At 67.5% G+C, this 84,221-nt stretch carries 71 protein-coding genes and 2 tRNA genes (1 of these 73 only partly in view); 23 read left to right on the forward strand and 50 right to left on the reverse strand.

The features are described from left to right. From U4Z31_RS01600 to U4Z31_RS01625, 6 genes are all read right to left on the reverse strand, one after another. Positions 1-169, reverse strand: the 5' portion of a protein-coding gene (locus U4Z31_RS01600; protein ID WP_044847993.1) for a tryptophan--tRNA ligase. The gene continues 1,034 nt to the left of window position 1, outside the view; only the first 169 of its 1,203 coding nucleotides appear in the window; it begins with the start codon at positions 167-169; the stop codon falls past the left edge of the window. Positions 170-177: 8 nt separating this feature from the next. Continuing rightward, positions 178-840 (reverse strand): site-2 protease family protein, encoded by a 663-nt coding sequence (locus U4Z31_RS01605; RefSeq protein ID WP_044847994.1) that lies wholly within the window; start codon positions 838-840, stop codon positions 178-180. A gap of 45 nt (positions 841-885) precedes the next feature. Continuing rightward, positions 886-1,518 (reverse strand): L-threonylcarbamoyladenylate synthase, encoded by a 633-nt coding sequence (locus U4Z31_RS01610; protein ID WP_124522131.1) that lies wholly within the window; start codon positions 1,516-1,518, stop codon positions 886-888. A gap of 79 nt (positions 1,519-1,597) precedes the next feature. After that, positions 1,598-2,428: a 3',5'-nucleoside bisphosphate phosphatase gene (locus tag U4Z31_RS01615; protein WP_321809261.1), complete on the reverse strand. Its 831-nt coding sequence runs from the start codon at positions 2,426-2,428 to the stop codon at positions 1,598-1,600. 82 nt (positions 2,429-2,510) lie between these two features. Further along, on the reverse strand, positions 2,511-3,401 hold the full coding sequence (locus U4Z31_RS01620) for an alpha/beta hydrolase (RefSeq protein ID WP_321809262.1): 891 nt from the start codon (positions 3,399-3,401) through the stop codon (positions 2,511-2,513). A 208-nt stretch (positions 3,402-3,609) separates the two neighbouring features. Continuing rightward, the gene (locus U4Z31_RS01625; RefSeq protein WP_321809263.1) at positions 3,610-4,467 is read right to left on the reverse strand and encodes a ferritin-like domain-containing protein; all 858 of its coding nucleotides are present in this window, start codon (positions 4,465-4,467) and stop codon (positions 3,610-3,612) included. A gap of 144 nt (positions 4,468-4,611) precedes the next feature. Here U4Z31_RS01625 and U4Z31_RS01630 point away from each other — a divergent pair, with 144 nt between their 5' ends. From U4Z31_RS01630 to U4Z31_RS01640, 3 genes are all read left to right on the forward strand, one after another. After that, a complete protein-coding gene (locus U4Z31_RS01630; RefSeq protein ID WP_321809264.1) occupies positions 4,612-5,136 on the forward strand; it encodes a gamma carbonic anhydrase family protein in 525 nt (174 codons plus the stop codon). A 25-nt stretch (positions 5,137-5,161) separates the two neighbouring features. After that, entirely contained in the window at positions 5,162-6,112 is a 951-nt protein-coding gene (hslO, locus tag U4Z31_RS01635) for an Hsp33 family molecular chaperone HslO (protein ID WP_321809265.1), read from the forward strand. 137 nt (positions 6,113-6,249) lie between these two features. Next, entirely contained in the window at positions 6,250-6,609 is a 360-nt protein-coding gene (locus U4Z31_RS01640; RefSeq protein ID WP_321809266.1) for a hypothetical protein, read from the forward strand. A 94-nt stretch (positions 6,610-6,703) separates the two neighbouring features. Here U4Z31_RS01640 and ftsB read toward each other — a convergent pair whose 3' ends face one another. The 9 genes from ftsB to U4Z31_RS01685 form a co-directional block, all read right to left on the reverse strand. After that, positions 6,704-7,129 (reverse strand): cell division protein FtsB, encoded by a 426-nt coding sequence (ftsB, locus tag U4Z31_RS01645; RefSeq protein WP_044848176.1) that lies wholly within the window; start codon positions 7,127-7,129, stop codon positions 6,704-6,706. An 82-nt stretch (positions 7,130-7,211) separates the two neighbouring features. Then, on the reverse strand, positions 7,212-8,495 hold the full coding sequence (gene eno / locus U4Z31_RS01650) for a phosphopyruvate hydratase (RefSeq protein WP_011885396.1): 1,284 nt from the start codon (positions 8,493-8,495) through the stop codon (positions 7,212-7,214). A gap of 106 nt (positions 8,496-8,601) precedes the next feature. Next, complete coding sequence (gene kdsA / locus U4Z31_RS01655) at positions 8,602-9,456, reverse strand: 3-deoxy-8-phosphooctulonate synthase (RefSeq protein WP_044848177.1); 855 nt, start codon at positions 9,454-9,456, stop codon at positions 8,602-8,604. Between the two features lie 3 nt (positions 9,457-9,459). Further along, on the reverse strand, positions 9,460-11,112 hold the full coding sequence (locus U4Z31_RS01660) for a CTP synthase (protein ID WP_124488302.1): 1,653 nt from the start codon (positions 11,110-11,112) through the stop codon (positions 9,460-9,462). A gap of 171 nt (positions 11,113-11,283) precedes the next feature. Then, positions 11,284-12,129, reverse strand: coding sequence for an alpha/beta fold hydrolase (locus U4Z31_RS01665; RefSeq protein WP_044848179.1), 846 nt, complete (start codon positions 12,127-12,129; stop codon positions 11,284-11,286). A gap of 232 nt (positions 12,130-12,361) precedes the next feature. Further along, on the reverse strand, positions 12,362-14,869 hold the full coding sequence (locus tag U4Z31_RS01670) for a DNA internalization-related competence protein ComEC/Rec2 (RefSeq protein WP_321809267.1): 2,508 nt from the start codon (positions 14,867-14,869) through the stop codon (positions 12,362-12,364). Positions 14,870-14,926: 57 nt separating this feature from the next. After that, positions 14,927-15,715, reverse strand: coding sequence for a TatD family hydrolase (locus U4Z31_RS01675; RefSeq protein ID WP_321809268.1), 789 nt, complete (start codon positions 15,713-15,715; stop codon positions 14,927-14,929). A 64-nt stretch (positions 15,716-15,779) separates the two neighbouring features. Then, positions 15,780-16,538, reverse strand: coding sequence for a lipoprotein-releasing ABC transporter ATP-binding protein LolD (gene lolD, locus U4Z31_RS01680; RefSeq protein WP_081051465.1), 759 nt, complete (start codon positions 16,536-16,538; stop codon positions 15,780-15,782). Further along, positions 16,531-17,784, reverse strand: a complete 1,254-nt coding sequence (locus tag U4Z31_RS01685; protein ID WP_044848183.1) for a lipoprotein-releasing ABC transporter permease subunit — start codon at positions 17,782-17,784, stop codon at positions 16,531-16,533. Before U4Z31_RS01685 ends, lolD begins: the two co-directional genes overlap by 8 nt. Before the next feature lie 146 nt (positions 17,785-17,930). Between U4Z31_RS01685 and U4Z31_RS01690 the strand changes: the two genes are divergently transcribed. From U4Z31_RS01690 to U4Z31_RS01710, 5 genes are all read left to right on the forward strand, one after another. After that, positions 17,931-19,007, forward strand: a complete 1,077-nt coding sequence (locus U4Z31_RS01690) for a regulator (protein WP_185735489.1) — start codon at positions 17,931-17,933, stop codon at positions 19,005-19,007. Positions 19,008-19,017: 10 nt separating this feature from the next. Beyond that, positions 19,018-20,715: a single-stranded-DNA-specific exonuclease RecJ gene (recJ, locus tag U4Z31_RS01695; protein WP_321809269.1), complete on the forward strand. Its 1,698-nt coding sequence runs from the start codon at positions 19,018-19,020 to the stop codon at positions 20,713-20,715. A gap of 183 nt (positions 20,716-20,898) precedes the next feature. Continuing rightward, positions 20,899-22,003, forward strand: a protein-coding gene (gene prfB, locus U4Z31_RS01700) for a peptide chain release factor 2 (protein WP_124488306.1) whose coding sequence is annotated in 2 segments (ribosomal slippage) — positions 20,899-20,979 and positions 20,981-22,003 — 1,104 coding nt in all. Because the reading frame shifts where the segments join, the coding sequence is not laid out codon by codon here. Between the two features lie 75 nt (positions 22,004-22,078). Continuing rightward, on the forward strand, positions 22,079-23,605 hold the full coding sequence (gene lysS / locus U4Z31_RS01705) for a lysine--tRNA ligase (protein ID WP_044848186.1): 1,527 nt from the start codon (positions 22,079-22,081) through the stop codon (positions 23,603-23,605). Positions 23,606-23,951: 346 nt separating this feature from the next. Then, positions 23,952-24,707: a glycine zipper 2TM domain-containing protein gene (locus U4Z31_RS01710; RefSeq protein ID WP_124522148.1), complete on the forward strand. Its 756-nt coding sequence runs from the start codon at positions 23,952-23,954 to the stop codon at positions 24,705-24,707. 126 nt (positions 24,708-24,833) lie between these two features. On the opposite strand, the gene iscX is transcribed toward U4Z31_RS01710, so the two are convergent. The 12 genes from iscX to U4Z31_RS01770 form a co-directional block, all read right to left on the reverse strand. After that, on the reverse strand, positions 24,834-25,043 hold the full coding sequence (gene iscX / locus U4Z31_RS01715; RefSeq protein WP_044848188.1) for a Fe-S cluster assembly protein IscX: 210 nt from the start codon (positions 25,041-25,043) through the stop codon (positions 24,834-24,836). A gap of 44 nt (positions 25,044-25,087) precedes the next feature. Next, positions 25,088-25,429, reverse strand: a complete 342-nt coding sequence (gene fdx, locus U4Z31_RS01720) for an ISC system 2Fe-2S type ferredoxin (RefSeq protein WP_044848189.1) — start codon at positions 25,427-25,429, stop codon at positions 25,088-25,090. 88 nt (positions 25,430-25,517) lie between these two features. Beyond that, positions 25,518-27,386 carry a Fe-S protein assembly chaperone HscA gene (hscA, locus tag U4Z31_RS01725; protein ID WP_044848190.1) on the reverse strand — a complete coding sequence of 623 codons (1,869 nt, stop codon included), beginning with the start codon at positions 27,384-27,386 and terminating at the stop codon, positions 25,518-25,520. A 54-nt stretch (positions 27,387-27,440) separates the two neighbouring features. Beyond that, positions 27,441-27,968: a Fe-S protein assembly co-chaperone HscB gene (gene hscB, locus U4Z31_RS01730; protein WP_044848201.1), complete on the reverse strand. Its 528-nt coding sequence runs from the start codon at positions 27,966-27,968 to the stop codon at positions 27,441-27,443. Between the two features lie 94 nt (positions 27,969-28,062). Next, positions 28,063-28,386 carry an iron-sulfur cluster assembly protein IscA gene (gene iscA / locus U4Z31_RS01735; RefSeq protein ID WP_011885413.1) on the reverse strand — a complete coding sequence of 108 codons (324 nt, stop codon included), beginning with the start codon at positions 28,384-28,386 and terminating at the stop codon, positions 28,063-28,065. A gap of 64 nt (positions 28,387-28,450) precedes the next feature. After that, complete coding sequence (gene iscU / locus U4Z31_RS01740) at positions 28,451-28,858, reverse strand: Fe-S cluster assembly scaffold IscU (protein ID WP_009691729.1); 408 nt, start codon at positions 28,856-28,858, stop codon at positions 28,451-28,453. Positions 28,859-28,926: 68 nt separating this feature from the next. Then, entirely contained in the window at positions 28,927-30,150 is a 1,224-nt protein-coding gene (locus tag U4Z31_RS01745) for an IscS subfamily cysteine desulfurase (RefSeq protein WP_044848191.1), read from the reverse strand. 63 nt (positions 30,151-30,213) lie between these two features. Further along, positions 30,214-30,753, reverse strand: a complete 540-nt coding sequence (gene iscR, locus U4Z31_RS01750) for a Fe-S cluster assembly transcriptional regulator IscR (RefSeq protein ID WP_321809270.1) — start codon at positions 30,751-30,753, stop codon at positions 30,214-30,216. Positions 30,754-30,870: 117 nt separating this feature from the next. Continuing rightward, positions 30,871-31,353, reverse strand: coding sequence for a low molecular weight protein-tyrosine-phosphatase (locus U4Z31_RS01755; RefSeq protein ID WP_321809271.1), 483 nt, complete (start codon positions 31,351-31,353; stop codon positions 30,871-30,873). A 101-nt stretch (positions 31,354-31,454) separates the two neighbouring features. Further along, positions 31,455-31,682: a hypothetical protein gene (locus tag U4Z31_RS01760; RefSeq protein ID WP_257771786.1), complete on the reverse strand. Its 228-nt coding sequence runs from the start codon at positions 31,680-31,682 to the stop codon at positions 31,455-31,457. 127 nt (positions 31,683-31,809) lie between these two features. Continuing rightward, a complete protein-coding gene (locus U4Z31_RS01765) occupies positions 31,810-33,222 on the reverse strand; it encodes a lactate utilization protein B (RefSeq protein ID WP_321801100.1) in 1,413 nt (470 codons plus the stop codon). Between the two features lie 35 nt (positions 33,223-33,257). Then, positions 33,258-33,980: a (Fe-S)-binding protein gene (locus tag U4Z31_RS01770; RefSeq protein ID WP_044848195.1), complete on the reverse strand. Its 723-nt coding sequence runs from the start codon at positions 33,978-33,980 to the stop codon at positions 33,258-33,260. 182 nt (positions 33,981-34,162) lie between these two features. Here U4Z31_RS01770 and U4Z31_RS01775 point away from each other — a divergent pair, with 182 nt between their 5' ends. After that, positions 34,163-34,972, forward strand: a complete 810-nt coding sequence (locus U4Z31_RS01775; RefSeq protein WP_124488314.1) for an IclR family transcriptional regulator — start codon at positions 34,163-34,165, stop codon at positions 34,970-34,972. Between the two features lie 100 nt (positions 34,973-35,072). On the opposite strand, the gene pbpG is transcribed toward U4Z31_RS01775, so the two are convergent. Next, positions 35,073-36,221, reverse strand: a complete 1,149-nt coding sequence (gene pbpG, locus U4Z31_RS01780) for a D-alanyl-D-alanine endopeptidase (protein WP_321809272.1) — start codon at positions 36,219-36,221, stop codon at positions 35,073-35,075. A 655-nt stretch (positions 36,222-36,876) separates the two neighbouring features. On the opposite strand from pbpG, the gene U4Z31_RS01785 reads away from it, so the two are divergent. After that, complete coding sequence (locus U4Z31_RS01785; protein WP_044848197.1) at positions 36,877-37,443, forward strand: phasin family protein; 567 nt, start codon at positions 36,877-36,879, stop codon at positions 37,441-37,443. Between the two features lie 216 nt (positions 37,444-37,659). Here U4Z31_RS01785 and lpdA read toward each other — a convergent pair whose 3' ends face one another. The 3 genes from lpdA to aceE all read right to left on the reverse strand — a co-directional run bounded on the left by lpdA (position 37,660) and on the right by aceE (position 44,129). After that, the gene (gene lpdA / locus U4Z31_RS01790; protein WP_321809273.1) at positions 37,660-39,429 is read right to left on the reverse strand and encodes a dihydrolipoyl dehydrogenase; all 1,770 of its coding nucleotides are present in this window, start codon (positions 39,427-39,429) and stop codon (positions 37,660-37,662) included. Positions 39,430-39,706: 277 nt separating this feature from the next. Further along, entirely contained in the window at positions 39,707-41,362 is a 1,656-nt protein-coding gene (gene aceF, locus U4Z31_RS01795) for a dihydrolipoyllysine-residue acetyltransferase (RefSeq protein WP_321809274.1), read from the reverse strand. 70 nt (positions 41,363-41,432) lie between these two features. Next, positions 41,433-44,129, reverse strand: coding sequence for a pyruvate dehydrogenase (acetyl-transferring), homodimeric type (gene aceE / locus U4Z31_RS01800; RefSeq protein WP_321809275.1), 2,697 nt, complete (start codon positions 44,127-44,129; stop codon positions 41,433-41,435). A gap of 270 nt (positions 44,130-44,399) precedes the next feature. Between aceE and fixL the strand changes: the two genes are divergently transcribed. The 4 genes from fixL (at position 44,400) to U4Z31_RS01820 (ending at position 51,017) form a co-directional block, all read left to right on the forward strand. Continuing rightward, entirely contained in the window at positions 44,400-46,916 is a 2,517-nt protein-coding gene (gene fixL, locus U4Z31_RS01805) for an oxygen sensor histidine kinase FixL (protein WP_044849250.1), read from the forward strand. Beyond that, entirely contained in the window at positions 46,913-47,551 is a 639-nt protein-coding gene (gene fixJ, locus U4Z31_RS01810; RefSeq protein ID WP_006493245.1) for an oxygen response regulator transcription factor FixJ, read from the forward strand. Before fixL ends, fixJ begins: the two co-directional genes overlap by 4 nt. 236 nt (positions 47,552-47,787) lie before the next feature. Then, positions 47,788-48,645, forward strand: coding sequence for a bifunctional methylenetetrahydrofolate dehydrogenase/methenyltetrahydrofolate cyclohydrolase FolD (gene folD / locus U4Z31_RS01815; protein ID WP_124522157.1), 858 nt, complete (start codon positions 47,788-47,790; stop codon positions 48,643-48,645). A 284-nt stretch (positions 48,646-48,929) separates the two neighbouring features. Beyond that, entirely contained in the window at positions 48,930-51,017 is a 2,088-nt protein-coding gene (locus tag U4Z31_RS01820; RefSeq protein WP_321809276.1) for a M3 family metallopeptidase, read from the forward strand. Between the two features lie 60 nt (positions 51,018-51,077). Here U4Z31_RS01820 and dinB read toward each other — a convergent pair whose 3' ends face one another. After that, positions 51,078-52,403, reverse strand: coding sequence for a DNA polymerase IV (gene dinB, locus U4Z31_RS01825; protein WP_321809277.1), 1,326 nt, complete (start codon positions 52,401-52,403; stop codon positions 51,078-51,080). A gap of 209 nt (positions 52,404-52,612) precedes the next feature. Between dinB and U4Z31_RS01830 the strand changes: the two genes are divergently transcribed. Further along, the gene (locus U4Z31_RS01830; protein WP_321809278.1) at positions 52,613-53,305 is read left to right on the forward strand and encodes an aspartate/glutamate racemase family protein; all 693 of its coding nucleotides are present in this window, start codon (positions 52,613-52,615) and stop codon (positions 53,303-53,305) included. Positions 53,306-53,387: 82 nt separating this feature from the next. Here U4Z31_RS01830 and U4Z31_RS01835 read toward each other — a convergent pair. After that, a tRNA-Met gene (locus U4Z31_RS01835) sits at positions 53,388-53,464 on the reverse strand. Positions 53,465-53,645: 181 nt separating this feature from the next. On the opposite strand from U4Z31_RS01835, the gene xth reads away from it, so the two are divergent. Continuing rightward, the gene (gene xth / locus U4Z31_RS01840; protein ID WP_221622524.1) at positions 53,646-54,422 is read left to right on the forward strand and encodes an exodeoxyribonuclease III; all 777 of its coding nucleotides are present in this window, start codon (positions 53,646-53,648) and stop codon (positions 54,420-54,422) included. A 25-nt stretch (positions 54,423-54,447) separates the two neighbouring features. On the opposite strand, the gene U4Z31_RS01845 is transcribed toward xth, so the two are convergent. The 4 genes from U4Z31_RS01845 to glnA form a co-directional block, all read right to left on the reverse strand. Then, positions 54,448-56,565, reverse strand: a complete 2,118-nt coding sequence (locus U4Z31_RS01845) for a prolyl oligopeptidase family serine peptidase (RefSeq protein ID WP_321809279.1) — start codon at positions 56,563-56,565, stop codon at positions 54,448-54,450. 81 nt (positions 56,566-56,646) lie between these two features. Beyond that, on the reverse strand, positions 56,647-58,170 hold the full coding sequence (ntrC, locus tag U4Z31_RS01850) for a nitrogen regulation protein NR(I) (RefSeq protein ID WP_321809280.1): 1,524 nt from the start codon (positions 58,168-58,170) through the stop codon (positions 56,647-56,649). A gap of 46 nt (positions 58,171-58,216) precedes the next feature. Continuing rightward, positions 58,217-59,359 (reverse strand): nitrogen regulation protein NR(II), encoded by a 1,143-nt coding sequence (glnL, locus tag U4Z31_RS01855; RefSeq protein WP_044849106.1) that lies wholly within the window; start codon positions 59,357-59,359, stop codon positions 58,217-58,219. A 161-nt stretch (positions 59,360-59,520) separates the two neighbouring features. Next, the gene (gene glnA, locus U4Z31_RS01860; RefSeq protein WP_044849105.1) at positions 59,521-60,936 is read right to left on the reverse strand and encodes a type I glutamate--ammonia ligase; all 1,416 of its coding nucleotides are present in this window, start codon (positions 60,934-60,936) and stop codon (positions 59,521-59,523) included. Between the two features lie 405 nt (positions 60,937-61,341). Here glnA and U4Z31_RS01865 point away from each other — a divergent pair, with 405 nt between their 5' ends. Continuing rightward, positions 61,342-61,806 carry a rhodanese-like domain-containing protein gene (locus tag U4Z31_RS01865; protein ID WP_044849104.1) on the forward strand — a complete coding sequence of 155 codons (465 nt, stop codon included), beginning with the start codon at positions 61,342-61,344 and terminating at the stop codon, positions 61,804-61,806. Between the two features lie 139 nt (positions 61,807-61,945). On the opposite strand, the gene U4Z31_RS01870 is transcribed toward U4Z31_RS01865, so the two are convergent. The 5 genes from U4Z31_RS01870 to hrpA all read right to left on the reverse strand — a co-directional run bounded on the left by U4Z31_RS01870 (position 61,946) and on the right by hrpA (position 70,062). Next, on the reverse strand, positions 61,946-62,761 hold the full coding sequence (locus U4Z31_RS01870; RefSeq protein ID WP_044849103.1) for a competence/damage-inducible protein A: 816 nt from the start codon (positions 62,759-62,761) through the stop codon (positions 61,946-61,948). After that, entirely contained in the window at positions 62,758-63,585 is an 828-nt protein-coding gene (locus tag U4Z31_RS01875; RefSeq protein ID WP_044849102.1) for an EI24 domain-containing protein, read from the reverse strand. The genes U4Z31_RS01870 and U4Z31_RS01875 overlap by 4 nt, the downstream gene beginning before the upstream one ends. Before the next feature lie 111 nt (positions 63,586-63,696). Then, positions 63,697-64,671 (reverse strand): sterol desaturase family protein, encoded by a 975-nt coding sequence (locus tag U4Z31_RS01880; RefSeq protein ID WP_044847671.1) that lies wholly within the window; start codon positions 64,669-64,671, stop codon positions 63,697-63,699. A gap of 16 nt (positions 64,672-64,687) precedes the next feature. Further along, positions 64,688-65,677 carry a beta-propeller fold lactonase family protein gene (locus U4Z31_RS01885; RefSeq protein ID WP_044847670.1) on the reverse strand — a complete coding sequence of 330 codons (990 nt, stop codon included), beginning with the start codon at positions 65,675-65,677 and terminating at the stop codon, positions 64,688-64,690. Between the two features lie 179 nt (positions 65,678-65,856). Further along, positions 65,857-70,062: an ATP-dependent RNA helicase HrpA gene (gene hrpA, locus U4Z31_RS01890; protein ID WP_321809281.1), complete on the reverse strand. Its 4,206-nt coding sequence runs from the start codon at positions 70,060-70,062 to the stop codon at positions 65,857-65,859. 23 nt (positions 70,063-70,085) lie between these two features. Between hrpA and argA the strand changes: the two genes are divergently transcribed. After that, positions 70,086-71,465: an amino-acid N-acetyltransferase gene (argA, locus tag U4Z31_RS01895; RefSeq protein ID WP_044847668.1), complete on the forward strand. Its 1,380-nt coding sequence runs from the start codon at positions 70,086-70,088 to the stop codon at positions 71,463-71,465. 49 nt (positions 71,466-71,514) lie between these two features. Continuing rightward, entirely contained in the window at positions 71,515-71,790 is a 276-nt protein-coding gene (locus tag U4Z31_RS01900; protein ID WP_006478357.1) for an oxidative damage protection protein, read from the forward strand. Positions 71,791-72,051: 261 nt separating this feature from the next. Here the strand turns inward: U4Z31_RS01900 and U4Z31_RS01905 are convergent, their stop codons facing one another. The 3 genes from U4Z31_RS01905 to U4Z31_RS01915 all read right to left on the reverse strand — a co-directional run bounded on the left by U4Z31_RS01905 (position 72,052) and on the right by U4Z31_RS01915 (position 76,626). Then, complete coding sequence (locus tag U4Z31_RS01905) at positions 72,052-73,464, reverse strand: MFS transporter (RefSeq protein ID WP_321809282.1); 1,413 nt, start codon at positions 73,462-73,464, stop codon at positions 72,052-72,054. 190 nt (positions 73,465-73,654) lie between these two features. Continuing rightward, positions 73,655-74,875 (reverse strand): CoA transferase, encoded by a 1,221-nt coding sequence (locus tag U4Z31_RS01910; RefSeq protein WP_321809283.1) that lies wholly within the window; start codon positions 74,873-74,875, stop codon positions 73,655-73,657. Further along, positions 74,872-76,626 carry an acyl-CoA dehydrogenase family protein gene (locus tag U4Z31_RS01915; protein ID WP_321809284.1) on the reverse strand — a complete coding sequence of 585 codons (1,755 nt, stop codon included), beginning with the start codon at positions 76,624-76,626 and terminating at the stop codon, positions 74,872-74,874. The genes U4Z31_RS01910 and U4Z31_RS01915 overlap by 4 nt, the downstream gene beginning before the upstream one ends. 172 nt (positions 76,627-76,798) lie before the next feature. On the opposite strand from U4Z31_RS01915, the gene U4Z31_RS01920 reads away from it, so the two are divergent. After that, the gene (locus tag U4Z31_RS01920) at positions 76,799-77,701 is read left to right on the forward strand and encodes a LysR family transcriptional regulator (RefSeq protein WP_124522172.1); all 903 of its coding nucleotides are present in this window, start codon (positions 76,799-76,801) and stop codon (positions 77,699-77,701) included. Positions 77,702-77,737: 36 nt separating this feature from the next. Here the strand turns inward: U4Z31_RS01920 and U4Z31_RS01925 are convergent, their stop codons facing one another. The 4 genes from U4Z31_RS01925 to U4Z31_RS01940 form a co-directional block, all read right to left on the reverse strand. Then, the gene (locus tag U4Z31_RS01925) at positions 77,738-79,156 is read right to left on the reverse strand and encodes an amino acid permease (RefSeq protein WP_321809285.1); all 1,419 of its coding nucleotides are present in this window, start codon (positions 79,154-79,156) and stop codon (positions 77,738-77,740) included. Positions 79,157-79,248: 92 nt separating this feature from the next. After that, positions 79,249-80,319, reverse strand: a complete 1,071-nt coding sequence (locus U4Z31_RS01930; protein ID WP_415750257.1) for a porin — start codon at positions 80,317-80,319, stop codon at positions 79,249-79,251. Between the two features lie 100 nt (positions 80,320-80,419). Beyond that, positions 80,420-80,806, reverse strand: a complete 387-nt coding sequence (locus U4Z31_RS01935; protein WP_124488333.1) for a RidA family protein — start codon at positions 80,804-80,806, stop codon at positions 80,420-80,422. A gap of 30 nt (positions 80,807-80,836) precedes the next feature. Then, on the reverse strand, positions 80,837-82,051 hold the full coding sequence (locus tag U4Z31_RS01940; protein WP_321809287.1) for an amino acid aminotransferase: 1,215 nt from the start codon (positions 82,049-82,051) through the stop codon (positions 80,837-80,839). Between the two features lie 191 nt (positions 82,052-82,242). Here U4Z31_RS01940 and U4Z31_RS01945 point away from each other — a divergent pair, with 191 nt between their 5' ends. The 3 genes from U4Z31_RS01945 (at position 82,243) to cysC (ending at position 83,698) form a co-directional block, all read left to right on the forward strand. Next, entirely contained in the window at positions 82,243-82,725 is a 483-nt protein-coding gene (locus tag U4Z31_RS01945; protein WP_321801054.1) for an Lrp/AsnC family transcriptional regulator, read from the forward strand. 83 nt (positions 82,726-82,808) lie between these two features. Continuing rightward, positions 82,809-82,883: transfer RNA gene (locus tag U4Z31_RS01950), tRNA-Val, on the forward strand. Positions 82,884-83,158: 275 nt separating this feature from the next. After that, positions 83,159-83,698, forward strand: coding sequence for an adenylyl-sulfate kinase (gene cysC / locus U4Z31_RS01955; protein WP_321809288.1), 540 nt, complete (start codon positions 83,159-83,161; stop codon positions 83,696-83,698). 18 nt (positions 83,699-83,716) lie between these two features. On the opposite strand, the gene U4Z31_RS01960 is transcribed toward cysC, so the two are convergent. Further along, positions 83,717-84,221 (reverse strand): aminotransferase class III-fold pyridoxal phosphate-dependent enzyme (locus U4Z31_RS01960; RefSeq protein ID WP_321809289.1); only part of this gene is annotated, 505 nt, incomplete at its 5' end.

Below are 84,221 nucleotides of genomic sequence, written 5' to 3' on the forward strand. Positions count from 1 at the left end.
TGACCTCGGGCGTTTCGTAGTGCGTCGTCAGCGCATGCCAGTCGACCACGCAGAAGAAGCACGGGTACTCGGACTGCAGCTTCACCCAGTTTTTCAGCACGCCGTGGTAGTGGCCGAGGTGCAGCGACCCGGTGGGTCGCATGCCGGAGAAAATACGATCTGGGAACATGATTGTCGTTAGAAAAGCGAGGCGAAGGGAGACAGGATGGCGCTCAGCACGCCGGCCGCGGCGTTCACGAGCGGGCGCAGCCAGAAATTCGTCAGCACGCCCGTCGTGACCAGCACGAGGACGATGATGAAACCGTACGGCTCGATGCGCGACAGCGCGATCGATTGCTTCGGCGGCAGCAGTGCCGCGAGGATGCGGCCGCCGTCGAGCGGCGGCAGCGGAAACAGGTTCAGCACGCCGAGCACCAGGTTCGCGCTGACGCCCGCATAGGCCATCCGCGTGAAGAACGGCTCGTCGATGCCGGCCGCGGGCAGCACGATGGTCAGCACGCCCCAGACCAGCGCCTGCACGAAGTTGCAGGCCGGACCCGCGAGCGCCACCCACAGGCTGCCCCAGCGCGGATCGCGCAGGTTGCCGAACGATACCGGCACCGGCTTCGCATAGCCGAACAGGAAAGCGCCGCCGGTCAGGAAATACATCACGAGCGGAATCGCGATCGTGCCGAGCGGATCGATGTGGCGCATCGGGTTGAACGACACGCGCCCCATCATGTAGGCGGTGTTGTCGCCGAGCAGGCGCGCGGCATAGCCGTGCGCAGCCTCGTGCAGCGTGATCGCGAAGATCACGGGCAGCGCGTAGACGGCGATGGTCTGAATCAGGGAAGCGTCCATATCGCGTTATTGTAACAAGCGCACTCGCGCAAAAATGAATGGCGCTTACGCGGCCGACAGCCCGAACGGTTCGAGCGCGCCGCGCCCCGCGCGCACGAGCTGCGGCGCGTCGCCCGTCAGGTCGATCACCGTCGACGGCTCGCGCGGACACGCGCCGCCGTCGATCACGAGATCGACCTGCTTCTCGAGCCGCGCGCGGATGTCGTCGGGATCGTTCAGCGGCTCGTCGTCCGGCGGCAGGATCAGCGTCGTGCCGAGCAGCGGCTGGCCGAGCGACTCGAGCAGCGCGAGCGTGATCGCGTGATCGGGAACGCGCAGCCCGATCGTCTTGCGCGACGGATGCGACAGCCGGCGCGGCACTTCCTTGGTTGCCTGCAGGATGAACACGTACGGGCCCGGCGTCACCGACTTGATCTGCCGGTACTGACGGTTGTCCACCATCGCGAAGTTGGCCAGTTCCGACAGGTCGCGCACGAGCAGCGACAGGTGCTGCTTCTCGTCGAGGCCGCGGATGCGGCGCACGCGCTCGACCGCGTCCTTGTCGTCGAGGTGGCACGCGAGCGCGTAGCTCGAATCGGTCGGCATTGCGATCACGCCGCCCTTGCTGACGATGTCCGCGGCCTGCTTGATCAGGCGCGGCTGCGGATTATCCGGATGAATCCTGAAGAACTGGGACATGGGGACACGTAAAGAGGGAGAAGTCGGATGCGCGCCTCGCCGGCAGCGCGAACGGCGAACGGCAAGCGGCCGCGACGCGTCAGAGCCAGCGCTCCCAGACCGGTTTCAGATCGGGCGGCAACGGCGGGAGGCTGCCGAGTTCGACGCGGCCCTCGCCCGGCGCATGGAAATCCGAACCGCGCGACACCTCGAAGCCGAAGCGGCGCGCGACGTCCGCGTATTCGCGGTACTGGTCGGGCGTGTGGCTGCCCGTGATGACCTCGATCGCCCGGCCGCCGAGATCGATGAATTCGCCGAAGAATGCGTCGAATTCGACCGGCGTATAGCGGTAGCGGCCCGGGTGTGCGACCACGGCCTCCCCGCCCGCCGCGCGAATCCATGCGACGGCGTCGGACAGCGTCGCCCAGCGGTGCGGAACGAACCCCGGCTTGCCGTCGCCGAGCAGGCGGTCGAACACGTCGGACGTCGATGCGGCATGGCCGTTCTCGACCAGGAAACGCGCGAAGTGGGTGCGCGAGATCAGGTCGGGATTCGACACGTACTTCAGCGCGCCTTCGTACGCGCCGGGGATGCCGAGCGTCTCGAGCTGCGCGGCGATCGCCCGCGCACGGGCCGCACGGCCGTGGCGCGTACGGTACAGGCCGTCGACGAGCGTCGGGTTCGACGGATCGATGTGCAGCCCGACGATGTGCACGGTGCGCGACGCCCACGTGACCGAAATCTCGACGCCGCTCAGATAGCGCATGCCGAGCGCTTCCGCCTCGCTGCGCGCCGCCGCCTGGCCGCCGATCTCGTCGTGGTCGGTCAGTGCCCACAGGGTCACGCCGCCGGCATGGGCGCGGCGCGCGACGTCGGCAGGCGACAGCAACCCGTCGGAAACATTCGAATGGCAGTGGAGATCAGCGTTCATTGTCGGTATGGCAGGTGAAGCTTCATTCTACTGCAATGCGGCAAATGCGCCGCCCGCCTGCCCCGCCGCTGCCGCCGCCGGCCTATGCGCAGAACGCCTCGATCAGCGCCGCGACCTGCTCCGGCTGGTCGTGATGGACCATGTGGCCGGCATCCTCGACGAGCTTTTCGCGCCAGTCGGGGAACGCGCCGAAGCGCGCCTTGAACTCGGCCAGCGGGATGTCGCCCGCGATGTAGGCGAGCGTCGGCGAATTGACGGCCTCGACGTGCAGCACCTTCGCGCGCACCTGCTTCCAGACGGCCATCACCTCGTCGAGCCGGTACAGCTGCGGGCCCGCCATCTTGTGCGCGGGGTCCGCCAGCAGGTGATATAGGCCGTCTTCGCCGCGCTTCGACCAGTGCGCGGCGAGGAACGCCGCGCGGCGCGGATCGAGCCGCGGATTGGTCTTGGTCAGCCGGGCCGCGACGTCGTCGAGCGACGCGTACGGGCGCAGCACCGGCGGCTCGCGCAGCTCGTCGAGCCAGCCGCGCAGCCGGCGCGGCGCCTGCTCGGCCCGCGCGGGGGCGAGCCCGAACCCTTCGAGGTCGACCACGCGCCGCACGCGCTCCGGCCGCGCGCCCGCGTACAGGCACACGACGTTCGCCCCCATGCTGTGCCCGACCAGGTTGACTTCGCCGGTCGGCGCATAGTGATCGACCAGCGCGTCGAGATCGCCCAGGTACTCGTGGAACCAGTAATGACCGCCGCCCTGCCGCGCGACCGGCCAGTCGGACAGGCCGAAGCCGCGCGCATCCGGCGCGATCACCTGCCAGTCGCCCGCGAGCGCGTCGACGACGAACTGGAACGATGCCGCGACGTCCATCCAGCCGTGCAGCATGAACAGCGTCGGCGCATCGGGCCGGCCCCAGCGCCGCACATGCAGCTTGACACCGCGGACGGTGACGAAATCCGAAACAGAACTCGAGGCATTCATTGCAGCCGCCAAAAAAAGAATGGTCGTTCGATTATAGCGATGGCACTTCCGTTCCGGCGCCCGGCAGTCGAGGCTGCGCTCTAGCGACGGTGAGCCGACGGTACGTGTCCGGCGCATCGACTGCCATGGAAATGCCGCCGAGCGGCCCGTGTGGCCAGCCGGCGGCAGCGTTCGCCCGCCCGTCCGGAGCCGGCGGCGCCCGCTCGCCCTAACCCGCCGCCGGGCCGTCCGGCATGTCCTGCGCGGCGAGTTCGTCCAGCTCCGCCTGCTCGAATCCCGCGGTGCGGCGCGCGTCGAAATTGAACGGGCCGCGCAGCCGCGGCGCATGGTACTGCTCGGCAAGCTCGCGGTAGGTGGGAACCGGATCGCGGCCGGCGGCGTCGCACAAGTGCCGGAACCAGCGGTTCCCGATCGCGACATGGCCGATCTCGTCGCGCAGGATCACGTCGAGGATCGCCGCGGACGCGTCGTCGCCCGCCTGCAAGAGCCGCGCACGGATCGGCGGCGACGCGTCGAGCCCGCGCGCCTCGAGGGTGCGCGGCACGAGCGCCATCCGCGCGAGCACATCGGCCTTGGTCCGCTCGCACATCTCCCATAGCCCGTTGTGCGCGGGGAAATCGCCGTACGCATGCCCGAACCCGGCCAGCCGGTCGGACAGCAGCGTGAAGTGATAGGCCTCCTCGGCCGCGACCTTCAGCCAGTCCGCGTAGAACGCGTCGGGCATGCCGGCGAAGCGCCACACGGCGTCGAGCGCGAGGTTGATCGCGTTGAATTCGATATGCGCGAGCGCGTGCAGCAACACCGCGCGCCCCGCGGGCGAGCGCATGCTGCGGCGCTCGAGCTGGCGCGGCTCGACGAGCGGCGGGCGCGCCGGACGGCCGGGCAGGTCGGCCGGCTCGTCCAGGCCGAGCGCCGGCGCGATCGCGGCCTGTCCGGCGAGCAGCGCGTCATACAGCGCACGGACCTGCGCGGCCTTCGCGGCCGGCTCGGCGATCCGCAGCGCGTCGAGTGCGGCGCGGCGCACGCAACGCGGCGCCGCGGTAAGGGAAGAAGGCTGCATGCTCATCAAACGGGGGCACCATCCGCACGCATCGCGGGAACGCACGCACGCGACGGTTTACAATAAGCGTTTGTGCCGTCACGCAACGCGCCCGGCACGCCAGACGCGCCATTCTACCGGCGCCCATCATCGAAGAGACCAGGAGACTCCGTGACGATCTACAAACTGGGCGAGACGGCCCCGACGATCCACGAAAGCGTATTCGTCGCCGATACGGCGGCCATCATCGGCAAGGTCGTGCTCGAGGAAAACGCGAGCGTCTGGTTCGGCGCGACGATTCGCGGCGACAACGAGCCGATCACGGTCGGCACCGGCAGCAATGTCCAGGAAGGCGCGGTCCTGCATACGGACCCGGGCTTTCCGCTGACGATTGCCGAAAACGTGACGATCGGGCACCAGGCGATGCTGCACGGGTGCACGATCGGCGAGGGTTCGCTGATCGGGATTCAGGCGGTGGTCTTGAATGGAGCGGTGATCGGCCGCAACTGTCTGGTCGGTGCCGGCGCGGTCGTGACGGAAGGCAAGACGTTCGCGGACAATTCGCTGATTCTCGGCGCCCCGGCGAAAGTCGTGCGCGAGCTGTCGGCAGACGACATCGCGCGGCTGCGCGCCAATGCGAAGACGTACGTCGAGCGGCGTGCGCATTTCAAGGAGCAACTCGTGCGGATCGGCTGATTCGCGCGGATTTCAAGGAAGAAGAGTGAGCGACCAGTTACAGAAATTCATGTTCAATTCGGCACCCGTGCGCGGCGAGATCGTGTCGCTGCGCAACACGTGGCAAGAGGTGCTTTCCCGCCGTGACTACCCTGCCCCGGTGCGCACGGTGCTCGGCGAGATGATGGCCGCGTGTGCGCTGCTGTCGGCGAACCTGAAATTTCACGGCACCCTGATCATGCAGATCTTCGGCGACGGGCCGGTCCAGATGCTGGTCGTCCAGTGCGGTTCGGACCTGACGATGCGCGCCACGGCCAAGTTCGCCGGCGACGCGGCGCAGACGATCGGCGACGACATGCAGTTCGCGTCGCTCGTCAACGCGAGCGGTCACGGCCGCTGCGTGATCACGCTCGACCCGGCCGAGAAGCTGCCGGGCCAGCAGCCGTACCAGGGCATCGTGCCGCTGAACGGCGTCGACGGCCCGCTCGAATCGGTGTCGCAGGTCCTCGAGCACTACATGCACCACTCGGAGCAGCTCGACACGCGGCTGTGGCTGGCGGCCGATCGCGACCGCGCGGTCGGCATGCTGCTGCAGAAGCTGCCGGGCGACGGCGGTATCGTGCCGCGCAACGCCGAGACCGACGCCGACACCTGGGAGCGCGTCTGCACGCTCGGCGGCACGCTGTCCGCCAAGGAGTTGCTCGAGGTCGAACCGGAAGTCGTGTTCCGCCGGCTGTTCTGGCAGGAAAACGTGCAGCACTTCGACCCGGCCGGGACGCGTTTCCAGTGCTCGTGCTCCCGCGAGAAGGTCGGCGCGATGCTGCGCATGCTCGGCCGCGACGAAGTCGACAGCGTGATCGTCGAGCGCGGTCACGTCGAAATCCACTGCGAGTTCTGCAACCAGCGCTACGAATTCGATCCCGTCGACGTCGCGCAGTTGTTCGCCGCGCCGGAACTCGCGACCGGCATCACGCCCGCGACCGAGCAGCGTCACTGAGCGCGCCGCGCGTCTGTGCCCGCGATGCGGGCGCGGGCGCATAATGACGCACGAGCGTCGCCCGCACGGCTCACGCGCCGCAGGTCCCGCCTTCGGCGCAAACCGCTTTGCACTGCGGCGCGCTGCTGGAGAAACACATGAATCGCCCGTTCCGCACTCTCGTCCTGGCCAGTGTCGCAGCTGGCACGCTGGCCCTCGCCGGCTGCGCGGTGCAGCCGCCTTCGTCGACGATCCTGAGCCGCCTGCCCGGGCCGGGCGCGTCGGGCGGCAGGCCGCCCGCCCTGTCGAGCGCGGAGCGCAAACGCTACGACGAGATCGACCGGCAGGTACTGCGCGAGCAGAACGACGCGATGGCGGCCGAGGCCGCCGCGCGCGCCTGGTCGTATTACTCTCCGCCGCCCGTGACGGTCTACGGCGGCTATTACGGCGGCGGCTGGGGCAGCCGATGGGGCACCGGCATCGGCTATGGCTACGGTTACCCGGGCTGGTGGTGGTGACGCGACATCGCGTCGACCGACCCGATTGACGACTGGCAGGAAATAAAAAAGCGCGGCATTTCCCGCGCTTTTTCAATGGTTCGGACTCCCGCGCTCAGTGATGCGCGGCCTTGCCCTTCTCGCCGCCGTGATGCCGCGACGGTTTCGCGATCGACTGCGGGTTCGGCACGACACGCACGGGTGCCGCGGACACGGTACCGCGCGTCGACGTGCTCGACGGCGTGTTGTTCAGCGGGCTGGCCGGCGCGTTCGGCGATACGAACTGCACGAACACTTCGCCATCCTTCACCATGCCCATCTCGTAGCGCGCGCGCTCCTCGATGGCCGCGGTACCGCCCTGCAGATCCTGCACTTCGCCCGCGATCCGTTCATTGCGCAGCTTCTCGTCCGCATTCTTCTGCAGCTGATCGCCGAGCTGCTGGCGCAATTCGTGCACCCGCAACCAGCCGCCGTGTCCCCACCATAGGGGGTACTGAATGAGCGCCAGCAAGGCAATCAGGACGACAGTGACAAGCCGCATGTAAGAGACGCAGATATAAGAAGCGCCGCTCCGCGCGACATGCACAGAGCGGCGTCGAGATGACGAACCCGATAGTAGCGCGTTAGCGCAGGTTATAGAAAGCCGATTTGCCCGGGTAGCTCGCGATGTCGCCGAGATCTTCCTCGATGCGCAGCAGCTGGTTGTACTTCGAGATGCGGTCGCTGCGCGACAGCGAACCCGTCTTGATCTGACCGGCGTTCAGGCCGACCGCGATGTCCGCGATCGTCGAATCTTCCGTTTCGCCCGAGCGGTGCGAGATCACGGCCGTGTAGCCCGCGCGCTTCGCCATTTCGATTGCCGCGAACGTTTCGGTCAGCGTACCGATCTGGTTGATCTTGATGAGGATCGAGTTCGCGATGCCCTTCTCGATGCCTTCCTTCAGGATGCGCGTGTTCGTGACGAACAGGTCGTCGCCGACGAGCTGCACCTTCTTGCCGAGGCGCTCGGTCAGCAGCTTCCAGCCGTCCCAGTCGCCTTCGTGCATGCCGTCCTCGATCGACACGATCGGGAACTTGTCGGCGAGCGTCGCGAGGTAGTCGGTGAATTCGGCCGACGACAGTTGCAGGCCTTCGCCCGCGAGCTGGTACTTGCCGTCGTGGTAGAACTCGGAGGCCGCGCAGTCGAGCGCGAGCAGCACGTCTTCGCCCGCACGGTAGCCGGCCTTCTCGATCGCCTGCAGGATCGTCGACAGGCACTCGTCGTTGCTGCCGAAGTTCGGCGCGAAGCCGCCTTCGTCGCCGACTGCCGTGCTCATGCCGCGGTCGCTCAGGATCTTCTTCAGTGCGTGGAACACTTCCGCGCCGCAACGCAGGGCTTCACGGAACGTCGGCTGACTCACCGGGACGATCATGAATTCCTGGATGTCGAGGCTGTTGTTCGCGTGCGCGCCGCCGTTGACGATGTTCATCATCGGGACCGGCAGCTGCATCGCGCCCGAGCCGCCGAAGTAGCGGTACAGCGGCAGGCCGGCTTCTTCAGCCGCTGCCTTCGCGACGGCCATCGACACGGCCAGCATCGCGTTCGCGCCGAGGCGCGACTTGTTGTCGGTGCCGTCCAGCTCGAGCAGCGTCTTGTCGAGGAACGCCTGTTCCGACGCGTCGAGGCCCATGATGGCTTCGGAGATTTCGGTGTTGATGTGCTCGACTGCCTTCAGCACGCCCTTGCCGTTGTAGCGGCCGGCTTCGCCGTCGCGCAGTTCGATCGCTTCACGCGAGCCGGTGGACGCGCCCGACGGCACCGCCGCGCGGCCCATCGTGCCCGATTCGAGCAGCACGTCGCATTCGACGGTGGGGTTGCCGCGCGAATCCAGAATCTCGCGGCCGATGATATCTACGATTGCACTCATGGGTTTCCTCTGAGAATGACGATGGATTCTTCAAACTGCGACGGCACGCGCGCCGACATTGCTTACGCTACTGACGCGCGAGGCCGTCGCATGGTTCATTCGATCTTTAGTTGAAATCGTTTTCCAGGAACGGATTGCGCTTCACCGCCTGGTCGAGCGTGACGAGGGTCTCCAGCAGCGCGCCCATCCGGTTCAGCGGCACCGCGTTCGGGCCGTCCGACTTCGCTTCGGCCGGATTCGGGTGCGTTTCCATGAACAGGCCCGCAACACCCGTCGCGACGGCAGCACGCGCGAGCACCGGCACGAATTCGCGCTGGCCGCCCGAGCTCGTGCCCTGCCCGCCCGGCAGCTGCACCGAGTGGGTCGCATCGAACACGACCGGCGCGTTCGTCTCGCGCATGATCGCGAGCGAGCGCATGTCCGACACAAGGTTGTTGTAGCCGAACGAGACGCCGCGCTCGCACGCCATGAAGCGGTCTTCCGACAGCCCGGCTTCACGCGCCGCGTCGCGCGCCTTGTCGATCACGTTCTTCATGTCGTGCGGCGCGAGGAACTGGCCCTTCTTGATATTGACGGGCTTGCCCGAGCGTGCGCACGCGTGGATGAAGTCGGTCTGACGGCACAGGAACGCGGGCGTCTGCAGCACGTCGACGACCGACGCGACCTGCTCGATCTCCTCGATCGAATGCACGTCGGTCAGCACCGGCAGGCCGAGCTGGCGCTTCACCTCGCCGAGGATCCGCAGGCCCTCGTCCATTCCGAGGCCGCGAAACGACTTGCCCGAGCTGCGATTCGCCTTGTCGTAGGACGACTTGTAGATGAACGGGACGTTCAGCTTCTCGCAGATCTCCTTCAGGCGGCCCGCCGTGTCGATCGTCATCTGCTCCGATTCGACGACGCAGGTACCCGCGATCAGGAAGAAAGGCTGGTCGAGACCGACCTCGAAATCGCACAGCTTCATGCTTTACACTCCGCGCGCTTGCTTGTTGGCGAGCGCGGCTTCGACGAACGACTTGAAGAGGGGATGACCGTCACGCGGCGTGGACGTGAATTCCGGGTGGAACTGGACGCCGACGAACCACGGGTGCATCGAGCGCGGCAGCTCCATCATTTCCGGCAGATCCTCGCTCGGGGTACGGGCGCTGATGATAAGGCCGCCGGCTTCGAGCTGGGGCACGAAGCGGTTATTGACTTCATAACGGTGGCGATGGCGCTCGTTCACGTCCTTGCCATAGATCTCTTCGGCCATCGTGCCGGGCTTGATCGGGCAGCGTTGCGAGCCGAGGCGCATCGTGCCGCCGAGATCGGATTCCTCGGTGCGCGTCTCGACCTTGCCTTCGCGGTCGTGCCACTCGGTGATCAGCGCGACCACGCGTTCCGGCGTTTCCGGATCGAATTCCGTGCTGTTCGCCTGCTTCAGGCCGACGACGTCGCGCGCGAATTCGATCACCGCGAGCTGCATGCCGAGACAGATGCCGAGGTACGGCACCTTCGCCTCGCGCGCATAGCGGATCGCCGCGATCTTGCCTTCCGTGCCGCGACGGCCGAAACCGCCCGGCACCAGCACGGCGTCGAGATGCTTCAGGCTGTCGACACCGTTCGTCTCGATCTCTTCCGAGTCGATGTACTCGATGTTGACCTTGGTCGACGTGTGCAGCGATGCGTGGCGCAGCGCCTCGATCAGCGACTTGTACGACTCGGTCAGGTCGACGTACTTGCCGACCATGCCGATCGTCACTTCGTGCTTCGGGTTTTCCAGCTTCTCGACGAGCTCCGACCACATGCTCAGGTCGGCGTCCTTCGGCGACAGCTTCAGCTCTTCGCAGATGATCCGGTCGAGGCCCTGGTCGTGCAGCATCTGCGGAATCTTGTAGATGCTGTCGGCGTCCCACACCGAGATCACGGCGTCTTCCGGCACGTTCGAGAACATCGAGATCTTCTTCGATTCGTCGTCCGGGATGCGGCGGTCCGCACGGCACAGCAGCACGTGCGGCAGGATGCCGATCTCGCGCAGCTTCTGCACGCTGTGCTGGGTCGGCTTCGTCTTCAGCTCGCCGGCCGTCGCGACGTACGGCACGAGCGTCAGGTGCACGAAGCACGCGCTGTTGCGGCCGAGGCGCAGGCTCATCTGGCGCGCGGCCTCGAGGAACGGCAGCGACTCGATGTCGCCGACCGTGCCGCCGATCTCGACGATCGCGACGTCCGGTTCGCCGCAGGTGGCCGATGCCGCCCCGCGCTCGATGAACGCCTGGATTTCGTTCGTGATGTGCGGAATCACCTGCACGGTCTTGCCGAGATAGTCGCCGCGGCGTTCCTTGCGGATCACCGATTCGTAGATCTGGCCGGTCGTGAAGTTGTTGGCCTTGCGCATCTTCGTGCTGATGAAGCGCTCATAGTGGCCGAGGTCGAGGTCGGTCTCCGCTCCGTCTTCCGTCACGAACACTTCGCCGTGCTGGAACGGGCTCATCGTGCCGGGGTCGACGTTGATGTAGGGATCGAGTTTGAGGAGGGTGACTTTCAGACCGCGCGATTCGAGGATCGCGGCGAGAGAGGCGGCGGCAATACCCTTGCCGAGGGAAGAAACTACGCCGCCGGTGACGAAAACATATTTGGTCATCGCTGGATGCTCGCGGGAAAAACGGATTATACCGTAAAGCCCGCCCTTCTCTCAGCAATTGACGCGATGATCCCGCCCTTTCGCGCTGTGCCGCGCCAGCCGTGCGCGCCGGGGCGAACCGGCCGGACGGTGCAACCGCGCACGCCGGACGCGGAGCACCGGACCAAGGCGTCAGGCGCTGTTCGCGAGCGCCGCGCTGTCTCGCGGCACGCCGCCCTCCGCCGTTTTCAGCGAATTCAGCATCCGCTGCAATGCGCGGGCCGTCTCGATCGGCCGCTCCATCGGGAACAGGTGGCTGCCCTCGATCCATTCGATGCGCCCGCGCGCGGCGCGTCGCGTCGCCTCGAGCCCGACCTGCCGCACCTCGCGCGAGCGCGTGCCGGCGAGAAAGCCGAGCGGCACCGGCGCGCCGTGCGCGAGCCGCGGGCCGAGCGTGTGCGGCAGCGTCCGGTAGATCAGGTATTCGACCTGCCGGTCGAATGCGAGCGCGCGTTCGCCGTCGGCGCCCGCCTGCGGGATGCCGTGGTCGATGTAGTCCGACAGCATCCGCTCGTCCCAGCGCGCGAACGCGGGTTTCTCGTGAAAGTGCCGCCAGGCTTCGTCGCGGCTCGCCCAGCGCGTGCGCCGGTTGCGCGTCGCGGCCGCCGGCGACAGCCGCTCGTCGAGCCCGGCCCACTGGCTCGCGCGCAGCGCGCCGGCGCGCCATCCCGCGATGATCGGTGAATCGATCATCACCACGCCGCGCACCCAGTGCGGTTTTTTCAGCGCGGCCATCAGCGACAGGTAGCCGCCGAGCGAATGGCCGACGAGCCAGACCGGGCGCTCGTAGCGGCTGCCGATGTCGTCGAGCAGCTGCTCGACGAGATGCGGCCAGTCGCGTGTCACCGGGTAGCGGCGGTCGTGACCGATGCGCTCGATGTAACGCAGGTCGTAGTCGTCTGCCAGCTCGGCGAAGATCGTCCGGTACGTCGAGGCCGGAAAACCGTTCGCATGCGAGAAGTGGAGGATGTCCTTCAAACGCCGATGTCTCCTTTGTCGACGGGAGTTGGCGCTTTAGCGCTTACTCCGATCCCATGCTTCGCGGTCGACGGGAGTTGGCGCTTCAGCGCTTACTCCCGTCCCATACTTCGCGGTCGACCGGAGTTGGTGCTTTGGCACTTACTCCCGCCCCATGCTTCGCGATCGGCGGGCTCCGCTGCTCCAGCACCTGTCCGGTCTCTTCGTTCCTGCTGCGCGCCACCACACCAACTCACCGGTCCATCCAGTACCGTCGCTGCGCATCGCGATAACGCTCGAACGCAAAACCGCCGTCCGCCGGCGCGACGTCGAACCGCACGGCCCCGTCGCGATCGGTGCGTGGCAGCGGAATCCCGCGCGCCTCGTAGCGCGCGAGGACCGTCCGGTGCGGATGCCCGAAGCGATTGCGATAGCCTACAGGAAATACCGCGACGCGCGGCCCGACCGAATCGAGGAAAGGCTCGACCGACGACGTGCGGCTGCCATGGTGCGGCACGACGAGGATCTGCGCGGCCAGCGCGTCGCGCGCATCGGCCACCAGGCGGCGCTCGGCGCGTGCCTCGATGTCGCCCGTCAGCAGGGCCGACGTGCCCACCGCGTCGATGCGCAGCACGCACGATTGTTCGTTCGACGGACCGGCCCCCGCCACGCGCGGCGGCCACAGCATCGTGAACACGACACCGTCCCAGCTCCACCGCTGCCCGGCCGCGCAAGGCAGTCGATCGGTCACGCCGGCCGCCTGCGCGTCGCGCCACAGCCGGTGCCGCGGCGCGATGCCGGCGACCAGCTGGCGAACCTCGGCGGCCGCATAGACGGCCGCCGCGCCGCCCGCATGATCGGCGTCCGCATGACTGAGCACGAGCGTATCGACGGTCCGGATTCCGCGCGAGCGCAACGACGGCGCAACGATCCGCTGGCCGGCATGGGTCGACTCCGGCCCGGGCCCCGCATCGAACAGCAAGGTCCGGCGTGCGGTCTCGACCAGCACCGACGCGCCCTGCCCGACGTCGAGCACGGTCAGCCGGAAGCCGCCCGGCGGCGGTTTATCCGGCGCCGGCGCAAGCAGCGGCAGCCATGTGATCGGCGCGGCCCAGCGCAGCGGCCAGCCGCGCGGCATCAACACCCATGCGACGCCGATGCACGCCAGCATCAACACCGGCCAGTCGGGCATGCGCAGCCAGAATACGCCGGCCGGCCAGTCGGCGAGATGCCCCAGCAGCGCCATCATCGGTTCGAGCGCCGCATGCGCGAGCCGGAACGCATAGCCGTCCAACGGCGCGGGCAACCCGATACCGGCGAGCACGACCGGCGTCACGACGGCGCTGACCCACGGAATCGCGAACGCATTGCCGAACGGGCCGGATACCGAGATCTGCGCGAACCACGCGGCCGTCAGCGGCGCGAGGCCGATCGTCACCGCGTACTGCACGCGCGTGGCCTCCGCGATTCGGCGCCCGGCACGCGCGCACCCTGCTCGCAGCCACCGCCAGCGGTCGACCGCGGCGGTGCCATCCCCCGCACCGTCGCCGCTGTCGCGCCTGTCGCCCCCGTCGAATTCGCACACCGCGCGCCAGCCCGCGACCGCCATCAGGATTACCGCGACCGCGCCGAACGACAGCCAGAAACCGGCGGACAACACGGCCCACGGATCGGCGAGCAGCACGCCGCCGAGCGCCGCGCACAGCACCGCGGAGGTCGGCACGCTGCGTCCGGCCAGATAGGCGGCCGCACCGGCCGCGATCATCCACCATGCGCGCTGCGCCGGCACGTTGAAGCCGGCGAGCGCCGCGTAGCCGGCGGCGGCCGCCAGCGCGGCAACCGAAGCCACGTAAGGCGCGGGAATCATCAGCGCCGCCGCACGTCCTCGCCAGCGCAGACGCCGCCAGACGATCGATGCGATCCCGCCGGCGAGCGCGCCGACGAGCCCGACATGCAGCCCCGAGATCGCGACCAGATGACTCGTGCCCGTATTGCGCAGCACGCGCCACGCGTCGTCGCCGATGCCGGATTGATCGCCGACCGCGAGCGCGGTCACGATGCCGCGATGGCGCGCGCCGCTGCCGAGCGCATCGCCGATACCGGCACGCAGCGCGTCGCGCAGCCGATCGATCGACGCGCGCCATCCCGATGCACGCGCGTCGAGCAGTTCCGCCCGTTCGGGCGCGACCACATAGCCGATCGCGCGAATGCCCGCGGCGAGCCATGCCGCCTCGCTGTCGCGCACGCCGGGATTCGCCTCGGCATGCGGACGCTTCAGGCGCACGACGAGGCGCCAGCGCTGCGCGGCGCGCAAATCGGGCATCGCGTCGCGTGCCGCGGGCGCGCCGTACGTGCGCCACGACAACCGGATCACGGGAGGAAACCGGGCCAGCGCCGCATCGTTCGATTCGACGGCAAACAGCAGTCGCGCGCCGGTGTCGTCGATCACCGGCAACCCGCGGATCACGCCCGTGACGACGATGTTGCGCCCTTCCCGCTCGACGGGCAGGCTGTCACGCAGCCGCCATTCGGCGCGCGCGGCCGCATAGCCGAATCCGATCGCACCGGCGGCGCACGCGCACAGCACCCACCGGAGCGCGACAATCGCGCGGGTTCGACGGCGCCGCGCACACCATGCAAGCAGCGCGCCGCAACCGGCCAGCACGGCCGCCCCGCCTGCCCAGACGCCCGCGCCCGGCAACGCCGCCTGCCGCTGCAGCACGACCACGCCGAGCGCGAACGCGATCCACCACACGCGCATCGCGCCTCCTCGTCGACCTGGCGCCGCCGCTGTCGAGACGGCGCCTTCCGGCAACGATTATGCGGACGAAAGGGCGAGTCGCGGCAGCGCGGCGAGCGCGTTAGCCGTTGTGGATAGGGACAGCGCGTGCGCGTCGATCCCGCGCAGCTCGGCGAGCACGGCACCGATGCGCGGCACCTGGTCGGGCGCATTGCGGGACTTGTACGCCCATTCGGGCGCGATGTCGGGCGCGTCGGTCTCGACGACGATCGCGTCGAGCGGCAACTGCGCGGCGAGCCGGCGGATCTGCAACGCGCGTCCGAACGTCACGTTGCCGCCGAAACCGAGATGCAGCCCCTGTGCGAGATACGCGTCGGCCTGCTGGAAACTGCCGTTGAACGCATGCGCGATGCCGCGCCGCACGCCGAAGCGGCGCAGCCCGGCGAGCACGCGGTCCTGCGACTTGCGCACGTGGCACAGCACCGGCAGGTCGAATTCCCGCGCGAGCTTGAGCTGCCCTTGATAGAAGAATTGCTGCCGCGCTTCGTCGAGCCCCGGCACGAAGTAGTCGAGCCCGATCTCGCCGATCGCGACGAAGCGCGGATCGTCGAGGCTCGCCTCGATCTCTATGCGCAGCCGGTCGAGATCCTCGTCGCGTGCGTGCGGCGTATACATCGGGTGGATGCCGAGCGCATAGACCGCGCCCGGTGTGCGCTGCGCCAGTTCGCGCACGGTCGTGAAGTTGTCGCGCCCGATGCTCGGAATCACGATGCGCGACACGCCGGCCGCACGCGCCGCCTGCGTGACCGCGTCGCGGTCGGCGTCGAATTCGGCGGCATCGAGATGGCAATGCGTATCGATCCACATGGCGGCTTTCCTGCGCCCCGCCGCAACGCCGGGACTCGTCCGGCGGCACGGCGGAGGCGTTCGTTCACACCGGCAGCGCCGGCTCCTCGTGCAGCACGCCGTCGCGCAGGCGCATGATGCGGTCGCAGCGCGCGGCGAGCTCGGGATCGTGCGTGACGATCACGAAGCTCGTTTCGAGCGTCTCGGACAACTCGAGCATCAGGTTGAACACGGTATCGGCCGTCGTGCCATCGAGGTTGCCGGTCGGCTCGTCGGCGAGCACGCAGGCCGGCTTCGTCACCAGCGCGCGCGCGATCGCGACGCGCTGCCGCTCGCCGCCCGACAGCTCGCCCGGCCGGTGCTTCGCACGCGGGCCGAGACCGACACGTTCGAGCATCGCCTGTGCCTGCGCGCGCGCGTCCTCGGTCGTCATCCGGCGGATGCGCAGCGGCATCGCGACGTTGTCGAGCGCGGTGAATTCCGGCAGCAGGTGATGGAACTGGTAGACGAAGCCGAGCGCGCGGTTGCGCAGCTCGTTGCGCTCGCGCTCGGCGAGCTGCGTAAACGGCTTGCCGAGCAGCGACACTTCGCCCGCGCTCGGTTCGTCGAGGCCGCCCAGCACGTGCAGCAGCGTGCTCTTGCCGGAGCCCGACGCGCCGACGACCGCCAGCTTCTCGCCGCGCCGCACCGTCAGCTCGGTGTTGTTGAGCACCTGCACGTTGAAGCCGCCCTGCACGAACGCCTTCGTGATCCCGCGCGCCTGAAGCACGTATTCCTGCATACCTGCCGAATCCTGTCTGATGGGTTGTCGTGAATCCGCGAATGCGGTCGCGCGATCATTCATAGCGCAGCGCCTCCGCCGGCTTCACCTTCGCGCCGCGCCAGCTCGGATAGAGCGTCGCGACGGCCGACAGCACGAACGCGATCAGGCCGATCTTGATGACGTCGCCCGCGACGAGCTCGGACGGCAGCTCGCTGATGAAGTACACCGACGGCGGCAGGAACTGAACGCCGAACAGGTGCTCGATCATCGGGATCAGCCACGGAATGCTCCACGCGATCAGGCAGCCGAGCGCGACGCCCGATGCGGTGCCGACGAAGCCGATCGTCACGCCCTGCACGACGAAGATCTTCATGATCGAGCCCGGCTGCGCGCCAAGCGTGCGCAGGATCGCGATGTCGGCCTGCTTGTTGGTCACCGTCATCACGAGCGACGACACGAGGTTGAACGCGGCCACCGCGATGATCAGCGTGAGGATGATGAACATCATCCGCTTCTCGATCTGCACGGCCGAGAACCAGGTCTTGTTCTGCTGGGTCCAGTCGCGGATGTACAGGCTGCCCGACAGCGTATGCGACAGCTCGACCGCGACCTGCGGCGCCTTCTGCATGTCGGTGAGCCGCAGCCGCACGCCGGTCGGCGCGGCCATCCGGAACAGCGCCTCCGCGTCGCGGATGTTGATCATCGCGAGCGTGCTGTCGTATTCGTAGTGGCCCGACTCGAACACGCCGACGACCGTGAACTGCTTGAGCCGCGGCATCATCCCGGCCGGCGTGATCGTGCCTTCGGGGGCGACGAGCGTGACCTTGTCGCCGACCGTCACGCCGAGGTTGCCGGCGAGCGCGTCGCCGAGCACGATGCCGAACTGGCCCGGCACGAGCGCGGCGAGCTGGCCTGCCTTCATGTCCTTGCCGATGTCCGACACCTGCGGTTCGAGCGACGGCTCGACGCCGCGCAGCATCACGCCGCTCACCGCGTCCTGGCGCGTGAGCAGCGCCTGCGCGTCGACGTACGGCGCCGCGCCCGTCACCGACGGATTGCGGCGCGCTTCCTGCGCGGTCAGTTGCCAGTCGGGCATCGAGCCGGTCGGCGAAAACACCTCGACGTGCGCGAGCACCGACAGCATGCGGTCGCGCACTTCCTTCTGGAAGCCGTTCATCACGGACAGCACGACGATCAGCGCCGCGACGCCGAGCGCGATCCCGAGCATCGACACGAGCGCGATGAAGGAAATGAAGCCGTTGCCGGTCGTGCGTTTGCCGGCGCGCGTGTAGCGCCAGCCGATCTGCCATTCGTACGGAAGTTTCAAGCGAATCCTTTCTGCTGGTTACGGCGGGGATGGCGGCCCGAGGCCGGAGCGCCGCCCGGGGCGCGGTCGAAAAAAGCGGTCGCCGGACGCAATCGGGCCCAATCGGACCGTCAGCCGGCCCGATCACGCGCGCAGTTTGCCATACAATGCGCACCATCATGCACGACCGACGCCTCCATTTTCTCGTTCCGTTCGCGCTGCCGTCGGCGGCCGATGCGGCCTCGTCCCTGCACACGCTGGACAGCCCCGCGCTCGAAAAGTTGCTCGCCCGCGCGAGCCTCGTCGAGCGCGTGGCCGGCGAGGACTTCCAGCGCACGCTGCCGCACGAGCGCTGGCTGGCCCGCCGGTTCGGCGCGACCCAGGGCAACGCCGCCGACGAGGCGCCGCTCGCGCCCTACATGCTGCTGGCGGACGGCGGCGACCCGGGCACCCAGGCCTGGGCGTGCGTCGAGCCCGTCCATGTCGAAATCGCGCACGATCACCTCGTGCTCGTCGACCCGGCGAGCCTCGCGCTCGACGACGGCGACGCCGCCGCGTTGCTGGCGGTCGCGCGCCCGCTGATCGAGGAGCTCGGCGTGCGACTGGAAGCGCCGCATCCGGCGCGCTGGTATCTGTCCAGCGAGCAGCTCGCCCGCCTCGCCGGCGCCGCGCCGCTGCGCGCCAGCGGCCGCAACATCGAGATCTGGTTGCCGCACGAGGCGCACACCGGCGAACGCTCGCGGATGTGGATGAAGCTGCAGAACGAAGTGCAGATGGCGTGGTTCCAGCATCCGGTCAACGAAGCGCGCGAAGCGCGCGGGTTGCCCGCCGTCAATTCGATCTGGTTCCACGCGCAGGGCACGCTGAAGCCGGTCGGCAAGCCGTTCGCGCGCGTGCTGTCCGTGTCGCCCGCCGCGCTCGGCCTCGCGCGCGCGGCGCAGGCCGAGGCCGGCGCCGTGCCGGCCGCATTCGGCACATTGCCCGCCGCCGCCGGCGCGACGCTCGTCGAGCTGCCCACGCTGTCCGCCCCGTTCATCGAACAGGACTGGGCACGCTGGCACGACGCGCTCGCCGCGCTCGAGCGCGACTGGTTCGCGCCCGCCCTCGCCGCGCTGCAGAACGGCGAGCTGGCCGGCGTCGACTTCACGCTGTGCGGCGACACCAGCTCCGTGACGCTGCACGCGACGCGCGGCGACCTGCGCAAGTTCTGGCGCCGCCGCGCGCTGGCATCCCTGTTCGAATAACCCGACCTGTATGACCCGGATCGTTACCCGCCCCGTCGCGCCCGCCGACGCCGAAGCGCTCGCGCGCCACGGCCTGCATCCCGTCCTCGCGCGCCTGTATGCGTCACGCGGCGTGCAGTCCCCGACCGACATCGAAACCGCGCTCGCGCGGCTCGTGCCGCCCACCGAACTGAAAGGCTGCGCGGACGCCGCGGCGCTGCTCGCCGACGCGATCGCCGACCGACGGCGCCTGCTGGTCGTCGCCGACTACGACTGCGACGGCGCGACCGCCTGCGCAGTCGCGGTGCGCGGCCTGCGGATGTTCGGCGCGCAAATCGACTACCTGGTGCCGAACCGCTTCGAATACGGCTACGGGCTCACGCCCGAGATCGTCGAACTCGCGGCCGCGCGCAAGCCCGACCTGCTGATCACCGTCGACAACGGGATCGCGAGCGTCGCGGGCGTCGAGGCCGCGAACGCACGCGGCATCGACGTGCTCGTGACCGACCACCACCTGCCCGGCGACGCGCTGCCCGCCGCGCGCGCGATCGTCAACCCGAACCAGCCCGGCTGCGCGTTCCCGAGCAAGCACATCGCCGGCGTCGGCGTGATGTTCTACGTGCTGCTCGCGCTGCGCGCCGAGCTGCGCCGCCGCGGCGCGTTCGCGAGCAAGGAAGCCGAACCGCGCCTCGACGGGCTGCTCGACCTCGTCGCGCTCGGCACCGTCGCCGACGTCGTGCGGCTCGACGGCAACAATCGCGTGCTCGTCGCACAGGGGCTGCAGCGCATCCGCAACGGCCGCATGCAGCCGGGCATCGCCGCGCTGTTCCGCGCCGCCGGCCGCGAGGCGCGCACCGCATCGGGCTTCGACCTCGGCTTCGGCCTCGGCCCGCGCCTGAACGCCGCCGGGCGGCTCTCGGACATGTCGCTCGGCATCGAGTGCCTGATCACCGACGACATCGGCCGCGCGTGGGACCTCGCGCAGCAGCTCGACGTGATGAACCGCGAGCGCCGCGAGATCGAGGCCGGCATGCAGCAGCAGGCGCTCGCCGATCTCGCCGACGTCGATCCGGCCGACGCGTGCACGATCACGCTGTTCAATCCCGAATGGCACCAGGGCGTGATCGGCATCGTCGCCGGACGGCTCAAGGAGAAATTCCACCGCCCGTCGTTCACGTTCGCGCATGCGGACGAGGCCGGCACGCGGGTCAAGGGTTCGGGCCGCTCGATTCCCGGCTTCCACCTGCGCGATGCGCTCGACCTCGTGTCGAAGCGCGAGCCCGACCTGATCGTCGCGTTCGGCGGCCACGCGATGGCGGCCGGTCTCACGCTCGACACCGACAACGTGCCGCGCTTCGCGGCCGCGTTCGAGGCCGTCGCGCGCGAGTGGCTGTCCGACGACGCGCTGGCGCGCGTGATCGAGACCGACGGCGAACTCGAGGAAGCGTATTTCACGCCGCAGTTCGTCGGGCTGCTCGACGAAGCCGTCTGGGGCCAGGGCTTTCCGGCCCCGCTTTTCTCCGGCGAATTCGACGTCGTGTCGCAGTCGCTCGTGAAGGAAAAGCACCTGAAGCTGCAACTGGCGCGCGGCCGCCAGCGCTTCAACGCGATCTGGTTCAACCACACCGAGCCGCTGCCGGCGAGCGCGCTGATCGCGTACCGGCTCGTGGCCGACACGTGGAACGGCGTGACGCGCGTCCAGCTGATCGTCGAACACGCGGCCGGCTGAACGCCAACCGGCCGGCCACCCGGCCCGCGGGGCCCGCGGGCCATGTGCAGACCACATGCGAACCACATGCGCGCCGCGCCGGACGGGGCCGCGGCGCGCACGCAAGCACACTTCGCGTCACCGGGAAACCCTGCCGATCGGCTATAATTCCGCTTTTTTACGAAGCAAGAATAGCGAACGATCATGGAAGCGGAACGTCTCAACGCGATCGAAAGCTCCCTGCTCGACCTGCGCAACCGCGCGGGCGAGCTTCGGGGGTATCTTTGACTACGACGCCAAAGCTGCGCGTCTGACCGAAGTCAACAAGGAACTCGAGGACCCGAACGTCTGGAACGATTCGAAGAACGCCCAGGCACTCGGCCGCGAGAAGAAGCTGCTCGAAGGCGTCGTCACGACGCTGACGGCGCTCGATAGCGACCTGCGCGATGCGCTCGACCTGTTCGAGCTCGCACGCGAGGAAGGCGACGAAGACACCCTCGTCGCATCGGAAGACGACGCGAAGAAGCTCGAAGCACGCGTCGGCGACATCGAGTTCCGCCGGATGTTCTCGAACCCGGCCGACCCGAACAACTGCTTCATCGACATCCAGGCCGGCGCCGGCGGCACCGAAGCGTGCGACTGGGCATCGATGCTGCTGCGCCAGTACCTGCGCTACTGCGAACGCAAGGGCTTCAAGGCCGAGGTGCTCGAAGAGTCCGACGGCGACGTCGCCGGCATCAAGAACGCGACGGTCAAGGTCACGGGCGAATACGCATACGGCTTCCTGCGCACCGAAACGGGCATCCACCGCCTCGTGCGCAAGTCGCCGTTCGACTCGTCGGGCGGCCGTCACACGTCGTTCTCGTCGGTGTTCGTCTATCCGGAAATCGACGATTCGATCGAAGTCGAGATCAACCCGGCCGACCTGCGCATCGACACGTACCGCGCCTCGGGCGCGGGCGGCCAGCACATCAACAAGACCGACTCCGCGGTGCGGATCACGCACATGCCGACCGGTATCGTCGTGCAGTGCCAGAACGACCGCTCGCAGCACCGCAACCGCGCCGAAGCAATGGCGATGCTGAAATCGCGCCTGTACGAAGTCGAAATGCGCAAGCGCCAGGCCGAACAGGACAAGCTCGAATCGAGCAAGACCGATGTGGGCTGGGGCCACCAGATCCGTTCGTACGTGCTCGACCAGAGCCGCGTGAAGGACCTGCGCACGAACGTCGAAATGAGCAACACGAGAGCCGTCCTCGACGGCGATCTCGACGACTTCATCAGCGCGAGCCTCAAACAGGGCGTGTAAGCGCCGCAGCGCGGCCCCTCCGGTCGCGCCGCCCTTCCCGTTGCGTTGCCGCACCCACTCCGAATTCCGACCATCATGACCGAACCGACCCAAACGCAGCCCGCCGTCGCGGCGGACGAAAACCAGATCATCGCCGAGCGCCGCGAGAAGCTGCGCGCACTGCGCGAGCAAGGCGTCGCCTATCCGAACGATTTCCGGCCGACGCATCACGCCGCCGATCTCCAGGTGAAATTCGCCGACTCGGACAAGGCCGCGCTCGAAGCGAACCCGGTCGAGGTGTCGGTCGCCGGCCGCATGATGCTCAAGCGCGTGATGGGCAAGGCGAGCTTCGCGACGGTGCAGGACGGTTCGGGCCAGATCCAGTTCTTCGTGACGCCGAACGACGTCGGCGCGGAAACCTACGACGCATTCAAGAAGTGGGACCTGGGCGACATCGTCGCCGCACGCGGCGTGCTGTTCCGCACCAACAAGGGCGAGCTGTCGGTCCAGTGCAAGGAACTGCGCCTGCTGTCGAAGGCGCTGCGTCCGCTGCCGGACAAGTTCCATGGCCTCGCCGACCAGGAAATGCGCTATCGCCAGCGCTATGTCGACCTGATCGTCACGCCGGAAACGCGCGACACGTTCCGCGCGCGCACCAAGACCATCGCGTCGATCCGCAAGTTCATGGACAACGCCGAGTTCATGGAAGTCGAGACGCCGATGCTGCACCCGATCCCGGGCGGCGCCGCGGCCAAGCCGTTCGTCACGCACCACAACGCGCTCGACATGCAGATGTTCCTGCGCATCGCGCCGGAGCTGTACCTGAAGCGCCTGATCGTCGGCGGTTTCGAACGCGTGTTCGAGATCAACCGCAACTTCCGGAATGAAGGCGTGTCGCCGCGCCACAACCCGGAATTCACGATGATGGAGTTCTACGCCGCGTACACCGACTACCGCTGGCTGATGGACTTCACCGAGCAGCTGATCCGCCAGGCGGCGATCGATGCGCTCGGCACCGCGACGATCCAGTACCAGGGCCGCGAGCTCGATCTCGCGAAGCCGTTCCACCGCCTGACGATCACGCAGGCGATCCAGAAGTACGCGCCGCAGTACACCGACGGCCAGCTGTCGGACGACGCGTTCCTGCGCTCCGAACTGAAGCGCCTCGGCGTCGACGTGTCGCAGCCGGCCTTCCTGAACGCCGGCATCGGCGCGCTGCAGCTCGCGCTGTTCGAGGAAACCGCCGAATCGCAGCTGTGGGAGCCGACCTACATCATCGACTACCCGGTCGAAGTGTCGCCGCTCGCACGCGCGTCGGACACGGTGCCGGGCATCACCGAGCGTTTCGAGCTGTTCATGACCGGCCGCGAGATCGCGAACGGCTTCTCGGAGCTGAACGATCCGGAAGACCAGGCCGCGCGCTTCAAGAAGCAGGTCGAGCAGAAGGATGCGGGCGACGAGGAAGCGATGTTCTTCGACGCCGACTACATCCGCGCGCTCGAACACGGGATGCCGCCGACGGGCGGTTGCGGGATCGGCATCGACCGTCTCGTGATGCTGCTGACCGACAGCCCGACGATCCGCGACGTGCTGCTGTTCCCGCACCTGCGCCGCGAAGACTGACGGCCGTACCCGCGTGTGCGCCGCGCCCTGCGGCGCGCACGCGTCAGCTTTGTAACCACGCGTAAATCCCGCCTGCCGGCGTTCGCCGGCTTTCGATCCTCCCCCGTTTTATTCCCTCGTCGCGACGGCCTTCTCCGGGTTTTCCCTGTAGCAAACGCCGATCCCGCGCTGCAATTCGTTACACCTTGATACGGTGCGCCGCTCGCTCGTGGACGACACTCCTGTTGCGTCACCACGCATGACCACGGGACCAGAACGAGGCGCCGGAACGCCAAGTCTGCTCGCTCCCGAGCGTGGGATCCGGCCAGCGCCAACGTGCGAAACCGGGTCGACACCGGAGAAGAAAATGGACAACCAGAATCAAACCACGCCGCAAAAGCAACGCCTGCACCCGCTCATCGCGACCGCCGCAGGCGCCGTCATCGTCGCCAGCCTCGCCGCCACCGCCGCGATCACGGGCATCTTCCCGAAGGCCAGCAGCAACAACGCGCAGAACGGCCAGACCCAGGCCGCGCTGATCGCGTCGCAGCCGGCCGTCGATACGGCGGCAGCTGCCAGCGCCGCGCTCGCCGCGCAAGCGCAGCAGCAAGCAGCCGAACAGGCCGCGCAGAAGGCTGCGGCCGAGAAAGCCGCTGCGGAGAAGGCAGCTGCGGCACAAGCCGAGCCGCGGCCCGCGCCGCGCCCGGCAGCCACGCACCACCGCCATACGCCGGCACCGCAACCGCCGCAATACGCGCAACAGCCGTCCGCACCCGCGCAGCCGGCCTATTGCCAGACCTGCGGCACGGTCGTCGCGATTACGCAGACGCGCACGCCGGGCCAGAGCTCGGGGATCGGCGCGGTCGGCGGCGCAGCGGCCGGCGGCCTGCTCGGCAACCAGTTCGGTCACGGCAACGGCCGCACCGCGATGACGATCATCGGCGCGCTCGGCGGCGGTCTCGCCGGCAACCAGGTCGAGAAGCAGGTACGCGCGGAAACCGACTACCAGGTGCAGGTCCAGATGGAAAGCGGCGCGACGCGCACGTTCACGTACCACAACCCGCCGCCGTTCGGCCAGGGCCAGCGTGTGCGGATCGAGAACGGCACGCTGGTCGGCTCGTAATGCATGACGAATCGCCGCGCGGCTCTTGCGCCGCGCGGAAATGAAAAAGGCTCGTGACGCGTCACGAGCCTTTTCCTTTTGCGGGAGCGTTGCCGGCGCCACGCGGTGCGGGCGTCGGCGCGAACCTCAGTCTTCGTCGTCGAAGTCCGATTCGTCGATCCAGTGAGCCTGGATCGCTTCGAGGATCTTCTCGCCCGAGTGCGCCGGGTCGTCGGTGAAGCCGTCCAGCTCGATGACCCATTGGCGCAGGTCGACGAAATTGACCCGCTGCGGATCGACGTCCGGATGCTTGTCTGCCAGCGCGATGGCGATTTCGCGCGAATCGGTCCATTTCATGGCCTGCTCTCCCGTATAAGTGGCGAGTCCGCCCCGCCGATCCGTCAGTGATTTTCCTTCGCGTGGTTGATCGAGTACTTCGGGATCTCGACCACCAGGTCCGAATCTTCCTTCACGATCGCCTGGCACGACAGGCGCGATGTCGGCTCGAGGCCCCACGCCTTGTCGAGCAGGTCGTCTTCGTCCTCCTCGGACGGCTCGAGATCGTTGAAGCCCTCGCGGATCACCACGTGGCAGGTCGTGCACGCGCACGACTTCTCGCACGCATGCTCGATCTCGATCCCGTGGTCGAGCAGGTTGTCGCAAATACTCTTGCCGGGCGTCGCGTCGATCACTGCACCGTCCGGGCACAGTTCGACGTGAGGCAGCACCACCAGTTGAGGCATGTCCGTTCCGTCAGTCAGGGTGCGGCGGCTGGCGCCGCACGGTTCAATATCGCGCGGGCCGTCGCCGGCCCGCATGCAGTTCGTTCGTTCAGATCTCGTCGAGGCGGCGGCCCGACAGTGCGCGCTTGATGCTCTTGTCCATCCGGCGCGCCGCGAATTCGTCGGTGCCGTCGGCCAGCGTCTTGGTCGCGGTCTCGATCGCGTCCGTGTCGTCGCCCTGCGCGATCGTGCGCAGCGCCGCGACGAGCGCGTCGACCTGCGTGCGTTCGGCATCGTCGAGCAATTCGCCGTCGGCCGCCAGCGCCGCCTGCGTCGCCTCGATCATCCGCTCGGCCTCGACCTGCGCTTCGCGCAGCGCGCGTGCGCGCATGTCGATCTCGGCGGTCTTGAAGCTGTCCTCGAGCATCTTCGCGATGTCGTCGTCGGCGAGGCCGTACGACGGCTTCACGACGACCGACGCCTCGACGCCCGAATGCTGCTCGCGCGCGAACACCGACAGCAGCCCGTCCGCATCGACCTGGTAGGTCACGCGGATGCGCGCCGCACCGGCCGTCATCGGCGGGATGCCCCGCAGCTCGAAGCGCGCGAGCGAGCGGCAGTCGGCGACGAGCTCGCGCTCGCCCTGCACGACGTGGATCGCCATCGCGGTCTGGCCGTCCTTGAAGGTCGTGAATTCCTGCGCACGCGCGATCGGAATCGTCGAATTGCGCGGAATGATCTTCTCGACGAGACCACCCATCGTCTCGACGCCGAGCGACAGCGGAATCACGTCGAGCAGCAGCCAGTCGTCGCCGCTGCCGCGATTGCCGGCGAGCAGGTCGGCCTGGATCGCCGCGCCGAGCGCGACGACCTGGTCCGGATCGAGGTTGACGAGCGGCGGCTGGCCGAAATACTTCGCGACCGCCTCGCGGATCACCGGCATGCGCGTCGCGCCGCCGACCAGCACGACACCCTTGATGTCGGCCGGGCTCACCTGCGCATCGCGCAGGGCCTTGCGGGTCGGCGTCAGCGTACGCTGCACGAGCGGCTCGACGAGCGCGGCGAACGTGTCGTGCGAGATCGTCTGCACGAGGTGTGCACCGGTCGACAGCGTCACGTCGAGCGACGCCTGCGGCGCGGACGACAGCGCTTCCTTCAGCACGCGCACGCGATCGAGCAGCAGGCGCACGTCCTCGGGCGCGAGCGCCTTCGCGTCGATGCCGGCCTGCGCAAGTACGTGACCGAACAGCGCGTGGTCGAAATCGTCGCCGCCGAGTGCGGAATCGCCGCCCGCGGCCAGCACTTCGAACACGCCCTTCGTCAGCTTCAGGATCGACAGGTCGAACGTGCCGCCGCCGAGGTCGTACACCGCGTAGAGGCCTTCGGCCGCGTTGTCGAGACCGTAGGCGATCGCGGCCGCGGTCGGTTCGTTCAACAGGCGCAGTACGTTGAGGCCCGCGAGGCGCGCGGCGTCTTTCGTCGCCTGGCGCTGCGCGTCGTCGAAATACGCGGGCACCGTGATCACCGCGCCGACCAGATCGTCGCCGAGCGTGTCTTCCGCACGGTAACGCAGCGTCGCGAGAATCTCGGCCGACACTTCGACCGGGCTCTTCACGCCGTCGATCGTGCGAATCTGCACCATGCCGGGTGCATCGACGAATTCGTACGGCGCGTTCGCCGCGCCTTCGACCTCGGCCTTGCCGCGGCCCATGAAGCGCTTGACCGACACGATCGTGTTGCGCGGATCGGTCGCGGCCTGCTCCTTCGCTTCGTGACCGATGCGGCGGCCGCCCTTCTCCAGATAACGGACCACCGACGGCAGCAGCGCGCGGCCCGCTTCGTCCGGCAGCACTTCGGGCACGCTGTTGCGCACGGCCGCGACGAGCGAGTTCGTCGTGCCGAGATCGATCCCGACAGCGAGTCGCCGCTGGTGCGGCGCCGGCGCCATGCCCGGTTCGGAAATTTGCAGTAAAGCCATCTTGGTTCGTTCGGGCGCTCGGCCCGTTTGCTGCGCGTGCCGCGAGGCACGCGGTTAAGTTTCGAGGCGCTCGATCTGCGCGCCCACTTCCGACGCGACCCGTTCGATGAACATCAGCTGGCGCACGGCCTCGGCGGCGGCCTGGTCGGCCGCGCTGTCGAGCAGCGTGCCGAGGCGCTCGAGGCGCACGCGCTTTTCGTCGCGCAGCTCGGCGAGCAGCGCATCGAGCGCGTCGACGTTGCGGGCAGCCGCGGCATCCTCGATGCCTTCGCGCCACTCCATCTGCTGCATCAGGAACGCGGGCTCCATCGCGGTGTTGTTTTCGGCACCGATGTCGACGCCGCGCAGCGACAGCAGATAGGTCGCGCGCTTCAGCGGATCGCGCAGCGTGCGGTAGGCTTCGTTCGCACGGGTCGCCCATTGCATCGCGATGCGCTTTTGCGCGTCGCCGGCCGCCGCGAAGCGGTCCGGGTGCACCTGCGTCTGCACCGTGCGATAGGCGCTGTCGAGCGCCGTCTCGTCGAGCGCGAATTGCGCCGGCAGGTGAAACAGATCGAAGTGGCTGTCTTTCAGCGAAACCATCGTCGCGTTCAATTCCGGTTCGTCGCGCGGCAAACGCCGCACATTAAAAAGGCGGCCCGTGCCGCCTCTTGCCCGCATCGCGCGGAAACCCGCGTCACACGCGGAACGATTCGCCGCAGCCGCACTCGTCCTTCACGTTCGGGTTGTTGAACTTGAACCCCTCGTTCAGGCCTTCGCGTGCGAAGTCGAGCTCGGTGCCGTCGATGTACGCGAGGCTCTTCGGGTCGACGACGACCTTCACGCCATGGCTCTCGAACACCTGATCCTCGGGAGCCAGCTCGTCGACATACTCGAGCTTGTACGCGAGCCCCGAGCACCCGGTCGTGCGAACGCCAAGCCGCAGGCCCACACCCTTGCCGCGACGGACGAGGTATTTCTGGACGTGCTGTGCTGCTTTTTCGGTCAGTGTAATTGCCATGATGTCCTTGCCGCGGCGCGCCACCCGGGCCCGCCGCGATCCTTCACAAGCCGCTCGATGCCGCTCAGGCTGCTGCCTGATCGCCTTCCTTGGTGTCGTGGCGCTTCTTGTAGTCGGCCACGGCTGCCTTGATCGCGTCTTCCGCGAGAATCGAGCAGTGAATCTTCACCGGCGGCAGGGCCAGCTCTTCGGCGATCTGCGTGTTCTTGATCGACAGTGCCTCGTCGAGGGTCTTGCCCTTCACCCACTCGGTCACGAGCGAGCTCGACGCGATGGCCGAGCCGCAGCCGTACGTCTTGAACTTCGCGTCTTCGATCACGCCGTCCGCGCCGACGCGGATCTGCAGCTTCATCACGTCGCCGCAGGCCGGCGCGCCGACCATGCCCGTGCCGACCGCGTCGTCGTCTTTCGCGAACGAACCGACGTTACGCGGGTTTTCGTAGTGATCCAGAACCTTGTTGCTGTATGACATGACTCAAACTCCTTGACTCGTTACGTCTGCGTGCGCAAATCCGCCCGCGAATGTATTCAATGCGGTGTTCAGTGTGCGGCCCATTCGATCGTCGACAGATCGATGCCTTCCTGGTGCATTTCCCAGAGCGGCGACAGTTCGCGCAGCTTCGCGATCTTGCTGTTCAGCAGGTTGATCACGAAGTCGACGTCCTGCTCCGTCGTGAAGCGGCCGACCGTGAAGCGGATCGAGCTGTGCGCGAGTTCGTCGTTGCGGCCGAGTGCACGCAGCACGTACGACGGCTCCAGCGACGCCGACGTGCAAGCCGAGCCCGACGACACCGCGACGTCCTTGATCGCCATGATCAGCGACTCGCCTTCGACGAAGTTGAAGCTGATGTTCAGGTTGTGCGGGACACGGTGCTCCATGTCGCCGTTCACGTACGTTTCCTCGATCTGCGACAGGCCGCGCAGCAGCTTGTCGCGCAGCATGCGGATGCGCTCGTTCTCGGTCGCCATTTCTTCACGCGCGATGCGGAACGCTTCGCCCATGCCGACGATCTGGTGCGTCGCCAGCGTGCCCGAACGCATGCCGCGCTCGTGGCCGCCGCCGTGCATCTGCGCTTCGATGCGCACGCGCGGCTTGCGACGCACGTACAGCGCGCCGATGCCCTTCGGGCCGTAGGTCTTGTGCGCCGAGAACGACATCAGGTCGACCTTCAGCTTCGCGAGGTCGATCTCGACCTTGCCGGTCGACTGTGCGGCGTCCACGTGGAACACGATGCCCTTCTCGCGGCAGATCTCGCCGATCGTCTCGATGTCCTGGATCACGCCGATCTCGTTGTTCACGTGCATCACGGATACGAGGATCGTGTCCGGGCGCAGCGCGGCCTTGAACACGTCGAGGTCGATCAGGCCGTCTTCCTTCACGTCGAGATAGGTGACTTCGAAGCCGTCGCGCTCGAGCTCGCGGCAGGTGTCGAGCACGGCCTTGTGCTCGGTCTTCACCGTGACGATGTGCTTGCCCTTGCCCTTGTAGAAATTCGCGGCACCCTTGATCGCGAGGTTGTCCGATTCCGTTGCGCCGGACGTCCAGATGATCTCGCGCGGATCCGCGTTCACGAGCGCAGCCACCTGTTCGCGCGCTTCCTCGACCGCGCGTTCGGCATCCCAGCCGTACGCGTGGCTGCGCGATGCCGGGTTGCCGAACTGCTCGCGCAGGTACGGCACCATCTTGTCGACCACGCGCGGGTCGACCGGCGTCGTCGCGCTGTAATCCATGTAGATGGGCAGGTGGAGAGTCTCTTGGGTCATCTGTCGCTCCGGGTATTCTGTGCAGGGACTATGTGCGTTATGGGGTGTGCGGCGCGTTCGCGCTCACGAACTCGCGATGTTGAACACCGAATTGGGACCGAGCGGCATCGTGCGCACCGGTTCGGCCGGCGCCGCGGCGGGCTCCGGCGCGCGCCGGTCGCGCAGCACCGCGGGCGCGCCCTCGCGTGCGCGCTGCTGATCGACGAGATCCTGCAGCGATACCGAATCGAGGTATTCGACCATTTTCTGGTTCAGGGTCGACCACAGCTCGTGCGTCATGCAATGGCCGCCGGGCTGCTTCGAGCCGTCGCACGTGCCTTTGCCGCCGCACTGCGTGGCGTCGAGCGGTTCATCGACCGCGATGATGATGTCGGCGACGGTGACGTCCTGCGCGCGACGCGCGAGGTTGTAGCCGCCGCCCGGGCCGCGCACGGATTCGACGATTTCATGCCTGCGCAGCTTGCCGAACAGCTGTTCGAGATACGAGAGCGAAATCCGCTGGCGCTGGCTGATGCCTGCAAGCGTCACCGGGCCCTGCTCCTGGCGCAGTGCCAAGTCAATCATCGCCGTGACGGCGAAACGGCCTTTGGTGGTGAGTCTCATGGTGTCTAGGGGACTGCAATCTTGACGATTTTGGTCAAGTATAAATATTTGACGTTTTTAGTCAAGTATCCATGTCTTCGACAGGGTATTCGCAGACCGCTGAATACCCCGCCGCGATCAGCGTGCGGCGCCGCTCCGGAGGGTGTCCAGCAGGCCCGCGCACGCTCGCTCGACCTGGTCGAGCACCTGTTCGAAGCCCTGCGCGCCGCCGAAATAAGGATCGGCCACTTCGGTCCCGGCCGCGCCCGGCGCGAATTCCATCAGGAGGCGCACCTTGTCGCGCTGCCCGGGCGGGCAGCGCCGCCGCAATTCCGCGAGATTGGCTTCGTCCATCGCCAGCAGCAGGTCGAACCGCTCGAAATCCGCCGCGCTCACCTGCCGCGCGCGCAGCGCCGACAGGTCGTAGCCGCGGGTGCGGGCCGCCGCCTGCGCGCGCGTGTCGGGCGGCTCGCCGACGTGCCAGTCGCCGGTACCGGCCGAATCGACCTCGATCCGGTCGGCCAGCCCGGCCGCGTCCACCTGGTGGCGCATCACGCCTTCTGCGGTGGGCGAACGGCAGATATTGCCGAGACAGACGAAACAGATCGCAACGCGGGTCATCGCACTATCGGAAAGCCGCGGCGAGCCGCGCGGGAGAAGAACGCGCCATTATACAAAGGCGCCCGGAATCGCGCCGCCGCGCGAAGCGACGGCGGCGTGCCTTACAGCGCCTTGGGCGCGGCGAGCACGACGTCGCCGGATGCGGCCGGCAACGGTGTCGCTGCGTCGTCGACCAGACCGAACGACACCGCGCGCGCGAGTTCTGCCGATGCCTGATGAACGGCGATCGGTCCACGCGCCGGCGCGTCGGCCATCGCGTGCAGATAAGCGGCCGCGGCGAGCGGAACGACGATTGCCAGCGGCCAGTACATCGATATTGTCTTTTTCATGATGCGGCTCCTTGACCTCATGCCCCGAAACCCGATTCCGGGGACTACAGGCAGGATTCTATAGGCCGCACCTATCAAGATAAATACATGAATAGCGAACGCACTGTTGCCACCCGATGAACAGTCGTCAGCCCAGGTGGCTTTGCGAGGCCGCGTACAGTTCGCGGAACGTCCGGCCGGTCGGCGTCGGCATGTCGCGCGTGTCCATCCAGCCACCCATCATCGGCAGGCGCCGCAGCGAGCCGCCGTTGCCGCCCAGCCGCTCGAGGATCCGTACCGCGAGCTTGGTCGTCAGCGCGTAAAGGAGCGGCCGGCGCGCGACAAAGCCCCACGCGGCGAGCGCGGCGCGCTCGCGCCACGGCCGCAGGTGCCGCTCGACCTGTTTCTCGCGCAGCGTGCGCAGCAGGTGCGACAGCGGGATCCCGGCCGGGCACACGCTGTCGCATTCGCCGCACAGCGTCGCGGCCTGCGGCAGGTCGAGCGCACGGTCGATCCCGACGTAGCTCGGCGTCAATACCGATCCCATCGGGCCCGGATAGACCCATCCATACGCGTGCCCGCCGACCTTCTGGTAAACCGGGCAATGGTTCATGCACGCGCCGCAGCGGATGCAGCGCAGCATCTCCTGGAATTCGCCGCCGATCAGGCCCGTGCGGCCGCCGTCGACGAGCACCACGTAGTTGTGTTCCGGGCCGTCCTCGTCGCCGGGGCCGCGCGGCCCGGTCAGCACCGAGAAGTAGTTCGAGGTCTTCTGGCCGGTCGCCGAGCGCGGCAGCAGACGCATCGCGGTCGCGAGATCCTCGAGCGTCGGCAGCACCTTCTCGATGCCCGTCACCGCGACATGCACGCGCGGCATCACCGTGCACATCCCTTCGTTGCCTTCGTTCGTGACGAGCGCAACCGACCCCGTCTCGGCGATCACGAAGTTGCCGCCCGTCACGCCCATATCGGCCGACAGGAAATGCGGGCGCAGCACCTCGCGCGCCTCGCGCGTCATGTCCGGAATCTCGGTCAGCCGCTCGCGGTGATGCGTGCGCGCGAACAGATCGGCGATCTCGTCCTTGTCCTTGTGCACGACGGGCGCGATGATGTGGCTCGGCGGCTCGTTGTCGTTGATCTGCAGGATGTATTCACCGAGGTCCGTCTCGATCGACTGCACGCCCATCTCGGCAAGGACCGCGTTCAGGCGCATTTCCTCGGACACCATCGACTTCGTCTTGATGACCTTCTTCACGTCGTGGCGCCGCGCGATGTCGGCGACGAGCCGCGCGGCGTCCGCGGTCGTTTCCGCGAACAGCACCGTCGTGCCGCGCCGCGTCGCCTCGCGCTCGAACGCCTCGAGCCACACGTCGAGGTTCTCCAGCGCACGGTTGCGGCGCGCCTTCAGCGCGGCGCGCGTCGCCTGGAAGTCGATCGCGGTCATCGCATCGGCGCGCGCGGACACGAACTTCGTCGACAGCTTCTTCAGGTTCTGCTGCAGGCGCTGGTCGGCCAGCTTCTGGCCGGCGCGCGCCTTGAAATGCATCGATTGAACTTGCATCGCGGTATCGAGGAAAAGTAAGCGGGAACCGGGCGTCAGACGTCGCCCGCCAGCACCTGCGCGACGTGCAGCACGCGGGTGTCGCGGTCGCCCGTGCGGCGCAACCGCCCTTCGATGTTCAGCATGCAGCCGAGATCGCCGAGCACGACGGCGCCCGCACCGGACGCGCGCACGTTCGCGCACTTTTCGTCCGCGATGGCCGCCGAAATGTCGCCGTACTTGACCGCGAACGTGCCGCCGAAGCCGCAGCAGTGCTCGCAGTCCTTCATCTCGGTGACGGCCACGCCGCGCTGCGCGAGCAGCGCGCGCGGCTGCGCCTTCACGCCGAGCTCGCGCAGGCCCGAGCATGAGTCGTGATAGGTGACGGGCCCCGTGAATTCGCCGGGGGCGAGCGTCACCTTCGCGACGTTCGCGAGGAAATCGGTCAGTTCGTAGACTTTCTGCTGGAATCGCGCATAGCGGCCCATCAGTTCGGGGTCGTCGCGGAACAGGTCGCCGTAGTGCGCGCGGATCATGCCGCCACACGAGCCCGACGGCGCGACGACGTAGTCGAACTGCTCGAACTCGCGCAGCGTCTTTTCGGCGAGATCCCGTGCGAGCGCGCGGTCGCCCGAGTTGTAGGCCGGCTGGCCGCAGCAGGTTTGCGCGGGCGGCACGAACACTTCGTAGCCGGCTTCGCGAATCAGTTTCAGCGCGGAAAAGCCGATTTCCGGACGCATCAGGTCGACCAGGCAGGTCACGAACAAACCGACTCGCATACGCGCTCCTTCGAGAAAACGGCTCTCATTATCCGCCGTTTGGCCGGCAAGACCAACGCCGGCACGCGCGCAAGTGCGCGATGCCGGAAACGAGGACTTCCTCGAACGGCGTTCGCTTTTTTCACGATACGAGATACAATCGACGCAACACCGCTTGACGCGTCAACCGATTCTCCCCCGACATGAGCCAACCCACCCCGGATTCCAAAACGTCGATCCAGGTGATCGAACGCATGATGCGGCTGCTGGACGCGCTCGCCGCGCACAGCGACCCCGTCAGCCTGAAAGAGCTTGCGCAGCGCACGGAGCTGCATCCGTCGACCGCACACCGCATCCTCAACGACATGGTGACCTGCCGCCTCGTCGACCGCTCCGATCCCGGCACCTACCGGCTCGGCATGCGGCTGCTCGAACTCGGCAACCTCGTGAAGGCGCGCCTGTCGGTCCGTGACGCTGCGCTGATGCCGATGCGCGAATTGCATCGCCTGACCGGCCAGACCGTGAACCTGTCGGTGCGTCAGGGCGACGAAATCGTCTATATCGAGCGCGCGTATTCCGAGCGCTCGGGGATGCAGGTCGTCCGCGCGATCGGCGGCCGCGCGCCGCTGCACCTGACGTCGGTCGGCAAGCTGTTTCTCGCGGTCGACGAAACCTCGCGCGTGCGCGCCTATGCGACGCGCACCGGGCTGTCCGGCCATACGCAGAACAGCATCACCGACATCGCGAAGCTCGAGCGCGAGCTGACACTCGTGCGCCAGCAATCGTGCGCGCGCGACAACGAGGAACTGGAACTGGGCGTGCGCTGCATCGCGGCCGGCATCTACGACGACTCGGGCAAGCTCGTCGCGGGCCTGTCGCTGTCGGCCCCGGCCGACCGCCTGCAGGACGCGTGGCTCGGCCAGCTGAGCCGCACCGCGCTGACCATCTCGGAATCGCTCGGCTACCGGCCCGCGCCCACGAAGGATGCCGAAGGGCTGCAACGGCACGCGTGAGTCGCGCCGCCCGCCGCATGGCGCCGGATGAAAAAAAGCCCCGCATCGCGGGGCTTTTTCTTTGCTGCGATCGGCACGGCGGCGAACCGCCGTGACACGCTCAAGTGCCGCCATTCGCCGTATTGGCGGCCGTCAGGCGCTCGCCGCCGCCGGCGTCGAGCCAGTTGCGCAGGCGTGCCGCGTCGGCGAAGCGCGAATACTTGCCGAACGAATCCAGCAGCACGATCACCATCGGCCGGCCATGGATCGTCGCCTGCATCACGAGACATTCGCCCGCCTCGTTAATGAAGCCCGTCTTCTGCAGACCGATGTCCCACGAGCCGTTGCCGCGGATCAGCGCGTTCGTGCTGTTGTAGACCAGGTTGCGCTTGCCCGTATTGACGTCGTACGTGCGGTCGGTCGAGAACTGCCGGATCATCGGGTACTGGTACGCCGCGTTGACCATCTTCACGAGGTCGCGTGCGCTCGACACATTCGAGCTCGACAGGCCCGTCGAATTCTCGAAGTGGGTGTCGTTCATGCCCAGCGACTTCGCCTTCGCGTTCATCGCGGCGATGAACGCCGGACGGCCGCCCGGGTAGTAGCGCGACAGCGCGGCGGCCGCGCGGTTTTCCGACGCCATCAGCGCGATGTGCAGCATGTCCTCGCGCGACAGCACCGAGCCGACCGACAGGCGCGAACCCGTGCCCTTCTCGTAGTCGCGGTCTTCGTCGGTGACTTCGATCTGGTCGGTCATCGGCGACTTCGAGTCGAGCACGACCATCGCCGTCATCAGCTTCGAGATCGAGGCGATCGGCACGACGGCGAGCGAATTCTTGTCGAACAGCGACTCGCCGGTGTTCTGGTCGACGACGTACGCGACGCTCGAGCGCAGCGCGAGCGCGTCCGGCGTGTCGTGCAGGCCGAATGCCTGGCCGACGGTCGGGCGACGCGGCTGGAACGCGACCTTGCGCACCGCGCCGCGGTGGCCGTGCACGTTCGACGCGAGCGTCGCGCGCTTGCGCGACGCCTTCGGCGCATCGGCCGACGCGACGTTGGCGGATTTCGCGGAGGCGGCCTTCACCGTCTTCTTCGTTGCCGAAGAGGAAGCGGCTTTCTTGGCGGCCTGGTGGGTCTTCGCAGTGGCGGCAAAGGCGTCAGCGGGCGCGACGGACGCGGCGGTCGCCAGCAAGGCGACGGCGACCGACACAGCCGTGCCGAGCGTCATGCTCTGCAACAATCTGCGCGGTGAAAACGATTCGGCTTTCATTGGGGTCTGGACAAAGCGGGCGGGGTTTCCGCAAGTGTAGTTAAAGCTGAAAAAAAGAGCAATATTAGGCACTTACCGATCGTCGTTAAACCGGAATGTAAGGGTCGACCAACGATGACTCGATCAACCCTCGCGCTCCCATCGAAAAAATTCATGGGATGCGCCGCCCGACAGTACCCGTCTCCCGAATTACCACGCGGTTAATTGAGATAACGTCACTTTGGCGACGAATTAAAGCGGGGAAAGTACGTATCCGGCGTTCGGTGTACCAGGCACCGGTCTTGACCGCGGCGGCGGCACGTCGCCACGGCATGCGCATCGCGAAACGGCGCGCTTTTCGACAGGAACAGAAGCATAACGTTCCACATGCCTGTCAGGTTTACCTGTGCATGATCACGGTGCGGCGCGCCTGCCCCGGCCAAGTGCGCACCATGTGGGAACACGTCTGAAACCGATTCCGAACCGGCCGCGATAACCCGTTGTTTTATCGATAATTTGTCGTGATTGTGCAATGCACAAAAAGTGCTTGACAAGACTTTTCTCTGCCCTAAAATATGACTCATTGCTGCGTTGCACAAAGCACGCGGCGCCGAGGTTCCCCATCGTAGTGCCCTTTATCCCTGCGATCGACGTGATCGCTTTTCAGGAGCTTGACATGTCCTTGCTGACCCCCGAGCAAATCGCCGCCGCACAGAAAGCCAACCTCGAAAGCCTGTTCGGTCTGACGACCAAGGCGTTCGAAGGCGTCGAAAAGCTGATCGAACTCAACCTGCAGGTCGTGAAGTCGACGCTGACCGAAAGCCAGGAAAACGCGCAGCGCCTGCTGTCGGTGAAGGACGCACAGGAACTGATCGCGCTGCAAGCGAGCCTGTCGCAGCCGGTCGCGGAAAAGGTGCTGTCGTACAGCCGTCACCTGTATGAAATCGCGTCGTCGACGCAAGCCGAGTTCGCGAAGGTTGCCGAAGCGCAATTCGAAGAGCAGAACAAGAAGGTCCAGGCACTCGTCGACAACGTCGCGAAGAACGCTCCGGCCGGTTCGGAAACGGCTGTCGCCGCACTGAAGTCGGCACTGAACGCTGCGAACACGACGTACGAAACGGTCCAGAAGGCTGCCAAGCAAGCCGTCGAGATCGCCGAAACGAACTTCAACGCGGCTGCCGCTGTCGCGACGAAGGCTGCGAGCGCTGCTGCATCGCGCCGTTCGAGCAAGCCGGCCGCGTAAGCGTCCCCTGCTCCTGACAAAGCCGCGCACTGCGCGGCTTTTTTGTTTCCGGCGACGGAACATCCGGGCATCCGGGCATCCCGGTGGCGCCGGCGCGATGGCGCGGCACGGACCGGGCACTGCCGTCGGCCGCGGGCCAAAGAAAACGCCGCCGTCCGGGTATCCCGGGCGGCGGCGTTTTTCGTGGCCGGCGCGAGGCCGGCCGTGCCGATCGCGTTACTTCTTGCGTTGCGGCGGCAGGTCCGTACAGACGCCTTCGTACAGTTCCGCGGCCATGCCGACCGATTCGCCGAGCGTCGGGTGCGGATGGATCGTCTTGCCGATATCTTCCGCGTCCGCACCCATCTCGACGGCCAGACACACTTCGCTGATCAGGTCGCCCGCGTTCAGGCCGACGATCCCGCCGCCGATCACGCGATGGGTTTCCTCGTCGAAGATCAGTTTCGTGAAGCCTTCGTCGCGGCCGTTCGCGATCGCGCGGCCCGATGCGGCCCACGGGAACACGGCCTTGCCGTACTTGATGCCTTCGGCCTTGCACTGGTCTTCCGTCTTGCCGGCCCACGCCACTTCCGGATCGGTGTACGCCACCGACGGGATCTGCAGCGCGTCGAAGTACGCCTTTTCGCCGTGCGCGGCTTCCGCTGCGACGTGGCCTTCATGCACGGCCTTGTGCGCGAGCATCGGCTGGCCGACGATGTCGCCGATCGCGAAGATGTGCGGGACGTTCGTGCGCATCTGCTTGTCGACGTCGATGAAGCCGCGGTCGGTGACGGCCACGCCTGCCTTGTCGGCACCGATCTTCTTGCCGTTCGGGCTGCGGCCCACCGCCACCAGCACGAGGTCGTAGCGCTGCGCTTCCGCCGGCGCCTTCTCGCCCTCGAACTTCACGTAGATGCCGTCTTCCTTCGCTTCCGCGCCGACCGTCTTGGTCTTCAGCATCACGTTGCCGAAGCGCTTCGCGTTGTACTTTTCCCAGACCTTCACGAGATCGCGGTCCGCGCCCATCATCAGGCCGTCCATCATTTCGACGACGTCGATCTCGGCGCCGAGCGTCGCGTACACAGTCGCCATTTCGAGGCCGATGATGCCGCCGCCGATCACGAGCATGCGCTTGGGCAGCTGGCGCAGTTCGAGCGCGCCCGTCGAATCGACGACGCGCGGGTCTTCCGGCATGAACGGCAGCTTCACGGCCTGCGAGCCCGCGGCGATGATCGCCTGCTTGAACTTGACGACCTTCTTGCCGTTTTCGCCCTGCACTTCCATGTGATACGGATCGACGAACGCGCCGACGCCGGTGACCACTTCGACCTTGCGCGCCTTCGCCATGCCGGCGAGGCCCGTCGTCAGCTTCTTGACGACGCCGCCCTTGAAGTCGCGCAGCTTGTCGAGATCGACTTCCGGCTTGCCGAACGAGATGCCGTGCGACGCGAGCGCCGCGGCTTCGTCGATGACGAGCGCCGTGTGCAGCAGCGCCTTCGACGGGATGCAGCCCACGTTCAGGCAGACGCCGCCGAGCGTCGAGTAGCGTTCGACGAGCACCGTCTTCATGCCGAGGTCGGCTGAGCGGAACGCGGCCGAGTAGCCGCCGGGGCCGGCGCCGAGCACGAGCATGTCGCATTCGATGTCGGCGGAGCCGCTGTAGCTGCCGGCTTGCGGAGCGACGGCCGGGGCGGCGGCGGGCGCGGCGGCCGGAGCCGGTGCTGCGGCCTTTGCGGGTTCGGCTGCTTTCGCGGGCGCGGCTGCGCCTGCCGCTGCTTCGACGATGGCGATCACGGTGCCTTGCGAGACTTTCTCGCCGGCCTTGACCTTGACTTCCTTGACCGTGCCGGCGACGTCGCTGGGCACTTCCATGGAGGCTTTGTCCGATTCGAGCGTGATGAGCGTCTGCTCTTTTTCGATCACGTCGCCCGGCTTCACGTTGACTTCGATGACATCGACGCCGCTGAAATCGCCGATATCCGGAACCTTGACTTCGATGAGACTCATTACTGTCCCCTTCTTGATTAGCTGCAGACAGAGGGGGAGGAACTCGCACAAGAACCGACTACGGCCTGACAAAAGAACGCGAACCTGGGCAGGACCACCTTTGCCGTCCGCCCAAGGACGCGCCTTTCTTTTGGTTACTTTTCTTTGGAAGACAAAGAAAAGTGACCGCCGCCCCGCGCAGGGGCGACGCTAATAGACCGTTAGCGAAACAGGTTCAACGACGAGGCATGGATGACCGACACAAAACCCACGCCCCCGCGAGCCACTCCCACGCTCATCAAAGAATGATGCGACGGAAATCGGCCAGCAACGCGCCGAGATACGCATTGAACCGCGCGGCTTCCGCGCCATCGATGACGCGATGGTCATACGACAGCGACAGCGGCAGCGTGAGTCGAGGCACGAACTGCTTGCCGTCCCACACCGGCTTCATCTGCCCGCGCGACAACCCGAGGATCGCGACTTCCGGCGCGTTGATGATCGGCGTGAAGTTCGTGCCGCCGATCCCGCCGAGCGACGAGATCGAGAAGCAGCCGCCCTGCATCTGGTCCGGCTTCAGCTTGCCGTCGCGCGCGGCCTTCGACAACTCGGCCATTTCCTTCGCGATGTCGACGAGGCCCTTCTTGTCCGCGTCGCGGATCACCGGCACGACGAGGCCGTTCGGGGTGTCCGCGGCAAAACCGACGTGGTAGTACTGCTTGAACACCAGGTTGTCGCCGTCGAGGCTCGCGTTGAAGGTCGGGAACTTCTTCAGCGCGGCGACGACCGCCTTGATCACGAACGCGAGCATCGTGAACTTCACGCCCGCCTTCTCGTGCTCCTTGTTCAGCTGCACGCGCAGCGCTTCGAGTTCGGTGATGTCCGCTTCGTCGTTGTTCGTGACGTGCGGGATCATCACCCAGTTGCGATGCAGGTTCGCGCCCGAGATCTTCTTGATGCGCGACAGCGGCTTCGCCTCGAACGGGCCGAACTTCGAGAAGTCGACCTTCGGCCACGGCAGCAGGTTCAGCTCGCCGCCGCCTGCCGGCGCGGCTGCCGCGGCCGGTGCCGCGCGCTGGCCCGTCATCACGCCCTTCACGAAGCCGGTGATGTCGTCCTTCGTGATGCGGCCCTTCGGACCGGTACCCTGCACGCGTGCGACTTCCACGCCGAGCTCGCGCGCGAACTTGCGCACGGACGGCGATGCGTGGCTCGCGCGGTACTCGCCCGACGCTGAGGCGGCCGGCGCGGCAGCAGCAGCCGGAGCCGGCGCAGCCTTCGCGGGTGCCGGTGCGGCGGCGGGTGCCGGCGCGGCAGCGGCCGGAGCCGGTGCGCTCGCCTGCGGCGCGGCGGCAGGCGCGCCGCCAGCGGCGTCGAGCAGCACGATCAGCGTGCCTTCGGACACCGAATCGCCCACCTTGACCTTGATTTCCTTCACGACGCCGGCGGCCGGGCTCGGCACGTCCATCGTCGCCTTGTCGGACTCGAGCGTGACGAGCGACTGCTCCTTCTCGACCGTGTCGCCGACCTTCACGCCGATCTCGATCACCGGGACGTCCTTGTAGTCGCCGATGTCCGGCACCTTCACCTCGAGCGTGCCGCCCGACGCTGCCGGCGCGGCAGCCGGCGCGGCTGCAGCCGGTGCCGGTGCGGGCGCTGCCGCCGGAGCCGGGGCTGCTGCCGGCGCGGCCGCACCGTTCACCTGCGCCGCGGCGCCGCCTTCGAGCAGGACGATCAGCGAGCCTTCCGACACGGAATCGCCCACCTTGATCTTCACTTCCTTGACCGTGCCGGCTGCCGGGCTCGGGACGTCCATCGTCGCCTTGTCCGACTCGAGCGTGACGAGCGACTGCTCGGGCTCGACCGTGTCACCCACCTTCACGAGCACCTCGATGACGGGCACGTCCTTGTAATCGCCGATATCCGGCACCTTCACTTCGATCGCTTGACTCATCTTTTTGTGTCTCCATGGCCGCGCGCGCCCCTCCCGGAAGCGGCGCGCGGCATCACACGGCGCGTGTGCGTTAAACGGTCATCGGGTTGGGCTTGGACGGATCGAGGTTGTACTTGGCAATCGCGTCCGCGACCACCTTGCGCTCGATCGTGCCTTCGTCGGCCAGCGCGTTCAGCGCGGCGACGGTGACCCAGTGACGGTCGACTTCGAAGAAGTGACGCAGCTTCTCGCGGGTGTCCGAACGACCGAAGCCGTCCGTGCCCAGCACGACGAAGCGGCGATCGATCTGGCCGCGGATCTGGTCGACCAGCGCGCGCACGTAGTCGGTCGATGCGATGACCGGACCCTGCGTGTCCTTCAGGCACTTCTGCACGTGCGACAGGCGACGCTCCTCGGTCGGATGGAGCAGGTTCCAGCGCTCGACTTCGTGGCCTTCACGCGCGAGTTCGGTGAAGCTCGGCACGCTCCACAGGTCGGCCGCGACGCCCCAGTCGTTCTTCAGCAGGTCGGCGGCAGCGATCACTTCGTTGAAGATCGTGCCCGCGCCGAGCAGTTGCACGCGCGGCGCCTTCGCGTCCGCGTCGGCCTTCTTGAACGCGTACATGCCCTTGATGATGTCGGCCGCCACGTGCTCGCCCTGCGGAATCGCCGGGTGCTCGTAGTTCTCGTTCATCACCGTGATGTAGTAGTACACGTCTTCCTGCTCCTGCACCATGCGGCGCAGGCCGTCCTGGACGATCACCGCGAGTTCGTAGCCGAACGTCGGGTCGTAGCTGATGCAGTTCGGCACCGATGCGGCCCACAGGAGCGAGTGACCGTCTTCGTGCTGCAGGCCTTCGCCGTTCAGCGTCGTGCGGCCCGCGGTACCGCCGAGCAGGAAGCCGCGCGAGCGCATGTCGCCCGCCGCCCATGCCAGGTCGCCGATCCGCTGGAAGCCGAACATCGAATAGAAGATGTAGAACGGCACCATGATCTCGCCGTGCGTCGAATACGACGTCGCCGCCGCGATCCAGTCGCACATGCCGCCCGCTTCGTTGATGCCTTCCTGCAGGATCTGGCCGGTTTCCGATTCCTTGTAGAACATCAGCTGGTCGGAATCTTCCGGCACGTACTTCTGGCCTTCCTGGTTCCAGATACCGATCTGGCGGAACAGGCCTTCCATGCCGAACGTGCGCGATTCGTCCGGGACGATCGGCACGACGCGCTTGCCGAGCGCCTTGTCCTTCAGCAGGATGTTCAGGATCCGCACGAACGCCATCGTCGTCGAGATCTCGCGGCCTTCGCCCGTGCCCTTCAGCAGCGGCTCGAATGCGTCGAGTGCCGGCACCGGCAGCGACGTCGCCTTCTCGCGGCGATGCGGCAGGTAGCCGCCGAGGTCCATGCGCTTCTGGCGCATGTATTCGAGTTCCTTCGAGCCTTCCTCGAACTTCAGGTACGGCACGTCGGCGATCTGCTCGTCGGTGATCGGCAGGCGGAACTGGTCACGGAACTTCTTCAGTTGCTCGACCGGCAGCTTCTTCTGCTGGTGCGTGATGTTCATCGCCTGGCCCGACTCGCCCATCCCGTAGCCCTTGATGGTCTTCGCGAGGATGACGGTCGGCGCGCCCTTCGTGTTGGTCGCTTCGTGGAACGCCGCGTAGATCTTGTGCGGATCGTGGCCGCCGCGGTTCAGCGCCCAGATGTCGTCGTCCGACCAGTCGGCGACGAGCGCCTTCAGTTCAGGCGTGTTGAAGAAGTGTTCGCGTACGAACGCGCCCGACTCCGACTTGTACGTCTGGTATTCGCCGTCGACGACTTCCATCATGCGGCGCATCAGCGCGCCCGTCTTGTCGCGTGCGAACAGCGCATCCCAGCGGCTGCCCCAGATGACCTTGATCACGTTCCAGCCGGCGCCGCGGAATTCCGATTCCAGTTCCTGGATGATCTTGCCGTTGCCGCGCACCGGGCCGTCGAGACGCTGCAGGTTGCAGTTGATCACGAACACGAGGTTGTCGAGCTTCTCGCGGCTCGCCATGCCGATCGCGCCGAGCGATTCCGGCTCGTCCGTCTCGCCGTCGCCGAGGAACGCCCAGACCTTGCGGCCGGCGGTCTTCGCGATGCCGCGCGATTCCAGGTACTTCATGAAGCGTGCCTGGTAGATCGCCATGATCGGGCCGAGACCCATCGACACCGTCGGGAACTGCCAGAAGTCCGGCATCAGCCACGGGTGCGGGTACGACGAGATGCCCTTGCCGTCAACTTCCTGGCGGAAGTTGTCGAGCTGCTCTTCCGACAGGCGGCCGAGCAGGAACGCGCGCGAGTACACGCCCGGCGACGAATGGCCCTGCACGAACACGAGATCGCCGCCGTGCTGGTCGGACGCCGCGTGCCAGAAGTGGTTGTAGCCGACGTCATAGAGCGTCGCGGCCGATGCGAACGACGCGATGTGGCCGCCGACGTTCGTGTCCTTGCCGGCGCGCAGCACCATCGCCAGCGCGTTCCAGCGCGTGTACGAACGGATGCGGTGCTCGAGGTCCTGGTCGCCCGGAATCTTCGCCTGGGCTTCGACCGGGATCGTGTTGATGTACGGGGTGTTGGCGGAGAACGGCAGGTGTTCGCCGTGCATGCGGGCGAACTCGATCTGCTTTTCGATCAGGTAATGCGCGCGGCCGGTGCCCACCGAGGAGATCACGCCGTCGAGCGACTCGAGCCATTCAACGGTTTCTTGCGGGTCGTCGTCACGTTCGGCGGCGACATATTTCATCACTTCGTTCGGTACAGCGGACATTCTCGTCTCCTGGGTCCTGGAATGTGAGGATCGCTCTCGTGCAGACGACGCGGCGCGGCCTGCGGGCAAGCTCCGACGGATTGTAATGAGCGTCGCCGGCCCCGCGCAACAGAATTTTCGAATTATGAGATCTTTTCTCGTAATGCGGAATATTGCTGCACTGCACCCTTGCGGCGGGCCTCTCCGGCACGCGCCGCGGGCATAAATCCGTTTCCGTTCAACATATCCGGTATAGGTTTTCCATGTATTGCGCTGCGCTACAATCCTGCCATGTTGACCGATCGGCTTTTCGCACGCTCGGCGCGACCGTCGGGCCCGCCGGCGGAGTCGCAGCCGTCCCGCTGGCACCACGGACCGTGGTGGTCCAATTCCTATTTGCTGACGCCGCTGCTGTCGATCCTCGTGTTCCTCGTGGTGATGAGCCTCATTCTATGGAGCCTCAATCGCCGCGAACAGCAGCAGCAGGAAGACACCCTGTTCCGTAACGTCGCGTGGGCGCAGCAGCAGATCCGCCTGTCGATGACGGGCGCGCAGGAGCAGCTGCAGGCGCTGTCGCGCGACCTCGCGTCCGGCCGCCTCGACCAGAACGCATTCCAGATGGCCGTCGCGGACGTGATGCAGACGCATCCGGAAATCCTCTATCTGAACTGGTACACCGCGCCCGGCGTGCAGCGCTGGCCGACCGTGCATCCTCCGCTGCTCGGCCAGCGGCTCGCGAAACCCGGCGACGCGCAGATGCAGGACGCCGTGCGCGGCGCGTACGACGAAGCGCGCAGCACGCGCCGCCAGGCCTATTCGCCGCTGATCTACGACGACTTCGGCAACGGCTTCATCACGCTGCAGACGCCCGTGATGCGCGGCGACCGCGAATATCTCGGCGCGCTCGCCGCGGTGTTCTCGGTCGAAGGGATCCTGAAGCACGACATCCCGCAGGAGCTGTCGTCGAAGTACAAGATCTCGATCACCGACTCGAACAACCGCGAGCTGTCGTCCACGTCGACGCGCCCGCGCCTGCCGCGCGACTCCCACTACGACCTGCCGCTCGACCCGCCCGGCCAGGGGCTGACCGTGCGCGTGTACGCGTTCCCGCAGCTCACGAACCTGACCAACAACACGCTCGTGTGGCTCGTGGCCGGCCTGTCGTGCTTCGTGCTGTGGAGCCTCTGGAGCCTGTGGAAGCACACGCGCCAACGCTTCGAGGCACAGCAGGCGCTGTATGCGGAGGCGTTCTTCCGCCGCGCGATGGAGAATTCGGTGCTGATCGGCATGCGCGTGCTCGACATGCACGGCCGCATCACGCACGTGAACCCCGCGTTCTGCCGGATGACGGGCTGGGACGAAACCGACCTCGTCGGCAAGGTCGCACCGTTCCCCTACTGGCCGCGCGACTCGTATCCCGAAATGCAGCGCCAGCTCGACATGACGCTGCGCGGCAAGGCACCGAGCTCGGGCTTCGAGCTGCGCGTGCGGCGCAAGAACGGCACGCTGTTCCATGCGCGCCTCTACGTTTCGCCGCTGATCGACAGCTCCGGCCGCCAGACCGGCTGGATGTCGTCGATGACCGACATCACCGAGCCGAAGCGCGCGCGCGAGGAACTCGCGGCCGCGCACGAGCGCTTCACGACGGTGCTCGAAAGCCTCGACGCCGCGGTATCGGTGCTGGCCGCCGACGAAGCCGAGCTGCTGTTCGCGAACCGCTACTACCGCCACCTGTTCGGGATCCGCCCGGACGGCCACCTCGAGCTGTCGGGCGGCGGCTTCGACCGCGCGCAGGCGTCGTCCGACTCGATCGACATGGTCGATGCGTTCGCGGGCCTGCCGGCGGCCGCGCTGACGAGCAGCACGGCAGACGCGCAGGAGGTGTACGTCGAGAGCATCCAGAAGTGGTTCGAGGTGCGCCGCCAGTACATCCAGTGGGTGGACGGCCACCTCGCGCAGATGCAGATCGCGACCGACATCACGACCCGCAAGAAGGCGCAGGAACTCGCGCACCAGCAGGAAGAGAAGCTGCAGTTCACGAGCCGATTGATGACGATGGGTGAAATGGCGTCGTCGATTGCGCACGAATTGAATCAGCCGCTCGCCGCGATCAACAACTATTGCTCGGGCACGCTCGCGCTCGTGAAGAGCGGCCGCGGCACGCCCGAGACGCTGCAGCCCGCGCTGGAAAAGACCGCGCAGCAGGCGCTGCGCGCGGGGATGATCGTCAAGCGGATCCGCGAATTCGTGAAGCGCAGCGAGCCGAAGCGCCAGCCGGCGCGGGTCGCGGACATCGTCGCCGACGCAGTCGGGCTCGCCGAAATCGAGGCCAGGAAGCGCAGGATCCGGATCGTCACGGAAATCCTCGCAAGAATGCCTATTATTTATGTCGACCCCGTGCTGATCGAGCAGGTGCTCGTGAACCTGATGAAGAACGCGGCCGAGGCGATGGCCGACGTGAAGCCGGCGTCGGCGGACGGCGTGATCCGCGTCGTCGCCGACATCGATGCGGGTTTCGTCGACATCCGCGTGATCGACCAGGGTCCGGGCGTCGACGAAGCGACCGCCGAACGCCTGTTCGAACCGTTTTACAGCACCAAGTCCGACGGCATGGGCATGGGGCTGAACATCTGCCGTTCGATCATCGAATCGCATCGGGGGCGTCTGTGGGTGGTCAACAATGTCGAACCGGACGGCCGCATTTCCGGCGCGACATTCCACTGCAGCCTGCCCATTGGGGAACCCGCTGATCTCGGCCAAGGGGGGCGCGAGGCATCGGCATCACATACCGTTACGGGAGAACTATGAATAGCCCTGTCACCACCACTCAGGAAACTGTCTTCGTCGTCGACGACGACGAAGCCGTACGGGACTCGCTGCGCTGGCTGCTGGAGGCGAACGGCTATCGCGTGCAATGTTTCTCGAGCGCCGAGCAGTTCCTCGATGCGTACCAGCCGGCGCAGCAGGCCGGCCAGATCGCCTGCCTGATCCTCGACGTGCGGATGTCGGGCATGAGCGGCCTCGAGCTGCAGGAGCGCCTGATCGCCGACAACGCCGCGCTGCCGATCATCTTCGTCACGGGCCACGGCGACGTGCCGATGGCCGTGTCGACGATGAAAAAGGGTGCGATGGACTTTATCGAGAAACCGTTCGACGAGGCCGAGCTGCGCAAGCTCGTCGAGCGGATGCTCGACAAGGCCCGAAGCGAAAGCAAGAGCGTCCAGGAACAGCGCGCCGCGAGCGAGCGCCTGTCGAAGCTGACCGCGCGCGAGCAGCAGGTGCTCGAGCGGATCATCGCCGGCCGCCTGAACAAGCAGATCGCCGACGATCTCGGGATCAGCATCAAGACGGTCGAAGCGCACCGCGCGAACATCATGGAAAAGCTCAACGTCAACACGGTCGCCGATCTGCTGCGCCTCGCGCTGTCGAAGAAGCAGGCCTGAACGTTGCGCGCGGCCGCCGGGCGCCTGCCCGGCCGGCCGCACCGCCGCGCCGCGCGATGCGGCCCACTCGCGCGGCACGGTCCGGCGCCACCTCCCGGGGCGCCGGCACCGCCGCCATGACGCTTTCCTTGTATTCGCTGTCGGACGACGGCAGGCGACCGGTATAATTGCGTGTTTTGCTGCGGCGTTTCGCGCGCCGCACGCCCGCATTCCAACTTCCCGGCAGGACCACCACCATGACAGCCCTCCTCATCGACGGCAACGCCCTCTCGAAGACCTTGCGCGCGCAGGCCGCCGAACGTGCCGCCGCCCTGACCGCACGCGGCCACCAGCCCGGCCTCGCGGTGATCCTCGTCGGCGCCAACCCGGCGAGCGAAGTCTACGTGCGCAACAAGATCAAGGCGTGCGAGGACAACGGCTTCTTCTCGCTGAAGGATGCGTATCCGGACACGCTGTCGGAAGCCGACCTGCTCGCGCGCATCGACGAACTGAACCGCGACCCGAAGATCCACGGCATCCTGGTCCAGCTGCCGCTGCCCGCGCACATCGACAGCCACAAGGTGATCGAGGCGATCGCGCCGGAGAAGGACGTCGACGGTTTCCACGTCGCGAACGCCGGCGCACTGATGACGGGCAAGCCGCTGTTCCGCCCGTGCACGCCGTACGGCGTGATGAAGATGTTCGAAGCGCACGGCATCCCGCTGCAAGGCGCCAACGCCGTCGTGATCGGCCGCTCGAACATCGTCGGCAAGCCGATGGCGATGCTGCTGCTCGAAGCCGGCGCGACCGTGACGATCTGCCACAGCAAGACGCGCGACCTCGCCGCGCACACGCGCCAGGCCGACGTCGTGGTCGCCGCGGTCGGCAAGCGCAACATCCTGACGGCGGACATGGTCAAGCCGGGTGCGACGGTGATCGACGTCGGCATGAACCGCGACGACGCGGGCAAGCTGTGCGGCGACGTCGACTTCGCCGGCGTGAAGGAAGTCGCCGGCCACATCACGCCGGTGCCGGGCGGCGTCGGCCCGATGACCATCACGATGCTGCTGATCAACACGATCGAAGCCGCCGAGCGCGCCGCCGCGGCCGCCTGAGCGCCTTCGCCCCTCTCGCCCGTCCAGCCGGCGCGCATGCGTGCGCCGGCGTCCCGCCGGCCGCCCGTCGCGGCCGCGTCAGCGCCCTGCCACACTGCCGCGCTCCGCTTCATTCCGCCCCTTTCGACCCTTTCCGGCTCCGCGTCGCGCACCGCCAATCGCCTCGTTAGAAACTAACGATTGGAAAGCGCGCGATGCGCCCCAATAATGTCGATATCGGGCGCCGCCGCATCGCGCCTCACCCTTTTCACCCCGGTTCATCCGGCAACAGACAGGGAGTCTTAATGTCCGCCAGCGCCAATACCAATCCGCTCCTCGATTTCTCCGGCCTGCCCCGCTTCGGCGAGATTCGTCCGGAACACGTGACGCCCGCGCTCGACACGCTGCTCGATGCCGCCAACCGCGCGGTCGACACGGCGAGCGCGCCCGGCACGCCGGCGACCTGGGCCGCGATCGTCGAGACGGTCGAGCAGGCGACGGAGCCGCTCGGGCGTGCATGGGGCGTCGTCGGCCACCTGAACGCGGTCGCCGATACGCCGGAGCTGCGCGCCGCGTACGGCGAAAACCTGCCGCGCGTGACCGAATTCTGGTCGAGCGTCGGCCAGAACCTCGCGCTGTACGAGAAGTACAAGGCGATCGCCGCGAGCGCCGAATACGCGACGCTGTCCGCCGAGCGCAAGAAGATCCTCGACAACGCCCTGCGCGATTTCCGCCTGTCGGGCGCCGAGCTGCCCGAGGATCGGAAGCCGCGTTTCGCGGAATTGCAGGAGCAGCAGGCCGCGCTGTCGAAGGCATTCTCCGATCACGTGCTCGACGCGACCAACGCGTATGCGTATTTCGCGCAGGACGAAGCCGAGCTGGCCGGCCTGCCGGGCGACGCGATCGAAGCGGCCCGCGAGGCCGCACAGAAGGAAGGCAAGGAAGGCTGGAAGTTCACGCTGCACTTTCCGTCCTACTTCCCGGTGCTGCAGTACGCCGAGAACCGTGCGATGCGCGAGACGCTGTACCGCGCGTATGCGACGCGCGCGTCCGAACTCGGGCCGCAATACGGCGGCGGCAAGGCCGAGTGGGACAACACGGCGATCGTCGCGGACGAGCTTAAGCTGCGCCGCGAAGAGGCGCAGATGCTCGGCTACCGCAACTTCGCCGAAGTGTCGCTCGCGCCGAAGATGGCCGAATCGCCGCAACAGGTGATCGCGTTCCTCGAGGATCTCGCGACGCGCGCGCGTCCGCACGCGGACAAGGACTGGGACGAACTGCGCGCGTTCGCCGCGAAGGAACTCGGCCTGACCGAGCTCGCCCCGTGGGACGTCGCGTTCGCGGCCGAGCGGCTGCGCCAGCAGCGCTACGCGTTCTCGGAAAACGAGGTCAAGCAGTACTTCCCGGAACCGGCCGTGCTGAAGGGCCTGTTCAACGTCACCGAAACGCTGTTCGGCGTGCGGATCAAGCCGGACGACGCGCCGGTGTGGCACAAGGACGTGCGCTTCTTCCGCGTGGAGAACCGCGACGGCTCGCTCGTCGCGCAGTTCTATCTCGACCTGTACGCACGCGAAGGCAAGCGCGGCGGCGCGTGGATGGACGATGCGCGTGCGCGCGCCAAGCGCGGCGACGCCGTGCAGACGCCGGTCGCGTACCTGACCTGCAACTTCTCGGCACCCGTCGGCGGCAAGCCCGCCTGCTTCACGCACGACGAGGTCATCACGCTGTTCCATGAATTCGGCCACGGGCTGCATCACATGCTCACGCGCGTCGACGAGCTCGGCGTGTCGGGCATCAACGGCGTCGAATGGGATGCGGTCGAGCTGCCGTCGCAGTTCATGGAAAACTTCTGCTGGGAATGGGACGTGCTGTCGTCGATGTCGTCGCACGTCGATACGGGCGCCGCGCTGCCGCGCGAGCTGTTCGACAAGATGATCGCCGCGAAGAACTTCCAGAGCGGCCTCGGCACGCTGCGCCAGATCGTGTTCTCGATGTTCGACATGCTGCTGCACGTCGACTTCGACCCGGCCGGCACGACCGGCGTGAATGCGTTCGCGCGCGAGATCAACGAGCGCTACCACGTGATCCCGCAGGCCGCGTTCTCGCGCTGGCCGAACACGTTCAGCCACATCTTCGCGGGCGGCTATGCGGCCGGCTACTACAGCTACAAGTGGGCCGAGGTGCTGTCGGCCGACGCGTACGCGGCGTTCGAGGAAGCGGCCGCCGCCAGCGGCAGCGTGCTCGACGCGGCGACCGGCACGCGCTATCGCCGCGAAATCCTCGAAGTCGGCGGCAGCCGGCCGGCGATGGATTCGTTCAAGGCGTTCCGCGGCCGCGAGCCGGAAATCGACGCGCTGCTGCGTCACAACGGGATGGCGTCGCCCGCGCACTGAGCGCGCGCTGTCCGGCTTGTCCGGTTGCATCGAAAGGCACCGCTGCGGCGGTGCCTTTTTTCATGGCGCGGGGGGGTTGGTGTTGGCGTCGTTGGCGTCGTTGGCGTCGTTGGCGTCGTTGGCGGCGTTGGCGGCGTTGGCGGCGTTCGCGTCGTTCGCCTCGTTCGACTCGTTCGCGTCGGTTGCCGCGTTCGCGTCGGCAGCAGCAACATCGTCAGTATCAGCCCGCCCGTCCGCATCGTCATCGAACAGCGAAAACTGCCCGTGACGTTCGGCCGTGTCCTCGTCGATGCGCACGCCCACGCCGAGCAACCGCACGGCCTGCGCGCGCCGTTGCAGCCCCTTCGCGAGCAGCGTGACGGCCGTCTGCGCATTCGTCGCGTCGGCCACGCACTCGACCGTCGTACGCTGGAAATCGGCGAAGCGGATCTTCACGTAGAGCTTGCGGATCGTGCGGGCCGCGCCCGCGCGCGCGATGCGCGCGTCGAGCTGCACGACGAGGCGGCGGATCTCGTCCGCGCATTGCTCGAGCGTCGTCAGGTCGGTCACGTAGGTCGTCTCGACGCTGACCGACTTGCGCTCCTGGTCGGCCCGCACCGGCCGCTCGTCGATGCCGCGCGCCAGCTGGTACAGCCGCCGGCCGAACGCACCGAACTCGCGATGCAGGTCGATCAGCGACCAGCCGCGCAACTGCGCGCAGGTCTGGATGCCCAGCCGGTCGAGCCGCGCGGCCGTCACCTGGCCGACGCCGTGCAGCTTGCGCACCGGCAGCGCCGCGACGAACGCATCGACCTCGTGCGGCCGCACGACGAACAGGCCGTCGGGCTTGTTCCAGTCGGACGCGATCTTCGCGATGAACTTGTTCGGCGCGACACCCGCCGAAACCGTCACGCCGACCGTGTCGTACACGCGCTGGCGAATCTCCCGCGCAATCAGCGTGGCGCTGCCCTGGCACAGCTGCGAACCGCTGACGTCGAGGTACGCCTCGTCGAGCGACAGCGGCTCGACGTCGTGCGTGTAGTCGCGATAGATCGCCATGATCTGCCGCGACGCCGCACGGTACTTGTCCATTGCGGACGGCAGGATCAGCAGGTCCGGACACTTGCGCATCGCGAGCGCCGACGACATCGCGGAATGCACGCCGTAGCGCCGCGCCTCGTAGTTGCAGGTCGCGATCACGCCGCGCTGGTCGGGCCGGCCGCCGACGGCGAGCGGCCGGTTGCGCAGCGACGGGTCGTCGCGCATCTCGACCGACGCGTAAAAGCAGTCGCAGTCGCAGTGGATGATCTTGCGCACGCGCGACGGCGCGTCGCCGGGCGGCGACCCGCGCGGATCGGCAGGCGGGATGATGGTCGGATTCACGGTGCCGATACTGTACAAAAACACAGTGCCCGTTTCAACTGTCGCGTGCTGCCGCGTTCGGCCGACGGCCGACGCCCGGCGCAGCCGGAACGCCTCGAATCGCCTCCACCCGCTCGCCGGCCACCCCCGACCGGCAATGCCGTACAGGTCCGCTTCGCGCGGATCGTACCGCCGCGCGCCCGGACCGGCCCCTATACTCGTCTGCCACGACATATGAAACGCACAGGTGACGGATGAAAACGATCGGACTCATCGGCGGGATGAGCTGGGAATCGTCGGCCGAGTACTACCGGATGATCAATCGCCATTCGAAGGCGCTGCACGGCGGCCATCACAACGCGAAGAGCGTGCTGGTCACGGTGGATTTCGCGGAGATCGAAGCGCTGCAGCGCGCGCAGGACTGGGCCGCGCTCGGCGAACGGATGGCCGATGCCGCGCGTCGGCTCGAAGCGGCCGGCGCCGATTTCGTCGTGCTGACGACCAACACGATGCACCGCGTGCACGGCGCGATCGAGGCTGCCGTATCGCTGCCGTTCCTGCACATCGCCGACCCGACCGGCGCCGCGCTGCGCGCCGCCGGCGTCGAGCGCGTCGCGCTGCTCGGCACGCGCTACACGATGGAGCTGCCGTTCTATGCGGAGCGCCTGCGCGACAAGTTCGGCCTCGACGTGCTGGTGCCGGACGAATCCGCGCGCAACGACGTGCACCGGATCATCTACGACGAGCTGTGTCATGGCGTGATCGATGCCGGGTCGCGCGCGACCTACGTGTCGATCATCGGGGAACTGGCGAAACGCGGCGCGCAGGCGGTGATACTCGGCTGTACGGAAATCACGCTGCTGATCGGCGCGGACGATGTGCCGCTGCCGGTATTCGATACGACCGCGCTGCATGCGAAGGCGGCGGTCGAGTGGACGGCGGGCTGAAAACAAAAAACCCGGCACGGGGCCGGGTTCCTGTCGACGAAGCGCGCATCGGTCACTTGCGCTGCACATCGTCTGGTGTGCTTGGTTGCGGGGGTAGGATTTGAACCTACGACCTTCGGGTTATGAGCCCGACGAGCTGCCAGACTGCTCCACCCCGCGTCAGAGAAATAAATTATAGGGTGATGAAGCACTCACGTCAATACTTTTGTCACAAATTCTTCGCAGGCCGTCGATATCGACACGCACGGCACCGGCTTCGCATCGTGTGTCGCGCGCGTTCGCGCCCCGTGCTCGCGGTAAGATGGCGGCCTTCGCATTCACCCCGCACGCATTCCCGTTCATGAAAATCGCAACTTGGAACGTCAACTCGCTCAACGTCCGCAAGCAGCACGTGCTCGACTGGCTCGCGCAAAGCGGAGCCGACGTGCTGTGCCTGCAGGAACTGAAGCTGCCGGACGAGAAATATCCGCGCGCCGATCTCGAAGCGATCGGCTACCGCAGCTGGTTCGCGGGCCAGAAGACCTACAACGGCGTCGCGATCCTCGCGCGCGACACGCTCGCCGTCGACGAATCGGACGTCGTGCGCAACATCCCCGGCTTCGACGACGCGCAGCAGCGCGTGGTCGCCGTGACGGTCGAAGGCGTGCGCATCGTGTCCGCGTATTTCCCGAACGGCCAGGCACCCGACTCCGACAAGTTCGTCTACAAGATGCAGTGGCTCGATGCGCTGCAGGCGTGGCTGGGCACCGAGATGCAGCGCTACCCGAAGCTCGCGCTGCTCGGCGACTACAACATCGCGCCGGAAGACCGCGACGTGCACGACCCGGCGAAATGGGAAGGCCAGAACCTCGTGTCGCCGCAGGAGCGCGCGCACTTCGCGAAGCTGATCGAACTCGGCTTCGTCGATGCGTTCCGCCGCTTCGAGCAGCCCGAGAAGACCTTCACGTGGTGGGACTACCGGATGTTCGCGTTCCGCCGCAACGCGGGGCTGCGCATCGACCACATCCTGCTGTCGCCGGCGCTCGCCGAAACCTGCACGTCGTGCGAGGTCGATCGCGTGCCGCGCACGTGGGAACAGCCGTCCGACCACACGCCCGTGATCGCGGTCGTCAGCTGAACGCCCTGCCCGCTCGCGCCTGCGCTCAAGCGCGCGCGGGCGCGGGCCCGAGATGCGCCCACAGGAAACCGAATTCCGCCGCGTCGGATTCGGCCCGCTCCAGATCGTCGGCGCTGCCGTGGCCGCCGTCGGTGTTCTCCCAGTACCACACCCGTTCGTGTCCGAGCGCATGCATGCGCGCGGCCATCTTGCGCGCATGCGCGGGATGCACGCGGTCGTCGCGCGTCGACGTCGTCAGCAGCAGCGGCGGATACGCAACGCCTTCGCGCACGCGGTGATACGGCGAGTAGGCGGCGAGCGCCGCGCCCTCGCGCGCATCGTCCGGATCGCCGTACTCGTCGAGCCATGCGGCGCCCGCGTGCAGCTTCGGATAGCGCCGCATGTCGAGCAACGGCACGCGGCACAGCACCGCGCCGAACAGTTCCGGGCGCTGCACCATGCATGCGCCGACCAGCAGCCCGCCGTTGCTGCCGCCCTCGATGCCGAGTTGCGCGGCCGTCGTCACGCCGGTGCGGATCAGGTCCTCGGCCACCGCGATGAAGTCGTCGAACGAGCGCTGCCGATGCTCGCGTTGCGCGTCGACGTGCCAGCCCGGTCCGAATTCGCCGCCGCCGCGGATGTGCGCGAACGCCGCGACGCCGCCGCGTTCGAGCCATGCGATGCCGAGTGCATCGCTGTAGCCCGGCAGGTTCGGAATCGCGAAGCCGCCATAGCCTGACAGCAGGCACGGCCGCGCGACGCGGGCGCTGCCGTCGGGATGCGCCAGGCCATCGAGCGCATCACGCGGCCCGATCAGCGTGTACGGCACGACCGTGCCGTCGCGCGAGCGGGCATTCGCGCGACGCACGACGAGCCCGGCCGCATCGAACCGCACCGGCGGCCGGTCGAGCAGCACGCGACGCGACGGCGCATCGGCCGCGCGGTCGGCCAGATCGGCGAGCCAGCATTCGGGCGGATCGAGATAGGTGTCGACGTCCACGTACACGTCGTCGTTCAGCGTCGACTCGACCGGCTCGACGTCGATCTGCGCGTCGCACGGCCATTCGAACGGCCGCGCGTGCCACGTCCATGCGCCGTCGTCTTCCTGGCGCGGCTGCCACAGCATCGTGCGGTTGTGCACGTCGTCGAGCCAGCTCGCGATCAGCATCGTGCGCGTGTGCGTCCACGTGCACGCGGACGTCGTCGGTCGCGGCTCGAACAGCGTCGTGAGCTCGCGCGACCCGGCGAGGAACGCCTGCTCGCGGATCGCGAGCAGCGAGCCGCCCGCGTGACGCACGCCGCCGCAGTCCCAGTCGAGCCGCGGCTCCAGCATCAGCCAGCCTTCCCAGAAACCGACCTCGACGTGCGTCGGCACGTCGTAGCGCGCCCACTCGCCCGCGTCGGTCAGCCGGTATGCATGCGCGTCGAAGAAATCGACGCTGCGCCACGCGACGTGGCGGCCGTCGATCGGATCGAACCCCGCGCCCGCGCTGATGTCGTCGGGTTCGCCGCGGAACACCACCGGCGCATCGGCGAGCGGCGTGCCGCGCACCCAGCGGCGCGCTTCGTACGGATAGCCGGCGGCGGTCGCATGCGCCTCGCCGCGATCCCAGCTCACGTAGACGGTGTCGCGGTCGATCCAGCCTATCGTGTGATTCCCGGGCACGTCGATCGTGAAGCCGCCGTCGACGAAACGGCGCTGCACGAGGTCGAATTCGCGCACGACGACCGCGTCGGCGCCGCCCGGCGACAACGACAGCAGCGCGCGGTCGCCGTCCGGGTACAGGATCGCGTCCTGCTCGAACACCCACGACTCGCCCTCTTGCGCGCCGAGCGCGTCGACGTCGAGCAGCGTTTCCCACTCGGGCCGGCCCGCGCGCCAGTCGTCCCAGCGCGCGCGGCGCCACAGTCCCTTCGGATGGAGATCGTCCTGCCACAGGTCGTACGCCCAGTCGCGCCAGCGGGTCGGAATCACCGGGCGTTCGCGCGGCAGATACGCCTGCGCGAGCCGCGCGGTCAGCGCGCGATACGCGTCGTCGTCGCGCAGCGCGACCCGCGTGCGCGCGTTCTGCTCGTCGACCCACGCACGGGCACGCTTGCTGTCGAGCGCTTCGAGAAAACGGAAGGGATCGGCCCCGGCGGGCCAGCGGAAGGAATCGGACATGACGGGAGCGCACGTGACGGCAAACCGCGATTATGTCCGATCGCGGCATGCGCGATGCACGCGCATGCCGCGACAGAGGCTTTACGGCTCCAGATGCAGTTCCTGGATCTTGCGCGTGATCGTGTTGCGGCCGATGCCGAGCCGCTCTGCCGCCTCGACCTTGCGGCCGCGCGTGAAATCGAGCGCCTCGCGGATCACGGCCGCCTCGAAGCGGCGCGCGAGCTCGTCCATCACGTCGGCCGAATTCTCGCGCAACAGCCGCGCGACTTCCGTGCGCAACCCGCTTTCCCACATCGGATAGCCGGCCGGTGCGCCGTTCGGCGCGACCGCGACGGGCGCAGCCGTCAACGGCGCACCCGCCGCCGGTTGCACGCGCGCGATGTCGCCACCGCCCACGCTGGTGCCGGCGTGCGCATCCGCGCCGTCGGCCGTCGCCGTCACCGGCGCGCCTGCCGGCACGAGGTCGGGCGGCAGGTCCTTGATCTCGACCGTCTGCGCGGGCGCCATCACGGTCAGCCAGTTCGCGAGATTCTCCAGCTGACGCACGTTGCCCGGAAACGTGAGCGACGTCAGATACGCGAGCGCTTCGTCGGACACGCGCTTCGGCTCGACGCCGAGATCGCGCGCGCTCTTCTGCAGGAAGTGGCGCGTGAGCAGCGCGATGTCCTCGCTGCGTTCGCGCAGCGGCGGCAGCCGCAGCCGGATCACGTTGAGCCGGTGGTAAAGGTCCTCGCGGAACAGCCCCTGCCGCACGCGCGACTCGAGATTCTGGTGGGTCGCGGCGATCACGCGCACGTTCGCGCGCAGCGGGTTGTGGCCGCCGACCCGATAGAACTGGCCGTCCGACAGCACGCGCAACAGGCGCGTCTGCAGGTCGAACGGCATGTCGCCGATTTCGTCGAGGAACAGCGTGCCGTTCTCGGCCTGCTCGAAGCGGCCCTGGCGCGTCGTCTGCGCGCCGGTGAACGCGCCGCGCTCATGGCCGAACAGTTCGGATTCGAGCAGGTCCTTCGGAATCGCCGCGGTATTCAGCGCGATGAACGGCCCGTTCGCGCGCGGGCTGTGACGGTGCAGCGCCCGCGCGACGAGCTCCTTGCCGGTGCCCGACTCGCCGGTGATCAGCACGGTCGCGGCCGAGTGCGACAGGCGGCCGATCGCGCGGAACATGTCCTGCATCGCGGGCGCCTGGCCGAGCATCTCGGGCGCTTCGGCCACACGCTCGTCCTGCGGCGCGCCGCCGCGCAAGCTCTCCTCGACCGCGCGGCGGATCAGCTCGACCGCCTTGTCGACGTCGAACGGCTTCGCGAGATATTCGAACGCGCCGCCCTGAAACGCCGCGACGGCGCTGTCGAGATCGGAGAACGCCGTCATGATGATGACGGGCAGGCCCGGCAGGCGCTCGTGCATCGCCTGCAACAGCTCGAGGCCGGAGCCGCCCGGCATCCGGATGTCGGACACGAGCACCTGCGGCGTCTCGTGGTCGAGCGCGGCCAGCGCGTCGCGCACGTTCGCGAAGCTCTTCGTCGCGAAGCTGTCCCGGGCGAGTGCCTTTTCGAGCACCCAGCGGATCGATTGATCGTCGTCTACTATCCAGATCGGCTTCATAGGTCGGTCAGGTATGGGTGAATCCGGTGAATCGCCATGCAGCCGCTCAATGATCGAGCGGCAGCAGGATCTGAAATTCGGTACGACCGGGCCGGCTCTCGACCTCGATCATCCCGTCGTGCTGCTGCACGAACGTCTGCGCGAGCGTGAGGCCGAGGCCGCTGCCGTCGTCGCGCCCGGACACGAGCGGGTAGAAGATCCGGTCGCGGATCTCCTCCGGAATGCCGGGCCCGTTGTCGACCACGTGCAAGTCCAGTGCCAGCCTGTACAGGCGCTTCGCGATCGTCACCTTGCGTGCGATACGCGTGCGCAGCTCGATCTTCGCGTCGCCCTGCGCGATCCGCTCGCGCAGCGCCTGCGCCGCGTTGCGCACGATGTTCAGCAGCGCCTGGATCAGCTGCTCCTTGTCGCCGCGCAGGTCCGGCACGCTCACGTCGTAGTCGCGCTCGATGGTGAGCCCGCGCGGAAATTCCGCGAGCATCACCGCGCGCACGCGTTCGCATACTTCATGAATGTTCACGTCGCCGACGATGTGCGGATGCCGGTGCGGCTCCAGCAACCGGTCGACGAGCGTCTGCAGGCGGTCGGACTCCTTGATGATCACCTGCGTGTATTCGCGCAACTCGCCGCGCTCGCGCCCGCTCAGTTCGAATTCGAGCAGCTGGGCTGCGCCGCGAATGCCGCCGAGCGGGTTCTTGATCTCGTGCGCGAGGTTGCGGATCAGTTGCTTGTTGACCGCGGTCAGGTCGTGGATGCGCTCCTCGCGATCGGTGCGCGACTGCCGTTCGTTCTCGAACAGTTCGACCAGCACGAAATCGGGCACGGTCTCGAGAAAGCCGACGATCGCATGCACGTGCAGCGGCTCGCGGCCGGGCCGGTCGAGCACGGTATCGAGATGCGTCGCGTGAAAGCGCTCCTGGCCGATCGCGGTGATCGTCGACGCGAGTTCGTTCGCATTGGGGAAAATCTCGCCCCACGGCCGCTGCGCGAGCTGCCGGCGCGAGATGTCGAGCATTGCCTCCGCGGACGGGTTCGCGAACGCGACCCGCAGCGTCTTGCGGTCGAGCACGATCACGGCCGTCGGCAGCGCTTCCAGCCCCGCAAGCAGGCCCGAGCGCGCGAGCCGCTCGTCTTCCGTCAGTCGCTCGGGCTGCCCCGTCTTCGCCTTGATGAGATTCTTCAGAGCCATCGTGCGTGTCGTCGCGCGTTACCGGGTCGGAAATTGGAAATTTTCGGAACAAAAAAGGGACGGCTGGACGCCGTCCCCCTTCAGACTCCGCGGTTCCCGCCGCAGGCCACGCGATGGGAACGAACCGGCATGACGGCGCTGAATCGAAGCGCCATCGCCGATTACAGCGAGTAGTACATCTCGAACTCGATCGGATGCGTCGTCATGCGGAACTTCGCCAGCTCCTGCTCCTTCAGCGCGAGGTACGCATCGATCATGCCGTCGGTGAACACGCCACCGCGCGTCAGGAACTCGCGATCCTTGTCGAGCGCTTCCAGTGCCTGGTCGAGGCCTGCGCAGACGGTCGGGATCTTTGCGTCCTCTTCCGGCGGCAGGTCGTACAGGTTCTTGTCGGCGGCTTCGCCCGGATGGATCTTGTTCTGGATCCCGTCGAGGCCGGCCATCATCAGCGCCGTGAAGCACAGGTACGGGTTCGCCATCGGATCCGGGAAGCGCGTTTCGATACGGCGACCCTTCGGGTTCGACACGTGCGGAATGCGGATCGATGCCGAACGGTTGCGCGCCGAGTACGCGAGCTTGACCGGTGCCTCGAAGTGCGGGACCAGACGCTTGTACGAGTTCGTCGTCGGGTTCGTGATCGCGTTCAGCGCACGGGCGTGCTTGATGATGCCGCCGATGTAGAACAGCGCCAGTTCCGACAGGCCCGCGTAGCCGTTACCCGCGAACAGGTTCTGGCCGTCCTTCCAGATCGACTGGTGAACGTGCATGCCCGAACCGTTGTCGCCGACGACCGGCTTCGGCATGAACGTCGCCGTCTTGCCGTACGAGTGCGCGACGTTGTGGATGATGTACTTCGACCATTGCGTCCAGTCGGCGCGCTGCACGAGCGTCGAGAACTTCGTGCCGATTTCGTTCTGGCCCTGGCCCGCCACTTCGTGGTGGTGCACTTCGACCGGGATGCCGAGCTGTTCGAGCAGCAGGCACATTTCCGAACGCATGTCCTGGAACGTGTCGACCGGCGCGACCGGGAAGTAGCCGCCCTTCGTGCCCGGACGGTGGCCCGTGTTGCCGCCTTCGAATTCCTTGGCCGAGGACCACGGTGCTTCTTCCGAGTTGATCTTCACGAAGCAGCCCGACATGTCCGTGTTCCACTGGACCGAGTCGAAAATGAAGAATTCCGGTTCCGGACCGAAGTAGGCGGTATCGCCGATGCCCGTGCTCTTCAGGTACGCTTCGCCGCGCTTCGCGAGCGAACGCGGGTCGCGCTCGTAGCCCTTGCCGTCGGCCGGCTCGACCACGTCGCAGGTCAGCACGAGGGTCGACTCTTCATAGAACGGGTCGACGAATGCGGCGCTCGGATCCGGCATGAGCAGCATGTCCGACGCCTCGATGCCCTTCCAGCCGGCGATCGACGAGCCGTCGAATGCATGGCCGCTTTCGAACTTGTCTTCGTCAAACGCCGAAACCGGCACCGACACGTGCTGTTCCTTGCCGCGCGTATCCGTGAAGCGGAAATCGACAAACTTGACGTCCTCGTCCTTCACGAGCTGCATGACGTCGGCGACGGTTTTACTCATAACCTCTTCTCCTGATTGAACAATTCCGGCGGACTGGGAACCGCCTCGTTTATCGAGCTGCCCGGAGTCTGGCTTTGGCGCAGCGTGCCCCGGGTCGACCGAATTCTATATAGCAGCTTCCGTGCCAACCATCGCAAAACCGACGCGAATCACGCCGACCCGCGCCGTAGCGGGGCCCGGCTGCGCGATTCCGGGGCCGGGCGCCGCACCGGCGGCGGCGCCTCCGCACCGCAACGGTGCAATCCCGTGGAGGCGACGGCGTCGACGAATCTTTTTGGTGCATTCGTGCCATTCTGCACTCTTTTGGTGAGCGCGTGGGCGGTGCATGCGCCACCGGGCACGCGGACATCCGCGCGGCGGCGCCGCGCTAGAATGTTCGTTTGACCGATACGGAGACCTCCTGCCATGAGTACGCTCGACCAGCTTTACGCGAAGGCCGAAGAACGCCGCGCCCAAGGCGCGCTCAACTATGCCGGCGCCCTGCTGCCGGCCGAGGCATTCGAACTGCTGCAGCTCGACCCGTCGGCACGCCTCGTCGACGTGCGCACCCGCGCCGAACTCGACTGGATCGGCCGCCCGCTCGTCGGCGACGGCCAGTACCTGCACCTCGAATGGACGCGCTATCCGGGCGGCGTGCCGAACGCCGAATTCATCGATCAACTGAAAGCGGCCCTCCCGGCCGATACGCCGATCCTGTTCCTGTGCCGCAGCGCCGCGCGCTCGAAGCTCGCCGCGGTCGCGTCGACGCAGGCCGGCTTCACGAAGGCCTTCGACCTGCTCGAAGGCTTCGAGGGCGGCAAGGATGCCGAAGGCCACCGCAAGACGGTCGACGGCTGGTGCTTCCGGAAACTGCCGTGGATCGGCGCCTGACGGCGCATCCGCCCAGGCACGCCCGACTGCCACATCGTCGAGCCGGGCGATGACATCCCGATGACGGGCCGCGTTGCGCGGCCCGTGGTTTTTGCAGGGCCGTTCAACGGCCCGCATGCGCGATCGACGCGCGCGGCCTTCAGGCGCGCGGCGCCTCGGGTTCGACCACGTCGCCGCCGAGCAGGTGCACGCCTTCGCGCAGCTTCACGAACGCGGCCGCGACCGCCTCCGGCTCGCCCTTCACGCCGAGGTCGATATGCCGGCGCGCATAGATCCCGCCGCGCTCGGCATCGCCGACGCTCGGCAGGCTGAACACGCGCACACTCGGGAAATCGCGCTCGATCTTCTCCATCAGCGGCGTGAGCGTCGACTCCGGCAGTTCGAACACGTACAGCGAGCGCTCCGCGTGCGGCGTCGCGTGATGGAGATGCCGGTACTTCGTGTCGAGCACCCATTCGATCATCGGCCACGCCATCACCGGGAAGCCCGGCACGAAATGGAGATCGCCGACCGAGAAACCGGGAATCCGGTTATAGCCGTTCGGGATGATCGTCGCGCCCGCCGGGAACACGCCCATGTTGAAGCGATGCTGGTTTTCCGGCGATTCGAAGTCGACCGGCGTGGCCGCATCGGTGTGCGTCTCGCGAATGCGCTCCGAGATCAGCGCCTTCGCTTCCGGATGCAGCACGAGCGGCACGCCGAGCGCGGCGGCCGCGCATTGGCGCGTGTGGTCGTCCGGCGTCGCGCCGATCCCGCCCGTGGAGAACACGATGTCGCCCGACGCGATCGCGCGCGCGAGCGTCGCGGTGATCCGCGCCGGATCGTCGCCGACGTATTCGGCCCAGTCGAGCGCGAGGCCGCGCGCGCCGAGCAGTTCGATGACCTTCGCCAGATGCTTGTCCTGCCGGCGGCCCGAAAGGATTTCGTCGCCGATGATGATGATGCCGATGCTCATGCCTGCCCCATGTCGATTGCGGTGGCGCGCGAACTCGCGCGCAGGTCGTCCAGCGCGCGCAGGCAATAGTGCCCGAACCACAGCGCCGAGAAGACGAGGATGAAAGCGTAAACCCAGATCATGGCCGCCGCCACGAACGGAAACAGCACCATCATCCAGACCGACGACACCCACACGAAGGTCGGCACGGTGCCGAGCAGCCCGGTCGCGACGCCGATGCCGATCAGCGGCCAGCGATGCTGGCGCACGAGCGCGCGGCGTTCGTCGCGGCTCGCGTGCTGCGCGAGCGCGTCGTAGGTCATCACGCGGTACGTGAGCCAGCCCCAGATCACCGGCGGCAACAACGCGAAGAACGGCGGGATCAGCCACAGCGGAATCGTGACGACGAGCAGCACGACACCCACGATCGCCGCGCCGAGCGAATTGAACACGCTGCCGAAGAACGTGCCGCCCCGCTTCGCCTCCAGCGCGGCGAACTGCCGGTTCGACAGGTGCCTGATCACGACCGGCATCGAGATCGTCGCGATCAGCAGCAGCACGGTCAGCACGATCAGCGGAATCGCGAGCGACACGACGACGAACGGCGCGACGACCGCATGCAGCTGCGACATCCCGAGCGCGTCGAACGCGCGGTACAGCGCGGCGGTCAGCACGAAGCCGTCGAGCGCGCCGCGCGCGGCGTCGATCAGCGTTTGCCACGAGAACCACAGCACGACGCCCCACAGCAGCGCGGAGACGACGAACGGCATCAGGGTGAGCCACAGCATGCGCGGGTGCAGCGCGCTGGCGAACGCCCGGACGAAGGAGCGCAGCAAGTCGTTCATGCGAACCTGTATCGACGATGAAAAACGGGAAAAGGATAAACCACACGGCCCGCATGCGCCAAAGCGCATGCGGGCCGTGCGGGAAAGCCGTTCAACGGGAAAGTGACGCGCTCAGGCCGACGCCGCGCCGCGCTTCGCGGGAACGAGGCGCCGGAAGATCCGCACGAACGCGAGGCCGTGCTGCGCCCAGAAGCCTTCGCCGTAGGACACGCCTTCGACCTGCTCGCGGATGCCGGTCGGCTCGACCGTGCGGTTCCACGACGCGGTGCCGAACATCATGTCCCACCACGGGAACAGCACGCCGAAGTTGCAGCCGTACTTGGTGCCTTCGTGGCCGTAGCCGACCGCGTGGTGGCGCCGGTGGAAGGTCGGGCTCACGAGCAGGCGCTCGCCGAGCCAGCCGAACGACAGCCGCGCATTCGTATGCTGGATGCTCTGCACGAAGTTCGTGACCGCGGTCAGCACGACGAACTGCGACGGCGTCACGCCGATCACGAGCGCGATCGCCGCGAAGAAGCAGGATTGCAGCACGTTGTCGAGCAGGTGGTTGCGGTCGTCGCACCACAACGACATCTGCCGCTGGCTGTGATGCACCGCGTGCAGCTCCCACCAGATGCCGAACTTGTGCTGCCAGCGGTGATACCAGTAGCCGGCGAAGTCGAGCACGACGAGGTAGATCGCGAACGCGACGATCGGCCGCGAGGTCACGCCCGGCCACAGATAATCGAGGTTGACGTTCGCAACGCCGTGCAGGCGCAGCCACGCCTGGAAGCGGTCGAACACCGGCTGCAGCGCGAAGAAGAAGAACAGCGTGTAGATGCCGAGCTTCGAGATCGCGGTATAGATCACGTCGACCCGCACCGCGCGGCGGTTCTTCCAGCGCTCGACGGGCGCGAGCGCCTCGAGCGGGCGCAGCAGCGCGAACATCAGCACCATCTGGAGCGCGCCGATGATCACCCAGTACAGCGCGTCGTAGGTGTCCTCGTCATAGTCCATCAGGTTGAACTTGAAGAGGAGCGGCTGCACGACGTCGACGTACAGCCAGGTCTGGATGTCCGACACGAACGCATCGATCAGGTGCAGCATCGTCCGCCTCCGCCCGTCACGCGCCGTTCGCAGCCTTCCACGGCGCGCGGTCGTAGAAGTAGATGCCGTGCGGCGAACGGCCGACGGAGATCGTCTGCACCAGCTTGCGCGAGGCCAGGTCGATGATCCCGACCTTCTTCGCGAAGCGGAACGTCACCCACAGCGTCTTCTTGTCGGCGGACAGCTCCATGTCGTCCGGGCCCGGCAGCAGGCCGGTGATGTCACCGACCTTGGTGAGCGTGTTCTCGTCGATGATGCTGATCGTGTTCGCGACCCGGTTCGTGATCGCGACGTGCGTGCCGTCGGCGAGCGAGCGGAAGTTGTGCGCGCCCTTGCCGGTCTGGATGGTCTTCACGACCTTCTGATTGCGCCAGTCGACGACCGCGACGTAATCGGCGCCCGTCATGCCGACCAGCAGGTACTTGTCGTCCGGCGTCATCCACAGGCCCGCCGGCACGTTGCCGACCGGCATCTTCCACTTGACCGTCTGCGTCGCGAGGTCGACCGCCGCGATCTCGCCGGACACCTGCAGCGACACGAGCACGGTCTTGCTGTCTTTCGTGAACGCGATGTGACTCGGCATCACCGCGAGCGGCAAGCGCTTCACGAGATGCAGGTCGCGGCCGTCGTAGCTGTAGATGTCGAGCCGGTCGAGGCGCAGCCCGGTCGACACGAACCACTTGTTGTCGGGCGAGAAGCCGAGCTGGTACGGATCCTCGATGCCTTCGACCGTGCGCTGCAGCTTGCCCGTCTTCGGATCGACGAACATCAGGCTGTTCGAGACCGAATTCGCGACGATCAGCGACGAATTGTCCGGCGTCGCCATCAGGTGGTGCGGCTCCTTGCCGGTCGGCATCGTGCCGACGACCTGGCGGGTCTGCTGGTCGATCAGGGAAAGCGTCGCTTCGGCCGAATTGAGGATGATTACGTTATTCGCGTGCGCGGCAGGCGCCAGCACGGCGGCGGCCAGCGCAAGCGTGCGGCCGAAGGAAAGGAAAGTGCGCATGAAGACTCACGTCGTGGAACAGCAGTGATTGTAAAACGCTCGACCGGCCCTGCCGGTTGACGGAAGTCGGCCCTGCGCCACTTCGACGCACGCCGCGGCCGCCGTGCGGCCTGCCGCGGCAGGCGCCGCGCGGCCGGCCGGGCCGGCCGCCGGTGCGGGCCCGGAAAACCGCCGTTGCGCTAGCGCTGCATCGACTCCCAGACCTTGTGCAGACGCTTGACAGAGACAGGCATCGGCGTGCGCAGTTCCTGCGCGAACAGCGAAATGCGCAGTTCCTCCAGCAGCCAACGGAATTCCGCGAGCCGCGGGTCGGCGACGCCGCCGCGCTGCGACACCGCGCGCTGGTACTGCTGGACGAGCGGCAGCAGCTCGCCGGACTGCTTCGCGTCGCGCGCCGGGTCGGCCTTCAGCTTGTCGATCCGCAGCGCGATGCCTTTCAGGTAGCGCGGGAAGTGTGCAAGCTGCACGTAAGGCGTGTCGATCACGAAGCGCTTGCCGACCAGCGCGGCGAGCTGCTGCTGCAGATCCGCGTGGGCCTGTGCGAACGGCTTCGCCTGCGCGAGCTTCTTCGCGAGCCCCGCGTACTCGGCGAGGATCTGCCCGACGAGCCGCGCGATCTCCTGCGCGAGCAGGTTCAGGCGGCTGCGGCCTTCGTCGCGACGCGCGTGGAAGCTCGCGTCGTCGTCGGGCAGCGGATCCTGCAGGCACGCACGGTCGAGCGCCGTGTCGATCAGCTGGTCGCGCAGCTCGTCCTGCGTGCCGAGCGACATGTACTGCATCGCCATCTCGCGCAGCCCCGGCAGGTTCTTCTCGAGGAACTTGATCGGCTCCTTCAGCTGCAGCGCGAACAGCCGCCGCAAGCCGGCCCGGTGGATCCGCGCGGCCTCCTCCGGCGAGTCGAACACCTCGACGTCGCAATGCGTGCCGCGATCGACGAGCGCCGGATAGCCGTACAGCGTCTGGCCGCGCCGGCGGATCTCCAGCAGCTCGGGGAGCTTGCCGAAGTTCCACGTCGTCAGGTTCTCGTACAGCGCGGTCGCGCCGGCTTCCGCCGGGGCTGCCGTGTGCGGTGCGACGCCCTTGCCCGGCTTGCCGCCCTTCGCCGCCGAAGCCGCGGAACCCGCCGTGGCAGGCGGCGCCGGCGTGGCGCCCGCGTCGTCCGCGCCGGCTTCGCCGCCGGGCGCGATCGTCGACGCCGCCGCGATCTTCTGGAACTGCTGCTGCGCCTGCGCGCCGAGTTCCTGGCGCAGTTGCGCGAGATTGCGCCCCATCGCGAGCTGGCGGCCGTGCTCGTCGATCACCTTGAAGTTCATGAACAGGTGAGCGGGCAGCGTCTCGAGCTTGAAGTCGGCCGTCTTCATCGCGACCTGCGTCTCGCCGCGCACGTCGGCGATCAGCGCCTCGACGAGGCCGCCCGCGCCGAAGCGCTCGCGGCCCGTGCGCTCGACGAAGCCGGCTGCGTACTCGGGCAGCGGCACGCAATGCCGGCGCAGCTTCTGCGGCAGCGACTTCAGCAGCAGCTGCACCTTCTCCTTCAGCATCCCCGGCACGAGCCATTCGCAGCGGCGCGCGTCGACCTGGTTCAGCGCGTACAGCGGCACCGCGAGCGTCACGCCGTCGCGCGGCGTGCCGGGTTCGAAGTGATAGGTCAGCGCCATCTCGACGCCGGCCATCGTCGCGCGCTTCGGAAACAGCTCGGTCGTGACGCCCGCCGCCTCGTGGCGCATCAGGTCGTCGCGCGACAGGTACAGCAGGCGCTGCTTGTCCTCCGCCTGGCCGCCCTTCTTCACTTCATCCCGATACCAGCGCTCGAACGCGACGCCCGTGTGAATTCCTTCCGGAATCGCCTGGTCGTAGTACGCGTAGATCAGCTCGTCGTCGACCAGCACGTCCTGCCGGCGCGACTTGTGCTCGAGCTGCTCGATGTCGGCGAGCAGCTTGCGGTTGTGCGCGAAGAACGGCAGCTTCGTGTCGAATTCGCCTTCGACCAGCGCGCCGCGGATGAACAGCTCGCGCGCCCGCGCCGGGTCCTGCTTGCCGAACGCGACGCGCCGGCGGTGGTAGATCGGCAGCCCGTACAGCGTCGCGCGCTCGAACGCGCTGACCTGCGCGGGACGCTTTTCCCAATGCGGCTCCGACAGCGATTTCTTCAGCAGGTGGGCGCCGATCTTCTCGACCCACTCCGGCTCGATCTTCGCGAGGCAGCGCGCGTACAGCCGGCTCGTCTCGACGAGTTCGGCCGCCATCACCCAGCGGCCGGCCTTCTTCGCGAGCGCGGAGCCCGGCCACAGGTAGAACTTGATCCCGCGTGCGCCGAGGTAGTGCGGATCGTCGTCGGCCTTCATGCCGAGGTTGCCGAGCAGGCCCGTCAACAGGGCCAGATGCACCTGCTCGTAGGTCGCCTCGACCTCGTTGAGGCGCCAGCCGTGTTCACGCACGACCGTCAGCAGCTGCGAATGGACGTCGCGCCATTCGCGCAGCCGCAGGTGCGACAGGAAATTCTGCCGGCATGCGTCGATCAGCTGGCGGTTCGACTTCTTGTGCGCGACGGCCTCTTCGAACCACGCCCAGATCTTCAGCCATTGCAGGAATTCGGAGCGCTCGTCGGCGAACCGGCGGTGCGCCTGGTCGGCCTGCTCCTGCGCTTCGATCGGCCGGTCGCGCGGGTCCTGCACGGACAGCGCGCTCGCGATGATCAGCACCTCGCGCAGCGACTGCTGGTCGCGCGCGGCGAGAATCATCCGGCCGACGCGCGGGTCGAGCGGCAGCCGCGCGAGTTCGCGGCCGAGCGGCGTCAGCGCGTTGTCGTCGTCGACCGCGCCGAGTTCGTTGAGCAGCTGGTAGCCGTCCGCGATCGCGCGGCCGGGCGGCGGCTCGAGGAACGGGAACGATTCGATCGCCGTCAGGTGCAGCGATTTCATCCGCAGGATCACCGACGCGAGCGACGAGCGCAGGATTTCGGGATCGGTGAAGCGCGCGCGCGCCTGGTAGTCGCTTTCCTCGTACAAGCGGATGCAGATGCCGTCGGCCACCCGGCCGCAGCGGCCCGCGCGCTGGTTCGCGGCGGCCTGCGAGATCGACTCGACCTGCAGCTGCTCGACCTTGTTCCGGTACGAATAGCGCTTCACGCGCGCGAGGCCGGTGTCGACGACGTAGCGGATGCCCGGCACCGTCAGCGAGGTTTCGGCCACGTTGGTCGCGAGCACGATGCGGCGCGCGTTCGACGCCTTGAACACCTTGTCCTGGTCGGCCGCCGACAGCCGCGCGAACAGCGGCAGGATCTCGGTGTGCGGCGGATGGTGCTTGCGCAGCGCCTCGGCCGCCTCGCGGATCTCGCGCTCGCCGGGCAGGAACACCAGCACGTCGCCGGGGCCTTCGCGGCACAGTTCGTCGACCGCGTCGACGATCGCGTCCATCAGGTCGCGCTCGGCCTCGCGCGCGGTCTTCACGCGGTCGCGGCCGCCCGTGCCTTCGGCGTTTTTCACCGCCGGGCGATCCTCGGCCACCGGGCGATAGCGCATCTCGACCGGATACAGCCGCCCGCTCACCTCGATCACGGGTGCCGGGCGCTCGTCGGTGCCGAAATGGCGCGCGAAGCGGTCGGCGTCGATCGTCGCGGACGTGACGATCAGCTTCAGGTCGGGCCGCCGCGGCAGGATCTCCTTCAGGTAGCCGAGCAGGAAGTCGATGTTCAGGCTGCGCTCGTGCGCCTCGTCGATGATCAGCGTGTCGTACGCCTTCAGCAGCGGATCGGTCTGCGTCTCGGCGAGCAGGATGCCGTCCGTCATCAGCTTGACGGACGCGCCCGGCGCGAGATTGTCGGTGAAGCGCACCTTGTAGCCGACCACCTCGCCGAACGGCGTGCCGAGTTCCTCCGCGATCCGGCGGCCGGTCGACGATGCGGCCAGGCGCCGCGGCTGCGTATGGCCGATCAGGCCCGTGCCGCCGGCGCCGAGGCCGCGGCCGAGATCGAGACAGATCTTCGGCAGCTGCGTGGTCTTGCCCGAACCCGTCTCGCCGCAGACGATGACAACCTGATGACCGGCGATCGCGCGCGCGATTTCGTCGCGCTTGCCCGACACCGGCAGGCTTTCGGGGTAAGTGATCGGCGGAACGGGATTCGGCGCGACGGTGGCGCGCGGCGGACGCTCGCGGCGCGGAGCGCGCTCGCCGGCGGCCTGCGGTGCGCCCTTCGCGGACGACTGGCGCGCATCGCCTCGCCGTTCGTCGCCGCGCGGCGCGTGGGCCGGCTTGCCCGCCGGCTTTTCCTGCTGCTGGCGCGGCGGCTGGCCCTGCTGCTGACGCGCGTCGGCCGCACCATCCGGGTGCTTCGCCGACGGCGCTTTGGCCCGCGTCGGCGCGGGACTTTTAGGTACATTCGACATGGGGGCGCATTATAATCCCGCCCATGAATTCCCAAACCGACCTCCCTCCCGCCCAGACCGGCGCCGCGACGCCGCCGGCCGCCGACGATTCGGCCGCCAGCCACGCGCAGTTCGTCGACTGGATGCGTTCCGTCGCGCCCTATATCCACAAGTTCCGCAACAGCACGTTCGTCGTGGGGTTCGGCGGCGAGGTGGTGCAGCAGGGCCTGCTGAACGCGCTCGTGTCCGACATCGCGCTCCTGCAGGCGATGGGCATCCAGATCGTGCTGGTGCACGGCTCGCGGCCGCAGGTCGAGGAGCAGCTGAGCCTGCATGGTGTCGAATCCGAGTTTTCGCACGGGCTGCGCATCACCGATGCGCGCGCGCTCGAATCCGCGAAGGAAGCGGCCGGCGAAGTGCGTCTCGACATCGAGGCCGCGATCAGCCAGGGTCTGCCGAACTCGCCGATGGCGCACGCGCACATCAGCGTCGTGTCCGGCAACTTCGTGACCGCCCGGCCGGTGGGGATTCTCGACGGGGTCGATTTCGCGCACACGGGCATCGTGCGCAAGATCGACGCCGAATCGATCCGTCATTCGCTCGCGAGCCGCAAGCTCGTGCTGCTGTCGCCGCTCGGCTTCTCGCCGACCGGCGAGGCGTTCAACCTGTCGATGGAAGACGTCGCATCGGCCGCCGCGATCGCACTGCGCGCCGACAAGATCATCTTCCTGACCGAAGCGCCCGGCATCGTCGACGACGAAGGCGGGCTGATCCGCGAAATGTCGCTCGACGCGGCCGCCGAACTGCTCGATTCGGGCAACATCCAGGGCGACGACGCGTTCTTCCTGAAGCACTCGATCCGCGCGTGCCGCGGCGGCGTGACCCGCGCCCACCTGATTCCGCAGTCGCTCGACGGCAGCATGCTGCTCGAACTGTTCCTGCACGACGGCGTCGGCACGATGATCTCGTACGAGAACCTCGAGAGCCTGCGCGAAGCGACGCCGGACGACGTCGGCGGCATCCTGTCGCTGATCGAGCCGCTCGAGTCGGACGGCACGCTGGTGCGGCGCGGCCGCCACCAGATCGAACGCGACATCGACCACTTCTCGGTGATCGAGCACGATGGCGTGCTGTTCGGCTGCGCGGCGCTGTATCCGTACCAGCAGGAAAAGATCGGCGAGATGGCGTGCCTGACGGTCGCGCCGGAAGCGCAGGGCTCGGGCGACGGCGAACGCCTGCTCAAGCGCATCGAGCAGCGCGCCCGCGCGCGCGGCCTCACGCACATCTTTGTGCTCACGACGCGCACCGAGCACTGGTTCCTCAAGCGCGGCTTCGTCAAGGTCAGCGTCGACGACCTGCCGGAAGACCGCCGCAAACTCTATAACTGGCAGCGCAAGTCGCTCGTGCTGATGAAGCAGCTCTGAGCACAGGCACGACTGCCCTCCCCCAGACCGATTACAGGAGAAGTACACGATGGCTCGAATGATCCAATGCGCGAAACTCGGCAAGGAAGCCGAGGGTCTCGATTTCCCGCCGCTGCCGGGCGAACTCGGCAAGCGCATCTACGAAAGCGTGTCGAAGGAAGCGTGGCAAGGCTGGCTCAAGCAGCAGACGATGCTGATCAACGAGAACCGCCTGAACATGGCCGACCCGCGCGCGCGCCAGTACCTGATGAAGCAGACCGAGAAGTATTTCTTCGGCGACGGCGCCGACCAGGCGTCCGGCTACGTGCCGCCGACGGAAGGCTAAGCACCGCGCATCGCGATGGCCGGCCGTGCCGGCCTCGTCGCGCAGTCAAGCAACCGCCAGGCAAACGGCACCGTGGATCGCACGGTGCCGTTTGCTTTTGGGACGCGTGATTTTTGGCGTGAGTCGAGGCCGTGCGGCGCGCGATCCGTCCGGCGCGCGATGTCGCCGGAGCGGCGAATTATCGCCTCACCGCCTCACCGCATTACCGCATTACCGCGTTACCGAATCGCCAGCGTGCCGAATCACGCCGGCCTCCCCGTCTCACCCCACCGGTTTCAACGCGCCGCGCTCGCCTGGCTGGGCGGTCTCGCCGGCCGGACTTTCAGCGCTCGCACTTTCGGCGCCCCACTCGGCCGCATCGCTGCGCTCGGCCGTCGACAGCTCGTCCGCGCGGTAGCCGGTGCGATTCAGCAGCGCGAGCATGCACGCGAGCGACACGAGCGCGTACAGTCCCGACGCGATCGCGACGCCGACGATGCTGCCGGTCGCGTTCAGGATCGCCTGCGCGAGCACCGGCGTGCCGCCGCCGACGACGAGCGCGCTCAGCTGGTACGCGAGCGACAGGCCCGTATAGCGGATGTTGGCCGGAAACACGCGCGCGAGCACGCCGCCGACCGCACCGTAGAACATCGCCGACGGAATCGTCGAGATGCACATGCCCGCGACGGCGACCCAGTACGAGCGCGTCGCGAGCGCATGGAACATCACCGGCATCAGCACGATCTCCGGAATCAGGATCCAGCACATCGCGCGCCGCATGTCGACCTTCGACACGAACCACGCGCCGACCGGCTGCATCAGGAACTGCACGACGAGCGAAATCGACAGGATGCCGAGGAACGTGCCCTGCGCATAACCGAGCTCCTTGGTCGCCCACGACAGCGCGAACGTGCTGCGAAAGTACGTGACGTTGATCACCGGCAGCGTGCCGGCCGCGAGCAGCACGACGGGCCAGTGGTCGCGCACGACGTCGCGCAGCGGCAGCTTCACCGTGCGCTTGCGCGCGAGCACGCGTTGCATGTCGATCGATTCCTCGAGCCGCAGCCGGATCACCATCCCGATGATCACGAGCACCGCCGACAGCAAAAACGGAATGCGCCAGCCCCACATCAGGAACGACGGCGTCGGCAGCGCGCTCAGCGCGAAGAAGGCAGCGGTGGCGAGCAGGTTGCCGGTGGGCGAACCCTGCTGCGCGAACGCCGCATACAGGATGCTGCGATGCTTCGGCGCGTTCTCGCTCGCGATCAGCACCGCGCCGCCCCACTCGCCGCCGACCGCGATGCCCTGCAGCACGCGCAGCACGACGAGGCCCGCGGGCGCCCACACGCCGATCGACGCATAGCCGGGCAACAGGCCGATGCCGGTCGTGGCAAGCCCCATCATCACCAGCGTGATCACGAGCGCGGTCTTGCGGCCGACGCGATCGCCGAGATGCCCGAACACGATGCCGCCGAGCGGCCGCGCGGCGAAGCCCGCCCAGAACGTGACGAACGCGAGCAGCGTCGCGACGCCGGGATTCATCGTGCTCGAAAAGAACACCTTGCCGAACACGAGCGCGGCGGCGGTGCCGTAGATGTAGAAGTCGTACCACTCGATCGTGGTGCCGACGAACGCCGCGAGGGCGGCACGGCCGGGCCGCGGCTGCGCGGCGGACGGGGATTGCGGACGGCTCATCGATGTCTCCATGTTTGTGATCGGCGGCGCGACTGTCGCGCGCGTTGCCGGATGGCCGGCCTTGCGCCGCCGGCTGGCGGAGTTGCGTTACGAGCGATTGCTCGACGCGGGGCTGTTTTACGCTGCCCAACGTCGCTTTACGTCGCGATCTGTCGGTCCAGGTCACTCGCCTGCAGGGCCACTCGTCCGGTCACGTCGGGTCGGGCGCGACCTTCAGCACGCCCGCGTCGAGCAGCTGCTGCTGGAGCGCGGGATCGACGCCGAGGCGGTCGAGCACCGCGCGCGTGTCGCGGCCGAGCGCGGGCGGCGGCGAACGATAGGTCGCCGGCGTGCGCGACAGCTTCACCGGCGATGCGGTGCCGCGATACGCGCCGATCTCGACGAACAACTCGCGATGCAGCGCATGCGGATCGCGCGCAACGTCGGCGACCGTGCGCACCGGCCCGCACGGCACGCCCGCCGCCATCAGGTCGCGCGCGAGCGGCTCGCACGGATGCGCGGTGAGCCGTGCCTCGAGTTCGGCCTTCAGTTCGGGCCGGTGCGCGCAGCGGCTGCGGTTGTCGACGAAGCGCGGATCGCCGGCGAGCGCCGGCGCGCCGAGATGCGCGACGAGCCGCGCGAACTGCCGGTCGTTGCCGACCGCGAGGAAGATCGGCACGGTGGCCGTGCGATAGCTGTCGTACGGCGCGATGTTCGGGTGCGCGTTGCCGCTGCGCTCGGGCACGCGCCCCGAGCCGAAGAAGTTCGGCAGGTGCGGATGCAGCAGCGACACGCCGCAGTCGTACAGCGCGATGTCGATCGACTGGCCCTGCCCGCTCTGCTCGCGCTCCGCGAGCGCGAGCAGGATGCCGGTCAGCGCGTTGAGTCCGGTGACCATGTCGACGATCGGCAGCCCGATGCGCATCGCGTCGCCGTCACGCTCGCCGTTCACGCTCATCAGCCCGGCCATCGCCTGGATCACCGCGTCGTAGCCGGGCAGCCCGCCGAGCGGGCCGTCATCGCCGAAGCCCGTCACCGCGCAGTGGATCAGGCGCGGGAAACGCGGCTGCAGGTCGCGCGCGTAGTCCATGCCCCAGCGCGCGAGCGTGCCGGGCTTGAAGTTCTCGACGAGGACGTCGGCGCTCTCGAGCAGGCGCCACAGGATCGCGCGCCCTTCGTCGCGGGACAGGTCGAGCGCGACGCCCTCCTTGTTGCGGTTCACGCCCATGAAGTACCACGCGGTGTCGCCGAGGAACGGCGGCCCCCAGCCGCGCGTCTCGTCGCCGTCGGGCGGCTCGATCTTGATCACCGTCGCGCCGTGGTCGGCGAGCGCCTGCGTGCAGTACGGGCCGCCGAGCACGCGGCTCAGGTCGACGACCTTCAGGCCGTCCAGTGCGCCGCGGGTCGCTTCCGTCGCTTTCGTGGTGCTCATCGTTCGACCTCCGGCAGCAGGTCGAGCGCCATGTCGAGCGGTACCGGCGTGCCGCGCAGCAACGCATCGAACGCCGCTGCCTCGTCGTCGCGCGACGCCGGCGCGAGCGGATCGACCGGCAACAGCTTGTGACGCACGATCAGGTGCGCGAGCGCGAGGCGCCGGTAATCGGGCGCGAGCCGCGCGCCCTCGCATGCCATCAGCACGGCCGCGCTCGCGTAGTACAGCGCCGACGCGGCCTGCCGCACGCGCGCGTCGTCGCCTTCCGCCGCGACCCGGGCGAGCGCATCGCACGCGCGCGCGAGAATGCGCCGCAGCGCCGCGCGGCTCGCGTCGGGCAGCGGCGCCGCGCCGAGCCGGTCGGCGAGGAACGTGCGCAGCGCATCGAGCGCCTGCTCGCGCTGCGCGGCGCGCGCGACGTCGAGCGCGACGATGTTGCTGGTGCCTTCCCAGATCGAGCCGAGATGCGCATCGCGCACGAGGCGCGCATCGCTCCATTCCTCGATGTAGCCGGTGCCGCCGCGCACCTCCATCGCGTCGCCCGTCACACGGCGTGCGTCGCGGCACGCGCGGAACTTGATCAGCGGCGTCAGGATGCGCACGCAGCGCGCGGCCTGCTCGTCGCCCGCATCCGCTTGCGGCAGCAGCAGCGCGATCTGCATGAACATCGCGCGCGCGGCCTCGGCGGGCAGCAGCATCTTCATCAGCTGGCGCTGCATCAGCGGCATCTCGATCAGCTTGCGGCCGAATGCGGCGCGGTGGGCGGCCACGTGCAGCGACTCGTTCAGCGCACGCCGCATCAGGCCCGCCGCGCGCACGCCGTTCGACAGCCGCGACATGTTGATCATGTCGGCCATCTGGTGAAAGCCGCGGCCGATCTCGCCGATCAGGTATGCCTGCGCGCCTTCGAGCGCGATCTCGCCGCTCGCCATCGAACGGCTGCCGAGCTTGTCCTTCAGCCGCACGATCCGGTAGCGGTTGCGCGTGCCGTCCGGCAGCGTCTTCGGCAGCAGGAACAACGCGAGCCCCTTGATGCCGTCCGGCGCGCCGTCGGGCCGCGCGAGCACCATCGCCAGGTCGGCGTCCGCGTTCGAGCAGAACCACTTGTCGCCGAAGAGGCGCCACACCGCCTCGCCCTGCGCGTCGGCTTCGCGCACCGCGTGCGTCGCGATGCGGCCGACGTCGGAGCCGGCCGCCTGTTCGGTCATGAACATCGCGCCCTGGAACAGCGTGTCGAAATCGCGCGATGCGAGCATCGGCAGATAGCGCTCGACGAGTGCCGGGTCGCCGAAGCGGCGCAGCGTGCGCGTCAGCGAATCGGTCATGCTGACCGGGCAGCACAGCCCGAATTCGGCCTGCACGAACAGGAACGTCAGCGCGTACTTGACGAGCGGCGCGACCGCCTCGGGCTGGTGGCTCAGCGACGCGAGCCCGAGTTCCGCATACGCGACGCGTTCGAGCGCGACGTACGCGGGATCCTTGTCGATCCGCTGCACGGCTTCGCCGCGCCGGTTGCGGTGTTCGAGCACGGGCGGATGCTTGTCCGCGCGCGACGCCCATTCATCGAGCTCGCCCGACACGCGCGCGCCGAGCGTCAACAGCTGCGGTTCGAGTTCCGCGTAGCGTGCTGCGCCCAGATGCAGTTTCAACAACGCGCCGAGATCGGGATCGGCCGTGAAGAAATTGATGCCCCGGCTATCGGGGATGTTGTTGGCCGCGCCGGTGTCCGGCGTGCGAGCGGTGTCGTTCATGCATGCGTCTCCAGGGTGGCCGGCTGCCGGCCGGCGAACGCGCCGTGGCGGCGCGGCCGGCTGGTGCCCGGCGTTCAACAGAGCCTAGGCGCGCGATCGATAAGCGTCCAATACAGGATTTATCCGGTACGATAGACAGTGCTTATCGATGCCGATGCGGGAAGGAGACAGCATGGAACTGAGGCAGTTGCGCTACTTCGTGGCGGTCGCCGAGGAACTGCATTTCGGGCGCGCGGCGAAGCGCCTGTTCATCTCGCAGCCGGCCTTGAGCTTCGACATCCGCAAGTTCGAGGACGCGCTCGGCGTGCAGCTCTTTTCGCGCACCAACAAGACGGTCGCGCTGACCAACGCGGGCGCGGTGCTGCTCGGCGAAGCGCGCCGGCTGCTGCTGCAGGCGGCCGAGGCCGAGCGGCTCACGGTACGCTCGGCGTCCGGCCTCGCGGGCCGGCTGCGGATCGGCTTCGTCCATTCGATGCTGTATCGCGGGCTGCCCGATGCGGTGCGGCGCTTCGAGGCCGATTACCCGGGCGTCGAGATCGTGCTGAGCGAGATGAACACGCAGGCGCAGGTGCAGGCGATCCAGCGTGGCCAGATCGATCTCGGCTACGCGCACTGGGGCCACTGCCCGCCCGAGGTCGAATCGGCGCCCGTCTACGCGGAACCGTTCGTCTGCTGCCTGCCGGCCGCGCATCCGCTCGCGCGGCGCCGTCAGGTCGCGCTCGCCACGCTGGCCGAGGAACCATTCATCCTGTTTCCGCGCGACGCCGCGCCGCACTATCACGACCTGATCATCGCGCAATGCGTGAACGCAGGATTCAGCCCGCTGATCCGCCACGAGGCGCGGCTGTGGCAGACGATCCTGTCGATGATCGAGTTCGGGATGGGCATCGCGCTGGTGCCGCGCGTGCTGCAGCAGGTGAAGAGCGACCGGCTCGCGTTCCGGCCGCTGAAGGATGCGTCGCTCGAATCGCGCACGCTCGAACTGAAGCGCAGCGGCACCGCCGAACCGGTCGCACTGCGCTTCGCCGACTACGTGCGCGCATCGATCGACGCGCTGCCCGCGCTCGCGGGCTGAGCCGGCGCGCCGGCATTCCGCGCCGGCACTGCCCCGTTACTTCGCTTCCGGCTGCAGCGCCGGCTGCGCGCGCCGGTACCACACCGCGTACACGACGGACAGCGCGATCAGGAACGGAATGCCGAAGATCAGCGTCATGTGGAATTCGGCCGTGAAGTAGGTCGTCACCATCACCGCGAGCATCAGCGCCGCGCCGAGCAGCGTCAGCAGCGGAAAGCCGCGCATCCGGAACGCGGGCGCCGGCAGGCCGAGCGCCGCGCGACGCCGCCGGAAGCAGTAATGCGTGACGAAGATCATCATCCACGTGAACAACGCGCCGAACATCGACACCGCCATCATGATCGTGAACGACGCGTCCGGGTACAGCACGCTCAAGACCGTCGCGAGCGCGATGCCGAGCGTCGACAGCAGCAGCGCGCCGAACGGCACGCCGCGCGCGTCGACCTCGCCGAGCGCCTTCGGCGCATAACCCGCGCGCGACAGGCTGAACATCATCCGCGTCGTGATGTAGAGCTGGCTGTTCATCGCGGACAGCGCGGCGATCAGCACGACGAAGTTGATCAGCCCGGCCGCGCCCGGCAGGTGGATCGCCTCCATCACCTTCACGAACGGGCTCTCGTCGCGCCCCGCCGCCGTCCACGGCACGATCGCGAGCATCAGCGCGAGCGTGACGAGGTAGAACAGCACGAGCCGCACGATCGTCGAGCGGAACGCGCGCGTCACCGCGCGCTCGGGATCTTCCGCCTCGCCCGCCGCGACCGCGATCATCTCGATGCTCAGGTAGCTGAAGATCGACACGATCACCGCGACCCACATCCCCCACATGCCCTTCGGGAAGAAGCCGCCGTGCCCGGTGTAATGGTGGAAGCCCGCGCGGGCCGCACCGTCGCCGACCAGTGCCGGATTGCCGAACACGACGTACGCGCCGAGCACGATGAAGCCGACGATCGCCGCGATCTTCACGACCGAAAAGCCGTATTCGACCGCGCCGAACACGTCGACGCTGCGCGCGTTGACGAACACGAGCAGCGCCGAGAAGCCGACGATCCACAGCCAGCCCGGCACGCCCGGGAACCAGTACTTCATGTACAGCGCGATCGCGGTGACTTCGGTGCCGACCGCGAGCACGATGCACGCCCAGTACGCATAGCGCACGAGGAACCCGGCCCACGGGCTCACGTAATGTTCGGCGTATGCGCCGAACGACCCGGAGGTCGGATGCGCGACCGTCATCTCCGCGAGACAGCCCATCAGCAACAGCGAGATGAACGCGCCGATCGCGTAGCTGACGAGCACGCTCGGGCCGGCGAAGCCGATCGCGAATCCGCTGCCGAGAAAGAGACCGGTGCCGATCGCACCGCCGATCGCGATCATCGCCATCTGCCGTGCGGAAAGCGTGCGGCGCAGACCCTGCTCGCGCGCCGCGATGTGCTGGAATTGCCCTTCTGGTTGCATCGAATGACCTCGTTCGAAAGCGTGTGTCCGGCCGAAACGTCGACGGCGCACGGACCGGTGCCGGACCGCACCGGCCACCGCGCGCCGCATGCTCAGAACAGGTGGCGCAAGCCGGCCGCGATGCCCGTCTGGTTGCCGCGTCCGGGCATTTCGGTGAACGCGCCGCCGGTCACCCGGTTGTAGTCGACCGTCGCGTAGACCTGCGTCGCCTTCGACAGCGCGTACTCGGCCTCGAGCACGCCCGTGTAGCGCTTCCCGCCGTTACCGGCGATGCCGTTGACGTTGCGGATGTCGTCGTAGTACGCGACGCCCGTCACCGACACCGCGGGCGTGATCTGCACGCTCGCGCCGGTATAGAAGATCGCGTCGCGGCGCGGATTGTCGGCGAAGGAACCGTAGGTCACGTCGCGGCCCGGCGCGTTCAGCAATTGCCGGTCGAGCATGCCGGTGCGGTCGATGCCGCCGAGATAGCCCGCGTACAGCGTCGCCGCGCCGAACGCGTAGCGTGCGCCCGCGCCCCATGCCTGCTGCGCGCGGCTCGTCAGGTCGCGCACCTGCTGGTAGGTCGCGCCGACCATCAGCCCGCCGAGCGTGTACGACACGTGCGTGCCCCAGTACGCATTCGCGCCGAGGCTGCCCGCGACGCCGCCGAAGCCGTAGCTCGCGCCGACGTTCAGCCCGCCGAACGTGCCGTCGTAGCTGACCACGTTGCTCGCGCGGCCCTGCGTGAGGAAGTACGGCCACATGTTGGCCGTGTAGTTGCCGACCGTCAGCGGATCGAGATCGCCGAACAGGTTGAACGCCTCGGTCGCCTGCCGGCCGAGCTTCACGGTGCCCCAGTCGCTCGCCAGGCCGACATACGCGTAGCGGCCGAACAGCGCGCCGTCGAGCTGCCCGTTCTGCGGCTCGAAGCCGCTCTCGAGCCGGAAGATCGCCGTCAGGCCGCCGCCGAGCGCTTCGCTGCCCTTCAGGCCCCAGCGGCTGTTGGTGATCGCACCGTTGGTCATCTGCACGCTCGCGTCGTTCGACGCGTTCGCATGCGTCGTGTAGCGAATGCTCTGGTCGACGATGCCGTAAAGCGTCACGCTGCTCTGCGCCATCGCGCCGCTCGCGGCGAGCAGGGCGGCGATCGTCGGTAGTGCGAATCGATTGATACTCTTCATCTTCGTCTCCATCCTTGTCTGAATATTTGATGTTCGTCGGGGTGTGTTGGTGCTTGTCGGTAATCGTGGGTACTGCAATCGTCGCGCGGTCGCGTGCCGGCTAGCCGCGTGCCGCCGGCAACGCCACGTATGCGACGAGTTCGACGCGCATGTCCGGGTGCGCGAAGCCCTGCACGCCCACGCACGTGCGGTTCGGGTACGGTTCGCGAAAGTGGCGCCGGTATTCGGCGTCGAATTCGGGCATCGCCTTCACGTCGGACAGGTAGACGAGCACCTGCGCGACGTCGTCCATCGTCGCGCCGGCCGCCGCGACGGCCTTCGCGAGATTGCCGAGCGTGAGGCGCGCCTGCCCCGTCATCGTGTCGCCTGCGATCGCGCCGGACGCATCGACCGGGCCGTGGCCGGTAAACATCAGCCCGCCCGCGCGGGTCGCCCACGAGAACGGCTGCGCGAGTTGCGGCAAGTCGACCGGGATCGTGTCTGCCATCGTGTCCTCCTTCGGTTCGGGATCGGCCGCTCAGGCAGCCTGGCGCGACGTACCGCCGAGCACGTCGGCGATCGCGTACGCGACGTGCTCGACGTTCGCGTCGTTCAGGCCCGCGATGCACATGCGGCCCGAGCGCAGCAGGTAGACGCCGTGCGACGCGCGCAGCCGGTCCACGTCGGCCGCGGCGATGCCCGTATAGCTGAACATGCCGCGCTGCGTGACGAGCGCGTCGAACGCGGGCCCGGCCAAGCGCGCGTCGAGCCGCGCCTTCAGCGCACCGCGCATGCGCTTGATGCGCGTGCGCACCTGGGCCACCTCGTCTTCCCAGCACGCGCGCAGGACGTCGTCGTTCAGCACCGCCGACACGAGTTGCGCGCCGAACAGCGGCGGGCTCGAGTAGGTGCGGCGCACGCCGGCCTGCAGCTGGCTCAGCACCGTCGCCGCTTCGCCCGCGCTCGCGCAGACGATCGACAGGCCGCCGACGCGCTCGCCATACAGCGAGAAATTCTTCGAGAACGAGTTGCTGACGATCGCCGGCAGCCCGGCTTCGACGATCGCGCGCACGGCCCATGCGTCGTCGTCGAGACCGTCGCCGAAGCCCTGGTATGCCATGTCGAGGAACGGAATCAGCCCGCGGCGCGCGAGCACGTCGATCACCGCGCGCCACGCGTCGCGGTCGAGGTCGAGGCCCGTCGGGTTGTGGCAGCACGGCTGCAGCAGCACGATGCTGCGTGCGGGCAGCGCGTCGAGCGCCGCGAGCATCGCGTCGACGCGCAGGTCGTTGCGCGCTGCGTCGTAGTACGGATACGTGTGCACGTCGAGGCCGGCCGCCGCGAAGATCACGCGATGGTTGTCCCACGTCGGATCGCTGATCCAGATCGCGCTGTCGGGGAAATAGCGCTTCACGAATTCCGCGCCGAGCCGCAGCGCGCCCGAGCCGCCGAGCGTCTGCAGCGTCGCGATGCGTCCTTGCGCGAGCGCCGTGCAGCCGGCGCCGAACACGAGGCGCTGCACGCCCTGCCGATACGCGGCGAGCCCTTCCATCGGCAGATACGTATGCGGCGCGCCGGCTTCGCGCAGGCGCTCGGCCGCGACGCGCGTGCTCTCCAGCACGGGGATGCGGCCCGCGTCGTCGTAATAGAGGCCGATGCTGAGGTTGACCTTGTGCGGATGGGCATCCTGCTGGAACGCCTGGAACAGCGACAGGATCGGATCGCCCGGATAGGCGGGAATGTGTTCGTACATGGCGGAATGACGGTCTGGGTTGAAGGCGGCGATACGGCCGGCGGCGTGACGGCACGTCAGGCCGTGCGGTCGAGGCATGGGGCGCATGTTATCGAGGACGAAATAGAATGAGCTTCACTTTTCGATGACGAATCCCGCGGATTGCAGTAGAGTCTGCGCCTACCATCTCAAAAATGACGGGATTCTGCGAAATGATTCTGGATCGAACCGACATGCGGATCCTCCGGCACCTCGAGCGGGACGGACGCATCAGCAATCAGGACCTCGCGAACGCGGTCGCGCTGTCGCCGTCGGCATGCCTGCGGCGCGTGAAGCTGCTCGAGGAACGCGGCGCCATTTCCGGCTACCGCTGCACGATCGAGCCGAAAAAGGTCGGCGTCGCATTCGAGGCGCTCGTGCACGTGTCGATGCGGCCGGACGTGCCCGAATGGCACGACCGCTTCGTGGAGGCGATCCAGCAGTGGCCGGAAGTCATCGCCGCGCAGATCGTGACGGGCGGCTCGAACTACGTGCTGACGGTGCGGGCGCGCGACCTCGACCACTACTCGGACTTCGTGATCAACCGGCTGCATCGCGCGACGGGCGTGATGTCGATCAATTCGAGCATCGTGCTCGCGACGCTCAAGCGCGACGGCTCGATCCTCGATCTCGTCGAGCCGTCGACGGCCGGCTGACGCACCTTTTGCACCGGCCTGAAAAATATTTGAAGAAAGTGCTTTACGAACCCGAAAAGCTCTGACATAATTTCAGCTTCTTTGGGCGGTTAGCTCAGCGGTAGAGCACTGCCTTCACACGGCAGGGGTCACTGGTTCGATCCCAGTACCGCCCACCAAAGAATTCAAGGGCCTGCGTCTCACGACGCAGGCCCTTTTCGTTTTGTGCGCCGCACTCGTCATGCACACGTCCAAGAGATAATCGCGTGATACCGACGCGCGCCATCGGCCAGTACGTAATAATCAGTAACGAATTGGTAACGGTGTACGAATAGCGGCTGACTAGAATCGACCACCATGACAGCCGGCCGAGCGGCACCGGCTTCCCACCATCAAGAAGACGAACGGAATCCGGCACGCGCATTGCGGCTGGTTCACGCCGTCGCGACACATCATGACATTGCCGAATTCACATACCCTGTGGTTGACCGGCCTGAGTGGTGCCGGTAAATCCACGCTCTCGCGCGAGATAGCCGCGTACCTGCGCACGCACGACATTCCGGTCTGCATTCTCGACGGCGACGAACTGCGCTCGGGCGTCTCGCACGATCTCGGATTCCGGCGCGACGACCGGGCCGAAAACTGCCGACGTACCGCCGAAATCGCGAAGCTGATGAACAATCAGGGCATCATGGTGATCGTCGCGCTGATTTCCCCGTATGCAGCCGACCGGCAACTGGCGCGGCAGACCATCGGTGACGAGCGCTTCGTCGAAATCTATCTGAAGACCGATATCGAGACCTGCTCCGCGCGCGATCCGAAACGCCTGTATGCGAAGGCCATGACCGGCCAGACGCGCCAGTTCACCGGCATCTCCGATCCCTATGAGGCACCCATCGCGCCCGATCTCGTTGTCGAAACCGGAACGATGTCCGTCTCCACGTGTGTCGCGCGCATCATCGAGTTCGATCAACAGCGCTTCGCCTACGCCTGACCGAAGCGCTGCGTTCGCTCACCTCCCCCGCCCGACCCGTTCCGCGGTCGCATCGAACGCGCGTTTCGCCTTGTCGACGATCTCGTCGACCTCCTCCTCACGAATCACAAGCGGCGGCGACAGCAGCATCCGGTCGCCGGTCGCGCGCATGATCAGGTTGCCGTTGAAGCAGAAGTCGCGGCAGATCGTGCCGATATCGGCGCCGGCGTCGAACCGCTCGCGCCGCGCGCGATCGCGCGCGAGCTGGACGCCCGCGACCAGCCCCGCCCCCGCGATCTCGCCGACGATCGGATGATCGCCGAGCGCTTCGCGCAGCCGACGCTGGAAGTACGGCCCGATGTCATGCTTCACGCGCTCGACGATCCCTTCGTCGCGCAGCAGCTTCAGGTTCGCGACCGCCACCGCCGCCGCGACCGGGTGCCCCGAGTACGTGAGCCCGTGATTGAATTCGCCGTTGTCGATGATCGGGCGCGCGACGCGTTCATGGATACCCACCGCGCCCATCGGCACGTAACCCGAGGTC

The sequence above is a fragment of the Burkholderia sp. BCC1985 genome (assembly GCF_905339915.1).
In the GTDB taxonomy this organism is placed as follows: domain Bacteria; phylum Pseudomonadota; class Gammaproteobacteria; order Burkholderiales; family Burkholderiaceae; genus Burkholderia.

Bases quoted from the DNA above. Each gene is read 5' to 3' on its own strand.
- U4Z31_RS01605 (WP_044847994.1), bottom strand. From the start codon at position 840: ATGGACGCTTCCCTGATTCAGACCATCGCCGTCTACGCGCTGCCCGTG.
- U4Z31_RS01610 (WP_124522131.1), bottom strand. From the start codon at position 1,518: ATGTCCCAGTTCTTCAGGATTCATCCGGATAATCCGCAGCCGCGCCTG.
- U4Z31_RS01615 (WP_321809261.1), bottom strand. From the start codon at position 2,428: ATGAACGCTGATCTCCACTGCCATTCGAATGTTTCCGACGGGTTGCTG.
- U4Z31_RS01620 (WP_321809262.1), bottom strand. From the start codon at position 3,401: ATGAATGCCTCGAGTTCTGTTTCGGATTTCGTCACCGTCCGCGGTGTC.
- U4Z31_RS01625 (WP_321809263.1), bottom strand. From the start codon at position 4,467: ATGAGCATGCAGCCTTCTTCCCTTACCGCGGCGCCGCGTTGCGTGCGC.
- U4Z31_RS01640 (WP_321809266.1), top strand. From the start codon at position 6,250: ATGAATCGCCCGTTCCGCACTCTCGTCCTGGCCAGTGTCGCAGCTGGC.
- ftsB (WP_044848176.1), bottom strand. From the start codon at position 7,129: ATGCGGCTTGTCACTGTCGTCCTGATTGCCTTGCTGGCGCTCATTCAG.
- eno (WP_011885396.1), bottom strand. From the start codon at position 8,495: ATGAGTGCAATCGTAGATATCATCGGCCGCGAGATTCTGGATTCGCGC.
- kdsA (WP_044848177.1), bottom strand. From the start codon at position 9,456: ATGAAGCTGTGCGATTTCGAGGTCGGTCTCGACCAGCCTTTCTTCCTG.
- U4Z31_RS01660 (WP_124488302.1), bottom strand. From the start codon at position 11,112: ATGACCAAATATGTTTTCGTCACCGGCGGCGTAGTTTCTTCCCTCGGC.
- U4Z31_RS01670 (WP_321809267.1), bottom strand. From the start codon at position 14,869: ATGCGCGTGTGGTGGATCGCGTTCGCGCTCGGCGTGGTCGTGCTGCAG.
- U4Z31_RS01675 (WP_321809268.1), bottom strand. From the start codon at position 15,715: ATGTGGATCGATACGCATTGCCATCTCGATGCCGCCGAATTCGACGCC.
- lolD (WP_081051465.1), bottom strand. From the start codon at position 16,538: ATGAATGATCGCGCGACCGCATTCGCGGATTCACGACAACCCATCAGA.
- U4Z31_RS01690 (WP_185735489.1), top strand. From the start codon at position 17,931: ATGCGCACCATCATGCACGACCGACGCCTCCATTTTCTCGTTCCGTTC.
- recJ (WP_321809269.1), top strand. From the start codon at position 19,018: ATGACCCGGATCGTTACCCGCCCCGTCGCGCCCGCCGACGCCGAAGCG.
- lysS (WP_044848186.1), top strand. From the start codon at position 22,079: ATGACCGAACCGACCCAAACGCAGCCCGCCGTCGCGGCGGACGAAAAC.
- U4Z31_RS01710 (WP_124522148.1), top strand. From the start codon at position 23,952: ATGGACAACCAGAATCAAACCACGCCGCAAAAGCAACGCCTGCACCCG.
- iscX (WP_044848188.1), bottom strand. From the start codon at position 25,043: ATGAAATGGACCGATTCGCGCGAAATCGCCATCGCGCTGGCAGACAAG.
- fdx (WP_044848189.1), bottom strand. From the start codon at position 25,429: ATGCCTCAACTGGTGGTGCTGCCTCACGTCGAACTGTGCCCGGACGGT.
- hscA (WP_044848190.1), bottom strand. From the start codon at position 27,386: ATGGCTTTACTGCAAATTTCCGAACCGGGCATGGCGCCGGCGCCGCAC.
- hscB (WP_044848201.1), bottom strand. From the start codon at position 27,968: ATGGTTTCGCTGAAAGACAGCCACTTCGATCTGTTTCACCTGCCGGCG.
- iscA (WP_011885413.1), bottom strand. From the start codon at position 28,386: ATGGCAATTACACTGACCGAAAAAGCAGCACAGCACGTCCAGAAATAC.
- iscU (WP_009691729.1), bottom strand. From the start codon at position 28,858: ATGTCATACAGCAACAAGGTTCTGGATCACTACGAAAACCCGCGTAAC.
- U4Z31_RS01745 (WP_044848191.1), bottom strand. From the start codon at position 30,150: ATGACCCAAGAGACTCTCCACCTGCCCATCTACATGGATTACAGCGCG.
- iscR (WP_321809270.1), bottom strand. From the start codon at position 30,753: ATGAGACTCACCACCAAAGGCCGTTTCGCCGTCACGGCGATGATTGAC.
- U4Z31_RS01755 (WP_321809271.1), bottom strand. From the start codon at position 31,353: ATGACCCGCGTTGCGATCTGTTTCGTCTGTCTCGGCAATATCTGCCGT.
- U4Z31_RS01760 (WP_257771786.1), bottom strand. From the start codon at position 31,682: ATGAAAAAGACAATATCGATGTACTGGCCGCTGGCAATCGTCGTTCCG.
- U4Z31_RS01765 (WP_321801100.1), bottom strand. From the start codon at position 33,222: ATGCAAGTTCAATCGATGCATTTCAAGGCGCGCGCCGGCCAGAAGCTG.
- U4Z31_RS01770 (WP_044848195.1), bottom strand. From the start codon at position 33,980: ATGCGAGTCGGTTTGTTCGTGACCTGCCTGGTCGACCTGATGCGTCCG.
- U4Z31_RS01775 (WP_124488314.1), top strand. From the start codon at position 34,163: ATGAGCCAACCCACCCCGGATTCCAAAACGTCGATCCAGGTGATCGAA.
- pbpG (WP_321809272.1), bottom strand. From the start codon at position 36,221: ATGAAAGCCGAATCGTTTTCACCGCGCAGATTGTTGCAGAGCATGACG.
- U4Z31_RS01785 (WP_044848197.1), top strand. From the start codon at position 36,877: ATGTCCTTGCTGACCCCCGAGCAAATCGCCGCCGCACAGAAAGCCAAC.
- lpdA (WP_321809273.1), bottom strand. From the start codon at position 39,429: ATGAGTCTCATCGAAGTCAAGGTTCCGGATATCGGCGATTTCAGCGGC.
- aceF (WP_321809274.1), bottom strand. From the start codon at position 41,362: ATGAGTCAAGCGATCGAAGTGAAGGTGCCGGATATCGGCGATTACAAG.
- aceE (WP_321809275.1), bottom strand. From the start codon at position 44,129: ATGTCCGCTGTACCGAACGAAGTGATGAAATATGTCGCCGCCGAACGT.
- fixL (WP_044849250.1), top strand. From the start codon at position 44,400: ATGTTGACCGATCGGCTTTTCGCACGCTCGGCGCGACCGTCGGGCCCG.
- fixJ (WP_006493245.1), top strand. From the start codon at position 46,913: ATGAATAGCCCTGTCACCACCACTCAGGAAACTGTCTTCGTCGTCGAC.
- folD (WP_124522157.1), top strand. From the start codon at position 47,788: ATGACAGCCCTCCTCATCGACGGCAACGCCCTCTCGAAGACCTTGCGC.
- U4Z31_RS01820 (WP_321809276.1), top strand. From the start codon at position 48,930: ATGTCCGCCAGCGCCAATACCAATCCGCTCCTCGATTTCTCCGGCCTG.
- U4Z31_RS01830 (WP_321809278.1), top strand. From the start codon at position 52,613: ATGAAAACGATCGGACTCATCGGCGGGATGAGCTGGGAATCGTCGGCC.
- xth (WP_221622524.1), top strand. From the start codon at position 53,646: ATGAAAATCGCAACTTGGAACGTCAACTCGCTCAACGTCCGCAAGCAG.
- U4Z31_RS01845 (WP_321809279.1), bottom strand. From the start codon at position 56,565: ATGTCCGATTCCTTCCGCTGGCCCGCCGGGGCCGATCCCTTCCGTTTT.
- ntrC (WP_321809280.1), bottom strand. From the start codon at position 58,170: ATGAAGCCGATCTGGATAGTAGACGACGATCAATCGATCCGCTGGGTG.
- glnL (WP_044849106.1), bottom strand. From the start codon at position 59,359: ATGGCTCTGAAGAATCTCATCAAGGCGAAGACGGGGCAGCCCGAGCGA.
- glnA (WP_044849105.1), bottom strand. From the start codon at position 60,936: ATGAGTAAAACCGTCGCCGACGTCATGCAGCTCGTGAAGGACGAGGAC.
- U4Z31_RS01865 (WP_044849104.1), top strand. From the start codon at position 61,342: ATGAGTACGCTCGACCAGCTTTACGCGAAGGCCGAAGAACGCCGCGCC.
- U4Z31_RS01870 (WP_044849103.1), bottom strand. From the start codon at position 62,761: ATGAGCATCGGCATCATCATCATCGGCGACGAAATCCTTTCGGGCCGC.
- U4Z31_RS01875 (WP_044849102.1), bottom strand. From the start codon at position 63,585: ATGAACGACTTGCTGCGCTCCTTCGTCCGGGCGTTCGCCAGCGCGCTG.
- U4Z31_RS01880 (WP_044847671.1), bottom strand. From the start codon at position 64,671: ATGCTGCACCTGATCGATGCGTTCGTGTCGGACATCCAGACCTGGCTG.
- U4Z31_RS01885 (WP_044847670.1), bottom strand. From the start codon at position 65,677: ATGCGCACTTTCCTTTCCTTCGGCCGCACGCTTGCGCTGGCCGCCGCC.
- hrpA (WP_321809281.1), bottom strand. From the start codon at position 70,062: ATGTCGAATGTACCTAAAAGTCCCGCGCCGACGCGGGCCAAAGCGCCG.
- argA (WP_044847668.1), top strand. From the start codon at position 70,086: ATGAATTCCCAAACCGACCTCCCTCCCGCCCAGACCGGCGCCGCGACG.
- U4Z31_RS01900 (WP_006478357.1), top strand. From the start codon at position 71,515: ATGGCTCGAATGATCCAATGCGCGAAACTCGGCAAGGAAGCCGAGGGT.
- U4Z31_RS01905 (WP_321809282.1), bottom strand. From the start codon at position 73,464: ATGAGCCGTCCGCAATCCCCGTCCGCCGCGCAGCCGCGGCCCGGCCGT.
- U4Z31_RS01910 (WP_321809283.1), bottom strand. From the start codon at position 74,875: ATGAGCACCACGAAAGCGACGGAAGCGACCCGCGGCGCACTGGACGGC.
- U4Z31_RS01915 (WP_321809284.1), bottom strand. From the start codon at position 76,626: ATGAACGACACCGCTCGCACGCCGGACACCGGCGCGGCCAACAACATC.
- U4Z31_RS01920 (WP_124522172.1), top strand. From the start codon at position 76,799: ATGGAACTGAGGCAGTTGCGCTACTTCGTGGCGGTCGCCGAGGAACTG.
- U4Z31_RS01925 (WP_321809285.1), bottom strand. From the start codon at position 79,156: ATGCAACCAGAAGGGCAATTCCAGCACATCGCGGCGCGCGAGCAGGGT.
- U4Z31_RS01930 (WP_415750257.1), bottom strand. From the start codon at position 80,319: ATGAAGAGTATCAATCGATTCGCACTACCGACGATCGCCGCCCTGCTC.
- U4Z31_RS01935 (WP_124488333.1), bottom strand. From the start codon at position 80,806: ATGGCAGACACGATCCCGGTCGACTTGCCGCAACTCGCGCAGCCGTTC.
- U4Z31_RS01940 (WP_321809287.1), bottom strand. From the start codon at position 82,051: ATGTACGAACACATTCCCGCCTATCCGGGCGATCCGATCCTGTCGCTG.
- U4Z31_RS01945 (WP_321801054.1), top strand. From the start codon at position 82,243: ATGATTCTGGATCGAACCGACATGCGGATCCTCCGGCACCTCGAGCGG.
- cysC (WP_321809288.1), top strand. From the start codon at position 83,159: ATGACATTGCCGAATTCACATACCCTGTGGTTGACCGGCCTGAGTGGT.